The following is a 99,172-nucleotide window of genomic DNA, read 5'->3' as shown; positions in this document are numbered from 1 at the left end:
GTCCATCACCCTCGCTGGCACGGACTTCGAGTCGGACCCGCTGCGCTTCGAGATCACCACCGGCCCCGCCCATGGCGTCATCAGCGGCTTCGATCCCCAGACGGGTACGCTGGTCTACACGCCGACGGCCGGCTACTCCGGACCCGATACCTTCGCCTTCACGGTATCCGACGGGCACCAGAGCGCTGCCGCACCAGCATCCGTGACCATCGAGGTGATCGCTGCCGATCCTCCCGACCCCGGTCCGGGCACGGACCCAGGACCCGGTGCCGGCCCCGGAAATGTCCAGGCCGTTCCCGGCCTGGGCCAGGGTGGCATGCTGGCACTGTTGTGCGGCATGGCCTATCTGGCCAGCCGCAGGATGAGGAAAAGGCAGGCCTGAGCCCGCAGCGGCCGCTGGCACCCGCGCTCACACGGCAGATCTTTGCGCAGCAGAGCGTGCACATTGGCCTTCAAGTGCTTGCACTCTGCGATCAACGCGATTTGGTCGGTTCAGACGCAGTAGACGCTGACGTACCCGTTGGTATCGCTCACACGGGTGACTGTCCTGATCGACTGGCGCAAGAACAAGCACACACTTGCGGTGTCGTTCACCCTGGACCGTGGCCAGTCCGCCCTGGCATTGCATTTGGTCAGCAGGATTCTTACCTACAGAACATCTTCGAGGCCTCCGACGAAACCGTAATGGAAACACCTGGGGGCAAAAACCCGAATTCCCACTTTTCCGCGATGAAAACTACCTGCAGACTGAGCTGCCAATCGAGGCCATACAGCCTAGCACGTTGAAGGAGGTCTTGGTGGCAGACATGCGCCGTGTGGCGTGCACCTACGACAGGCACATCTTGGCCGAGACGCCGAAAAAAAAAGGGGCATACTCGCCGGCATGTACAGGCCGCCAGCGATTGCCTTTGTGGGCAAAGGCTACCAAGCGTGGAGATCGTATGCATACGCGTTCTGCGCTCACTGCTAAGGAGTGGCATCACCAGCAAAAACCACCGATCCACGAAGCGCGCACAGATGATCGCCTCTGCCAATTTCAGCAGCGCTTCGTGGATATCCAGCCGTCGTTCAAAGCGGATTCGCAACTTGCCAAAGCCTGCAAACCATCCATGGGTATGCTCCACCACCCACCGGTGCTTGCCAAGCCGCTCGCTACTCTCAACGCCTCGCTTGGCAATGCGGCTGGCTATGCCCCGTTGTCTCAAGTGCGCACGGCAACGCTTGTAGTCATAGCCCTTGTCGGCGTGCAACTTCGATGGTCTTTTGCGGGGGCGCCCTGCCAAGCCTGAAATCGCAGGAATCGCGTCCACGCACCTCTCGAACATCTTGGAGTCGTGCCGGTTCGCGACGCTGACCAAAATCACCAGCGGGATGCCTCTGGCATCTACGACGATGTGTCGCTTGGAGCCGAGCTTGCCTCTGTCCGTCGGGTTGGGCCCCGTTTCCTGGTCCCCCGGGGGCTTAGTACCGAGGTGCCATCAATGCTGCCTCGGCTCCAATCGATTTGGTCATGTTCACGCAAGCAAGTCAGTATGGCCTGGTGCAACTGTTCCCACACACCAGCGGCATTCCAGTCGCGCAGGCGCCGCCAGCAGGTCATGCCGCTACCGTACCCAAGAGATTGGGGAAGGTCTTCTCATGGAATGCCTGTTTGCAGCACGAACAGGATGCCGTTGAGAGCGGCTTCATCGCTGACTGCGAGCTTGCGGGCACCACCTCTGGCGGAAGGTACGAAGGCTGGGATGAGAGGTTGCAGCTGTCGCCACAGTTCTTTGCTTATGGGTCGTTGTGCCATGAGGGCAGCGAGCCTAACGCTCTGCGGCGGGCTTCTGGCCAAGTGGTGTTAGCCGCTCTTAAGCAATTCGTCGCCGAAGCGCACCGATCAATCCCATCGCCGCAATAAGCCCTGCCAGCGCTGCCGGCGCGAGCATTGGAACCGGATGCACCGAGGACGGACTAGCTGCCAATTTGAACCGCGCGAAGACGTTGCAATCCATGAAAACTGGCGCGGTAATGAAGGTGTTGCCGTTGAGCGTGCCGCCACAGGAGCCGTCAACGGTATCAACGACATAACCGTTGGCTGGTTCCAGAGTGAAACTGACGGAATCGCCAGAAGTAACGCTTTGAGCGGACGCAGGGCTGATTGCGCCATGCCCCCCTGGGACGGATGGCGTGACGATCATGGTAGTGCTCAAATTCATCAGCAGGCGTGCAATGCGGTTGCGGGTCGTTCCATTGAAGCTTGTAAATAAACCGCCGATTAGCGCATTTCCATCGGATTGCAGAGTGACAACGCTCACTACGGAGTCAGCGCCTTCACCAGGATCAAAGGTATTGTCAAGAGTGCCATCGGTATGAAGGCGCGCAATATTGTTGCGGGATTTTCCACTAACAATATTAAAATCCCCTGAGAGCAGTACCTTGCCATCAGGCTGCAGTGCAATATTCTGGGGATATCCACCCTCAGCCCCCGCGCCAGGATCAAATGATGCATCCAGTGAACCATCCGAATTGATACGCGCAATTCTGTTGCGAGACACACCATCAACACTTTCGAAGCCTCCGGCTATTACGATCCTGCCATCAGGCTGAATTGCAATGGATCTGACGCTTGTGGGAAATAAACTGCCTGCATTAAAAGTGGTGTCGATTGAGCCGTCGGAATTAAGTCGGACAATGCCACTATGAGTTGGCTGGTCATTAACCCTTCCAAAATCACCTCCAATGAGCAGCTTACCATCCGATTGCACAGCAACTGTGTAAATTGGTGGGCTCAAAAAAGGAGGGGCAAAAGTTTTGTCGAGTGAACCATCGACGTTGACACGAGCAATTCCCTCAATTTTTATGTCTTCAACAGTGCTGAAGATCCCTGATATTATTGCCTTGCCATCGGGCTGCAAAGTTACTGAATAGATAAATGGATAAATTTCCCTTATATCAACTTCATAAGAGGTATCAAGTGAGCCGTCGGCATTGAGGCGAGCAATGGCTTTGCGCTGCGTTCCGTTGATATCGGTGAACTGACCGCCAATTATTATTCGACCATCAGACTGCAACGCAATTGCCCGGACTTCATTAACATCACCTGGAATAAAATCCACATCTAGGGATCCATCAGCATTCAGGCGGGCGATACCCTTGCGAGGAATGCCATCCACAGAATCGAATGATCCACCGATGATTATTTTTTCATCCTTGGGTTGCACTGCGAGCGTGTGGACCCATTGATTTAGTCCTGCAACTCCTTTTCCCGGATTGAATTCCGGGTCGACAAAAATAGTGCCGCTTTGCGCCCGTGTCGTACTTGTCACAAGAAGCATTGTGGCGCACATGAAAATTTGGCAACTGGTAAATATACATAATTTTCCCGATTTTTTGACTGCTCTGCTACTTATATTTTTATATAGTAAATTGAATAAAACGCGAATCATTTAAAGAACTCCTTCATTATGTATTTTCAATTTGATTTAACTCAGCCATCGGGAATATTTGGCTTCATTGTGATTTACATTTGCACCATTATTGGCCACAGAGACACAGCCGTTGGCTGTGCCTATGTGTACGTGCGATAGCCGTGCTTCCAAGTGCTCGTCATAAAAACCCACTTCTACCGGAATGAAATTATTCTCGTATACCCTTTGTAGGTTAAATTTATCAAACTTGAAAGAAATGCTTTCAGCTTTTCTCGAAATAATGCTACCTGATATTAGTGAATCTAGATTTTTTGGTGCTTAAGAATTTTCTTAATATTTTTGAAATTTCTATAATCTGCAGGGAAGACTGTTGGAAAAATCATCGCAGTAATTTATGTCATAGCGAACGATGAAGTGGTTTTGCCGGTGGCTGAAAGGGAGCCTCGTCTCCCTAGACTATTCGTTTTTCAGGCCAACGCTTTATGCCTCCTCCACTGAACACTGCAAGGCTTTGCCTATGATCTTTTTGCGCTGTCGCCGAATGTGCAGTTGCACATCACCTTCAATGGATGGTCGAATAACAGACTCAAGCGAGACTCACTCAATGCGCGAACGACGGACAATGAGACCGCCTGCTGGCTGTGCTCTCCGCTGAACTTGGTCGCCGTGGTGCTTTATGTATGACCATTCAAGTGAAGCATAGGCGCCATAAAGGGCATGGTAGCTAGAGTATTTAGATGTACAATCCCAGGAAGTCATGGTGCATTCTTCAGCCTGGAACAGGAGAAAGCACTATGGCAATCCGCCTGCATGGCAGCGCCCGCACAACGCCGCGTATCCGCGCAAAACTCCAGCTAGCGACCGGCTCCCATCGGTCCTTGGGACAGAGCAAGTCGGCATCTTTCTCAAGAGCAAGAACACCTGGCAATTGCGTTACGCAAGCAAGGACATTTGTCGCTGTACGATCTCATGGAACAGCTCCTGGAGACAGCACCCAAGCTCAGCCGCAGCGCCTTGCATCGATGCCTGCAGCGTCACGGAATCAGCCGACAACTCGCAACGCACCTGCCACGAAGGCACGGAAAGTTTGAAGAAACGACGCTGGGCTTCGTGCACATCGACAGCGCTGAAATGAAGATCTCCAGTGGCAGACAGCACATGTTTATCGCCATAGATTGCGTCTCAAAATTCACGCATGTCGCGTTCTTTGACAGGGCCACGAAAGCCAATGCAGCGCAGTTCCTTCGACAGGTGCTTGTTGCCTTTCCGTACCGCATACATACCGTCCTGACGGACAACGGCATGGCCTTTACAGGGCAAGAGCGCTTCAGAGGCGGCGTCACCGACACATGCATCGGTCACATCTTTGAACGCATCTGCAGGTTCAATGGTTTCGATAAAAGGCACACCAAGCCATATTACCCCTTGACGAACGGCATGGTCGAGCGCATGAACCGGACCATCAAGGAATCCACGATCAAGGCGTACGAGTACGAGGGACTGGAGCAGCTACGGGAGCATGTCCAGGCCTTGGTTCAAAGCTACAACTTCGGCAAACACTTGAATGCGCTCAGGTGGAAGACACCATTCCGGACGATTTGCGAGGCATGGGAAAAAGATCCAAGCCGCTTTAGACTTCATCCGCACCATCTCACTGTGGGACTGAACACGCCATGTGGGGCAGCCGGGCCTCCAGCACCATGCGCTGGCCCGAGCGCATCACGACCTGGTTGCTGCGTATCTGCAGCAGGGCATCGTCGCGCGAGTGCAGGCCCTTGATCTCGTGGCCGAGCACGGCATAGCGGCCGGGGCCGAAGAAGTCCTCCCAGGCCTTGTTGACCAGTACCACGCGGTGGTCCGCGTCGGTGACCAGCATGGGCAGGGGCGTGGTCTCGAACAGCAGGTGCTGGAAGGCCAGCTGGGTCTGCAGCTCCTGCTGCGCCTTCCAGCGGGCCGTCACGTCCACGGCGCTGCCCGCGAAGCCCACGAGCCGGCCGCCTCGCGCGCTGCGCCGGGGCTGACGGCGGACAGGATGACCGGGTTGTTGGCCAGGCTTCACAGGGCATCGAGGTCGGTGAAACCCCATTTCGCGGGGTCTTCCCGACTGGCTATCTTCTCCTGGCACCCGGGCCGGGCCAGGTCCACGGTCTCCGGTGCCATCCGCATGCCGCTGGCCGTGGAATAGAACACCTTGACCTGCGGACATGTCAGGGACTGGCGGCCAGGGTCCACGACCACCCCCAGCCTGCCCGTTGTCAGCCGCACCAAAGAGCCCACCGGGTAGATGCCTATGCTTTTGACGAAGGCCTGGAATACGGTCTTGTCGAAGTGCCCGGCGCTCCATTCGGCCATCTTGTGCACCGCCTCGGCAGGGTCCCAGCCACGCTTGTAGGGGCGGTCCGAGGTGATGGCGTCGTAGACATCGCAGACCGCGCCCATCTTCGCAAACAGGCTGATGTCCTCGCCGCGCAGCCCGTGGGGGTAGCCTGTGCCATCCACCTTCTCATGATGGTGAAGGCAGACGTCCAGCACCACCGGATCATCGACGCCGCCGGCCAGGAGCAGCTCCAGGCCTCGCGCCGGATGCTCGCGGACCTCGGCAAACTCCCTGTCGGTCAGGCGCCCCGGCTTGTTCAGGATGGGGGCGGGGATCGCCATCTTTCCAATATCGTGCAGCAGCCCCGCATAGCCCGCCTGGCGCACCTGCTGCGGTGGCAGGTCGAGCTGGCGTGCCAGCACGATCATCAAGGCGCAGACCGCCACCGAGTGCATGTAGGTGTAGTCGTCGCTGCTCTTGAGCCGGGCGATGCTGACCAAGGCGCACGGGTTGCGGATGATCGACTCGGACATCTCGGCGACCACGGAGCGGGCCTCGTCCTGGTTGATCTCCCTGCCCATGCGCGCCTCGCGGAACATGGCGGTGATCGCCTGCCTGGACTGGCGGCAGATCCGGGCCGCCCGCTTCACCTCCTCATCGAAAGCAACGGGCCGCAGCTCGCACTCCAACTCGGCCAGTTGCGAGAGTTGGTTACCTCGCCTGATGAACTGACGGCGGAGAAGGCTGCCTGGACTTCCGCGCATGCCGATGTCAAAAGCTCGCTGGCCGAACTCCAGGCCAAGATGGCTTTGAAGGATGTTGCGGCCGATGCACGCGATCTGGTTGCCAAGATTGTGGGCGTGGAGCAGCGCTATGGACCGGTTGTGACCGATATCGTGGCCCTGGCTCTGCAAAACCAGAAGGAGGCGGCGATCCGCAAGATGAGCGACGAGTACCAGCGCTTGATGGCGGAGTTGATCGAGGCCAACGGACACTACAGTGAACTGTCCTACGTCCGTTCCCAGCAGATCATTGAGGAGTCAAAACAGGCATACGAGCACCTCAGAAACATGCTGATCGCCGCCGGATTCATGGCCTTTGTACTTGCTGTACTGATGGGGCGGCTGATATCAAACAGCCAGACACGCGCTCTGGGTAAACAGCCGGCACCAAAAAGTGACGTGTTCCCCATATCCGGTCACTTTTAGAGTGGCTAACACCACTTCGTCACAGGCCCCCGCAGAGCAGTTATGCTCGCTGCCCTCATGGCAAGACGACCCGTTAGCAAAGAACTGTGGCGACAGCTACAACCCCTGATCCCAGCCTTCGTGCCTTCTGCCAAAGGCGGTGCGCGCAAGCTCGCAGTCAGCGATGAAGCTGCCCTCAACGGCATCTTGTTCGTGCTGCAAACAGGCATTCCATGGGAAGACCTTCCCCAATCCCTGGGCTACGGCAGCGGCATGACTTGCTGTTGGCGCCTGCGCGACTGGAACGCTGCTGGTGTCTGGGAGCGGTTACCCCAGGCCATACTGACTCGATTGCGTGAACATAACCAGATTGATTGGAGCTGGGTCAGCATTGATGGCTCCTGGGTACCAAGCCCCGGGAGCAGGAGACGGTGCCCAACCCGACGGACAGAAGCAAGCTTGGCTCCAAGCGAGACAACTTTGTTGACGCCAGGGGCATCCCGCTGATGATCTTGGTCAGCGGTGCGAACAGGCATGACTCCAAGATGTTCGAGGAGTGCATGAACGCGATTCCTACGATTACCGGCTTGGCAGGACGTCCCCGTAAAAGACCTGCAAAGCGGCACGCCGACAAAGGCTACGTCTTCAAGCGATGCCGAGCCCACCTGAGGCAGCGGGGCATCATTGGCCGAATTGCCAGACGAGGCATTGAGAGCAGCGAGAGGCTGGGCAAACACCTGTGGGTGGTGGAGAGGACGCACAGCTGGTTTGCAGGCTTTGGCAAGCTGCGAATCCGCTTTGAACGACGGCTGGATATCCACGAAGCGCTGCTGAAACTGGCAGCGGCGATCATCTGTGCGCGCTTCGTGGATCGGTGGTGTTAGCCAGTCTAAGCCATCGCATGTGATGCCCACACACTATTGGACTTCTATTTATCTACGATATTTCGTAGAAATCAACGAATTTAATACAGGGAAAACCCCTGAAATATGCAATTTCTGAACAAATACTGAGCATTCTTGCTAGTTTGCCCTAGGACTTCATGAGTTTCTGATCTACGATATTTTGAAGATGTTTACGAATAATCGTAATTTTCAGAAGCTAGGGTTGACATGTCTGGGGCATGTCATGCCCTTTTGAGTGCCTGCGTTCACGCGCAGGGCAACCGTATCCATTGGGCAAGGAGGCATAACCGTGATGAACCGTCGCAGTTTTTCGGCATCCATTGGGGCCATGGCACTGCCGCCCCCGGTGTTCGCGCAGGGCAGTTACCCGCAGCGGCCCATAACCCTAGTCGTTCCGTTCTCTGCCGGGAGCGTGGTGGACGTCCAGGCGCGCCTGGTCGCGAAGGCGTTGAGTGAGAATCTGGGCCAGCCCTTCGTGATCGAGAATCGGGTGGGCGTTAGCGGCTCCATTGGTGCCGAGTTCGTGGCGCGCGCCGCGCCTGATGGCTACACGCTTCTGGTCGGCACTCAGGGCACGCAGGGCACCAATAGCACGCTGTTCAAGAACATCCGCTATGACCCGGTCAAGGACTTCGTCGCCATTCATGGACTGACGGGAAACGCTAACGTCCTGGTTTCCAACCCGGGCCGGAAGTGGAAAACCGTCGCCGAAGTCATTGAGCTGGGCAGGCAGCAGCCAGGCAAGCTCAACTTTGGCTACGGTGGAAATGGGACGTCTGCCCACCTGTGCCTGGAGTTGCTCCAGACCCAGACCGGTGCGCGCTTCAACCAGGTGCCCTACAAGGCCAGCACCGCGGCCCTGGTCGATCTGATCGCGGGAAATCTCGACCTGCTGTTCGACTATGTCCAGACATCTAGAGCCCACATCCGGGATGGAAAGATCGCTGCGCTGGCGGTGACCAGCACGAGCCGCTTGGCCGCGTTGCCCGAGGTGCCGACCATGGCCGAGGCCGGGATTCCGAGCGTGGTGGCCATGAACTGGGGCGGTGTCTTTGCACCCGCACATACACCGGCGCCCATCATCCAGCGCCTGTCGGATGCCGTCGGCCATGCCTTGAATTCGCCCGAGGTCACCGCCTCCTTGGAGGCCGTGTCCAGCGTCAAGATGGGGATGCCGCACGAAGTGTTCCAGCCCTTCGTGGCGACCGAAGCCGCCAAATGGGCCGAGGTGATACGCAAATCCGGGGCGAGTCTTTGAGGGCGGCCTGCAGGGGCTGCCCCATGAGCCACTTTCACCACTTCCACTGTTTCCAGCAGGAGCCGTCGCAATGACAGTCATCCCCACGCAGGACCTCGCGGCCCTGCACAGCCAGATCCAGGCCATCGCGCAACGTGTCGAGCAGTTGGACAGCATAGAGGCCATCCGCGCGCTGCGTGCCCGCTACCACGAGCTCGTGAACGAGGATGCAGGAGATCGCCTGTATGAGCTGTTTGCACCGGACGCCGTGGTGGCCTATGGAGGACGGGCCGAGGTCCGGGGCAAGGACCGCATCCGTGCCTTCTTCGCTTCGTTCCCGATCCAGGCGGCCCGGCAGTTCATCCACAGCCATGTCGTGCAGGTGCAAGGGGACCGTGGCACAGGATCCAGTTATCTGGATGGGCGGCCTGTGCGGGACGGCAAGAGTTTTTACGTGGTGGGACGGTTTGACGACGAGTACATCCGGGTCAATGGGCAATGGCTGTTCCAGCGGGTCACCTTGAGCGTGCACTACATGATCGAGGCCACGGAGCGCTGGGACGACCTCATTCCTCTCCAGGGGGCTCATTGATGCGTAGCGCCGAATCCATGACCGTGCCTTTGCTTTTTGACATGAGCGGCCAACGGGTGCTGGTGACCGGGGCCGCCAGCGGGCTGGGGCTGGCCATCGCGCAGGCCATGCTCGAGGCTGGGGCGCACGTGGTTCTGTCGGACAGCGACGCGCAGGCGCTGGACACCGAGATGCATCGCCTGCGCAAGACGCACCAGAAGGTGCAGCAGGTGGTGATGGACGTCAGCGATGGCGCCGAGGTGGATCGGGTGGTGGACGCGATGGCGGGGCAAGGACACATCGACTGCGTGTTCGCCAACGCAGGTATGAGCGCCGGGCGCGGCTTTCTGGTCGAGCAGGGGGGCCTGCAGAACGTGGACCCCGTGGTCTGGGAGCGTGTGCTCAAGGTGAACCTGGACGGCGTGCTGGCCACCATGCGTGCCGCCAGCCGCCATATGAAGCCCCGCCATTGCGGGCGGATCATCGTGACCTCGTCGATTGCAGGGCTGCGTTCGGAGGCGCATTCCGGCTATGCCTACGTCGCGTCAAAGGCGGCCGTCAACAACATCGTGCGCCAGGCGGCCGTGGAGCTGGCGCCCTACAACGTGCTGGTGAACGCCATCGCTCCCGGCCCCTTTGCGACAGGACTCAACGGCGGGCGCCTGCGCCTGCCGGAGAGTGCCGAGCGCATGCGCACCTACGTCCCGCTGGGCCGGATCGCCGAGCCGCATGAAATCAAGGGACTAGCGCTGCTGCTGGCGTCGCCGGCATCGAGCTACATGACGGGGGCCATCATTCCTGTTGATGGGGGGACCAGTGCGCGATAGGCCAGCCTCATCCTTCTCTGCCTTTATTCCACATCTGCAAACAGACCGGGTTCACCATGATCATCGTGACAGGCCATGTCATCGCTCGCAAGGACACGGAGGCCGCTGTGCAGCGGCTGGCTGTGGAGCACGTTCTGCGCTCCCGCTCGGAGCCGGGTTGCGTGTCCCACGAAGTGAGCCGTGATGTGCAGCAGCCGCTGCGCTTCGTCTTTGTGGAGCGCTGGAGCGATATGGCGGCGCTGCAAGCCCACTTTCATCTGCAGACTTCGCGGGATTTTGCGCAGTCCATGGCCGAGCTGAGTGAGGAGAGCCCGCACATCGCCACCTACCAGGCGGAGGCCATCCGCGCGCGCTGAGGCCGGCCAACGGGAGTGACGCCTGACCGCCAAGCGCCGCGCCGCAGCGGGCGCGGCGGGGCAAGACGGTCAGCGTCATCTTCAAACCATCGTGAACCCTCCGGAGACGCCAATGGTTTGACCGGTGATGAACAATGCGCGCTCGGAAGCCAGAAAGGCCACCACGCCCGAGATGTCGTCCGGGCGCGAGAGCCTGCCCACGCCTTTGGAGATGGGGTACAGGTTCACCATCTTTGCCAGCAGTTCGTTGTTCTGCACGGTGGCGTCGATATGCAGCGGCCCGTCCTTGATGCCCTCGTGTGACACGGCGCCCAACGCGATGGCGTTGACCGTGATGGCATGGCGGCCATGCTCGCGCGCCAATGCCTTGCCGAAGCCGGCGATGGCCGCCTTCGCGCCGGAATAGACGGCCATGTTGGCTTCGCCGATGCGGCCGGCCTCCGAGATGATGTTGACGATGCGCCCGCCCTTCCTGGCCACCATGCCGGGCAGGGTGGCCAGGCAGCAATGCATGGTTCCGTAGACGTTCAGGTTGACGATCTTGGCCCAGTCGGCCATGGGCATGTCCAGGAACGCCGGCGTGCGGCCGCCTTTCTCGCGCCGCTCGGGAATGATGCCCGCGTTGTTGACCAGGATCTGCACCGGCGCGTCGAAGTGGTGCGCGGCGGTTTCGACCATTTGCTGGACCTGGTCGGCCTGGGTGATATCGGCCGCGGCGGCCAATGCCTGGCCTCCCAGTTCCTGGATTTCGCGGGCGACCGCCTGCGCACGCTCGGCAAACAGGTCGTTGACGACGACACGTGCGCCTTCGCGGGCCAGTTCAAGGCAGATTTGCCGGCCCACGCCCTGGCCCCCGCCAGTCACCAGTGCTACTTGTGATTCGAGTCCGAGTTTCATGAAAGCTTTCCTTGGATGTGAATAGGGATGTGATGTGAAAGATGTGCCACGGGCTCCGTGCATGCGCGCCCTGGGTCTTCAGCGGCCGTGGAACACGGGCTTGCGCTTCTCCACGAAGGCACGCATGCCCTCCTTGCGGTCCTCCGTGTCCACCAGCAGTGCGGCCGCATAGCGCTCGAATTCGAGACCGCTGTCCAGGTCCGTCTGCATGCCGCGATTGACGGCGCGCTTGGCAAAGCACACGGCCAATGGCGGCATCTCCGCGATCTGCTGTGCCAGCACCAGCGTGGCGGGCAGCAGCGCTTCGGGTGCCAGTACCTGGGTGACCAGTCCATACTGCAGCGCCTGCTCGGCATCGATCTGGGCGGCCATGAGCATCAGTGCCTTGGCGCGGGCTTCGCCGATCAGGCGCGGCAGCCGCTGTGTCCCTCCTGCGGCGGGGATCACCCCCAGGCGGACTTCGGGCAGGCCTAGCTTGGCGGAGGAGGACGCCAGCCGCAGGTCGCAGCACAGTGCCAGCTCCAGCCCCCCGCCCAACGCCACGCCATTCAGGGCCGCCAGCACGGGCTTTTCAAACTCCTCGATACTGCGGAACAACTCGTGCGTGCCTTTCTGGGCAAGAAAGAAGGCGGTGCTGTTGACCTGCTGGTCCGCACGCTCCTTGATATCGGCGCCCGCACAGAAGGCGCGGTCTCCGGCGCCGGTCAGTACGACCGCCCGGACGCGTTCATCCGTGCGTGCCAGCTCGAAGAAGGCGCGGGCCAGATCCGGCTTCATGCTGCCACCCAGCGTGTTCATGCGGTCAGGTCGGTTCAGGGTGATGATGGCCACCCTGTCGCGCACCTCGTAGATCAGCGTCGGCAGTTCGACGCGGTCAGGACAGCTGTTGCTTGTCATGCATCTCTCCTTGTGACTCAGGCACCGGGTGCCGAAAGAACGTGGGCAATGGCCACGGAGCCGAGGCCGATCATGTGCGCCATCCCCCAGCGGGCCTGTGTGTGCTGGCGTTCACCGGCTTCGCCACGCAGCTGGCGCGTGATCTCGGCGATCTGGCCGATGCCGGTGGGACCCAGCGGATGGCCCATGCCGATCAGCCCGCCCGAGGCGTTGATGGCGCAGCGTCCGCCGATTCGCGAATCGCCGCGCTCCAGATAGGCCGCGCCCTCGCCCGGCTCGCAGACGCCGATGGCTTCGCTGTACAGAAGCTCCTCCACCGAGAAGGCGTCGTGCAGCTCCAGCAGGTCCAGCGTCTGGGCAGAGATGGCTGCCTGCGCCAGGGCCGCCTGGGCGCTGACGCGGACCAGGTCCACCGCAGCGGCGCCATAGGCGGTTTCCTCGGTCTCGCTGCACGCGGCAGAGGCACGCACGCGCACGCAGCGCGCCGGGTCCAGGCCCAGCCGGCGCAGCGCCCGGCCCGACACCAGCAGGGCAGCTGCCGCCCCCTCGCCACGGGGGCAGCACTGCTGCACGGTCAGGTCGCCTGCCACCTTGGGCGATGCCAGCACCTGCTCCAGCGTGCGTGGCTTGCGGTATTGGGCGAAAGGGTTGAGCGATGCATTGCCATGGTTCTTCACGGCCACCTTGGCCATGGATGCGGCATCCGCCCGACGCTCACGCAGGTAGGTGCGCGCCATCATGGCGAACTTCACGGCCGGAATGGTGGCGGTCTCGCTCAGGCGTGCCAGGCCCTCCTTGTCGGCGGCGCGGCGACCGTCACCGTGCTTGTCCACGCCGACGGCCAGCGCCACATCGCTGATGCCTGACGCAATCTCCATGCAGGCCTGGCGGAAAGCGAACGAGCCGGAAGCGGACGCGTTTTCCACCTGCGTGACCGCCAGTCCCGTGGCGCCCAGGTGCCGGAGCATGACCCGCCCCGTGGCCATGCCTATCGAGGTGGTGCCCACATAGGCGCTTTGCACCTGTGGCCAGGACAGGCCCGCGTCGCCCAGTGCGGCACGCACGGCCACAAGACCGAGATGGGTGTAGGGCGTGTCGCTGGGAAACTGGTAGGGATGCATGCCAATGCCGGCAACGTACACGCCGTCGTGAGGGTCCAGCCAGTTGCTCATGCTGCACCTCCTGCCTGGGCGGGCACGAAGCGGCAGTCGAATATCTCTGCCGAAGCCTGGGCAACAGCCACTGCGCGCAGCTGCATTCCGACGTGCAGCTGTGATTCATCGGATACGGCGATCACTCCCTCTTCCACCAGGCCATCTGCGATGCGGATGTCCCCCGCAATGCGGGGCGTCTGCAGGCCGGGCAGCAAGGGCACGTGCAAGGTTACGAACTCCAGCAGCGTGCCGGCACCGTGTCGCGCCACGGTCTGCGCATCCTGCAGCGCATCACCGCAATGCCCGCAGCCGGGAACATTGGCCGGGAAGCTGAGCTTCCCGCAGGCCGGGCACTGCACGTAGAGGAACTCCAGCGAGCGGCCGTCCGCCGCCAGCTGATAGAGGCTGGGATGCCGCGGCCGAAAGCCGCGCAGATCGTCTGTCATGTATGACTCCTTGGAAATTGGTCTGGAAAGCAATGGTCTGCAAGGCGTGTCGGCGTCCCGCTTGAGCCGTCATTCGAGCCGGGCGCCCGAGCGCTGAACCACCTCGCGCCAGCGCGTCACTTCGGACTTCACGAAAGCGTTGAGCCTGTCGCCGCGCATGCCGCGCATGGGCGTGCTGCCATTCTTGTCTGTGACGGCCAGCACGTCGGGATCGACGATGGCCTCGCCCAGCGCATCGGCCAGGCGCTTGACGATGGGGGCCGGTGTGTGAGCCGCGACGAAGACGGCACTCCAGGCCACGGACTCGGCGCCGGGGTAGCCCAGCTCACCGACGGTGGGCAGGTCAGGCGCGCTGGCCAGCCGCGCCTTGCCGGTCACCGCCAGTGCCTTGAGCTTGCCCGCCTGCACCAGCGGCATGACCACGGCGGCGTAGTCGAAAACCAGGTCGAGGTTGCCTGCAATGAGGTCGTTGAGCGCCGGGCTGCTGCCTTTGTAGGGCACATGGGTCATCTTGGTGCCCGTGGCGGACTGGAACAGCTCGGCGGTCAGGTGCGTGGCGGTGCCGGGCCCGGCCGAGCCGAAGTTCAGGCCTGCGGGATGGGCCTTGGCATAGGCCACAAGCTGCGGCACGGTCTTGAAGGTCCGTGCGGGATGGATGGCCAGCACCAGGGGCGACTCCGACATGCCATGGACGGGAACGAAATCCTTGATCGGGTCGTAGCGCAAGTTCTTGTAGAGCGCCAGGTTGGCCGCCTGGGTACCCTGCGTGCCGTAGATGAGGGTGTATCCATCCGCCGGCTGGCGCACGGCGTAGTCCACCCCGATGGAGCCGCCCGCGCCGGGCCGGTTGTCCACCACCACGGGCTGGCCGAGCTTGTCCCCCAGCTTTTGTGCCAGCAGGCGGGATGTGCTGTCCGTGATGCCGCCAGGGGTGAAGGGGACGATGAAGGTCAGGGGTTTGGCCGGCCAGTTGCCGGTATCGCCCGCCGCTGATGCGGCGCCTGCAGCCAGCAGTGCAAGCGCACCGCAGGCGATGGATTTCCAGAAGGGCTTCACAGGCTTGTCTCCGGGTGGTTGTGAAAACTGTTTGCTTGAAATATCTACGATTTACCGTAGACTACTTCAAAATTTCGTAGATACGCAACCCCAGGAAAACCTCGTTCACCCTTTCCGGACAACCGGGCATAAACACACACATCTGCCGGAGAGGCAGCCGTATTCGACCTTCGATATGATGGATCCGTGCCTACGAAATATCGGAGATGACATGCCAACCACCGTTCCTGCTGCCGCCCGTACGATGACCTTGCTCGAAGTGTTCGCCCGTGAAAAGCGTGAGCTGTCCAATTCGGACCTTGCCCGGCTCATGGACCTGCCCGAGAGCAGTTGCTCGGACCTCTTGCACACCCTTCACGAACTGGGGTATTTGCTGCGCACCGCTCGCAGCCGGCGCTTCTATCCCACGGCCCGGTTGCTGGCCGTGGCCAGGGAGATCTCGGCCAGCGACCCGCTCTACGCCGTGGGCGCCGAGGCCTGCGAACTGCTGCGCGACAAGACGGGCGAGACCGGCCTGTGCGGCCGGCTGGAGAACGGCGTCGTCAAGGTGCTGGCCTTCACCGAAGGACGCCACCCGCTGCGCTACATGCAGAACGTGGGCGACAAGCTGGCACTGCATGTGTCTGCCCTGGGCAAGGCCGTGCTAGCCCTGGGCACGCCCGAGGAGGCGGCACGCCAGCTGCGGCTCAAGCCGCTGCGCCCGCTGGCCAGCGGCACCATCACCGACCTTGCAGCGCTGGAGGCCCAGGTGGCGCAAGCGCGTGAACAGGGCTGGATCTGGGTCGAGAACGAGGGCAGCGACGGGCTCAGCGCCCTGGCGGTCGCGGGACTGGCCGGTGGCGAGCCGCTGGCCATTTCAGTCGCCGGCCCGACCGATCGCATGCGCGCCCAGCGCGCCCAGTGCCTGCAGGCGCTGCAGGAAGTCCATGCGCTGATATTCCGCCAGCGCAAGGACGATGCAGCTTCCGAACACTCTGCAGGCCATGGCCCGTCGCGGCGCATCGGCCGCAAGACACCGGCCTCTACGTCGTAGGGCCGATTTTTTTCCATCCATACAACAGGAGACATTCCATGAACATTCCCACCGCCGACCAGGAGCTGTTGCGCGACAACATCCGCCGCTTCATGAAGGAGCATGTGGCGCCCGTCGTCGCCCAGCATGACCAGGCTCACACATTTCCGTTCGAGCTGCTCAAGCCGCTGTCGGAATTCGGCTACCTGGGCGGTCGCCTGTCCGAGGAGGAAGGGGGCATGGACCTGGACCAGATCACCTGGGCGCTGATGATGGAGGAGGCGGGCTACACCTGGCTGTCGCTGCGCACCATGCTAAACATCACCAACGCGGCTATCCACAAGCTCGCCGCCGAGGCGACGCCCGCGCAGAAGGAGCGCTTTCTCAAGCCGCTGCTGGCCAATGAGCGCAAGTGCTTCAGTGCCATCAGCGAACCGGGCACCGGCTCCAACATCGCCCAGGTACAGACGCGGGCCGACCTGCAGGGCGACCACTACGTGCTCAACGGCCGCAAGCTGTGGATCACCAACGGCGCCTTCGGGGACTTCGGCATCGTCGTGGCCCGGACCTTCAGCCCCGACTGCCAGGGCCAGCTGTCTACCTTCCTGGTGGAGCGCGATGTCTCGCCCTACGAGATGCGCCGCGTGGAAACCATGGTGCTGCGCAGCACCGGCACCGCCGAGCTGGGCTTCGATAACGTCCGGATCCCGCGCGAGAACCTGCTGGGCACGGAAGGCGGAGCACTCAAGAAAATGCTCATCGGCCTGGACAGTGCACGCGTGAACATCGCCATGGGTGCCGTGGGCGCCGCGCAATCGGCGCTGGACCTGTCCATCGACTATGCGCGCACGCGCACCCAGTTCGGCAAGCCGATCGGCAGCTTCCAGTTGGTGCAGAAACTCATCGTGGACATGACCATTCGCGTCGAGGCGGCACGCGCGCTGGGCCTGCGCGCCGCCGCCGCGCTGGATTCGGGCAAGGACGCTCGTACCGCTGCCTCCATCGCCAAGCTCTACGCCACGGAAGCCGCGCACGAGGTGGCCAGCATGGCGCTGCAGGTCCATGGCGGGCTGGGCTATGCCACCGACTATCCCATCGAACGCATCTTCCGGGACACCCGTGGTGGCACCATCCCTGAGGGCACGACGGAAGTGCAGACGCTGATCGTCGGTCGCGAGATCCTGGGCATCTCGGCCATCGCCTGAGTATTCGACCCACCTGCGGACCCCATGAAAAGCGCCCCCATGCCGAACACCACAACCCACCTTGCGCCCTGCGACCTGTCGCGCCTCATCCGTCCCCGCTCCATTGCCCTGGTCGGCGCCTCCGACAGGCCCCAGAGCATCGGCGGACGCACATTGGCCAATCTGATCGACCACTCGGCGCCGGTCGGCGAGCTCTACCTTGTCAACCCGACCAAGACCGAGCTGCGCGGCCGGCGCTGCTGGCCCAGCATCGCCAGCCTGCCCGAAACACCCGATGTGGCCGTGATTGCCGTGCCGGCCGCCAATGTCCTGGGCGTCGTGCAGGAGTGCGCGGCGCGGCGCGTGCCCTTCGCCATCATCCTGACCTCCGGCTTCGGAGAGGCCGGCGAAGAGGGCGAGCGCGCGCAAGAGCAACTCAAGGACATCGCCGCGGCAGCCGGCATGCGCATCTACGGCCCCAACTGTCCTGGCCTAACCAACGTCAACCAGGGGCTGGGCATGACGTTCTCCCCTTCGTTCCCGCACGACCTGGTCAAGGGCCCCATCGGGCTGGCGACGCAAGGCGGCGGACTGGGCCGCAACGTCATGCAGGCCATGGAGCGCGGCATAGGCATCGGCCTGTGGGCGTCCACCGGCAATGAGGTAGACCTGCAGGTGGCCGACTTCATCCAGTACATGGCGACAGCGCCGGACATCAAGGTCATCGTGACCCTGCTCGAAGGCATCAAGGATGGCCCGCGCTTTCTGGCCGCGCTGCGCTGCGCGGCGGACAATGGCAAGCCCGTGATTGCGCTGAAAGTCGGCAAGTCGGAGTACGGGCGCAAAGCCGCGCAGTCGCACACGGCATCGCTCACCGGTTCAGCCGAGGTCAACAGCGCCGTATTCAAGCAATACGGGGTGATCGAAGTGGATGACATCGACGAACTGGTCGATACCGCCTGGCTGTTTGCCCGCGGGCTTCCCGGTGCGCAGGAGGGGATCGGCATCTACTGCTCGTCCGGCGGCACTGCGGCGCTGACCGCCGACGCCGTGGGGACGGCGGGCCTGACTCTGGCCGAGTTTGCCCCCGAGACCACCCGGGTGCTGCGAGAGCGGCTGCCCGACTATGCTGCCATCGGCAACCCCGTGGACACCACCGCCGCCATCCTCAGCGATGCCGAGCTGATCGAGCAGACGCTCGGCACGGTGGCTGCCGACCCGCATCTGGGCTGCGTCATCGCACCCATTGCGCTGGACTATGGCGAAACCACCATCCGCATGGCCCAGACCATCATCGCCGCGCAACAGCGATGCCCTACGCCGATCGTGCCGATCTGGATGAGTGACCGCCTGGGCGAAGGCTACCGCCTGCTGGTCGCAGGCGGCTTTGCGCCGCCGCGATCGGTGGGCAAGGCCGTCACCGCGATCCGCCGCTGGGTGGAGTGGGGGCGCTGGCAGCGCAGCGCTGCGGCCGTGGCGCTGCGCAACCTGCCTGCGCCCACCGTCGCACCCGTGCTGGCCCCCGGCCCCGTCGAAAGCCTGCCGGAATTCGAAGCCAAGCGGCGCCTGCAGCAAGCCGGCATCCGGCTGTTGCCGGCCGCCGTGGCCCGCAGCCGCAAGGAGGCGCGGCAGTTCGCCGACGCCATGGGCTATCCGGTGGTCGCCAAGATCGCGAGCGCCGACATCGTCCACAAATCCGATATCGGCGGTGTGTGCGTGGGCCTGGAAGACGGCGCCGGTGTGGAGGGAGCCTGGGATCACATCATGGCGTCGGTGGCATTGCACAAGCCGGACGCGGCCATTGACGGGCTGCTCATCGAGAAGATGGCGCCACGCGCGGGCATCGAGCTGATCGCGGGGGTCACGCGCGATCCCGTTTTTGGCCATGTCATGACCTTCGGGCTGGGCGGCATCTACGTCGAAATCCTGCGGGACGTCACGCGGCGGCTGCTGCCGCTCACGCCGGACGATGCCGCCAGCATGGTGCGCGAGATGCGCTGCTTCCCCCTGCTGGCAGGCGCGCGCGGCCGGCCACCGGCCGATATCGCTGCCCTCCAGCAGCTGCTGCTGGCCGTGTCGGACTTCGTGATGGCCCATGCCGATCGCCTGGAGGAGATGGACCTGAACCCGATCTGGGTCGGGCCAGAGGGCCAGGGCGCCTTGCCACTGGACGCCGTGATCCTGGAGCGGAGCGGCGCATGAGCGCGATGGCCGCACCGCTGGCCGGCGTCACGGTCATCGACTTCAGCGAGCTGCTTCCCGGCCCCTTCTTCACGCAAAGCCTGGCCGAGATGGGCGCACGCGTGATCAAGATCGAGCGCCCGCCCCATGGCGACAACGCACGCCGCATGGGGCCAGGCGGCTTCGATGCGGTCAACCGGGGCAAGCTCAGCTTGCTGGCCGACCTGAAGGACGAGGCCCAGCGCGCGCGCATACGCGCACTGGTGTCCGAGGCCGACGTGCTGGTCGAGTCCTATCGGCCCGGCGTCATGGCGCGCCTGGGGCTGGACTATGCCAGCCTGCGTGAGAGCTGCCCGCGATTGGTCTACGTGTCCCTGAGCGGCTATGGGCAGGCCGGCCCATGGGCCGATCTGCCCGGCCATGACATCAACTACCTGTCGGCGGCAGGCGTCCTGGCCGTTTCGGGCGCGCCCGGCGGGTCGCCCACCCAGAACTTCGGCCTGCCGGTGGCCGATCTGTGCGGGGGCATGTACGCCCTGTCGTCCACGCTGGCCGCCTTGCTGCAGCGCCAGTCGAGCGGACAGGGCCAGCACCTGGACGTGGCCCTGGCCGACTGCGCCTTGCACTGGATGAATCCCCGCCTGGGTGCCTACGGCGCCGAGGGAGCCACCGGCCTGGGCGCACAACGCCAGGCCACGCTGGTCAAGCCCGCCTACGGCGCCTTTCGCTGCCGCGATGGGCAATACCTCTCGCTCGCGGCGCTGGAAGACCACTTCTGGGCGCGGCTGTGCCAGGCCATGGACATGGGGCCTTTTGCGGGGGAGGCCTATCTCCACCTGCGCGCGCGCAAGCCTGAAGCGGATGCCATCAACACCCGCATCGGGGAACAACTCGCTTGCGAGGATGCCGCCCAGGCTTTCGATCGCCTGTCACGCCACGACCTGCCGGTCGCTCCCGTGGTGGCTCCCTCGGACTTGGCGACCTTACCCCATTTCACCCGGCGAGGGCTTTTTGAACACGACCGGCCGTTGTCCCTCGTGCGCTATCCGGTACACCTCGCCGGGATGGACCGGCAAGCCGATGTCAGCTCCCCTGCACTGGATAACGCAAGGCAGTACCTGAGGTGAGTGCCGGCCTACGCGCACCGGCCCTGACCTACTACCGGCGCGCCACCATTGCAGTTACAGGTACGGATGCGGCAGTTGAAGCCATCCATGTCCCAGCCTCACCCTGCGCCCCTCCTCTCATCGCTTTGAAAGCCCATCTGCCATGAGCGCACAGCTTCCTTTCCTGAATCGCCTGACTCTGCCTGTGATCGCCGCGCCCATGCTGCGCATCTCCGGCATTGAGCTGGTCTCTGCCGCGTGCGCCGCAGGCGTGATCGGCGCCTTTCCCACCGCAAACTGCCGCACGCTCGAAGAGTTCGATGCCTGGCTGACCCGTCTGGACGAAGAGGCCCGCGCAGCCCCCGAAGGCACCGCCCCCTACTGCCCCAATCTCATCATGCGGCGCAACCCCGCCCAGGTCATGGCGGAAGTGGAGGTCATCGCGCGCCACGGCGCATCGATGGTCATCACCAGCGTCGGCTCACCTGCCGCCGTGGTGCCGCGGCTACATGCAGCCGGCTGCCATGTGTTTGCCGATGTGGCATCGCTGCATCACGCGCTGCGCGCAATCGAGTCGGGGGCGGACGGACTGGTGCTGTTGACTGCTGGAGCCGGAGGGCACACCGGCTGGGCCAATCCTTTCGCTTTCGTCCGCGCCGTACGCGATGTATTCGATGGGCCCCTGGTGCTGGCCGGCGGGCTGTCCGACGGCGTGGCATTGCGTGCAGCGCGCACGCTGGGTTGTGACCTGGGCTCCATGGGCACGCGCTTCATTGCGACCCGCGAAAGCCTGGCCAGCGATGCTTATCGGCAGATGCTGATCGGCAGTTCGCTGGACGACGTGCTGCTCACCCGCGCATTTACCGGCCTGCCAGCGAGCTTCCTGCGGCCATCGGCCGAGCGGTTGGGCATCGATGTGACCATGCTGGACGAAAACGTGACCGTGCAGGAAGCCCGACGCCGCTTTGGCGGCGGGTCGGACCCCGCACCCAACCAACGCTGGACCGACATCTGGAGCGCGGGGCACTCTGTCTCGGGCGTGAACTCAGAATCCACCGTAGCCGCACTGGTTAGACAATTGGCTCGGGAGTATCAAGCGTGACGTGATCGAAGCGGACATTGTCCATGCTTGATGTAGCTTGGCGGCTGACGACCCCTTGCTGTCGTTCTCGCCGCTGTGCCCAATGAGTGCTTCCAACGTCAGCGGTCGTTGCACGCAAGATTCGGTGCCTCAGCACAATAAGCGTTGAGCTCCACTCCAGCGGTCGATCGCATCGGCCTGCAATCGACCCATTGCGGTCGACTCGCCTATGTCTGCTATCAGGGGGAACGGTCGCTCGACGCGGGTCAATCTGGACGAGGTCTGGCCGTAAGCCGCGAGATTGCATATTGGCTAACGATCGCTGGCGAAGGCCAGCGACTGATCCAAAGCGAACATTGCCCGAAAAGACGAACGCCACGAACGAATCCGTGGCGTGCTGCACTTACAGATCCTTAATGTGATCAGAATCGCCCGCGCAGAGTCAGCATCCAGTTGCGAGGCTCGCCGTAGTAGTTGCCCAGGGTGGACGTGCCCACCGTTCGGTAGTACCACTTGTCGAACAGGTTGTTGACGTTGAGCGAGAGCTGCCAGGTCGGGTTGATGCGGTACTCCACCAGCGCGTTCCACACCGCGTAGCCACCCTGCGTGTATGCAAAGGGAGTGGAGGGGCCGGTCCAGTTCTGTGCGGCCTCGTTCCATGTCGCGGCCGTGCCCTTGACATACTGCTTGCTGTTGATCGTGGCACCTGCACCGATCTTCCAGGCCGATGCCTCGCCGGACAGCTGCCAGGTTCCAAAGAACTTCAGCGAGTGCCTGGGCGTGATGGTGCTGAACACCGCGTTCTCGGTCTTGTTGCGGTTGCTGTTGTAGGTGTAGCCGGCATACAGGTTCACGCCCCGCGCCATTTCGCCGTTGATCTCCATGTCCATACCCTGGCTCACCACCTTGCCGGCGTTGACATAGCAGCATGCGCCGGCAAACAGCGTTTCGCTGGTGGGGTAGCGCGTGTCCTGTATCGCACGATCCTTCTGGACCACGCGGTACAGCGCGAAGGATGTGTTGAGCTTGCCGTCGAGCAGCTCGCCCTTCAGACCCACTTCGCTGTTGCTGCCGTGCATGGGTTCCAGCCCGGTACCTGGCGCGGGGCCCGACTTGTAGTAAGCCTGCGGGTTGAAGATCTCCGCGTAGCTGGCATAGGCCGACCACTGCGGCGTCAGATCGTAGATCACGCCACCGAAGGGCACGACCTGCGTGGGCTCCTTGTACTGCGTAGCACTGGCGATGCGCCAGGTGTCGGTCATCTGCCAGCTGTTGTTCAGGTAGGTGCCGTAGATCTGATTGAACTTGTACTTGTTCGCACGTGCACCGATGACCACCTTGGTACGGTCCGCGACTTCAAGCCTCAGCGTTCCGTAGACGCCATATTGCTTGGTGTCGTTCGGCTCGTAGCTGCGAAACAGCTGGCCGCGGGCCAGGTTTCCGGAGGCATAGGGCGTCGAGCCAATGTTGAAGAGATCGGCCACCTGCCCCGTCGCGCGATCCACGACGAAGCTTTGCCACTTGCTGTTGATGTCCTGCATGTCTGCACCCACCAGAAGTTCATGCGTGCGTCCGAACAGATCGAAGGCGCCACTGAGGTTGACGTCCACCATCTTCTGTCTGTTCCAGCTGTGCTGGTCCGAGCCGACCCAGCGCGACCCCGCCATGGTGACGGGATTCACGGCCCCTGAAACATAGCCGCCGTTGACGTCCCTGTCCTCCTGGGTGATCGTGGCGTTGGCGCGCAGTGTCCAGCGCGGCGCCAGCCTCCAGCTGAGCTTGGCAAAAAGCTCGGTGGATGTGGTGTCCTCGAACGCCCATGGAGCCGTCAGAGCCGTATGGCGAGGCAAGCGCAGGTCGGCGCCGTTGCTGTACCTCGGAAAGCCCTGCGGTGTGCCGTTCTCCTTGATGTGCTGGTACCTGCCGCCCACGGCCAGCACCGCATCCGGACCCACATCAGCCTCCAGGACGCCATAGAACGTGGGTTTCTTCGTGGAGCGCAGATCGGTGAAGTAGTTGCGGTCCTCATAGGCAACCACGGCACGGCCCCGAAGCTTTCCGTCGAATGCCACAGGGCCTGAGGCATCGACTTCCGTGCGGTAGTTGTTCCAGCGCCCGGCACTGGTCGTGAAATTGAACTGCGGCTTGGATGTGGGCATCTTGCGCACGAGGTTGACAGCGCCGCCCGGATTGCCCGTTCCATTGAGCAGACCAGCCGCTCCGCGCAGGACTTCGACGCGGTCGAATTCGGTCATGTCATAGGAGATGAACGTGTAGTTGCCGCTGGACGTGGACATGGGCGCACCGCCATCGATCTGCACGCTATCGATGGCGAAGCCGCGTGAATAGATGTCGGTCAGACGGTGGCCGCTGTCTTGCACCGTCAGTCCCACGATCTGCTCGGCCGCCTTGCCCAGATCGGTGATGCTCTGATCGTCCAGCCGCTGCCTGGTGAGCACGGACACCGACTGCGGCAGCTCTCTCATCGCCTGCGCCGTCTTGCCGATCGTGATGCCGTCGCTCGTGTAGGAGCCAGTCCCCTCGGTTTCGCCCAGGCGTCTGGCCTCCACCCGCACTTCCCGCAGCGTGGCGGCCTGCTCCTCAGGTATCGTCTGCGCCTCCTTGATGGTGAACAGGCCCGGACCGCTTTGCCTGGCGGCCATTCCCGAACCCGCCAGCAGGCGCTTGAGCGCCTCGTCCAGGGAGTAGCTGCCCTCCAGCGCGGGAGCGCGCAGGTGGGCCAGCCCGTCTTCATCGAACAGCAACTGCTGCCTGGCCTGCGCAGCGAAGGCGCGCAGCGCGGTGGGCAGTGGCTGCGCGGCAATGCTGAAGGCCACGCGCGCCTGCTGCTGTGCCTGTGCCACGGCAGGCATGGCCATCGTCACCAGCGCTGTGGCCACCATGGCGGCCACAGCGCTGTAGTGCGCCGACAAAGTCGCCGTACCACGATGCCCTCCGCCATACATGGCCAATACATTGCTCGCCAAAGCGCTCCTCAGTTTTCTTGCTCGCATTTGAATTCCTGTTCTGTCGTCGATACGCGCAGGCACCGGCCTGCGCGGGCGGCGCGCGCCATGCGGGCAAGATCGGCAGGCAGCCCGGGCCAGGCCAGCGCATCGCGCACCGGGTGCGGATGGCAGGCCTTCCGGGTGGTCACAACGAGGTATGCGAACACGCCAGTGCAGCAACCTTCGTCGGCCAACTGTGTCTTGCGGGCATGGAGCTGCGCACGCTGGGTGACCGTTGGCTGGATCGGCGAAAGGCGCAGGCCTTCTGCATGCTGGCTGGCAGTCGAGAGACGCGAAGATTTCGCACCCCCTACAGGTAAAGAACGCAGGCACGGGCCAAGTTCAGAACCCTGGCTGCAGCATCAATTTGTATCAAAATGTTTTCAATATCCGGCCGTGTCGTGGCTCGGCGGCTCAATGGCGGGAGATGCGCCAGCCGCCGTCGGCCGTTTGCTGCACACGCAGCGGCAGCAGTTCGGGCAGCGCCTGCAGGAAGAGCTTCGGGCTGGCCGTGGACAAAACGCCTGAGACGGGCTGGCGCGCCAGGTCCTGATTGACCAAAACGACGGGCTGGCCCAGGTAGCGTGAGAGTTCCAGAACCACATCACCCAGCGGTGCCCTCTGGAATTGGATCTGCCCGGTGCGCCAGTCGCCCACGGTGGCGGCAGCGGCGTGCATGCTGCGGGTCTGCCCGGTGGAAGGATCGATGGACAGGCCACTGCCCGACCCCAACCGCAGCACCTGGCCCTGGCTTGCATGGCGGTCGGGCCGCACCTCGACCTTGCCTTCGAGCACCTTGACGACGATCTGCGGCGGCACGGCGCGCACATTGAACGCAGTACCCACCACCTTGACCTGGCTGACGCCGCTGTCGACGGTGAAAGGACGGCGGGTGTCGGCTGCAACCTGGAAGAAGCCTTCGCCCCTGTCGAGCAGGACTTCCCGGCGCCCCGGGTAGAAGCGCACCTGCAGGCTGCTGTCGATGTTCAGGGTAACGCTGGATCCGTCAGGCAGTTCGATGGCCCGGGTTTCGCCATGGCCTGTGGCCACGTCCAGCTGGAAGCTGGCCGTGTTGTCCCAGCGGTGCCAGCCGTAGCCACCGCCCGCCAGCAGCACCACGCAGGCGCAGGCGGCTGCAGACGCCCAGTTGCGACGTCCCCGGGAGGGGGAACTCAGACTAGCCGCTCCAGCAAGCCCGGCTGCGCGTGGCAGCGAGGCAGGAGGCGCGGCGGGCACCGCTGTCACGGCCGCGCGGTTGCGAGCCACCATGCGCCAGGAAGGACTCTTCGCCAGCGGAATCTGATGCAGGTCGTGGCCGATGAGGGACATGCCCTCGAAGGTCTCTCGATGCAGTGGTGCTTGGGCCAGCCAACCCTCCAGGGCGCGCTCCTCGGCGCCCGTCCAGCCGGGCTCGCTGCGGCGCATGAACCATTCGGCAGCAGTTTCGTGCACGTCGATCAATGCCTGGGCCGACAGGCCTTCGGGCAGGGACGCAGGTCGTGGAGCGTCGGTCATGGGATGTCCTTGCGCTCTGCGGCGCCCTCTTCGCTGGGATCGTGGGTGGTGTGCAGGCGCTGCATCTGCTCCACGCTGCCGTACTTCACGCGCAGATGGCAATAGGCCATGGCCCTGTTGAGGTGCTTGGCGACCATGCGCGGGGAAATGCCCATGGCGGCCGCCACCTCGTCGTGGCTCAGTCCGTCGATGCGGTTGAGCAAAAAGGCCTGGCGCTGGCGCTCGGGCAGCTCGGCCACGGCCTCGTTGAGGCGGGCAATCCGCTGGCGATGCGCGGCGATTTCCAGCGGGGAAAGAGCGTCGTCGGCGCGAAGCGACTCCAGCTCTTCGGAGGCCGCCTCCATCGAGACGGTTTCGAAGGCGCAATCGCGTCCACTCTTGCGCCAGTTGTCGGTGGCAACACTGCGCGCGACGGTACTGAGATAAGGCTTTTCTTCTTCTGGCCCGAGGATTTTTCCTGAAATGGCCATACGGACAAACAGGTCCTGTGTGGCATCTTCGGCCTGCGCCCGATCGCGGCTACGCCCTTGGAACAGCCGTACCAGCGGGTTGCGCCAACGCCGGTAAAGGGAAGTTAACGGCTCATCGTTGCACGCTGGTTTGGCAGCCCGCGTCTGCGCACTCTGTGCGAAGGATTGGGGGTCGAGCTTCATGGCCTGACCAGTGTTTCTTGCACGACCAGTAGAGACACTCGTGAACCTGCGAGGGCGATAAAGATGTCAGCGCACAAAAACGAAAAGATAGCCACAATGCACGCAGATAAGCCTCGATCCGCAGTGGCGATGCTCCTACGTCGATAAGCAACGAGGTCCTGGCGGACTTGGCTATGAGCGGATGTCGATTGGCTGAATTGAAATTTTCCAATTTTAGTGCTGCTAGATGGCACCAAAGAAAAGATGGACGCGCCTGACGCGCGCACTGGAACGATGAATGCACCCGACCACTTTTCCGTTTGGCTAATTTTTTCGCGAAGTACGACAAGCAGCAGTGCCCACGTCTGGCCGATAGTATGAGGGCATGGGTGTGCCAGGAGGCAGACTCCCGCTGCATGCGCTTAGTCGGAGAAGTCCGCTGTCAACGAGGTCCATGAACTGCTAGTGTCGGCGAGAAGAAGTCACTTGCAGGAGCACCTCCAAGGACTACTCGGGACCGTTTGATGACGCCCCGCACCCGTTGGTTGCCTGCCCTCAACCGGACTCTCAAGGTGATGCGCCGAAGGTCCGCTTTGTGGTGCAGTGCCCACAATTATCTAGACTCGGCTCCAGCCAGGAGCAGCCATTAACTGCTGCCTTAGAAGCGACGGCTTCAGGCTGTTTGCCAACGTCAGCGGAGACAACCAGACGCCGGCTCTCGACCCGTTGCAGTCGTTTGTCCTGGGCCCGTCGGTGTCGGCTTTGCAGCGTGACCGGACGGTTAGATCCCCGGATCGAACGGCTGCAACCGCTGCGCAGCCGCCGTTCAAGTTCGCCAAGCGACCGACAGCAGAGGGTCGACAACCGACGGCTGGCCGCCAGATTCAGGCTGGTTGCGAACTGTGAGTTGACGCGCAACGAGCATGAACCTGGCATAGCCTGCAAGCGCCATTCATTCAGAAACAGGGACTGGCTACGAAGCAAATTGCATCGAGCGATCCGAAGGCCCTGAAGTGCACGTACATCGCATCGGCTTCACAGGCCATGCCGGTCATAAAGGCTTGGCTCTGAGTCTTGCGTCGATGGATGACATGGGCTCAGTCGGGAACATCGAACAGATGCAGGGCACCCGCAGATCCTGTCCAGTAGCTACAAGCGGAGCATCGACTTTGTCTGCACTGCATTGACGGAAATGCCTCACTGCCACAGGATTTTTGCTGCAGCATCGTAGGGCCTTCCGCAACCTACCCGAGAGGTACCCCATGGCTGAACAAGCGACCCAGGACAAGCAACCTCAACCTGATCCGGCCGAGTTCAATGCGTTCTTTCCATCCCGCTACTCGCTCAGTCAGTTCACCTCGCCTAAGTCCGACTTGCGGGATGCTGACTACGCGACCACCTATCAAGGAAGGAAGAAGATCCTGATGATCGGCGCGGACGAGCGCTACCTGCTGACCGACAACGGCAGCTTCTTTTCCACCGGCAACCATCCGGTCGAAACCTTGCTGCCCATGTACCACCTCGACAAGGCAGGCTTCGCCTTCGACGTGGCAACGGTTTCGGGAAACCCCGTCAAGTTCGAGTTCTGGGCCATGCCCTCCGAAGACGAGACGGTCAAGGGCTTCTTCGACAAGTACCACCCGCAGTTCAAGCAGCCGTTGCGCCTGTCATCTGTGCTTGCGCAGGGCCTGGAGCAATATGCAGCCATCTTCGTGCCTGGCGGGCATGGCGCACTGATCGGCCTGCCCGACAGCCGTGACGTGGGGGCGGTGCTGGAATGGGCGGCCACCCACAAACGGTTCGTCATCTCCCTGTGCCACGGCCCTGCCGCATTCCTCGCGGTTGGCGACAGCGACATTTACCGTGGCTACAAGATATGTGCCTTCCCCGACGCGCTCGATGCGCAGACCCCCGACATCGGCTACATGCCGGGTCACCTGACCTGGAAGTTCGGCGAAAGGCTCAAGGCCTTGGGCATTGAGATCGTGAACGATGGCATCTCGGGCGCCGTGCACCGGGACAGGCAGCTCATTACGGGCGACAGCCCGCTGGCTGGCAATGCGCTCGGCAAGCTTGCTGCCGAAACCTTGCTCGCGGAAGTCACGGCCTGACGTGACCGTTTCCGTTGGGTGTTGTCAGCCGCAATCAGGCCGCTTGGCACGCTCTGGTCTTGCCTGCATGGCGGCTCACACGGCGGGCCGCGCCTGAAGAGAATGAACAGCACCAGCCACGCCGCGCACTGGCGCAAGGGCTCGGCACTGCGACAGTCGCAGCCTGCCAGGAGCTAGCAGTGGAGGCCGCGTCATAATCTCGTCCGTTTCTTAATTGGTGACCGTCAAGCATGTCTCGAGTTCATTTGATCGAAGGCCCGGTAGGGGCTGGCAAATCCACCTTCGGCGCGGCTCTGGCTGCAAGCAGCAACGGCGTGCACATCCCGCTCGACGAGTGGTTTGCGACGCTGTTCAGCGCAGACCGCCCGGGCGGCGATTTTGTGCCTTGGTATGTTGAGCGAAAGGAACGGTTGCTGGGTCTGATATGGAACCACAGCCGCAGAATACTGGCGTCGGGTCGAGACGTTGTGCTCGAACTTGGCCTGATCCAGCAGCAACCAAGAATCCAGTTCTGTCGAATGATCACGAACGAAGGATTTCCGCCTCACCTCCATGTCCTCGACGCGCCCTTGGAAATTCGTCGTGCGCGTGTTCAGCGCAGGAATGAAGAGCGAGGTCCCACGTTTTCCATGGTCGTACCGGACCATGTCTTCGAGATGGCGAGCAAGCTTTGGGAGTCTCCCGACGAATTCGAATGCGAAGAGCTCGAGGTGAGCTTCGTCACGGAGGGGGCGAACGCGTCGTTTGACCTCTGAGCAAGCCGGCCAGCACGCGTCTTGAAAGACTGTTATCGGGCCAGGCGAAGGTCGGCTCAGGGTCGAGAGCCGTCGTCTGGTTGTCTCCACTGAACGTCGGCAATCAGCCTGAAGCCGTCGGCCGCATCCGGCTAGAAACCCGTTGGCAAGGGTCATCTGCGGCCTCTAGGTGCTCAGTCTTAAAAGTTAACATTTGCGCAGGAATCGCTCGGTCAATACATCGGTGATTATCGTGAGTCGGTTCGCGGCGAGGCGCTAGAGCTCCAGCAAGCCTGAACCTGTTACGCCACCGCCTGCCGAACGGTCGTCCGATTTGTCGGCGACTCAGTCGACGGCTCCGGTCGCCGCGACGGCCATAATTTTCTGCACCAGCGGATGATGCTGGCCGCGCCGAGAGCGAATGGCGTGGATCTCTTCCTTCACGCCATCGGCGCTTCCCAACAGTCTCAGGCCCCGCATCACCCCGATGCCGGCGGCGCCCAGGCGGCTTACCGGGAATACGCCCAGCCCTCGCGCAGCGAAGACAGCGAGCAGTGCGCTGTCCTCGAACTCTCCAACGATGCGCGGTCGCAGGCCCTGGGTCATGAACCAGTGCTCCAGCGTCGTGCGCAAGGCCGAGTGACCGGTCGGAAGCAGCACGGGTAGGTCATTCAGGCTGTACGGAAACCGATCGCGCTCGGTTTTGCCCACAATGCTCGCGGGACCATACCATTCGACCGACACATCTACCAGCCGTTCGCTAGACAAGCGCAAATTGGGGTTACGTGGTGCGGCCTGCCCGGCAAGCACCAAGTCCAGGTGGTGCAACGCGAGCTCACCCAGCAGTTGTTCGAATTCGCCTTCGTGACAGACGAGGCGAAGGTTGGTGGTTGTCAGCACCGGCTCCAGCAGCGCGTGAGCGGCGAGCTTGGAGATGCCGTCGGAGAATCCCACCGCGAGACGCGCCACCTTGCCGTTAGCCGCTTCACGCACCTCCTCAGGAATGACCTGGCCAAGCTGGAAGATCTCCTCGGCGCGTGCGAAGGCGGCCTGGCCCGCTTCAGTGAGCGCCACGCCACGGCCCGAGGGTTTGAGCAGCTCATGACCCAATGCCTTCTCCAACTCGCGTACCTGAGCGCTGATGGTCTGCACCGCCATGTCGAGCCGCTCGGCTGCCCTGGCGAAGCCACCTGCTTTGGCCACAACCCAGAAGTAATGCAGATGGCGGTAGTTCAGCATGCGTGCTCCAGTGCGGAAAAACCGAATCTTAGGTGCGAATAACTCTGGTTTGTTCAAACGAAGACCATCCCTAAACTCCAGCCATTCCATTACACCTTCACCAATGCATCAGACCGTCGTTCACTGAAAGAGCAAAATGGAACTTATCACTCCCTTCCTCACGTCCGACTTCATGGGCAAGCCGGTATGGGTCTGGCTGACCTTCGTCGGTATCGTCGTAGCGCTGCTGGCATTCGACCTAGGTGTGCTGCACAAGGACGATCAGGAGATCGGCGTGCGCGAGAGCCTGCTGCTGTCGGCCGGCTACATCAGCGTAGCGCTGGTCTTCGGTGCCTGGGTGTGGTGGTACCTGGGAGCTCAGAGCGGCATGGACTACTACACCGGCTTCATGATCGAGAAGTCGCTGTCGATGGACAACGTGTTTGTGATTGCGCTGATCTTCAGCTTCTTCGCGATCCCGCGGCAGTACCAGCACCGTGTGCTGTTTTGGGGCATCTTGGGCGTGATCGTGCTGCGCGCCATCATGATCGCTCTGGGCGCAACGCTGGTCAGTCAGTTCAGCTGGGTTCTGTACTTGTTCGGTGCATTCCTGATCTTCACGGGCATCAAGATGTGGATCATTGCCGACCACATGCCCGACATCGCGAACAACCCGCTGCTGAAGTTCCTGAAGCGGCACATGCGCGTTACCGACGGCCTGCGCGGCAACGCCTTCTGGGTACGTATAAAGGATCCCGAAACTGGCCGGCTTGAGCGCTTCGCGACCCCACTGTTTCTCGCCCTGGTGCTGGTAGAGTTTGTCGATCTGATCTTTGCGGTCGACTCGGTGCCGGCGATCTTCGCGATCACGACTGACCCGTTCATCGTCTATACCAGCAACATCTTCGCCATCCTAGGCCTGCGCGCGCTGTACTTTGCGCTGGCGGCGATGATCCATCGCTTCAAGTACCTGAAGTACGCGCTGGCTCTGGTGCTGGTCTTTATTGGCAGCAAGATTTTCCTAGTGGGCATCATTGGAAAGATCCCGGCAATGATCTCGTTAAGCGTGACTTTCGGGCTAATAGCAGGGGGCGTCCTCGTCTCGCTGTGGAAGACGCGCGGCAAGCAGGCCGCAGCGGAGGTCCGGTGACGATTCCGATTTGGCAGCGGCTGCGCGATGCAGCCGCTGTCCTCAGAGGCCAACTGGGTCGGATTGGCGCGGCAGGCAGAAGAACTGCGAGCGAGCTGGCTTCAGCCGTAGTGCGAATCAAGTAAGGGCCATCAATCACGAGCAGCGGCTGGTCAAAGATCACCCTCACCCTCTTTCTCGAAAATATTTTTGCATGGGGTGCATCCAAACGATGCGATGGCGGGTAGTACCAGCAGCAGCCCAAAAAATGCGCTGCTTCAGTCCCCTTCACAAAACTGTTTGGAGAATTGCAATGTTGACCTCTCGTTCCGCACCCCGCACCGCCGCCGTTTCTTTCGCTGTAGCCACAGCGGCCCTGCTCACTGCCTGTGGCTCGATGCACAAGCAGGCCAGCACTTTCTCCCAGGCATCGCTGCCCGCCCCCATACAGGTTCCTGCAGGGAACAAGGTTGCGTGGGAAACCGTAGGCAGCGGTGACATCACCTACGAGTGCCGCGACAAGGCCAACGCGCCTGGCCAGACGGAATGGGTCTTTGTAGGACCCGATGCTGTACTGAAGGACCGCATGGGCAAACAAGTGGGCCGCTACTACGGTCCCCCCGCAACCTGGGAGGCCAACGACGGCTCCAAACTCACCGCCACCCAGCTGGCTGTGGCGCCGTCCGGCGCAGGCAATCTGCCTTACCAGCTGGTGAAGGCAAACCCGGCCATGGGCAGCGGCGCGCTGGAGGGTGTGAGCTACATCCAGCGCGTGGCGCTCCAGGGCGGAGTGGCGCCGGCTGACAAGCCCTGCATGGCTGCCAACAAGGGCCAGAAGACCACCGTGAAGTACCAGGCCGACTACATCTTCTGGAAGCCCATGTAAGAGCCGGCAGCGGCGCGGATACACTGGACGAAGGATTTCCCGCAACGCCCCCTTCGCTCCATTTCGTGCCGCCCGCTGCCTCCCAGAACAACGAAGCTTTCGACCATGACGCAGCATTGCATGCATGTGCACGCGGCGAACGCGATGCTTTGCAGCGGATTTATGAGGCCGAGGCGCGCTTTCTCCTGGGCGTGGCACTGCGCATCGTCGGCGATCGCACCGCTGCGGAAGACGTGCTTCACGATGCGTTTGTCTCCATCTGGAACCGCTCATCCACCTTCGACGGCAATCGCGGAAGTGGTCGAGGGTGGATCTACAGCGTGGTGCGGCACGCCGCCCTCAACCGTGTACGGGATGGCGCACGCGAAACCGTGCTGGATGAAACTGCCCATGAAGCGCATGACGCCCAGGCCGCACTTTCGGCCTGGAAGGAAGGCGGCAGTGAATGGGAGCGGCAGGCGACGCTGGGTCGTCTTGGCGATTGCCTCGACCGGCTGGAGCCCGAGCGCCGCGCCTGCCTGTTGCACGCCTACGTGGACGGCTGCAGCCACAGCGAAATTGCGGCGCGTGTGCAGGCGCCGCTTGGTACGGTCAAGGCCTGGGTTCAACGCGGACTGCGTGCCCTGAGAGAGTGCATGCAATGAGCGGCGACACCCACCCAAATCCCTCAGAGTCGACGGATGGCGGCTCCCCGGACGATCTCCAGATGCAGGCTGGCGAGTACGTGTTGGGCACCCTCAATGCAGCCCAGCGCCGCTCCATCGAATCCCGTCTGCCCTACGAGCCTGCGTTGCGCATGGCCGTGCAGGCATGGGAGCAACGGCTCCTGCCGCTGGTTCAGCTGGCTCCCCCCGCCGAGCCCTCCGCAACGCTGTGGCAGCGCATCGCGGCCAGCGTCAAGCCGGCCCGGCCAGCGGTCCACGCACAGCATGGTGCCTGGTGGCACTGGAATAGCCTCGCCCTTTGGCGCGGCTTGGCGGGTGGCGGCTTTGCCGCTGCAGCACTGCTCGCGGCTGTGCTGGTGGTGCGAGAGGCATCACCGCCGGCTGCCCCGCGCTACTTCGTCGTGCTGGCAGCGCCGCAGAATCAGGCCCCCGGGTGGGTGGTCCAGGCCCAGTCTGAAGGCCGTCTGCGCCTTGTGCCACTGGGTAAGGATGCCATTCCGGCGGAAAAATCCCTGCAGTTCTGGACCAAGGCCGACGGCTGGAAAGCGCCGGTGTCCCTGGGTCTGGTCAAACCGGGCGAAGCCATCGAAGTGCCGGTTGACCAGTTGCCGCCTCTGCAGCCGAATCAGCTTTTCGAGCTCACCCTGGAGCCAGAAGGCGGCTCACCGAGCGGACGCCCGACAGGGCCCATTCAGTTCATCGGCAGGGCCGTACAGATCTGAGGCATCGTGACCAGAAGAGGCTTGGATGCCTTGCAACAATGCTGATGGCTCACCCTACAAATCGTGAATGCACAAGAATTACTGCCCTTGCGCGCGCTCAGCGCCAGTCTCTTGCAAATGGCAGGTTTGAGCCGTACCGCACCGCCGCAGCGCTTGCTGCTGCAATGCCTGGAGCTGCTGCGAAGCACGCTGGTGGACTTCGACACAGCGTGGTGGGGCGAGGTATCGGCCAGCCAGGGAGATGCACCACCGCGCAACTGGCTGCACGGCAGCATCGGACTGGCCAGGACGTTTGCAGCGGAGTGGAATGCACTGGCGGTGGTAGACCCGTTCGCGCGGCAGTCCATGGATTGCCTCGGTGAAGTGTTGCGCTCGAGTGGCGACGACATGCCGCAAGATGCCGACCCTCCGGAGCTGTTGCAGTTTTGCAAGCGCCACGATCTCTACCATTGCATGGCCATCACGGTGGCCATGCCGCGCAGCGGGTTGATGTTCTTCGCATGCCTGTACCGGGGTCCCGGGCGCGAGGATTTCACGGACACGGAGGCAGCACTGTTCGGCGAATTCGTGCCGCACCTGCTCGGTCACTGGCAGTACCGGCTGGAGCAGTTGCAGACAGCGCCTGCACAGAATGGGCCGTGGGACGGATATGCCCTGGCCGCGGCCGACGGCTCCCTGCTCTTCGTCGGCCTGCGCGTGGGCCAGGCCCTGGCGGCGGCGTTCCCAGGATGGTCGGGCACCTGTCTTCCGCCGGCTATGCTGGCAGCCCTCCCCGCCACCCTGCCCGCAAGCCTGCAGCTGGCCGGCATTGGCGGCATGGGCGGCAAGGCATGCCGCCTGCGCCTGTCGGCCTGCGGGCCCCTGATGTCCATCAGCCTGCCGTCGCCCCACGCCGGCCCGCAGCCGCTGGCTCCTCGCGAATTGAGTACCGCCACGCTGTATGCGCACGGCCGGTCGTACAAGGAAATCGCCTCCTCCCTGGGCCTGTCGCCCGCCACGGTGCGCACCTACCTGCGCAGCGCCTACACGCAACTGGGCGTGAAGAACAAGGTGGAACTGATCGCCGCGCTGCACCTCCAATAGCTGGCGCGAATCGCCTTGGTGGTTTCCCTTCTCCTCTGCATTTGCAGGGGCCGTGCCGCGCCGGCCGGCCTCTATCGTTGCGCCCCGGAGCCCGAAGGCTCCGTATCCAAGCAACAACAGGAGACGCATCCCATGTTTTTCACCCCATCGCCCGAAGGTACGCCCGGCGGTCGCCCCTGCCTGCTCGCTGCCGCCATGGGCACGCTGACCGCCCTGACGCTCGGCGGCTGCGGTGGCGGCGGCGACAAAATTCCCGCCGCCAGCCAGCCTCTTGCACAGGCGTGCCCCGCCTACCGCACGGCCAACCTGCCCCACGGTGCCACGATCACGCGCACGGAACTGCGTGCCGCACAGGGCTTGCTGCCCGAGGTATGCATCGTGCGCGGAGAAATCGTCTCCTCGCCACAGTCCACCATTCACTGGGCTGTGGAACTGCCCGCAGGCGGGACGTGGAACACCAAGACACTGACGATCGGTGGCGGCGGATTCGATGGATTCATCCCCACCGACGACCCCTGGTACCAGCACATCGTCGGCCCCTCGGCCCACACCTATGTGAAGATGAGTTCCGACTCGGGCCACGTGGCGCCCGGTTTTGCCTGGGGTGCCAGCGATGTCGCGCTGCGCAACCATGCTTTCGATGCCAATCACTTTGTGCTCGAAGTGGGCACGGCCATTGCCACCGATTTCTATGGCAAGCGGCCTGCCCGCCGCTACCACATCGGACACTCCAACGGAGGACGCTCCGCACTGGCAGCCACCCAAAACTACCCCAGGGACTACGACGGCGTGATCGCCATGGAGCCCGCGATGAGCCAGCAGGCGCATCAGATCAACCTGGGTCCGACACTGCTGCGCCACGTTTTCTCGAAGCCCGAAAACTGGTTGAGCCCGGCAAAGATCGCCCTGTACGCCAAGGCCGAGGCACAGGCCTGCGATGACCTCGACGGTCTCAAGGACGGCATCATCGGCAATGTGGCCGCCTGCAACTACGTGCCAACGGACCTGCTGTGCACCGGCGCCGACAACGACAGCTGCCTCACTGCGGGGCAGATCGAATCGGTACGGCTGATCTATGCGCAGAAAGACGTGCCGGTGACCGTGTCGCAAGGCGCGCGCGGCTATCCCGGCTATGGGCGCGGGGGCGCGGCGACCTCTGATTGGGAGGCTTACGTGTTCGGCCCCAGCTTCGCGGCGCGGGACTCGTTCAACTACATGGCAGCCCAGGCCGCCGCACGCCTGGTGGAAGGCAATCCTAATGCCGACCTGCTGGCCCATGACCCCACGCAGTACCAGTCCCAGTACCTGCGCCTGGCCAACATGATCGACGCGAACAATCCCGATCTCTCCGCCTTCGCGGACAACGGCGGCAAGCTGCTCGTCTGGTATGGCATGGGCGACACCTGCGTCTCGGTCTACCGCACGGCGGATTACCTGGATAGCGTGCGAACGCGCCTGGGCGCCAGCAAGGTGCAGGGTTTTGCGCGCATGCTCAGTTCGCCCTCCATAGGACACAACCTCGACGGCCCGGGCACCGACCCGGTGAGCATTGATCTGCTGGCCGCAATGGACGCCTGGGTGGAGCGTGGCACTGCGCCCGACAGGCTTGTGGCCACCCGCTACGAGCCCGCCAACGCAGGCACTGGCACCAGGCGGCCGGTGCTGCAGCGGCCCGTGTGCGAATACCCGAAGTTCCCACGCTACGATGGCCGGGGCGACCCAGCCAAGGCGGAAAGCTTCAGTTGCTCCGCAGCGTGACAGTGCCGGCAGCCTGCACCAGAAGCTTGGGCGTCCAGCTCGGAGAAAAGTAGACGCTGAACCTCAGGTGCAGTGCCCTCTCATGCCAGCCTCCCCAGTCCTGCCAGCAGCTTGTCCAGCGTGATCGGGTAATCGCGCACCCGCACGCCAGTGGCGTTGTAGATGGCGTTGGCAATGGCCGCGCTCACGCCGCAGATGCCCAGCTCGCCCACACCCTTGGCTTTCATGGGCGAGGCCATGGGATCGACCTCGTCCAGAAAGATCACTTCCTGGTGCGGGATGTCGGCATGCACGGGCACCTCATAGCCCGCCAGGTCGTGGTTGACGAACAAGCCCAGGCGCGTGTCCACGGCCAGCTCCTCCATCAGGGCAGCGCCCACGCCCATGGTCATGGCGCCGATGACCTGGCTGCGGGCCGTCTTGGGATTGAGGATGCGGCCGGCCGCGCAAACGGCCAGCATGCGGCGCACGCGGACCTCGGCGGTGAATGCGTCCACGGCGACCTCCACGAAGTGGGCGCCAAAGGTGGACTGCTGCATCTTCTTGTCGAGCACGCCGAATTCGATGGCATCCTCGGCCGTCAGGTCGCCGTCGCCGTCGCCGACAGCGCTGGCCAGAGCCCGGCGCTTGCCGCCCGCCTGCACATGCCCATCCGCGAATTCGGCCGTCGCCGGGTCCATACCCAGCTGGCGCGCCACGGCCTCGCGCAGCTTCACGCAGGCGGCATAGACGCCGGAGGTGGCACTGGCCGCACCCCATTGCCCGCCCGAACCGGCAGACACGGGAAAGCCGGAGTCGCCCAGCCGCACGCGCACCTGCTGCAGCGGCAGGCCCAGCATCTCGGCCGCCGTTTGGGCAATGATGGTGTAGCTGCCCGTGCCGATGTCGGTCATGTCGGTTTCCACGGTGAGCATGCCCTGCCTGTCCAGGCGCACGCGGGCGGCGGACTTCATGACAGGGGCGCCTCGGTAGGCGCCGGCCATGCCCAGGCCGATCAGCCAGCGCCCTTCGCGTCGTTGGGACGGCTGGGGATTGCGCTGGCTCCATCCGAACCGCTCGGCGCCCGTGCGCAGGCACTGCACGAACTCACGGCGGGAAAACGGCTTGTGCTCCTGGGCAGGGGTGCCCTCCTTCGCCTTGGGTTGCGGCTTCTTGCCGCTGTCCGGCACCACCTGGGTGTCGTTGCGGATGCGCAGCTCCACGGGATCGATGCCGAGCTTTTCCGCCAGCTCGTCCATGGCAACCTCCAGGGCCATGTGCCCCGTGGCTTCGCCGGGGGCGCGCATGGCATTGGCCTCGGGCAGGTCCAGCACGGCCAGGCGGGTGGCGGTCATGCGATGGGTGCCGGCATACATGCGGCGGGTCTGGTCCACGGCACCGTCCGCCGATCCTCCGGGCTGGTCGCCCGACCAGCTTTCGTGGCCGATGGCGGCGATCCTGCCGTCCTGCCCTGCCGCGATGCGCACACGCTGGATGGTGGCCGGGCGGTGCGTGGTGTTGTTGGCCATCAGCGTGCGCTGCAGTGCGACCTTGACGGGCCGGCCTGCCGCGCGGGCCCCCATCGCGGCCAGCAGTGCATCGGCCCGCAGGAACAGCTTGCCGCCAAAACCGCCGCCAATGAATGGCGAGACCAGGCGCACCTTGTCCTTGGGAATGCCCAGCGTCTTTGCCAGCTCGCCCTGCCCCCAGGCAATCATCTGGTTCGAGGTCCATACCGTGAGCTGGTCGCCCTTCCATGCGGCCAGCGTGGCATGGGGCTCCATCATGGCGTGCGACTGGTCTGGCGTGGTGTATGTGGCGTCCACCTTCACGGCGGCCGAAGCGAAGGCGCCTTCGAAATCGCCAATGGCCGTGTCCGGCGCATCGCCATTGATGCTGTCGGGTGGCACGGCGGAGTCCTTGGCCTTGGCCAGGTCATAGGCGCCGTTCACCGGCTCGTAGTCCACCTGCACCAATTGCGCCGCGGCACGCGCCTGCTCGAAGGTCTCCGCCACCACCAGTGCCACGACCTGGTGGTAGTGGGCCACCTGGGGGCCTGCCAGCAGCGGCGCAGTGTTCATCTTGCCCTGGCCCAGCTTGCCAGCGTTCTGTGCGGTGACGATGGCGAGCACGCCGGGCGCGCGGCTTGCCTGCGCCAGCCCGATGCTGCGGATGCGGCCCTTGGCGATGGCCGAGCCCACCACATAGCCATAGGCCGGGTGCTGGACCACGTCATGCCGTTCATAGGCATACGGCGCCGTGCCGGTGGTCTTGAGCAGGCCGTCGATGCGGTTCATCGGCTGGCCGATAGTCTTTAGCTGGTCAATGGGGTTGACCGTTGCGGGGGTGTCGAATTTCATGGCGTCAGTTCCTGGCCTGGTCCAGCAAGGAGGCAAGCGTGCGCTCGGCCAGCGTGAGTTTGAAGGCGTTGTCGTGCGTGGGCCGGGCGCCTGCCAGCAGGCGGTCGGCAACGGCCTTGGCGCCCTGCGGCATCAACGCTTCGGCCGCCTCCACTCGCCAGGGCTTGTGCGCCACGCCGCCCAGGGCCACGCGCCCGCTGCCGTCGCGCTGCACGATGGCGGCCACCGACACCAGCGCAAAGGCATAGGAGGCACGGTCACGCACCTTGTGATAGATGTGCGTGCCGCCCGGCGGCGGCGGCAGGGTGACGGAGGTGATCAGTTCGCCGGCCTGCAAGGCCGTCTCTACATGCGGCGTGCTGCCGGGCAGCCGGTGGAAGTCGGCAATGGGGATGACGCGGGCCTTGCCGTCGGCCTGGACGGTTTCCACCGTGGCGTCCAGCGCGCGCAGCGCCACGGCCATGTCGCTGGGATGGGTGGCAATGCAGGCCTCGCTGCCGCCGATCACCGCATGCTGGCGGCTCACGCCGGCAATGGCCGAACAGCCGCTGCCCGGCACGCGCTTGTTGCACGGCATATTGGTGTCGTAGAAATACGGGCAGCGCGTGCGCTGCAGCAGATTGCCGCCTGTGGTGGCCATGTTGCGCAGTTGGCCCGAGGCACCGGCCACCAGGGCGCGGGTCAGCACGCCGTAGTCACGCCGCACGCGCGCATGGGCGGCCAGGTCGCTGTTGCGCACCAGCGCGCCTATGCGCAGCCCGCCCTGCGCGGTGGGCTCCACGGTATCCATGCCGGTGCCGTTGACATCGACCAGATGCACGGGGGTTTCTATCTGCAGCTTCATCAGGTCCAGCAGATTCGTGCCCCCGGCGATGAAGCGGGCGCCCGGCCGGGCCGCCACGGCGGCGGCAGCCTGCGCGGGGGACTGGGCGCGTTCGTAGGTGAAGGCAATCATGTCCGCCCCTCCCCTGCCACTTCGGTGATTGCATCGACGATGTTGGAATATGCCCCGCAGCGGCACAGGTTGCCGCTCATGCGTTCACGCAGTTCATGGGCCGACACCAGGGGCTGGGCAACGATGTCTTCGCTGGCATGGCTGGGCATGCCTTGCCGGATCTCGTCGAGCATGCCCACGGCAGAGCAGATCTGCCCCGGCGTGCAGTAGCCGCACTGGAAACCGTCGTGCCGCACGAAGGCGGCCTGCATGGCGTGCGGGGATTGCGGCGTGCCCAGGCCTTCGATGGTGGTCACGGCGGCGCCCTGGTTCATCACGGCCAGGCTCAGGCAGGACACCACCCGCCGGCCATTCACCAGCACCGTGCAGGCCCCGCACTGGCCATGGTCGCAGCCTTTCTTGGTGCCGGTCAGGTGCAGATGCTCGCGCAAGGCGTCGAGCAGCGTGGTGCGGGTGTCCAGGTCCAGGCGGTGTTCCTGGCCGTTCACCTGCAGGGTGACGGGCAGTTGGACCCCTTCGGGGATGGAGGGAGGCTGCACTTGCGCGCCGGCCGATCGAGGCACGGCCGTTGCCGCAGCCGTGGAGGCACCTGCAATCAGCAGGTCCCTGCGCGAAACGGAAAGCTGGGAGTTGTGTTCCATGGGGCGTCCATCGTGTTGGCTCTTCGTGGGGCGTGCACACTGCTGCGAACACGCCACTCCAAGCATCGGTTCGGGACGCGCCCCGGGTTGTAGGTGATGGTCCAACGTCCGGGACATCGGGTTGTCCGATGACGGATCAGCGCATGCAGACGTGCGAGGGCCCCCGGCCCATGCAAAGGCAGCGCCAGCAAGGCGCCCCAGCCTTTGCCGATGGGCCCTCCCCCGGCCCCGGCCCCGGCGCTGCGCCTAGGCCGCAGGCGGCATGTCGCCGCGCTGCATGCGCTCGAAGGCCTTGTCGATTTCCTCGGAGCGTATGGCGCCCGCAGCCGGCACGGGACGGCCCGCGCGCTGGGCGTCGATCTGCTCCTGCATGCGCGTGGCCACCTGCATCAGCACGCGGTGCAGGCCCAGCTGCTGTCGGCGGGCCTGGTCCAGGTGCGTGACCACGGGTTCCAGGGACTGGGCCAGCGACCGGGTCAGCAGTTGGCCCAGCATGTGGACCAGGGCCTGACGGTCCTGGGCGGCCTGCACCTCCGACGGGGTGCCGGCCTGGGTGCTGGCGGGCTCGCTGGCCGCCCTTTGCGCCATCAGCTCGCGTATGCCGTGCAGCGAGTCGCCTGCGGCGCTTTGCGTCTGCAGCAGCCGGGCCAGCAGTGCCTGCAGCGCTTGCAGGAGCTGGGACTGTTCAGCGGCGCCTTCCTGCATCGCCTGCTGCTGGGGCTGGGCCACCGACTGGGCCACCTCGCGCGTGGCGGCGACCAGATCGACCAGCTGCGCCGTCACGCGCGTGGCGGCGTCGGCATTGGCGCCGCCTGCGGCCTGGCGGCGCAGGAACTGCTGGCGTATCTGCTGCCAGCGGGCGCTGTCCTCGTCGCTCATCTGCCCGCGCAGCTCGGCGAGCTTGAGCAGGTTCTCCTCGGCGCCCGTGGTCAGCATCTGCGCTTCGCCCTGGTAGTGGTCGGCCAGCATCTGCTGCATTTCCTGGTCGTTCATCACCGGGGTGATTTTTTCGGCCAGCTTGTTCATGTTGCGGTAGCTGCCCTGCAGCCTGAAGGCCGGCTCGGTGCGGTAGCCGTCGTCCTGCGCGGCGCTCTGGATGTACTGCTGGTTGACCTTGAACACCAGCTCGCGCACCTGCACCATGCGGGCCAGCACGGCCTCGATCTCGCGCAGTTCGGCCGATGAATAGTCGTGCGACAGCGCGTTGCCCGAGACATCCCTGCCCTGCGCCTTGTCCAGCAGCAGGTACAGGTCCTGCAAGCTGCGCGTGGCCATCGGCGCCAGCACGGCGTTCGAGGTCATGCTGTTTTCGATATAGCTGAGCTTGAACACCTCCTGCATGCCGCCCAGCACATCGCCCAGGTTGTAGATGTCGGCACGGTTGGCCAGCATGTCGGGGATCTTGAAGACCTCGCCCGACTCGGTGTACGGATTGCCCGACATGACCACGCAAAAGCGCTTGCCGCGCATGTCGTGGGTGCGGGTCTGGCCCTTCCACACGCCCTCGATGCGGCGCGTGCCGTCCGACAGCGAGATGAATTTCTGCAGGAACTCGGGGTGCGTGTGCTGTATGTCGTCGATGTACAGCATCACGTTGTTGGCCATCTCCAGCGCCAGGTTGAGCTTTTCCAGCTCCTTGGCCGCCGTGGCGTCCGGCGCCTGGGCCGGGTCCAGCGAGCGCACCGAGTGGCCCAGCGCCGGGCCGTTGATCTTCATGAAGATCAGGCCCAGGCGGTTGGCCACGTACTCCATCAGCGTGGTCTTGCCGTAGCCGGGCGGCGAGATCATCATCAGCAGCCCCATCTGGTCCGTGCGCTTGTTCTCGCCAGCCACGCCGATCTGCTTGGCCAGGTTGTCGCCGATCACGGGCAGGTAGATCTCGTTGATGAGCCGGTTGCGCACAAAGGACGACAGCGGCCGGGCCTTGAATTCGTCCACCCGCACGCGCGAGCGCCAGTCCTGCAGCAGCTGCTGGCGCAGCGCCTGGTAGCGGCCGAATTCGGGGACAAAGCTGCGGAAATGGCGCGCGGCGCGCTGGCCCAGGTCGTCGATCTGCAGCCACATGCGGCCGTCCGCAATGCGCGGATGCTGGCCCAGCAGGCCCGGCACTTCATGGCGCAGGTCCACATTGCTGACCTTGCAGGGCAGTGGGCCGGCGCAGCACAGCCAGGCGGCGGCTTCGCCGCAATAGGCCAGCCAGGCCTGCCCTTGCCCGTCGTCCAGCGCGCGACAGGCGGTCTGCAGCCAGTGCAGCGCGCTGCGCCAGCGCTGGTCCAGCGGCGCCAAAGGCTTGTCGTGCCGGTCCTCGCCCTGCCAGTAGGCCTGCATTTCCTCCCAGCGCTGCAGCGGCTGGGCCTGCTGCTGCACGGCGGCCTGCAGTGCGGCAATGGCCGACTGGCTGTAGCTGGAGAAGGAAAAGCGCACGGCCTTTTGCGCCAGCTCGGCCTGCAGATAGTCGGCGGCGCCGTGGATGAGGCTGTCGATATCGCTGTCTGCGGACGCCGCCTGTCCTGGCAGCAGGTCGCGCAGCAGGCCCCGCTCGTCGGCATAGGCGCGCAGGCGCTCGGAAATGTCGGCGCGCAGGCTCAGCTGCTCGGCCTCGCTGCCGAACATCTGCTGCATGGCCTGGGCCTGCTGGGCGCGCAGCGGCCACTGCGCCATGGCGGCAGCCAGCTGCGGCTGCTGCACCTGGGCATGTGCGCTCCAGAACAGCAGGGCCAGCGCACGGGCGTGGGGCGCAAAGCGCAGCACGCCGGCGGCATCGCGCAGGGGCAGCAGTACCTGCAGGATGCGGGCCGCATCATGGTCGTGGATACCGCGCTCATAGCCTTCGCGGTAGCGCGGCGCGGAGAATTCGCGGATGGCCTGGGTCAGTGCCGCCTCGTCGGGCAGCAACTGGGCCAGCCGGGCCTCGCTCCAGCCGTCGCGGCGCTGGCGTGCGGCCTGCACCACTTCCAGGGCCAGGTATTCACCGCGATAGAAGTCTGCCGATTCGGCCGGCGTGGAGGCATCCCAGTAGGCCTGCAAAGCGGCCAGCTCGGGATTGTCCACGGGCTCGAAATACTCGGTGCCGACCAGGTGCAGGAACAGTGCGCCGTTGCGCGGCAGCAGGGTCAGGTCCAGTTCCTGGTTGCCCACGCTGAAGCGGTGGCGGCCCAGGCGGATGATGGCGCCGCCGCCTTCGTACAGCTCGCTGCGGTCCTGCAGCGCGCGAAACGCCTGGTCGCGCAGGTTCTTGACGCGGCCGTCGATATCGTCGGCCTTGACCGGGTCGTGCAGTTGCTCTCGCAGGCGCTGGGACAACTCCTTGAGCTTGCCGATCAGCGGATCGCCTGCAAAGAAAGCATGCAGCGCGTCGGCACTGGCCAGTTTCTCGGTGCGCTTGGGCAGGCTCTGCACGATGCGCAGGGCCGCGTCCAGCACGCCTTGCGCCTTGCGCTGGCGCTCGTCCTGCAGCGACTGGCGGCGCGCCTCGAAGCTCTCCAGCACCTCCTCGCGCTTGGCCATGATGTCGCCAAGGAACTGCTCGTGCTCACCGAAGCGGCTTTCGATTTCCTCCAGCTGCACCAGCAGACGCGCCAGCTGCTCGTCGCATTTCTCGGGCGTCTGCGCCAGGCCCAGGGCACTGACGATGCTTTGCGAGAACAGCGCCAGCTGGGCCGCGAACTGGGCCACGTTCTCGGCGCCACCCAGGCCCGACCGCCGCTGCTCGGCGCGTGCACGCACCTGGTTCAGGCGCGCGTAGACGGCCGAGATGCGGTCCACCACCTGGGTGCGCTGCGTGGCGTCGTCGATGGACAGGCTGCCCATCAGCTCGGACAGCATGTCCAGCGCGGCCGCCATGTCGGTCATGCGCGCCAGCGGCTCGTTGATCTGCGCCACCGTGGCTGCCGCCTGCGCAGCCTGGTCCAGCGCCTGCAGCTGATCGGCATAGGGCTGCATGGCCTCGTCGGTGGCAATGAAGGCGGCCGTGCGCTGGGAGACATCGGCCTGGGCCTCGTTGACGCCCTGCACCATGGTGTCGATGGCGGCCTGGTCCACATAGCGCAGGTCGCGCGTGGCCATGAGCTGGCCGCGCAGCTGGCCCAGCTGGGTGAGCGCATCCACGTATTCGCCAATGCCCTTCCAGTCCGCCAGGCGCAACTGCTTGAGCAACCGGCCATGGCGGCCGGACACCTCGCCCATGGCCTTGGCCGAGGCATTGCGGATGCTCTCGACCTTTTCGTACTCGTCGATGACCGCATCACCCGTGGCGACGATGCCCAGCAGGGTCTCGTGCACCCCCTTGAGCTGCGGCGCGCCCAGCCAGTGGTAGCGCTCGAACAGGCGGCGCGCGGCGTCGATCAGGCGCTCGTAGCGCGGCAGCGAGACCTCGGTGGCCGCGATTTCCTTGCACACGCTGTATAGGTCCGAGATGCCGCTGACCAGCTCGGCATTGCCGATGCGGCCCAGGAAGCTGTCGCGCTGCGGCTGGCGCGCCGCGTAGTCGTCCGAGGCGAAGGGCGTGCGCCAGACCTGCATGGGGTGCACGCGCGAGGCTTCGTTGCTCTCGGCCGCGAAGATGACGATGCGCCCGTCGTCCATGCGCGCATGGCCGTGGCCGATGATGGGCGGCTGCAGGGCGCGCTCGATCAGGTTGTACTTGAACAGCGCCATGCGCCCGCTCTCGGGCTCGTAGAACACGTAGAGCACGTCCTCGCCGTTGGGCGACCGGATGCTGCGCCGGTAGCGCATGCCCTGCATGTTCTGCTCGAACGAGCGGTTCTCCCCGCTTTGCAGGTAGTAGCCGCCCGGGAAGATGATGCCGTGGTCCTGCGGCAGCTGGATGCAGGCCGCGCCGATGGCATCCATGCGCAGCACCTGGCGGGAGACGGTGTTGAAGATCAGGTAGCGCCACTGCTCTTCGCGGTAGGGCAGGATCTTCAGCAGGATCAGGCTGCCGACGGCGGCGTACTCGAACACGGCGTCGTCCAGCGACTGGTTCTTCTCCTGCACGGGCTCGCTGTAGATGCCCAGTCCGTCGTTGGTGTTGTTCTCGACCTTGATGGTCAGCGTGCCGCCCAGGGTCTCGACGAAGACCTTGTCCAGCACGTTGATGTGCGGGTGGCGCCCCTGCACGAGTTGCTCGCGCCCGGCGCGCTGCCATTCGAAGTCATGGGGCGCAGGCAGTTCGATGTCGCGCTCGCCGCGGTTGTCTATGTAGCGTATGGGCTGGCCGTCCACGGGCACGGACCAGCGGAACACGCGCACATCGGACAGGCGCTCGCCGATCTGGAAGCTCGCCAGCAGCTTGCCGTCGCGCACGGCCAGCTGCATCAGCCGCGTGTTCTTGTAGTAGGCGTACAGCTCCTGGAAGTCCTGCACGAAGCTCTGTATGCCCAGGAAACTGTCCTTGAGGTCCACGGGAGTGACTTCGTAGCCCTGCTCTCCCTCGTGCAGGCGGTACAGGCCGAACACGTCTTCCACGCGCGTGGACTGCTTCAGGCCCATGAAGACGTTGTAGCCGAACAGCAGGTAGCCGCCGACCTGGGCGATGTCGCGGCCCAGGCAGTTGTTTTCGGTGCGCACGCGCATGCGCCCGATGACTTCCATCTGGCTGCGGCCGAATTCCTCCAGCCGCTCCTCGTTGAGCTGGCGCACCAGCGCCTCCAGCGCCTGCCCCTGGCCGTCCAGGCGCTTGGCCAGCACTTCGTAGGAGCCGCCGCTGGCGACTGCCTGGTCCACGGCGGAGGCGGCAGTGTCGGGGGAGAGGGGCGGTGAGGACGGTGTGGACGGTGTGGACGATGGGGACGGTTGGGACATGGGCGTCACGGGCTTTCGCGTGTCAGGGACCATTCACGCCTTTCCCCGCCGGCCGGCAGACGGGCGGGCAGGCAGGCGAAGACGAAGGCGGATGCGGGAGGGATGCGGGAGGCTGGGCAGCCGGCGGAGGGAGCGGCCGGGCGGCCGCCCCGTTCAGTCGGCCGTTGAATCGACCGTTCAGTCGACCCTCTGCGTGGGCGGCAGGCCCTTGCCGTCGCCCAGCGCGTTGAGCAGCGATGCGCCGTCCTTGCCGCTGAGGAACTTGCCGATCAGGTCCTGCACGATGGGGCTCTTGCCCGCCACGCCTTCCACGGCCTTGCCCACGGACAGCGCCTTGGCGAAGTTGTCGAAGAAAGCGCCCTCGCCCCCCACGATGTCGATGTTGGCCTTGCTGAGCGCGGCCGACAGCACCTCGGACTGGTCCTTGGCCACGCTCTTGTTGGCTTCGATGGCGGCCAGCGCCTGCTCGAAGTTCTTCTCCAGCTGCATGCGGAACTCCTCATGCGAGCGCGCCTGGTCGGACAGCGAGGCCAGCGCGGTGAACTTTTCGGTCAGGCCCTTGGCCTCGGCGAAGAGCTTGTCGCGCAGCACATCGGCCTCGGACGTGCCCACGTCGCGGGTGACCAAGGCCTTGGTCGCGCCCACCTGGGCCTCGCCGCGCGCCTGGGCCAGCAGGCGCTCTTCCAGCACCTTGGCATCGGCCAGGCCCTGCTTTTCGTTGGCGTCGGCCGTGGCCTCGATGACGCGCGCCTCGGCCAGGCCCTTTTCCTGCTGGCCCTTGGCCTCGGCCATCATCTTCTCGGCGATCACCCTGGCCTGCGCCAGGCCTTCCTTTTCCAGGGCGGCGGCCGTGACTTCGCGCACCTTGGCATCGGCCAGGCCGGGCGCGGCGCGCTCGACCTCGATGGCCTCGGCCAGCTTCTTCTTGGCCTCGGCGGTCTTGCTGGCCGCTTCCAGCTCGGCCTGGGCCATGGTCGTGACTTCCACGGCCTTGTGGCGCGAGGCGGCCTCTTCGGCCTCCGCCTTCTTGACCTGGCGCACCAGGTCTTCCTCGGCCTGGGCCTGGGCAGTCAGCACGGTGACCTGCTTCATGCGCTCGGCCTCGGAGACCACGCGCACTTCCTTGATGCGTTCCTCTTCCTGGGCCACGGACTTTTCCACCACCACGCGCTCGCGCACCACGTTGGCGATGTTGGCCTTCTCGACCTCGATGGCCTTTTCCTTCTCGATGCGCTGCAGCTCCACCTCGCGCTGGCGGGCCACGATCTCCAGCTCCCTGGCGCGCGTGACCTTCTCGACCTCGATCACCACCGCACGCTCACGGTTTTGCTGGGCCACAGCCACTTCGCGCTGGCGATTTTCCTCGCGGATGTCCAGCTGCTCCTGGGTCTGGATGCGGGCCTGCTCGGCCTTCAGGCGCTCTTCTTCCTGCACCTTCTGGGTCTCGGCCTGCTCGCGCGCCTGGATGGTGGCGATCTCGCGCTTTTGGCGGGCCTCGGCGTCGGCCTGCTGGCGCTCCAGCGCCAGCATGGCTTCCTTGGTCTCCACGTTCTTCTTGGTGATGGCCAGGTCGGAGTTGCGCTCGAGCTCGTTGGTGACGATGTTCTGGTTGGCCGTCAGCTCGGTGATCTTGCGGATGCCTTCGGCATCCAGGATGTTGTTGGGGTCCAGCGAGGACTTGGGAGTCTGCTCCAGATAGTCGATGGCCACGTCCTCCAGCACATAGCCGTTGAGGTCGTTGCCGATGACATGGATGATCTGGTCGCGGAAATCCTGGCGGTTCTCGAACAGCTTCACGAACTCGATCTGCTTGCCCACGGTCTTGAGCGCCTCGGAGAACTTGGCGTTGAACAGGTCGTTGACGGCCGTCTTGTCCGAGGCCCGGTCCACGCCGATGGCCTTGGCCACCTTGAGCACGTCCTCGGCCGTTTCATTGACCCGCAGGTAGAAGGCCACGGTGATGTCGGCGCGCATGTTGTCGCGGCAGATCAGGCCTTCCTTGCCGCGCCGGTCGATCTCCAGCGTCAGCAGCGAGATCTGCATGAATTCCTTCTTGTGGATCACCGGCAGCACCAGGCCGCCCGTGAACTTGACCTTGGGCTGCGAGGTGGTGTCGTTGATGATCAGTGCCGTGCCCTGCGGGACCTTGATGTAGAAGGCCTTGACCAGGGCGAACAGCCCGAGGATGACGACGAAGACGGAACCGATCACCACCCCGGCGACGATGTACCACTCCATGTTGCTCATGTTCATGCGAATCTCCCCTGTGAATTGCTATCTGTGAAAACGCTGAAAAACGCAAAGGCCGCGCCCGCCGCACGGGCGCCCGGGCCAATGGGAATCAATGGGAACGAATAGGAAGGAATTCCTGGAAATTCCTGGAGCTAGCGCGGCAGCTCGGTGCCGTCGAACTCGGCCTTGCTGACCACGCGCCAGGCGTTGTGCTCGGGCAGGTGCTCGATGAGCACGATCTCGGTGCCCCGGCCCAGTGCGCGCTCGGGCGAGCGCATCTGCACGTTCAGGCCGGCGCCGCCGTCCTCCACGCTGCCGTAGCCCTGCGTGCCGTCCACCACGGCGCTGCGCACCAGGCCGGTGCGGCCCAGCAGCACCTTGGGCTCCTCTGCAGGCGCCACCTTGTTGACGATGCCCCGCAGCGGGCGCAGCACCAGCACCGTGGCGGCAAAGCCCAGCACGGCAGCCGCCACGGCCACCAAGGTGCCGGTCAGCAGGTTCACCAGGGTCCAGCCCTGGGGCATGGGCACGAAATGGCACAGCACATAGGAAGCCAGCCAGGACAGCAGGAACAGCGCGGTGAGGATGACCGTGAGCGGAATGCCGCCCAGGCCCACCTTGAGCAGCAGCCCGGCCAGCGCGCTGGCCGAGTGCTCCACGCCGTGCGCATGGTCGCTGCCGTCGAACAGCACCCAGTGGTCCAGCGAGTCCACCTCCAGCAGGCCCAGCATGGCGATCAGCCAGTACAGCAGCATGAACAGCAGCAAGGCGCCGAAGATGAAGGTCGGAAAGCCGAACGCGTATTGCAGGAATGCAGACATGTTTTATCTCCTCCCTTCAAACCCGGCAGCCAGGACGGCGGGCACGACGCGGCCTGCCCGGACCACGGCCGCGCATCAAGCGCTTTTTCCGCCAGCGGCTGCGCGCTGCGCCTTCAGGCGTTCCAGCACCGATTGCGCATTGCCCGCCTGGGGCGTGATGCCGGCGGCACGCAGCTTGGCATCCAGCGCGTCTTCGCTGTTGTCGCGCGCCAGCTCGGCCGCGCTTTCCATGCGCGCACCGCGCTCGGCCTGCTTTTGCTTGATGCGTTCCAGCGAATCCAGCGCGCTTTGCACGCGCGTCTGCGATCCTGCATAGCGGCCGGCCACCGTGGCCTGGGCGCGCTGCACGCTTTCCGTGGCCTTGACGGTGTCGGCCTGCTGCTTGAGACGCTTGATATGCGTCTGCGCCGTCTGTATGGCCACGCGCAGCTGCTCCACGCTTTGTGTGTAGGCGTCCAGCTGGGATTGCTCCTCGTCGCGCTGCGTCTCCAGCACGGAGACCTTGCCGGCCACTTCCAGCGCCAGCGCCTCGTCACTGGTGTCCAGCGCCTTGACGGCATAGCCCTCGTACTCGGCAATGCGTTCCTGGGTCTGCTTGAGCTTGCCGGCCGCCAGCTTTTGCTTGGCCATGATGTCGGCCAGCGCTTCCTTGGACTTGTTCAGGTCGCTGTCGGCATCGCGGATTTCCTGGTCCAGGATGCGCAGGGCCTGGCTGTCGGTCACCGCCTCGCCGGCCTCGTGCGCTGCGCCGCGCAACGCGGTCACCAGCTTGTTCCAGATGGTCATGATGATCTCCTTGGGGCTCAGTGTCTTCAACGGGCAGGCTTCAGGCCTGCACTGGCGCGGGCACCGGCGCAGGGGTCAGATAGTGAGCCAGCGCCTCGGTGGCCTGGATGACGCTGTCGGCCAGGGTGAGGATTTCGGCAATGATGTCGCCCTCGCTGCTGCTGGCATGCAGGGCGGCGAACATCACATAGCCCTCGCCGCCATGGGCCTGGGGTTCCAGCGCCATGGTGGTGAAGGGAAACAGCTTTTGCAGGCGCAGCATCTGCTCGTTGAGGCCGGCGCGGTCGTGCACCTGATCGGCAGGCCAGAGAAAGGCCTCCACCACCAGCTGGTCGCCCGACAGGGCCACGTGGACCGGCAGATCGCCGAATTCGGGCAGGCTGATGAGCAGACTGGCGTCCGCGCCTTCAAGCACCTCGATATGGAGCCGGCCGCCCTGCACCAGCGTTGATTGCTGCAGGTCGCCCGCCAAGGCGTGAATATCCCGATATGCCTGTCTGCTGTTGTCCATGCTGCCCTCCTTATGGATGAGAACCATTGAATCCGGTTGCAAGCCGGACACGCGCATTTGCTTTTCCAATTGCTGCAATGCAGCACCGTACTCTGGAAGAATCCAGACCTCCTTTTTCACCAGCCCCTGCTCGCGCAGCCGTTGCCGGTGCAGACGCTGGTAGTGGGCTGATGTCTTTTGTTCCATGCGGATACGATAGCGACCATTACATGTGATGTCTACATGTAATGAAGATCAATTTGTAAACGGATATGTAAAAGGAGTGCCGCAATGGAAGGCATTGCAGACGCACTGACCATGCCTTTGCGTTGCTGCAAATGCCCGTTCATTATTCATTTTTTCTACTGAAAATCATTTATCGACAATTTTTCCTATCACCCACAGAAGAGCTCCTGCACAGGGGGCGACCGCTGCCGCGAAAGGCTGCCGAGGCACTGCACAATGGCCGCTGTCGCAGGCAGACCCGGCCCTTGGCTGCCCGGCGCACGCTACGGAAACCTCTGCATGCCCGCCTTTCGGCTCTCACTTCGCACGGCAGTCACGGCCCCCTTCATTGCGGTGTTTGTGGTCACGGCCGGGCTATTGGCGGCTTGGCAGCAGCGCCAGGTGGACCAGCTCATCAATCGCGAAAGTCTGCGGCTGCTCGACTCCCTGTCCACCACCACGCGCCACCAATTGGCCGACTATCTGGAGACTCCGCTGCGCGTGCAGCAGGCCCTGGCCGAGACCGTGGCCCGGCAGGCGCTTTACACCCCCGGAGACCTGCGGCCCATCTATGGCTATCTGACACGCTCATTCACCGAGCTCTATGCCCAGCACCACCAGATCAGCCTGTTGAGCTTTGGAGGCGTGCAAGGCGAATACACGGGGGTGCGGCTGGAGCCCGATGGCCACTACCGCCTGATTCTTCAGGACCGCAGCACCCAGGGAACCTTGCAGATTTTCGAGGGACTGCAGCCGGGCCCGCCCATGTCCAGCCTTGCCGGCTACGACCCCCGCGTGCGTCCCTGGTACCAGCCCGCCATTCGCGAAGACGGCCCGCACTGGTCGCCCATCTACACGGTGACGGGGGACCGGGGTGATGCCACGATTTCCGCAGCCACTGCGGTGCGTGTGTCCGGCCAGTTGGCCGGCGTGCTGGCCGCCGATGTGCGGCTGAGCAGCATGAACCGCTTTCTGCGCGACGAGCCCCTGCGCGGCAATGGCCATATCGCCGTGGTCGATGCGCAGGGCTACATGGTGGCGCACTCCTCCGAGCTGTCGGTGCTGAAACGCCGCGAAGGCCCCTACGACCCGCCCGTGCGCCTGCGCCTGTCCGAAAGCCCCGACCTGGCGCTGCGCTCGCTGGCAGCCCGGCTTCCCGAGCACCTGCCCGGGCATGCGCGCGAGGGCTCGACGCCAGCCCGGACAGGCCCTGACCGTGTCATCAACCTGAGCTTCACGGAGCAGGGCCAGATCTACCACGGGCAGGTCACCCCCTTCCACGATGTGCGCGGCATCGACTGGCGGATCCTGGTGCTGCAGCCCGAGTCCGATCTGGTCAGCAGCATGCGGGAGGACAGCCGCCATACCCTTTTCCTGGCTGTCGGCCTGGCCTTGCTGGGGCTGGCGCTGGGCCTGTGGTGCCTGCGCAGGGCGCTGCGCCCCCTGGCCGTGACGGCCGACGCGGCCAACCGCCTGGCCCAGGGTGACTGGAGCGCGGTGAAGGCGCTGCCGGACACGTCCGTGGTGGAAACCTCGTCCCTGGTCTCGGCATTCCACAACATGGCGCAGCGGCTGCAGGAATCCTTCGAGCACATGCGCACCCTGCTGCAGTACGACAGCCTGACGCAGCTGCTCACGCGCGCCGGCCTGATCGAGCAGGCCGATGCGGCGGCAGCCGCCAACACGCCCTGCCCTGCCGCGCTGTGCCTGCTGGAGCTGCAGAATTTCCGCAGCGTCCGCGACGATGTGGGCCATGGCACGGGCGAGCAGTTGCTGCGGGCCGTGGCCGAGCGGCTGCGCAACCACCATCTGCAGTTTCCTGCCCTGCTGGCGCGCACGGCCAGCAACGAGTTCGCCATGCTGTGGCTGCATGACTGCACGCCGCAGCAGATGCAGGACAAATGCCGCCATCTGCTGGAGATCTTCGACCAGCCATTTTCCGTGGGCAAGGACGACATCGTGCTGCGCGCCTGCGCGGGCGCCGTCAGCGGCGAGCTGCTGCCGGGCGCGCTGCCCGAGTGGCTGCGCAACGCCAGCATTGCGCTGGGTGAGGCGCAGCGCAATGCTGGCGCAGCGCAGCCCTTTGTGCTGTTCGAGCCAGGCCTGGCGCAGAAAATGCTGGGCCGCACCCAATTGGCCATGGAATTGCGCCAGGCGCTGGAGCGCAACGAACTGCGCGTTTTCTACCAGCCCGTGGTGGATCTGGCCACGGGCCGCATGGTGGGTGCCGAGGCCCTGGTGCGCTGGGAAAGCCCGACGCGCGGCAGGGTGCCGCCGGGCGTGTTCATCCCGGTGGCCGAGGAGTCGGACCTGATCCTGAGCGTCGGCGAATGGGTGCTGCGCACGGCGGCGCACGATATTGCCCTGCACCTTGCGCACCTGCCGGCCGACTTCGAGCTGCACGTCAACATGTCGGCGCGCGAGCTGATCCAGTCCGACTTCGCCTGCACGCTGGAGCAGGCGCTGGCCACCAGCGGCCTGCCCGCCCGGGTGCTGACCCTGGAGCTGACGGAGTCCATGCTGCTGGACGACAGCGACGCCACGCTGCAGCGCATTGCCGCCATTCGCGCGCTGGGCGTGAAGATCGCCATCGACGACTTCGGCACCGGCTACTCGTCCCTGGCCTACCTGAGCCGCCTGCGCTTTGACTGCATCAAGATCGACCAGAGCTTTGTGGGCCAGTTGCCGGCTTCCGAGTCCGACAAGGCCATCGTGACCGCCGTGCTGCGCATTGCCCAGGGCTTTGGCGTCAAGGTGGTCGCCGAAGGTGTGGAAGAACAGGCCCAGGCGCAGCTGCTGCACGAGCTCGGCTGCGAGCATGCGCAGGGCTATCTGTTCGAGCGGCCCGTGCCGCTGGCGCAGATGCTGGACTACCGCGCCCCCTGGCGCGAGTGAACAGGTACAGTCAGCAGCCCGCAGACTGTCGGCTTTGGCTGACGCGCACCGCTTGCATGATCCGGTGCACCGGCAGGTGCCATCCACGGAACAATCGGCGCCTGTTCCAGCCCGCTTCCTTCCATGACGCCCTCATCTTGCGACAACCAGCCGCCCAGGCTTGATCCCGCCGGCCCCATCCACCTGATCGTGCCGCTGCGCCCCGGCGCCGACCTGGAGCAGCTGCGCGCCCGCCTGACCGGCGTGCCGGCGCTGCAGCAGCGCAGCGTGCATTGGCATGTGCCGGGCGCAAGGGCCGACATCGTGCAGTTGGCCGCCAGCGCCGTGGACAGTGCCCGCAGGGACGGCGGCCTGGTCGTGGCCGCCGGCGGTGACGGCACCATCAATGCCGTGGCCTCGGCTGCCTGGTCGCGTGGCGTGCCCATGGGCGTGGTACCGCTGGGCACCTTCAACTACTTCGCCCGCGAGCAGGCGCTGTCACTGGAGCCGGCCCAGGCCGTGCAGGACATTCTCCTGGCGCTGCAGGCCGGCCAGATGCGGGCCGTGAACGTGGGCCTGGTCAACGAACGGCTTTTCCTGGTGAACGCCAGCCTGGGCCTGTACCCCCGCCTGCTAGACGAACGCGAACGCGCGTCCACCCGTTTCGGCCGCACCCGGCTGGTGGCCATAGCCGCCTCCATCTGGAGCATCCTGCGCGGCGGCAGCGTGCGCCGCTGGCGCGTGGCCCTGCGCCCCGACCGTGATGCGCCGTTGCAGCAGCAGGAGCACCTGGCCACCACCCTGTTCGTCGGCAACAACCCGCTGCAGCTGGAGCGCGTGGGGATTGACGAGGCCCGCGCCGTGGCCGATGGCCGTCATCTGGCCGCCGTGCTGCTGCTGCCCCAGGCCAGCGAGGCCCCGGCGCGCGTGGTCTGGAATGCGGTAATGGGACGGCTGGCCCAGGACGATGCCGTCGCCAGCCTGGCCTGTACCGAGCTGGTGGCGGAGCCTGCAGGACGGCGTCCTCGCCGCATGAAGGTAGCCTTCGATGGCGAACGCGAATGGATGGCGCCGCCCATCCGCTTTCGCCTGGGCGAGAAGCCGCTGTGGCTGGTGGTGCCTGCCCCGGCAGAGCCCGCCTCCTCCTGACCGCCGAATGAGGAACAAGGAGCGCCCATGGCCTTGCTCATGCATTTGTCGGACCTGCATTTCGGCGCCCACGATCAGGCCGTGTGCGCCGCCGTGGCGAGACTGGCGGCCCGGCTGCCGGTAACGCTGCTGGTGGTCTCCGGCGACCTGACCCAGCGCGCCACGGCCGCGCAATTTGCCCAGGCGCGGGAGTTTCTCGACAGCCTTTCCGTGCCCCGGCGACTGGTGGTGCCCGGCAACCACGATCTGCCGCTGCTCGCCTGGTGGGAACGGCTGGGTGGCCACGCCCACGACCGCTATGTGCGCTGGATCGATTCCGAACTGCAGCCCTGGTGCGCCGTGCCAGGCTTTTGCGTGATCGGCGTGGACACCACACGCTGGTGGCGCCACCAGCGCGGAAGCCTGTCGGCCGGGCAGATCCTGCACGTGGCGCAGCGCCTGGAGCAGGCCAGCCCCGCCGACTGGCGCATCGTCGTCAGCCACCACCCGCTGGCTGCGGCCCACGAAGAGGACCGCAGCCACCGTCCTCACCGCGCCGCGCAGGCACTGGCCCGCTGGCGCGATGCCGGAGCGCAACTGGTGCTCTCGGGCCATGGGCATGACCCCGGCCTGGTCCAGCCCCTGCCCGGGCTGTGGGCAGCGCAGGCGGGCACCGCGGTCTCGGTGCGGCTGCGCGCCCATGCGCCCAACAGCCTGTTCACCCTGGAGCATCGGGATGGCGCCACAGGCCAGGACTGGCGCCGGCAGCTCACGCGCTGGGACTATTCGCGGCAGGCCGGTGAATTCCTGCCCGTGCAAAGGCATGTGCTGGATCCCCTGCCCACTGCCCGGACTTGAGATCGCACAGGCCGTTCGTGGGACTTGCCTTTGTATTGCACAATCCATCGCCTGGCACGCACAGAAGGCAACCGTCGACCAAGTTTGCATGCTGTCCTACGTGATGGAGGGCGGCGGGTGTGGATGATCAGCCCTCGTCCATGCTGCCTTTTTGATAGCAGCATGACGCACTGCAACAAAGAGATATGCGAATCCTGTACGTTGAAGACAATGCCGACCTGCGAGAAACCATTGGCCTGCTGATGGAGAGCGAATCCCGTTTCGTGACCAGTTGCGCCACTGCCGAACAGGCCCTGGAACTGGATGCGGGCCAGCCTTTCGACGTGGTGGTCTCCGATGTCAGTCTGCCGGGCCTGTCCGGCACCGATCTGGCGCGGCAGCTGCTGCAGGCCGATGCGCAGCGCTGGATCATCCTGTGCTCCGGCTACGACCTGGGGCCCTACCCGGCCGCCTGGGGTCCCCAGGTGCGGACCTTGCTCAAGCCCTTCGAGATCGAGGACCTGGAAACGCTGCTGGACTCCATACAGGAAGCGCTGCACACCAGGCCCGTCCACTGAGCCCATTTTCCCGAGACCGGCCTGCCGGTCCATCGGCTCCCGCCGTCACAGCACGGCCTTGGAGCCTCCCGCTGCCATCTCGCGCGGCAACTCCACCCTGAAGCTGGTCACGCCATCGGCGGAGTGCACATCGATGCGCCCGTTGTGCGAACGCACGATCTGGTGCGCGATGAAAAGCCCCAGGCCCAGGCCCTGGTGCTGGCCCGGCTTGCGCTCTCCTCCGCGAAACGGGTTGAACAGGGTAGGCATCAGCTCCGCAGGAATGGTGCCGCCGTTGCGCACCGTGATGACCACGCAATGGTCCTGCCTGCCATCGGCCGTCACCTGCACAGGCTGCGCCGGATCGCCATGGTGCATGGCGTTGCCCACCAGATTGGTGAGCACCTGGCACAGGCGTTCGCCATCCCAGGTGCCATCGAGATTGCCCAGCATTTCGCTGTCCAGGCGCCGCTGCGGAAAACCTGTCTCCACTTCCTGCAGCGTGCGCTGCAGCAGCACTTGCAAGCTGGTAGGCCGCGGTGACAGCGGCAGGCCTTCCGCCTGGCGGATGCGGGTGACGTCCAGCAGGTCCTCGATCATGCGCGACATGCGCTGGCTGCTGCTGAGCATGCGCTCGGCCATGCTGGCCACCTTGCCCGTATCGGGCTGGCGCGTGAGCAACGTGGCGGCGGCCTTGATGGATTGCAGCGGCGTGCGCAGGTCGTGGCTGAGCACGGCCATGAACATCTCGTTGATGCGCAGCGCCTCGGTGCGTTCCTGCAGTTGATGGGCCAGTGCCTGCTTGCGCTGGTGCAGCTCGAAGAACACATTGGCCTTGGTGGTCAGCATGTGGGGATCGATGGGCTTGTACAGGAAGTCCACGGCGCCGCTCTCATAGCCACGGAACTGCCAGTTGTGCTCGCGCGAGCCGGCCGTCATGAAGATGAGCGGGATATGGCGCGTGCGCTCGCTGCCGCGGATCAGCTCGGCCAGCTCGAAACCGTTCATCTCGGGCATCTGCACATCCAGCAGGGCCAGGGCCACGTCGCTGTGGTTGAGCAGCAGCTCCAGCGCCTCGGGGCCGGACTGGGCCTTGAGGAATTCGATGCCGTCGCGTTGCAGCAGCGCCTCGATGGCGATCAGGTTCTCGGCGATGTCATCGACGATCAAGCATTTGACGCGATCTGTATGGGGCATGGATTCTCTCTCGGTATTTAGTCTTGTGGGGGCGTGCCGGCTGGACATTCAAAGCCTTCCCTGGCGGTGCAGCGATGCAATGAGGAAGGCAATGCCTTCGGGCGCCAGCGCCTGGGCCTGCGGCACGCGGGCCAGCGCCGCCAGCGGCATGGTGGGCATGCGGGCGCCTTCGGGCGCCTGCACCACGGCCAGGCCACCGGCGGCGTGCACGCTGGCCATGCCCTGCGCGCCGTCGTCATTGGCGCCGGACAGCAGCACCGCCAGCAGCCGCTCGCCATAGCAATCCGCAGCGGACTCGAACAGCACGTCGATGGAGGGCCGCGAAAAATGCCAGGGCGCATCCAGCGACAGCGCCAGCCGGGGGCCGCTGTCCACCAGCAGGTGATAGTCGGCCGGGGCGAAGTACAGGCACCCAGGCTCGATCCATTGCTGGTCCTGCACCTCGCGCACCGGCACGGCGCAGCGCGGGCCGAAGAGCTGGGCCAGCAGGCTGCGGCGATCGCGCGGCAGGTGCAGCACCACCAGCACCGAGGCGCGCAGGCTGGCCGGCAGCGCGGGCAGCACCACCGATAGCGCATCGAGCGCGCCGGCCGAGCCGCCGATCACGATGGCCTCGTAGGCTGTGGCGGCGTCGGAGGCGGGTGTGTTCGTGGTCACGGGCATCACAGCCCGGCCTTCTTGCGGTAGATGCGGTCCTCGAGCACGAAGTCCTCGAAGGCCTCCGAATGCCCTGAAAACCGCAGCGACTCCTTGGAGCCCAGCCCCAGGAATCCGCGATGGCACAGCGCATCGCGGAACAGGCCCAGCGCCCGGTCCTGCAGCTCGCGCTCGAAATAGATCAGCACGTTGCGGCAGGACACCAGGTGCATTTCGGCGAACACGCTGTCGGTGGCCAGGCTGTGGTCGGAGAACACCATGTGCTCGCGCAGCCCCTTGTCGAAGACCACGCGGCCGTAGCGCGCCGTGTAGTAGTGCGACAGCGAGCTGTGCCCGCCCGAGCGCGCATGGTTGTCGGTGAAGGCCGCCACGCGCGACATGTCGAAAACGCCCTGCTCGGCCGCGCGCAGCGCATGCGGATTGATGTCGGTGGCATAGATCAGGGTGCGGTCCAGCAGGCCCTCCTCCTCCAGCAGGATGGCCAGCGAATACACCTCCTCGCCCGCGCTGCAGCCGGCCACCCAGACCTTGAGCGAGGGATAGGTGCGCAGCAGCGGCACCACCTCGGTGCGCAGCGCCCGGAAATAGCTCGGGTCGCGGAACATGTCGCTGACCTGGACCGTGAGGTATTCCAGCAGCGCCGGGAACACGCTTGCATCATGCAATACGCGGTCCTGCAGCTGCGACAGCGTCTGGCAGCCGAACTGCACCAGGGCCGTCTGCAGGCGCCGCTTGAGCGAGGCCTGGGCATAGCCCCGGAAGTCGTAGTGGTAGCGGTGGTAGATGGCGTCGATCAGCAGGCGCTGCTCGATGTCGGCGGTGCGGGCTTTTTTCATCGCCGGGCCGCCCCAAGATGAAAAGCGGCCCCCTCGGGGGGCAGCGGACCTTGCGCAGCAAGGGGAGCGTGGGGGTCATTCTTCATCGCCGGGCCGCCCCAAGATGAAAAGCAGCCCCCTCGGGGGGCAGCGGACCTTGCGCAGCAAGGGGAGCGTGGGGGCTATTTTTCAGCTGAGGCATCGCGTCCTCCTTGCTACTTGGGCATCCACACCCGCACCAGCGACAGCAGCTTTTCCACGTCCAGCGGTTTGGCGATGTAGTCGTTGGCACCAGCGGCCAGGCATTTCTCCTGGTCGTCCTTCATGGCCTTGGCGGTCAGGGCGATGATGGGCAGGCGGCGCCATTGCGGCCGGTTGCGGATCTCGCGCATGGCGGTGTAGCCATCCATCTCGGGCATCATGATGTCCATCAGCACCAAGTCGATACCGGCCTGCGCCGCGCCGCGAGACTCCAGCGCCTCCAGCGCCTCGCGCCCGTTGCGCGCGATCTCCACGCGGATGCCCGTGGGCTCCAGGATGCTGGACAGCGCAAACACGTTGCGCACATCGTCTTCCACCACCAGCACCGTGCGCCCTTCCAGCGCAGACTCGCGGCTGCGCGCGACCTGCAGCATCTGGCGGTGCTCGGCCGACAGCTCCGACTCCACCTGGTGCAGGAACAGCGTGACCTCGTCGAGCAGGCGCTCGGGCGAGCGCGCGTCCTTGATGATGATGGACTTGGAAAAGCGCCGCAGCTGCTGCTCTTCATCGCGCGACAGCGCCCGGCCCGTGTAGACGATGACAGGCGGGAAGGAAACATCGTCCTGGTCCGTCATGCGCTGCAGCAGCTCGTAGCCGCTGATGTCAGGCAGGTTCAGGTCCATCACCATGCAGTCGAATGTGGAGCCGCGCAGATGATCCAGCGCGGCCGCCGCCGTGCCCGCGCAGACGATGTCCACATCGCTGCGGCTGAGCAGGTGGCGCACGCTCTCGCGCTGGCGCTCGTCATCCTCCACCACCAGCACGCGGCGCAGGTCCTGGGTGAACTTGGCCTCCAGCCGCTGCAGGGCGTGGACCAGTTCCTCGCGCTTGACGGGCTTGAGCGCGTAGCCGACGGCACCCCGCCCCATGGCTTCCTGCGAATAGTCCGCGACCGAGACCACGTGCACGGGAATGTGGCGCGTGGCCGGGTTGCGCTTGAGCTGGTCCAGCACGCCCAGGCCCGAGAAATCGGGCAGGTTGATATCGAGCACGATGGCGTTGGGCTGATTGTCGGCCGCCATGGACAGGCCGTCGGACGCCGTATTGGCCACGTCGCACTCGAAATCCATCTCGCGTGCCAGCTCCGACAGGATGTCCGCGAAGCGCAGGTCATCCTCGATCACGAGGATGCGGCGCCCGCTCTGACCCCTCTTGCGCAGGGCGTCCGTTGCCGCCGACGCGGCAGGTGCCATGGCAGGCGACATGGGCGGCGCGAACGCAGGTGCGGCGGGCGCAACGTTGGCCGTTGCGAGCACGGGCACGGACGACGCTGCCAAGGCCTCTCGCAGCCCCTGCGGCTGAGGCTGCGGTGCGGCAGTCGGGGCCGTGGCCGGGCCGGACTCGGCCGACTCCAGGCTCACGGGCACGGTCAGTGTGAAAACGCTGCCCTGGCCAGGCGTGCTGGAGACGGTCAGCGTGCCGCCCAGCAGCCCCGCCAGATCACGCGATATCGACAGGCCCAGGCCCGTGCCGCCGAACTTGCGGTGCGTGCTGCCATCGGCCTGGCGGAAGGCATCGAAGATGAATTGCTGCTGCTGCTCGGCAATGCCGATGCCGGTATCGCGCACCGCGAAAGACAGCATGCCCTGGGGCGCGCAGGACACCTGCAGGCCCACCGAGCCCTTGGCTGTGAACTTGAGCGCGTTGGACAACAGGTTCTTGAGCACCTGGGCCAGCCGCATGGGATCGGTCTGCATGGTGGCGGGCACGCCCGGGTCCACGGTCCAGGACAGCTCCAGGCCCTTTTCGCGGGCAATCGGGCGCAGCGGCTCCATCAGCGTCTGCAGCGCCGTGGCAATGGTCACGGGCTCGGCGACCACGGTGACCTGGCCGGCCTCGATCTTGGACAGGTCCAGGATGTCGTTGATCAGCGCCAGCAGGTCGCTGCCTGCGGCGTGGATGGTCTGCGCGTACTTGATCTGCTCGGCCTGCAGATTGCCCGGCCTGTTGTCGGCCAGCAGCTTGGCCAGGATCAGGGTGGAGTTCAGCGGCGTGCGCAGTTCGTGGCTCATATTGGCCAGGAACTCGCTCTTGTACTGGCTGGCCAGCTCCAGCTCGCGGGCCTTGTCGGTCAGCGCGCCCTGGGCGCGCAGCAACTGCTCGCGCTGGTACTCCAGCTGCTGGGTCTGCTCTTCCAGGTGGGCATTGGTCTGCTCCAGCTCGGTCTGCTGGTGCTCCATCTGGGTCTGCGACTCCTGCAGGATGCGGCTTTGCTGCTCCAGCTCCTCGTTGCTCACGCGCAGCTCTTCCTGCTGGGCTTGCAGCTCTTCCGACTGGCGGCGCGTTTCCTCCAGCAAGGTCTCCAGGCGCGAACGGTCCAGGCCCGAGCGAATGGCCACGGCCAGCGATTCGGAGGCGCGCTCCAGCAGGCTGCGCTCGGCTTCGCCCACGGGGCGCAGAAAGCCCAGTTCGATCACGGCGAACACTTCGCCGTTTTCCATGGCGGGCACCAGCATCAGCTGCAAGGGGCTGGACTGGCCGGTGCCCGAGGAAATCTGCAAATGCTGGGCAGGCACATCGCTGACATGCAGCAGCTTGCGCGACGCGGCCGCCTGGCCCGCCAGCCCCTCGCCGGGCAGCAGCTTTTGCTGCAGTCGCTCGCGCGGCAGGGCATAGCCGCCGAACAGGCGCAACCCGCCATCGGCGCAGTCCACCACATAGCCGGCGCCCACATCGGCACGCAAATAGCTGGCCAGGTACTCCAGCGCCTTCTGGCCCAGGTCTTCCAGCCGGTGGTCTCCCTGCAACTGCTGCCCCAGGCCGGAAAGACCGGACGTCACCCACGACTGGCGCGCCTTGACGCGGTACTCGCGCACCGTCAGCGCGGCCGATGCCAGGATCAGGCCCAGCAGGATGAGGGAGCCGCCCCAGGAATAGTAGGTCGAGGTGGTGGATGCCTCCACCCACAGCTGGCGACGCTGGGCCAGCTCCCGTGTCTGGTGCGTGTAGAGGTCGTCGATCAGCTCGCGCAGCCGGTCCATGGCGTTCTTGCCCACGTCCAGACGCACCAGGGCCATGGCGGCGTCCAGATCGCCGGACTTGCGCAGGTCTATGGTCTCCTGCAGCTCGCGCAGCTTCTGGGCCGATATCTCCTCGATCTGCGCCAGCAGCCGGTGCTGGTCGGAGTCATTGGAAGTGCGCGCCTTGAGCGCCTCCAGCTGCTGCATCAGCACATCGCGTGCCTGCTGGTAGGGCTGCAGGTAGGCCGGGTCGCCCGTGAGCAGAAAACCGCGCTGCCCGGTCTCAGCGTCCTTGAGCGAAGCATTGAGCTGGCTGAGCTGGCGCATGGCCAGTGTCGTGCGGTCCATGGCCACCACGGCCTGGCCTCGCGTCTCAGACGCCCTGAAATTGACGAAGGCAATGACCAGGGTGGCCAGTGCCGCCGCGCCAAAGCCGGCAACAAGTGTCCATGGAATGGCAAAGCGCTGGGTGCTCTGATTGCGGGAGGATCGTGGCATGCAGTGGAGTTTCTGGCAGGAAGGGACGGGGAAATCCGCCAAGGACTGTAAACGTTTTGCGCAGCCCTCGGCAGCACTGTGGCGCAGCTTGCGCTGGTTTCGGCGACGCGCGACGCCCGCAGGCGCCATTGCAGCCGTTAACATGGCCCGATACTTTCCTTCCGACACCCCGCTGCGGGCGTCGGCCCACTTTCCAGGACCCATTGCATGAAAACCTTTGCCATCACCGTCGCATCGCTGGCCGCTGCCGCTTCGCTGGTGTCCACCAGCGCCAGCGCTGCGGCTTCGATCTTCCTCAACGACACCATCGCCGCGCGCATTCCCGCCAGGGACCTGCCCGATGCCAAGGCCACCGTGGCCAAGGTGCTCAACGAGGCCGCCGACGGCTCCGTGACCGAATGGACCAGCGGCCCGAACCGTACCAACCAGCGCGTGACGATGGCCTTGCAGCCGCAGCAGACCGTGCAGACCGGGACGGCCGGAAGCTGCCGCCTGCTGTCGGCCGATGTGCGCCTGAAAAAGACCTTGGAAAACTGGCGCTTCTGGTTCTGCAAGCAGTCCGACGGATCGTGGAAGGCCAGCGGCAGCCAGCCCTGAGCAAGGATTGCGGTGGTCGGCGACCGGGAATCCGGCATGGACCTACGCCACCAGCCCTGGGCGCGTGGGAGCATGTCGGCGGGAAGATAGACCACCGGAGAACAACCATGCCCCATGAATTTGTGCATGCCACGACACTTGCCAGACGGCTGGCCCTGGCCGTCGCCGCAAGCTCTTTGCTGACGCTGGCCGCCTGCTCGGGCGAGACCTCGTCGCAGCGCGCGGGATTTCCCATGGCCGAAGTGCCGCGCTTCAACCAGCCGCCACCGGACAAGCCCCTGCTGGGCCAGCCCGTGATCACGGCCGAGCAGGTCATGCCCCATGCCAAGGGCGACCCGCATGAGCCGTTGCCGGCTGCCGCGCCGCTGCCCGCCCGGGCGTCTGAACCGGCAAGCGGGTCAGGTGCCACCAACAAGGAAGATGCAGGCGGCGTGAATCCGGCCGCCGGCCAGGCCGCCGCCATCACCGACGGCCAGGGAGAGGGCTCCAAGTACGAGCTGGGCGCCCCCAAGTAACCTGGCCGGGCTCAGAACGAGGTCCAGTCCCCATCGTCCTTGCCAGTGGCAGGCACGGACTGCCGGGAGGCCGGCAGCTTGGCGGCTGCAGGCTTGGCGGCGGGTGCGGCCGGGGACGCAGCAGCCGCAGGCGCGGCCAGCGGCCTGGCAGGAGCGCGCATCTGCGCTGCCGCAGGCTGTGCACGCCCGGCAGGGGCCGGGGCTGGCACCGCCGGACGAGCGGACGCCGCGCCCTCGATACGGAATACGCTCACTGCAGCGGCCAGCTGGTGCACCTGGGATTTGAGCGAACCGGTTGCAGCGGCCGCCTCTTCGACCAGCGCCGCATTCTGCTGTGTCACCGTGTCCATCTGGGAAATCGCCTGGTGCACCTGGTTGATGCCGCTGCTTTGCTCCTGGCTGGCGGCGGTGATCTCGGCCACCAGGTCGCTGACCTGTTGCACGCTTTGCACGATGCCGTCCATGGTGCGTCCGGCCTCGGCCACCTGACGCGTGCCCGCCTCCACCTTGGAGACCGAGTCGGCAATCAGGTCCTTGATGTCCTTGGCCGCCGAGGCGCTGCGCTGCGCCAGCGCGCGCACCTCACCGGCCACCACGGCAAAGCCGCGGCCCTGCTCGCCGGCGCGCGCCGCTTCCACGGCGGCGTTCAGCGCCAGGATGTTGGTCTGGAAGGCAATGGAGTCGATCACGCCGATGATGTCGGCAATCTTGCGGCTGGACTCGCTGATGCCGCCCATGGTGTCCACCACGCCCGCCACCACCTTGCCGCCCTGCACGGCTGTCTGCGACGCCGAAGCGGCCAGCTGATTGGCCTGGCGCGCGTTCTCTGCGTTCTGCTTGACCGTGCTGGTCAGCTCCTCCATGGCAGCGGCCGTCTGCTCCAGCGAGCTGGCCTGCTGCTCGGTGCGCGAGGACAGGTCCTGGTTGCCCGCGTCGATCTCGCCCGAAGCCGTGGCAATGCTGTCGGCACCCGAGCGCACCTGCCCCACGACCTGGGCCAGGTTGTCGTTCATCTGGCGCAGCGCCTGCAGCAACTGGCCCGTTTCATCGCGCGAATCGACGGTGATGCGGCTGGTCAGGTCGTTGTTGGCCACGGTGCGCGCCACGCGCAGGGCCTCGGCCAGCGGCCTGGTGATGCCGCGCGTGATCCACCAGGCGGCCAGCGCGCCCAGCACAAAGGCCAGCGAGACCACCGTGATGATGGCGGCTCGACTGGCCGAGAAGCGCACCAGCACATCGGCGGCGGAGCTGTCGATGGCCGCGCGCTGCATGTCCAGCAGGCGCTGGACCATGTCGATATAGCGCTGCGTGGCGGGCTGGTATTGCTGGGTGAACAGGCGCTCGGCGTCTTCGGCGCGGCCCTCGGCCTTGGCCTTGGTCACCACGTCGCGGCCCGCCAGATAGCCGGCGCGCGCCTTCTTGATCTCGACCCAGATGTCCTTTTCCTCCTGGGTCTGCAGCAGCGGCTCGATGCGGTCCTGCAGCTTGCTGGACTGGCGCGAGGACTCGGCTGCGTCTTCGGCGAAGAAGGTGGCCAGCGAGGGATCGCTGCTCTTGGCAATGGCCGTGGTGCGGCGCGAACCCGAGTGGATGTTGCGGAACCAGTCGCTGATCATCCGCTCCTTGGCCAGGGCCACCTCGGTGATTTCCGTGGTCGAGCGGGCCATGTGCCCCATGCTGACGATGCTGGTGACACTGATGAGCAGCATGATCAGCAAAAGAATGGTGAAACCGCCTCCGAGACGAAGGCCTATGCGCAGATTTTTCATGATGGGGAAACAGGATGCGGGACGGAAACGCGGCAAAAACTAGTTCTTGAGGTAGGCGTCCAGCACCATGCGATTCCAGTTGGCCGAGCCGACCAGGGAATCGCCGAGCTTCTCGGCCGTCGCCACCACGGCGCTTTGCTGCTGCTGCAGCGCCTTGACCCGGTCGCCCAGGCTTGCCATGGACGAACTCAGGCGGCTGCCCGTGGACAGTGCATCGTTGGCGCTGTTTTCCACCGCCTTGCCAATGCCGGCCAGGGCCGAGGTCACGCCTGCGGGATCTGTGGCCATGGACTTTTCCAGGGCCTTGGCGTCCACCGCCAGCGTGCCGTCCTGGCGCTGGACGATGCCGATCCTGGCCAGGCTGGGCGAAGTCGCGCTGCCCGTGACACTCATGATGGCCGCACGCAGCTCGCGCAGCGCGCGGGTGGCACCCACATCGGTGGTGGAGCCGGCGGCCGCGCTGGCATTGCCCTTGGCCGCGCTGGCGTTGTAGCGCGCCACCAGCTTTTCCAGCGCACCTTGAACCGACTGGGTGGTGCTGGTCGCCGTGAGGGCCGCCATCTCCTTGCCCGCCGTGGCCAGATCCACCAGGGACGACTTGAACTGCCCCAGCGCCGACAGCGAGGTAGAGCCCGCCTGGGCCTGGGCCGCAATGCGCTCGTGTGCCTTGGACAGCGAAGGCGCCAGCTTGCGGACTTTCTCCGCTTCGGTGGTCTCCGTCTTGGTGCTGTCCGTCTTCGTGGCGCCGGCCTGCGCATCGCTCTTCTTAATGGCCGAGTCCGAAGCCGTCTGCGCCGTGGTGCTGCTGTTGAGCCTGGACTGGGCTCGGGCCAACAGGCTTTGCACATTCAGGTTGTCGGTTCTGATGCTCATGTTCTCTTCCCTGTAAGTTTGCGGATGGTGCGGGCGCAGGGCCCGTCCACGGTTTGGCAGGGAGACTACCGGGACGCCGCCGCCGCAATGCAGGGATAAGCGGGCCGCTTACCCGCGACTTGCAGCCTTTGCCGGGCCGGATGCACGCGCGCCTTCCCCCAGCGAGCCGTGCGCCCATGAAAAAGGGCCTCCGAAGAGGCCCGTTCCACACATCCCGACCATCAGGCCGTCTGCTGCAGGGCTCCGTAGCGCTCGCGCGCCGTCTGCAGCATGTAGAAGGTGATGCGCTTGACCTCGGCACGGCTGTCGGCGATGTGCTGCTTCAGGCAGGACTGGGCCAGCGCGGCATCGCCGGCCTCGATGGCGGCAAGAATGGCGGCATGGTCGTCATAGGTTGCCGAGACGCGCGGCAGCTTGATCACATCCAGGCGGCGGATGATGCGGATGCGCTCTGTAATGTCCAGGTGGATGCGCGCCATCTCCTGGTTGCCGGTCGCGGCCACCAGGCCGGTATGGAAGGCCTCGTCCAGCGAGGCCACGACGGCGGGGTCGGTCTCGCGCTGCTCCTCCGGCACGCACCAGACTTCGCGCAGCGGCTGCAATGACTGCAGCGATTCGCCCACCAGGCTGGCCACGGCGCTGGTCTCCATCAGGGTGCGCACCTCGTACAGATCCTCGAAGTACTTGAAGTCGAAGGCCTTGATCTGCCATCCGCTCTTGAAGTGCACATCCACATAGCCATCGCGCTGCAACCAGAACAGCGCCTGGCGCACGGGCGTGCGGCTGACCTGCATGCGCGTGGCGATCTCGCCTTCGCTGAAACGGTCGCCAGGCAGCAGGCGGAAATCGAAGATGTCGTTCTTCAGGCAGGCGTAGATCTGCGCAGCCAGCGAATGCGCGCTGCTCGCAGGGCCCTGGCGCGTCTCGCACACCGGCGAGGAAACAACCGCGATGCTCATGCGACTGCCACGCCCGCTGGAGCACGCAGGCCTTGCCGCTGGCCGCCGCCAGGGGCTGGCAACGACATGCCCGGAGCCCTGAAGAAGGGCCAGGCCTTGCCTTCGACACCGGACTCGCGCATGGCCGAAGACAGGGTATACGCCGACCGCAGCAGCAATACCATTGCCTGATTTGCGATCAGGCAATGGGCAATGGTCCATTCACGCATTTAGTACTCTTTCTTGTACACAAGTTGGCAGTGGGATTTATTAAAGAAACGAATTGCGTTTTAATAATTGGACCTACAAGAATATCCTCGACAACGGCCGATCTTCGTGTATGCTCCGCGACTTGCCGCCGCAAAGGCCATACACACCATAGCGTTTGGCAACCCCCGGCACCAGACATTCAAAGTGACTGGACCAACACCAACAGGAACCCACTCGCGGTAATCCTGCGCATATTTGCGCCAATCCATTTTTTCCAGAGAGTTTCTGCACACACCTGGTGCAACGAGCACATCAATTTCCCCATGCCTGCGGCCATGGGTTTGTGTATTTGTTAAATATTGCAAGATATTGAGGCATTCAGCCTCTGACAGGAATGGAAGGCGGCCTTCTGTCAAGGAACTGACATGTGAATCTGCTAGCAGCGGCCTTGTAAATGCAGAGACAAGGCACGTCCTGCCCGATATTCCATCCACCGCTCGATTCCAGCTTTCCATACTGGAAAGCCTCCATCGATGGATGGAGGCCATATTCCCGCGCATCCACGGCAAACCCACGCCGGATGCATCCGACGCGGGTTTGCCGCAGCAGCAAGCCTGCGCAAGAAGACTCAGGCTTCGCGGTTTTCCTTGATGTTGAAGCCCATCTGGCTCTCGGCGCCCTTGCCGCCCTGGTTGGTCTGTTCCCAGTACTGGGTCTTGACCTTGGCAGCCTGGAACGAGTAGTTGACAGTCACGGTGTCAGAGGAGTTGGCGCCGCTGACGGTCACGTTCGTCACCATGACGTCGGTCAGGGTGATCTTGGTGAACTCGATCTGCGAGCCGCCGGCCTTGCACAGCGAGATGTCGACCTGGCCCAGGTGCTTGCCCGTGGCGCAGTGCTTGAGCACGGCGGGGTAGCACTTGTCCACCTTGGCGATGACGTTCAGGTCATGGAAGCTCACCTTGCCGGCGCCGGCACCGCCGCCGCTGGCCATGGTGTTGGGCTGGGTCGCGCCCCAGGTGAAGGAGTCGATGTCGGTCCAGCCCTTGTGGTTGGAATCCTGGGATTCGCCACTGGCGCCCTCGACCTTCATGAACATATCAACGGACATTGCACACCTCTCGAATTAATGGATTAAACGTTCGCATGCAACCCAATAGACCGACTGCATCGGATGGTTCACACGCGAACAAAGGGGAAAACCACTCCCGGGTAGAGCGCACGAAACCGATTCACTGAACATGTGATTCAGATCAGTGCGGCGCATACCCTGGATGGTCAAGGAATTTATTGACAATCGCCTGCAATCCTCACTGTCGTGAACCGCCCTCCTTTGTTGGAGCCGCGATGATAGTGGATAAGATCGGAAAAATACAAACAATTGGCCCGACTGAATTGTTACGGCCGATACATCTGAAAAAAAATGTATCCATCGCTTATCCATTCGATACGTGTCATGGCTTTTTGCAGAACTCAAGCTACACTCACGCCGCATTCGGAGTCCGATTGAAATACGATCTTGTATTCATGACGAGTCCATGACGTTCGTCTTTGGCCCCCGGCTTCAGACAATTGGCTGATCGAGGAAAACCAGCGGTTGCATAGACAGATTGCCGGTGCGATGCCGGCTTTGTGCTTGTCCAATGGCCTCGAACAGATTCGGCACCCTGGCACTGCGACAGACCTCGCCCGCCAGCGTGTGAAACAACATCTTGGGTGGGATTGCATGGATAGCGAAGCAGCATGTTCGACCAACTGCCTTCCGGCAGGTGTCCAGATTGGCGAATACCGCGTGCTAGATGTCATCGGCGAAGGCGGTTTCGGCATCGTCTACAAGGCCCGTGACCTCTCTCTGGACCGCGAGGTCGCGATCAAGGAGTACATGCCTTCGGCACTGGCCGGACGGCAAAGCTCCCATCAGGTGCATGTGCGCTCGCAGCACCGTGGCGCCTTCGACGCCGGGCTGCGCAGCTTCATCAACGAGGCCCGCCTGCTGGCGCGCTTCTCCCACCCCACCCTGGTGCATGTCTACCGCTTCTTCGAAGCCGGCGGCACGGCCTACATGGTGATGCGCCACTACGAGGGCCAGACGCTGGGCCAGGTGCTGAAGGCATCGTCCGGCCGCATGGATCAGGCCGGGCTCAGCGCGCTGCTGATCCCCTTGCTGGACGTGCTGGAAGTGCTGCATGCGCAAGACTGCTTTCACCGCGACATCGCGCCGGACAACATCTTCGTGCAGCGCGATGGCAGCCCCGTGCTGCTGGATTTCGGCGCCGCGCGCCGCATCATCGGCGACATGACCCAGGCGCTGACCATGGTGCTCAAGCCCGGTTTTGCGCCCATCGAGCAATACGTGGACGACGGCGCCATGCCCCAGGGCGCGTGGACGGACATCTACCAGGTCGGCGCACTGATCCACCAGGCCGCCACGGGCCGCATCCCGGCCACCTCGGTCGCGCGCATGGTCACCGATCCCATGCAGCCGCTGACCTCCGAACAGGTCCCGGGCTACTCCGACGCTTTCCTGCAGGGCATGCAACGGGCGCTGGCCGTTCGCCCCCAGGACCGCCCCCAATCCATTGCCGAGCTGCGCAGCCTGCTGGGCCTGTCCACCGACGCCCGGGCAGCGCCTGCGCCGGGGGAACCCAGCCCCATCTACATCCCGATCACGCCGCCTGCGTCCGTACAGGCCGCCATGGCCACCCAGTCGGCAGCCGTGCAGGCGCCGCGCTTCGTGCCGATCACGGAAATCTTCGTTCCTGCAGCAGCGCCGCAGGCAGCGCCCGCGACCACGGTCATGCCCGTGCCTGCGGTCCCTCCTGTCGCCACGGTCGCACCGGTGCCGCCCGCTCCCACCGCGCCTGGGGGTTTGGCAACAGGCGGCCCTGTCCAGCCATCTGCAGCCGCAGCCGCGCCCCAGATGACGCCTCAGGCATCTGCCGCCGATCCCATGGGCCTGGACAACGGTCCGTACATCGACATCGACCAGGCACTGCCCCCCGCTCAGCCTGCGCAGCCCCCGGTTCAGGCGCAGGCGCCTGCATCCCAACAGCCCGCCTCCGCACCCGCCGTTCAGGGCGCGCCCGCAGGGGTGCAGCCTCCGGCCGCTGCCGTCCAGGCAGTGCCCAAGGCCAGGCGCAGCGGCATGGCCGTGCCGATGGCCATCGGCGCCCTGGTGCTGGCGGCCATCGCGGGCGGCGGCGTGCTGTGGTACGACCATTCCCAGGACCAGGCCCGTGCCAAGACCCTGGCAGCCCGCGACAGCCTGGCATGGCAGCAGGCGCAAAGCCAGTCCAGCCTGGCCCGCCTGCAGGACTACCTGGACAGCTTCCCCGAAGGACAGCACCGCACCGAGGCCCAGGCGCTGCTCAAGCAGTTGCTCAACGAGGCCTCGCTGGCCTCCACGGAGCAGGTGCAGCCGATGACCCCGCCGGAGCAGGCCGCGCTGGCTGAACTCCCCCCTTCCCAGCCCGAGCAAGGGGCGCCCGTCGCCCCCGTCACGGTGGCCGCGGTGCCCGAGCCGTTGCCCACCGAGCCGCCCAAGACCGAAGCCCGCCCCGCCAAGCCCGCAGCGGCCACAGGCAAGGTGGTGTTCCGGGTCGTGCCCTGGGGCTATGTCTCCGTGAACCGCGCCCCGGCACGGACCAGCCCGCCGCTGACCCAGATGGAGTTGCCGGAGGGCGAGTACCGCATCGACATCAGCAACCCGGGTGCGGCCTCTACGGTGACCAAGACCATCACGGTCACCAAGGGCGAGTCGGTGACCGTGAACCATCTTTTCGAATGAGCGCGGCGCATGGCTCGACTGATGAACCACCGCTGGCGATGGATGCTGTGCACTGCAGTGCTCGGCCTGCCCTGCCTGGCGCATTCCCAGGCGGCATGCGAGGAGGCCGCGCCGGCCCAAACCGGCTCGGCAGGACGCCCGCAGCTGGCGCAGGGCATTGCGCTGTTCGAGGCGCGCGACCTGGCCCAGGCCGAGCGTGCGCTGCAGGCTGCGCTGTTTGGCGGGCTGGCGGATCCCATGGAGCGGGCCTCCGCCCACAAGTACCTGGCCTACACCTATTGCACGCACAAGGAATGGGCGCGCTGCGAGGCCGCCTTCGACGCCGCGTTCGCCGCCCACCCCGGCTTTGCGCTGCAGGTCTACGAGACCACGGGTACGCCGTGGCGGGACGCCTACAGCCGCGCCCAGGAACGCTGGACCCAGCGCTGCCCTGCCGCGCAACGGCTGCGCGTGGCAACCGCAGCACCCACGGCCGGCGGCTTTGCACTGAACAGCCGCGTGATCACATCGATCACCGCACTGACATCGGGCTCGGCCCCGGTGCGCTCCGCCGCACTGGCCGCACGGCCTGAGACGCCACGGACAGATCACAACCTGCGCCTGAGGGTCAACCCCTGGGCCAACGTGCTGATCAACGGCAAGCCGTCCGGCGTCACCCCTCCCGTCGTGCTGCTCAAGCTGGCGCCAGGCTCCCACACGGTGGAACTGCGCAACCCCGGCTTCGAGAGCTATCGGCAGGTGATCCGCATCACCGACGGCCAGTCGGTGACCCTTTCCCATGACTTTGATGCCCGATGACCATGTCCATGCATATCCCTCACTCCCTCCAGCGCCTGACCCTTGCCCTTGCCGTTGCCTTCGGGCTGGCCGCCTGCGAAACCGCACCCAAGCCGGTGGAGCCCGAGCCAGCACCGCCCGTGGTGCAGGCGCCTGTCGAGCCCGTCAAGCCCGTGGACCCGGTGGTGATCAAGGAGCAGGAGCTGGTCGAGGCCATCCAGCTCTACGTGGATGGCCGCTACGAGGATGCCATCACGGCCCTGACGCCCCTGTCCACCGCGCAGGAGCTGCCGATGAGCAGCCAGGTCAAGGCGCTCAAGTACATCGCCTTCAGCCACTGCGTGGAAGGCCGCCGCAAGCCCTGCCGGCAGCACTTCGACATGGCCCTGGCCCTGGACCCCACCTTCCAGCTGACCGAGGCCGAAAAGGGCCATCCCACCTGGGGCCGGGAATTCAACAATGCCCGCGCCGCGCTGCGCAACAAGCGCCCGGCGCCAGCGCGCAAGGCCTCCTGAGGCCTGCCGAGGCCCCCGACGCTTCCTGAAAACTGCCTAGCCTAAGACTCCATGGACAAAATCGAACTCAGGGTCGTGGACCACGATGGCGTTGCGGTCGACCGCCACTGGCATGCCGTATTCGGCATGGCAGGCGGCACGATCGGACGCAGTGGCCAGAACAAGCTCATCATCTCGGATCCGGACGCTTCCGTGGCGCGCGTGCACGCCATGGTCAGGCTCGATTCCGAGGGAGCCTTTGTTGCGAACCTGAGCGAGCGTGATCCCATCTGGGTGGCAGACCAGCCCGTGCGCTCGGGCCAGGAAGTGGCCCTGACACTGGGCGCGCGCATCCGCATCGGCGCCTACACCCTGGCCGCCGTGGCGCCGGGCACCCCTTTCGAGGCACCGGCCTCGCCCGGTGCAGCCGTGCCGGCGCCTGCCAGCGCAGCATTTGCAGCGGCTGTGACGCCCTCAGCACCTTCTGCGCCCTCAGCACCCTCAACGCCATCGGCTCCCTCGCCGGTCACGGCAATCCCACAGCCACCGATCCAGCAGCCCCTCGCAGTTGACAGCCCGCTGCAGCCGCAAGCAACGGGGCCGGCAGAAGCTGCGCCACTGGCAGACGTTCTGCCTCCAGCCGCCGCCGGCATCGCCGATCCCTGGGAAGGCCTGACGGCGCTGAGCCTGGATGACATCCAGACCCCGCCTGCGCCTTCTGCCCAGAGTGCAATCCCCCCCGAGCAAGCGGCCATGGCGATGCCGCAGCCGGCCAGGCCGCAGCATCGCCCGCTGCTGATTCCCAATGATTTCGACCCCTTTGCACCGCCGCCCGAGCAGGCTCGGCAGCAGGAAGAAGGCTGGGCCGGCCTGCCCTCGCACGGCAAGGGCGAGCTGATTCAGCAGCGCCATGACGGCATGGTCCAAACGCTTCCCCTCAAGGGCCTGAGCACCGAGGCACTGCATGACGCCTCCCATACCGGCCTGCCTTCGTGCTTCGAGGCATCGCAAAAGCTCGATCCGCTCGCGCTGTTCGACCAGGGCGGCCTGCCCGCCGACGCAGCGCCGCTGCAACAGGCATCGGGCCGGGGCTCCGAGCTGGGCCAGGCCTTCAACCTGCCGCGCATGCAGCCGCCTGCGCAGCCTGCTGCGCAGGGTGCAGCGGCGCCGGCCCAGCCGGCCGGCCTGGAGCAGTCATTGGCGCCTGCAGCGCAGACACAGCAACCTGTACAGGTACAGGCCGCACCAACTGCCGTACCAGTTGCCGTACCAGTTGCCGTACCAGCTCCCTTACCTGCCGCTGCACCAGTTGCTGCACCGATGGCCACGGCCCCCGCTGCCGCGACGGCCCCCGAAATCCCCGCCGAGCCCGTCGTGCTCGACGGACTGCTGCCCACCAACGGGCTGGACCTGGACATCTTCCAGTCCGGCGCAGGCCAAGCTGCGCCAGCCATCGTTTCTGCCGCAAGCGCTGCCGCCGCTCCCGCCAACACCAGCTCCAGCTCCAGCGCCCACTTCAACGCAGCCTCCAGCATCCTCGGCCAGGGCGCCGCCGCCATTCCCGTCGGCACCCTGCCCTGCACCGCCGCGCCTGTCGATGCTCCGGTGCAGCCCCAGCCGGCCGCCAACGCCGCCAGCGCCGCCCACGCCGACCTGCAGGCCCTGGCCACGGCCTTCATGGAAGGCGCGGGCCTGAACCCGGCCAAGACCCATTTCGAGGTCACGCCCGAATTCATGCGCACCTTCGGCGAAGCCCTGCGGATTGCCGTGCAGGGCACCATCGACCTGCTGGCGGCGCGCTCCGAGATCAAGCGCGAGTTCCGTGCCGGCGTCACCATCATTGCCACGGGCGCCAACAATCCGCTCAAGTTCCTGCCCAATTCCGAGGGCGTGCTCATGCAGATGGTCCACCAGACCTTCCCGGGCTTCATGAAGCCGCTGCCCGCCATGCAGGACGCCTTCCAGGATCTGCACGTGCACCAGCTGGCCCTGATGGCCGGCATCCGCGCCGCCTATGCCGAGGCCCTGACCCGGTTCGATCCGACCGAGCTGGAGCGCCGCACCGAAACCAACCCCGGCCTGCTGGACAAGCTGCTGACCAATGGCCGCAAGGCTGCGCTGTGGGACGACTACAAGCACAACTTCGACGTGCTGCGCCGCCATGCCGAGGACGATCTGATGGCCTTCTCGGGCCGCACCTTCGTCGAGGCCTACGAAAACGCCGAGCAGTCCGTGAAAGGCCAGCCGTGATCGCCTACCTCGACGGAGACGGCCACCGCTACAGCATCCAGGTGGCCAGCGCATCCCACAGCGGCAGGCGTTCCAGCAACGAAGACGCCATGGGCCTGATGGACCTGGGCGCCGGCGGCCTGTGCTGCACCCTGGCCGATGGGGCTGGCGGGCACGGGCATGGCGAACTTGCCGCCCAGCTCACGGTCCAGGCCGTGCTGGAGGGCTTCCGGGAGAACCCGCTGTTCGCCCCTGCCAGCCTGGCCTCCCTGATTTCCCAGGCGGAGCACCGCGTCAGCGGCCAGCAGTCCACCTCGGCCTCGCGCATGCACATGAGCGCCACCGTGGTGGTGCTGTGCATCGACCCCGGGCAGGGCCGCGCCCTGTGGGCGCACTGGGGCGACTCGCGCCTGTACTGGTTCCGCGCAGGCCGCATGCACCTGCGCACCGAAGACCACAGCCTGGTGCAGCAGCTGCTGCACGCCGGCCTGTACGAAGAGAACGACCCGCGCCGCCTGCCCAACCGCAACGTCCTGGCCGGCGCCATCGGTGCCGAAGGCCAGGTGCCGCCCAGCATCCGCTCCGCCGCCGTGGCCCTGGAGCCCGGCGATGTCTTTTTGCTGTGCTCGGACGGCCTTTGGGAGGGCATGCACGAGTCGGAAATGGAGCAGCTGCTGGCCGCGAGCCAGCGCCCCGACGAATGGATACAGCGCATGGTCGGCCGCGTCGTATCCAGCGGCAATCCGCACCAGGACAACCTCAGCGCGCTGACGGTGTGGATCTGCCCGCGTGACACCAATGACTGATATCGAGACAGGAGAAGCCATGTGGAAATCGCATGCACCGCATGTACCGCAAGCGCGCCGTCAGGCGCTGCAAACGCTGGGCGCCTTGGGCCTGGGCACGGCAATGGCGGCCGGCCTGGCCGGCTGCGGCTCCCTCAATCCCCTGAGCCGCGCGCCTGAAGTGGCGCCCACGGCCGTGCCCGCCGCCGTGTTCGAGGTGGTGGCCGACATGGACATCAACCCCGACCGCGAAGGCATCCCCAAGCCCGTGCTGCTGCGCATCTACGAGCTGCGCGCCTCCGCCGCCTTCGACCGCGCCGGCTTCTTCGACCTGCAGGACAAGGACGACGGCCAGCTGGGCAGCGACTTCGTGCGGCGCGAGGAATTCCTGATCGCGCCCGGCCAACGCCAGGTGATTGAGCGCAAGGGCAACCCCGATGTGCGCGCCTTCGGCCTGTTCGCCGCCTACCGCGATCTGGAGCGCAGCACCTGGCGCGCCTCGGCCGCCGCGCCCAACTCCGTGGAGCTGCGCAGGCGGTGGTGGGGCATGGGCTCCACCGAAAAGCTGCAGCCCGTGCGCTACCAGGTGCACCTGACCCGCGAGGAGGTCACCGTGCGCATCCAACCCGCATCCCAATAAACGCACATCTATCCACCATGGTCTGGCAACGCAAAGTCATCTGGGCCGAAGGCATGTTCCTTCGGCCCCAGCACTTCCAGCAGCAGGAGCGCTTCCTGTTCCGGCAACTGCAGTCGCGCAGCCTGCCGGGACAGCCCTTTTTCTGGGGCTTCTCGGAACTGGAGCTGGACACCGATCTGCTGCGCATGGGCAAGCTGGGCATACGCTCGGCACACGGCGTGCTGCCCGACGGCACGCCGTTCCAGCTGCCGGGCGACGACGAGGCGCCCACCCCGCTGGACATCGGCAAGGACCTCAAGGACGTGGTGGTGCACCTGGCCCTGCCGCTGCGCCGCCTGTCGGGCAGCGAGGTCACCTTTGGTGAAGGCACGCAAAGCCCCGCGCGCTATCTCGGTGACGTGACCGAAGTGGCGGACAGCAACGACGTGGGCGCCCAGCCCGCCGAGGTGCAGCTGGGCCGGCTGCGCCTGAGCCTGCGCCCCGCCCACGAGCTGACCGAAGGCTGGGTCAGCCTGCCCGTGGCCCATGTGGTCGAGCGCCAGGCCAGCGGAGGCGTGCTGCTGGAGCCCGGCTTCATTCCCACCGTGGTCAACAACGGGCCCAGCTCGGTGCTCAATACCTTCTGCAAGGAAATCCACGGCCTGCTGCGCCAGCGCGGCGAGGTTCTGGCCCAGCGCATGATCCAGCCCGAGCGCGGCGGCATCGGCGAGGTCGGCGACTTCCTGCTGCTGCAGCTCATCAACCACTGGACGGGCGCCGCCCAGCACTGGGTGCGCACCGGCAGCATCCATCCCGAGCGCCTGTTCGAGGAACTGCTGCGCCTGGCCGCCGAGCTGACCACCTTCGACCACGAGCGCCGCCGCCCCGAGGTGCTGCCCGTCTATGACCACGACGACCTGCGGCGCAGCTTTCCGCCACTGATGCTGGAGCTGCGGCGCAGCCTGTCCTCGGTGCTGGAGCAAAACGCCATCCAGATCCCGCTGCACGACCGCCAATACGGCGTGCGCGTGGCGCTGATCCCGTCCACCGAGCTGCTGACCACCTGCGACTTCGTGCTGGCCGCCCATGCCCAGACCACGCCGGAATTCCTGCGTACCCACTTCCCCACCCAGACCAAGCTGGGCCCGGTGGAGCGCATACGCGACCTGGTGAACCTGCACCTGCCCGGCGTCACGCTGCGGCCGCTGCCCATCGCCCCGCGCGAGATCCCCTACCACGCGGGCTACAACTATTTCGAGGTGGACACCACGCACGATCTGTGGAACCAGCTGCAAAGCTCCGGCGGCCTTGCCATGCACGTCTCCGGTGAATTCCCCGACCTGCAGCTGGAGTTCTGGGCCATCCGCCGCTGACGGCGCGACGCATCTTCCGACATGAACAGTTCCAACATCAGCCACCAAATGCCCTGGGGGAGAGACGGCGACGCGGGCCGAGCCGAAGGCGCAGCCAGCGGCGCAACCGCGCCTGCCGGTCAGGAGCCGCTGCGCTCCAACCTGCCCGACGTGGTCAGCGGCGGCAACCCGCTGGTGGCCGCCGCCAACCAGCTGCTGAACCTCATCCCCCAGATCCGCGCCATGGTCACCAACGAAGACCCGCGCGCGCTGCAGCAGCTGCTGCTCGAACACATACGCGAGTTCGAGCAGCGTGCCGGCGCCAGCGGCGTGCCCATGGAAACCATCATCGGCGCGCGCTACTGCATCTGCACCGTGCTCGACGAAACCGCCGCCCAGACGCCCTGGGGCAGCGCAGGTATCTGGCCTCACTACAGCCTGCTCGTGGCCCTGCACAACGAAACCTGGGGCGGCGAGAAGTTCTTCCAGCTGCTGGCCCGGCTGGTGCAGACGCCGCACCAGCACATCGACCTCATCGAGCTGCTGTACTACTGCGTGATGCTGGGCTTCGAAGGCCGCTACCGCGTGATCGACAACGGCCGCGCCCAGCTGGAGACGCTCAAGGCGCGCCTGCTGCAGCTCATCGAATCGACGCGCGGCGACCGCAGCAGCCTGCTGTCCGTGCACTGGCGCGGCGTGCAGCGCCTGGCCTCGCCGCCCTGGGCCATGGTGCCGCTGTGGGTGGCGGCAGCCATCACGCTGCTGCTGGCGTTCTTCATCTACCTGTGGTTCAGCTACCGGCTGTCCAACAGCTCGGACGATCTGTTCGCCGCCATCAACGAGATCCGGTTCCCGCGCACCTCGGCGGCTGCCACCGTGGCCACCATCAAGCCGCGGCTGCGCCAGTTCCTGGAGCCCGAAATCCGCGAAGGCCTGGTCAGCGTGCGCGACGAAGCCGACCGCAGCACCGTCATCCTGCGCGGCGACGGCCTGTTCGACCCGGCTGCCACCGTCGTCAAGCCCCGCTACGTGCAGGTCATCCACCGCGTGGCCGCGGCGCTGGACGAAGTGCCGGGCAAGGTCATCGTCAATGGCTACACCGACAACCTGCCCATACGCACGGCACGCTTCCCCTCCAACTGGAACCTGTCGCAGGAGCGCGCCCAGGCCGTGTCCCAGATGCTGGGCGGCTCGCTGCGCGACCGCCAGCGCCTGCATGCCGAGGGCCGTGCCGACAGCGACCCCGTCGCCCCCAACAACACGGCCGAAGGCCGGGCGCTGAACCGGCGGGTGGAAATCGTCCTGCTGGTCGCGCCCCAGCAGCGTGACCAGCAACTGCAGGCCCTGCCTGCCGCACCCGAGACCAGGAACTGACCCCCATGATCCGTCGCATCGCCTCATGGCTGTTCAACCGCTACATGCTGGAGCTTCTGGGCCTGGTGGCCCTGAGCCTGCTCATCTGGTTCGTCGGCCCCCTCGTCTTCATCCAGCCCTACCAGCCGCTGGGCAGCCCCACCGTGCGCTGGTGGTTGATCGCCGGCCTGTTCATCCTCTGGTTCCTGCGCCTGCTGCTGAAATGGTGGCGCGCACAGCGCATGAACGAGCACCTCATGACCGGCTTGGCCCGCCTGACCTCGCCGCGCGAGGCGGACGGCACGCCCGCCGCCGGCTCCGAGGAAGTGGCCGAGCTGGAGTCGCGCTTCAAGGAAGCCCTGGACACGCTGAGCAAGACCCGCTTCGGCCAGACCGAAGGCGGCCTGTTCGGGCGCTGGAACAAGCGCTACATCTACCAGTTGCCCTGGTACCTGATCATCGGCTCGCCGGGTTCGGGCAAGACCACGGCCCTGATCAACTCGGGGCTGGACTTCCCGCTGGCGGCCCAGTTCGGCAAGCGCGCCATCCCCGGCATGGGCGGCACGCGCAACTGCGACTGGTGGTTCACCGACCAGGCCGTGCTGCTGGACACGGCCGGCCGCTACACCACCCAGGAAAGCGATGCGGAGCAGGACAAGGCTGCCTGGAAGGGCTTCATGCAGCTGCTCAGGCGCTTTCGCGGACGCCAGCCCGTCAACGGCGTCATCGTCACGCTCAGCGTGCAGGAGCTGCTCAGTGCCGGCGACGCCGAGCGCGCCCAGCTGGCCCAGCTGATCGGCCTGCGCCTGAGCGAGCTGTGCGAGGAGCTGACCATCCGCTTCCCCGTCTACGTGCTGGTCACCAAGAGCGACCTGCTGGCGGGCTTCAACGAGTTCTTCGGCGCCATGAGCCGCGAGGAGCGCGCCCAGGTCTGGGGCTTCACCTACCCCTATGACGAAAAGACCCAGCGCTCGCCCGCGAGCGACCCGCAGGCCGCCAGCGCCCTGTACATGGAGGAGTTCGACGCCCTTGTCGCCCAGATCAACCGCCTGCTGCCCCAGCGGCTGATGACCGAGCCTGATCTTGCGCGCCGCAGCCTGCTCTACGCCCTGCCCCAGCAGTTTTCCGGCCTCAAGGACGTGGTGCGCGACACGCTGGATGCGGCGTTCTCCGCATCGCGCTTCAAGGAAAAGCCGCTGCTGCGCGGCGTCTACTTCACCAGCGGCACGCAGGAGGGCATGCCCTTCGACCGCGTGATGTCGGCCCTGTCGCGCCGCTTTGCGCTGCGCGGCCGCCTGCCGGCCGATGCCGTGCCGCAGCAGGGCCGCAGCTACTTCCTGGAGTCGCTGTTCAAGGACGTGATGTTCAACGAGTCCGGCCTGACCGGGCGCAACGCCAAGAAAGAGCGCCAGCTGCGCCTGATGCAGGCCGCCGGCCTGTGCGCCCTGCTGCTGGCCCTGGGCGGCGCGGCCCTGGCCTGGACGCTGAGCTACGAGAACAACCAGCGCTACCTGAACGAAGTGGCCGACAACGCCGGCACGCTGCGCCAGGCCGTGGAGGAATCCAAGGCCACCGATCCCGACAACGTGGTCGCCCTGGTGCCCATGCTCAACCACGCGGCGCGCGTGGCGCAGAGCAGCCGCTTCGAGGAATCGGCCCCGCTGGGCTGGCGCTGGGGCCTGCTGCAGGTGCCCAAGGTGCAGACGGCCGCCCACGCCACCTACCTGCGCCTGCTGGAAGACGCCTGGCTGCCGCGCCTGAGCAGCCATGTCGCGCGCTCGCTGCGCCAGGTCAGCACCGGCAGCCCCGAGGCCAGCTACGAAACGCTCAAGGCCTATCTCATGCTCTACGAGCCCGACCACTTCGACGCCACCTTCGTCAAGGCCTGGCTGCGCAGCGATTGGGAAAACACCCTGCCCCAGCATCTGGTGCAGGCCGGCCTGGTGGACCAGCTGTCCGAGCACCTGGACCGCCTCATCGACGGCCGCGTGGTGGTCTCCGCCCAGCCCATCGACGCCAACCTGGTCGCCGAAGTGCGCCAGCGCCTGGCCCAGATGTCGCCCGCCCAGCGTGCCTACAGCCGCCTCAAGCAGCTGCTGAACACCGGCGACAAGCTGCCGCCCGACTTCAGCGTGGTGCGTGCCAGCGGTCCCGAGGCGCCCCAGGTCTTTGCGCGTGCCAGCGGCAAGCCGCTCACCCAGGGCATCAGCGGCCTGTTCACCTATGACGGCTACCACGGCCTCTTCCTGCACGAGCTGCCCAAGGTCACCACCTTGCTGGCCAAGGAGGAAACCTGGGTGCTGGGCCAGGCCGAAGGCCGGCGCAGCGTGGCCCAGGAAGTGCTCACGGGCCAACTGGCCAACGAGGTCAAGCGCCTGTACCTGATGGAGTACGCGCGCCTGTGGGAAACCTTCCTGGCCGACATCCGCCCCATACGTACGGCCTCGCTGGAGCAGGCCGGCGAGCAGGCCCGCCTGTACTCGTCCGCCAACTCCAGCCTGGAGCAGTTCATCCGCGCCGTGGCCCGCGAGACCACGCTGGCCCGCCGCCCGGACCAGCAGGAAGGCGGCAGCTCGGGCAGCACCAGCAGCTGGCTGGGCGAGAAACTGCAGCGCATCCGCGAGGAACAGCACCAGCTCAGCCGCCTGACCGGCAAGCCGCTGAACGTGGGCGGCATGCTGGCCACGGGCACGCTGGAGGCCGACATCGTGGACTTCCGCTTCCGCGAATACCGGCGCCTTGCCACCAGCAACGGCTCGGGCCCGGCGCCCATCACCGCCAGCCTGCAGGTGCTCAACGAGGCGGCGGCCGTCATCGCCTCGGCGCGCCAGCAGGTGATCCAGGGCGGCGGCGTGCCTCCCTCGCTGAGCGGCACGCTGGAGAAGGTGCGCTCGGAGGCCAAGCGCGTGCCGCCTCCGCTCAACAGCATGTACGAGGCCCTGGCCACCTCCACCTCGTCCTTCGTGGGAAGCAGCGTGCGCAGCACGCTGGGCGGCAACCTCAACGCCACCATCGGCGACTTCTGCCTCCGCGCCATCCTGGGCCGCTACCCCTTCACGCGCAGCGCCACGCGCGACGTGACCACGGACGACTTCGCCCGCCTGTTCGCCACGGGCGGCACCATGGACGAGTTCTTCCGCACCCAGCTGCAGACCATGGTGGACATCTCCACCGTGCCCTGGACCTTCAAGCAGGGTGTGGACGGCACGCCGGTGGGGGGCTCTGCCTCGCTGGCCGCCTTCCAGCGCGCGGCCTCCATCCGCGACGTGTTCTTCCGCGCAGGCGGCAACACGCCCGGCATCCGGCTGGAGATCAAGCCGCTGGACATGGACGCCTCCATCTCCCAGATGGTGCTGGACGTGGACGGCGAGATCGTGCGCTACCAGCACGGCCCGCAGATCCCCAAGGCCGTCTCCTGGCCCGGCACGCGCGGCACCGGCCAGGCCCGGCTGCAGATCACGGCGGCCGGCGCGCAGAACACCGGCATCGTGACCGAAGGCCCCTGGGCCCTGCACCGCCTGTTCGACCGCGCCCAGATCCTGCCGGGCAACTCGCCCGAGCGCTTCACGGCCATCTTCACCATCGACGGGCGCAAGCTGCGCATGGAAGTCACCACCAGCAGCGTTCTCAACCCATTCCGGCTCAAGGCCATGGAGGAATTCGAATGTCCGGACCGGCTGTGAACGCCATGACTGTCCAGCGGCCCTGCGCCGCCTGGTGGGGCAAGCTGCCCAGCCAGGGCGATTTCGTCGGCCGGCGCATGCCCCACGCACTGACCATGCGCTGGGACGAATGGCTGCGCAACGGCATGGACCAGTTGCGCAGCGATGCGGCCGACGGCTGGTCCACGCGCTTCGTGCACTCGCCGCTGTGGTTCTTCCTGTGCCCTGCCTCCATCCTGGGCCAGTCCATGGTGGGCGTGATCGGCCCCAGCTCGGACCGCATCGGCAGGCTCTTTCCGCTGGCCATCATGGCCACGGTGGACGGCAGCTCCGGCATGCCGGCGTCGGACCAGGACATCGAACGCTTTCTGAGCGGCGCACGCGATGCGCTCATCGACGCGCGGCGCCTGCCCCTGTCGGCCCAGCAGCTCGACGAGCGGCTGGCCACCCTGCAATGGCCGTTCCAGCAGGAGCGCAGCGCGCCGGACAGCACCTCCATCCACAGCCTGCTGGCCGACCTTGACATGGGCGCCTCGCAAGGCAACGCCGCGCGCCTGCCGCGCATGGACTGGCGCGCCTGCATGCGCCCGGGCTCCACCACCTCCGTCTGGTGGATCTCGGCCACGCCGCGCCACGCCCATGACGAGGTGGTCCAGCACGAAGTGCTGCACCGCCGCCTGTTCACCCGCCTGTTCAAGGGCGCCTGAACCCGCACAGAGCGCACTGCCCCTGCACACCAAACCCCAAGCCACATCGAATCCCGCCCATGGCCAATATCCAGGACCTGCTGACCGAGACCGCCGCCGAGCCCCCCTGCGGCCCGGACCTCACCTATGACAACGACTTCCAGTCCATGGAAAGCGCTGCCCAGGGCAAGGTCGAACAGCAGTTCGGCGACACCGTCATCCCCGCCGAGCCACCGGACTGGCGCGACGTGGAGCGCCAGGCCTCGGCCCTGATGCAGCGCACCAAGGACCTGCGCGTGGCCGTGCTGCTGTGCCGTGCCTGGACCATCCTGCACGGCCTGCCCGGCACGCTGCAGGGCCTGCAGCTGTGCGCCGCCCTGCTGGAGCGCCACTGGGAGCATGTCCACCCCCTACCCGAGGACGGCGACGACTACTTCATGCGCATGAACGCCCTGGGCACCCTGTCGGACGTGACGGGCTTTGTGCGCGACCTGCGCAACGCCGACTTCCTGCGCGGCGCCCTGGGCCAGATCAGCGTGCGCGACGCCGAACTGATGGCCAAGGGCAACGTGCCCGAGGACCTGCCGCACCTGACCGCCGACGAGCTGCGCATGGCCTCGGCCCGCGCACATGCCGAGGGCCACGAAACCCTGCTGGCCGTCACCCCCGCGCTGCAGGAACTCGACCGGATCTGCGCCTGCTGCGAACAGCACCTGCCCAGCCACCAGCAGCCCGAGCTCGACGGCCTGCGCCAGCTGCTGCTCGCCCTCAAGCAATGGCAGCCCCAGTCCACAGGCGACGCCGACACGGCCGCCGAAACCGAGCCGGCCGCACAGGTCGGCACCGGCGACGGCCTGGCAGCCCAGCCCGCGCCCGGCACTCCCCATACCCCGGCCCGCAGCCGCGAACAGGCGATTGCACAGTTGCTGGAGATCGCCGCCTTCGTGGAGCGCACCGAGCCCTCCAACCCCGCCCCCCTGCTCATCCGCCGCGCCGCCCGGTTCATGCGCATGGGCTTCATGGACATCCTGCGCGAACTGTCGCCCGACAGCCTGGCCCAGGTGGAAGTGATCACGGGCGCCCACCTGCAGGACAACCAGGCATGACCCCCGTCTTCAGGAACGAAGCACCCATTGGCAGAAAGGATTGATGCAATGCTGGAAATCGACAAGGACGGAATGGTGATCAATAACGCACGCATTCTGGTTAGGCGCACCACGGCCATCGAGCGAGCCCAGATGCCGACCGTCAGGGGAATCATCGTGCACCAGACGGGCTCCTCCACCGAGCAGGCTGTCTTTAACAGCTACCAGGTACGCGGAGCCAACGGGGCCCACTTTCTCATCAGCAAGCAGGGCACGATCTACCAGACAGCCTCGCTGTACCGGCGGACCAACCATGTCGGCAATGTCAGGGCACGATGCATTGCCGAGCTCAGGTGCACAGCGGCTGAGATAAAGCGGTTTCGCAAGAGCGACTATGAAGAGATTCATCGCATCGAAATGACAAAAAGCGTTCCAGAACGCTATCCGTCAAACCAAGACAGTATCGGCATCGAGATAGTCGGCATTGCCTCGCTGCCGACGGATAAAAAGATGCCCCCTAATCTCACGCAGCGGCAACAGCAGGTTTTCATAAATAACAACGCTGTATATGAAGCGGTAAATGGCCCGCAGCAAGGTGCGCTGAGCTATCTGTTGGAGGAGCTGAAGAGCAGCCTGCAGATACCCTCCACTGAGATTCATCGCCATCCTGCTGTCAGCTACAAGAACGTGACGGAAGCGGAGACTGCGACATGGCCATGAAGTGGTGTGCCATCGCCATCTGCTGCCTCGCAGTCCCAGCTTTTGCGGACGCGCCCTTTGCAGCGACCTCGCCCATCGAGCGCATCACGATCCGCAAAGGGGCCGTCAAAAGCGAAGACCCGAACATCAGCTGCAGCCGGCTGCGCATTGATGAAAAGCGCGTTCGCTATTTCCTGCGCCATGCCAAGCCCAGCATCCAATACAACTATGCGCAGGGCTATGAAATCGGCAGTTGCAGTGCCAGCGCCGCTGTCCGCTTCAAAGGCGGCCGTCAAGTCGAGCTGACCATCGACAGCGGCACTGGCTGGGGGACTGCGGAGAACAAGCGATCCATCGCCTATCTCTACTGCGAGGAATGCACGGATCTGCTGGACCCGGACTTCGACTTCAAGGAGCCGGCTGCCCCATGACGCCCACCCCATCCACCTGTTTCCACACGGCCTCTTGCGCCCTCAGCCCTTCGGTCCGCCGCAAGGCGGGACTCCAGGCTTTCTACTTCTGCGACCCATTTTTTTCTTGAAAGGAACACCCGCATGTCGCTCACCAAAACCGGCAAGAGTGGTCAGAAATTCATCGCGCGCAACCGTGCGCCGCGCGTGCAGATCGAGTACGACGTCGAGATCTACGGTTCGGAAAAGAAGGTGCAGATCCCCTTCGTGATGGGCGTGCTGGCCGATCTGTCGGGCAAGCCCGTCGATCCGCTGCCCGAGATCGCCGACCGCAAGTTCCTGGAGATCGACATCGACAACTTCGATGCGCGCATGAAGTCCATCAAGCCCCGCGTCGCCTTCCAGGTGGACAACACGCTGACGGGCGAGGGAAAGCTCAACATCGACCTGAGCTTCGAGAGCATGGAGGACTTCTCGCCCGCTGCCATCGCGCGGCGCGTGGGCGCGCTCAACTCGCTGCTGGAGGCACGCACCCAGCTGCACAACCTGCTGTCCTACATGGACGGCAAGCAGGGTGCCGAAGAGCTGATCGGCAAGGTGCTCAAGGACCCTGCGCTGCTCAAGTCGCTGGCAGCCGCGCCCAACATCACGCAGCCGCAGGCCTCCGGCCCTGCGTCCGAGGCTTGAGGCAGCACATCAGGAAGGCAAGCACGTCATGAATACCGCAACCCAACTCGAACAATCGACCCAGGCGCTGGCCGACAGCGAATTCGGCAACCTGCTGCAAAAGGAATTCAAGCCCAAGACCGAGCAGGCCCGCGAAGCCGTGGAAGCGGCCGTGCAGACACTGGCCCAGCAGGCGCTGGGCTCGGCGATCACCTTGTCCAACGATGCCTACCAGACGGTGCAGGCCATCATTGCCGAGATCGACCGCAAGCTGTCCGAGCAGATCAACCGCATCATCCACCACGACGACTACCAGAAGCTCGAAGGCGCCTGGCGCGGCCTGCACCACCTGGTGACCAACACCGAGGTGGACGAGATGCTCAAGATCCGCGTCATGAACATCTCCAAGAAGGAGCTGCACCGCAACATGCGCCGCTTCAAGGGCGTGGGCTGGGACCAGAGCCCCGTCTTCAAGAAGGTGTACGAAGAGGAGTACGGCCAGTTCGGCGGCGAGCCCTTCGGCTGCCTGGTGGGCGACTATCACTTCGACCACAGCCCGCCGGACGTGGAGCTGCTCGGTGAAATGGCCAAGGTGGCTGCCGCGGCCCACTGCCCCTTCATCTCGGGCGCGGCGCCCGCCATCATGCAGATGGAATCCTGGCAGGAGCTGGCCAACCCGCGCGACCTGACCAAGATCTTCACCAACACCGAGTACGCCGCCTGGCGCAGCCTGCGCGAGTCCGACGACGCCAAGTACATCGGCCTGGCCATGCCCCGCTTCCTGGCACGCCTGCCCTACGGCGCGCGCACCAACCCGGTCGATGAATTCGATTTCGAGGAAGAAACCGACAGCGGCGACCACGGCAAGTACTGCTGGGCCAACTCGGCCTACGCCATGGCGGTCAACATCAACCGCTCGTTCAAGTACTACGGCTGGTGCACCTCCATCCGCGGCGTGGAATCGGGCGGCGCGGTGGACAACCTGCCGGCCCACACCTTCCCCACCGACGATGGCGGCGTGGACATGAAGTGCCCCACGGAAATCGCCATCAGCGACCGCCGCGAGGCCGAGCTCGCCAAGAACGGCTTCATGCCCCTGGTGCACCGCAAGAACTCGGACGTGGCCGCCTTCATCGGCGCCCAGTCGCTGGCCAAGCCCGCCGAGTACTACGACTCCGACGCCACGGCCAATGCCAACCTGTCGGCGCGCCTGCCCTACATGTTCGCCTGCTGCCGCTTCGCGCACTACCTCAAGTGCATCGTGCGCGACAAGATCGGCTCCTTCCGCGAGCGCACCGACATGGAGCGCTGGCTCAACGACTGGATCATGAACTACGTGGACGGCGACCCGGCCAACTCCTCGCAGGAAACCAAGGCCCGCAAGCCCCTGGCCGCCGCCGAGGTGCAGGTGCAGGAAGTCGAGGGCAACCCCGGCTACTACACCTCCAAGTTCTTCCTGCGCCCCCACTACCAGCTGGAAGGCCTGACGGTGTCGCTGCGCCTGGTGTCCAAGCTGCCTTCCGTGAAGCAGGGCGCGAAGTAAGACTGTCCGCCCACCTGGCTCCTGGTGCCGACACGCTCGCACCAGGGCCAGGCCCCATAACAAGAAACAGGCCTGGAGAAGCTTTCCCCTCCAGGACCCAACTCAGAGAGGCTTTTCATGCCCTGGAATGTAGACAACGCCGTCGCCACCCTGCAGACCAATGCCCGCGCCAGTTCGGCCGGCTACTGCGCGCGCTATGTGCGCGATGCGATCGGCGCTGGCGGCATCGCACTGCAGCGCACGCGTGATGCCAAGGACTACGGCACCAGCCTGGTGGCCGCCGGCTTCACACGCTACGACGCCATGCCCGAAGGTGGCTACAAGAAAGGCGATGTGGCGGTGATGCAGGGCTTCACCTCATCGCCCGCCGGCCACATGCAGATGTTCGACGGAAGCGTCTGGATCTCGGACTTCAAGCAGAACGGTTTCTGGGCAGGCCCCGGCTACCGCACCCACAAGCCCGCTTTCAAGATCTACCGCCATCCCTGATGCGCCTGATGCGCCCATTGAGCCACGCCATGAACGCCTGTTCCAAAACCTTCTTCACCCTGCTGCTGGCCGGCACGGCCTGCGCCACGGTGCAAGCCGCCCCCGCCACGACAACGACGGCGGCAGCGGCAGCGGACATCACCACCCTGTTCACCGACGCACTGCATTGCCGCATCGAGTTTCCCGATGGCCGCGACGAAGCGCTGGCCCAGCGCCTGCGCGCGCAGGGCGTGACCGTGGTGGACCGCGCGCCCGGCGAAAGCCTGGACCTGCTCTACCTGTTTGCCACGCCGCTGGAGATCGATGGCACGCAGGTGTCCTCCATCACCGTGCGCGGCGGCAGCGGCAGCATTGTCGCGGCGCGCGCCACGGGCAGCCTGCAGGCGCTGGTCCAGCGCACCAAGGCCCGGCCGCAGGCGCGCAGCAGCTGGGATCTTGAAGGCTTTGGCGAGCTGCCCGCCCAGTACGCACGCGCCATGCCGCTCAGAAAGGGCCTGGACGAGACGCCACCGCGCATCGTCATCGGCCATGTGGCTGGCGAGGCGCCCGACGCCGTGCGCTGGGGCTGCCGCTCCTACGACGACTGACCGGGGCGCAGCCGCACCCCGCCCCTCTCTTTTTCCTGCGTTTCACCATGCCCCTGCCCAGCTTCACCTCACAGCTTTCCCTGGACGAGCAACTCAAGGCCCTGAAGGACCAGATCCGCCAGGCCCCGGCTTCGGCGCCCCTGCGCATCTACTACTTCCAGTTGCTGTGCGTGCTGGGCGAATGGCAAAAGGCACTGGAGCAGCTGCAGCTGTGCGCCCAGCTCGACCCGGCGTGCGAGCCCATGGCGCGCGCCTACCGCGAGGCCATCCGCTGCGAAGTGCTGCGCGCCGAGGTCTTCGCCGGCAAGAAAAAGCCTTTTCTCATGGGCGAGCCCGCGCAATGGCTGGCCTGCCTGATCGACGCGCTGGCCCACGAAGGCGCTGCCGCCCAGGACCTGCGCGCCCGCGCCCTGGACGAGGCGCCCGCCACCGCAGGCCACATGGGCGAGCACCGCTTCGAATGGCTGGCCGACAGCGATACCCGCCTGGGCCCCGTCTGCGAGCTGCTGGCCCACGGCAGCTACTACTGGCTGCCCTTCGACGCCATTGCACAGATCGGCTTCGAGCCCGTGCAGGACCTGCGCGACCTGATCTGGCTGCCCTGCGAGGTCACGCTGCGCGAGGGCGGCGCACTGCAGGGCTTCATGCCCGCGCGCTATCCGCTCGCGCCCGGCGATGACGACGCCGTCCGCATGTCGCGCCGCACGCAGTGGAGCCCGCTGGATGCAGCCTCCTCCGATCCTGACGAATCCTCGGGCCACGTGGCCGGCCACGGCCAGCGCACCTGGGTCACCGACTCCGAGGACTTTCCCATGCTGCAGGTGCGCCAGCTGGCGCTGGACACCGCCACGCGATGACGGAGCAAGCCATGCACGGAACAGTCGCCCCCACGTCCCCGCAAGCCCTGCGCTGCCCGTTCTTGCTGCTGGCTGCCTTGCTGTGTCTGGGCCCGTGGCATGCATCGGCCGCCGGTTCCTGAGGGCAAGCCATGCGCCCCAGTCCCCTCAACCCCATGCCCACGCTGCGCACGCGCCAGAACCAGGCGACCGCAGCCAAGGACCGGCTGCAGCCCGCCCTGCTGGACCGGCTGACCGACCATGAGCCCCATCTGCGCACCGAGCGGCCCGATGCGGTCTTCGTGAACGAATCCCGCCTGCGCGAGGCCCTGCTGCGCGACCTGGGCTGGCTGCTCAATGCGCGTGATGCCTGGGACCACGTGGAGATGGAGGGGCTGGAGCATGTGCAGCGCTCGGTCATCAACTACGGCATGCCGCCGCTGGCCGGCCAGCTGCTGTCCGAGCTGGACTGGGGCCATGTGGAGCGCAGCATCCGCGAAAGCATCCTGGCCTTCGAGCCGCGCATCCTGCCCAAGACGCTGGCCGTGACGCTGCTGGCCTCCACCGAGCAGCTCAACCACCACAACACGCTGCAGTTCGAGATCCGCTGCCAGTTCTGGTCCATGCCCTATCCGCTGGAGCTGCTGCTCAAGACCAGCCTGGACCTGGAGACCGGCCAGGTCTCGCTGCAAAACCTCAGGGCCTGAGCCCGGACGCCGCCACACACACCATGAATCCCCGCCTCGTCGAGTACTACAACCGCGAACTGGCCTATCTGCGCGAGCTGGGCGCCGAGTTCGCTGCCGCCTTTCCCAAGGTCGCGGGCCGTCTTTCGCTGCACGACACCGATGTGGCCGACCCCTATGTGGAGCGCCTGCTGGAGGGCTTCAGCTTTCTGAGCGCACGCATCCAGCTGAAGATGGACGCGGAGTTCCCGCGCCTGTCCCAGCGCATGCTGGAAATGGTCTGCCCCCATTACCTGGCGCCCACGCCATCCATGGTGGTGGTCCAGCTCAAGCCCAGTGCCAAGGAAGGCAACCTGGTCGATGGATTCACCCTGCCCTCGGGCAGCGTGCTGCGCACCCACAAGGTGCAGGAAGAGCAGACCATCTGCGATTTCCGCACCGGCGGGCCGCTGACGCTGTGGCCGCTGGAGATACGCCAGGCCCGCCTGGGCGGCCCGGCGCTGGACCTGCCCCATGCGCTGGTGCCCCAGCTGGGCGAGGCCGGCGGCCACCTGCGGCTGCAGCTGGCCACGCTGGATGCCTCGCAGTGCATGCAGGTGGCGCTGGACCAGCTGTGGGTGTACATCCATGCGGGCGACGTCGTCGCTTCCCATCTGCAGGAGCTCATCCACACGCAGACGCTGGCCATCGTGGTCCACCACCCGCAGGACCCGCGCCAGGTCTGGGACGTGCTCCCGCCCGATGCGCTGCGCGCCGAGGGCCATGACAGCGAACAGGCCCTGATTCCCTATTCGCACCGCGCCTTCCAGGGCCACCGGCTGCTGCACGAGTACTTCGCGTTTCCCGCGCGGCAGCGGTTCTTCTCGATCAACGGCCTGTCCCGCAGCATGCGCCGCATTGCCCACGACGGCGTGGGCATCACGCTGCTGCTGCGCCGCGCCGCGCCCACGCTGGAGCCGCAGATCGACGCGGCCAAGCTGCTGATGCACTGCATTCCGGCCATCAACCTGTTCGAGTACACGGCGGACCGCCTGCACGTGGCCTCCAACGTGCACGAATACCACGTCGTTGCCGACCGCATGCGGCCGCTGGACTTCGAGGTCTACGGCGTGCAGGCCGTCACCGGCCACCACGAAGGCAAGACGCAGGACCGTGAATTTGCGCCGCTGTACGCCTCCACTCACGGCCTGCACTCCACCGAGCAGGCCTACTTCACCACGCGGCGCGAGCCCCGGCTGTTTTCCGAACGCAGCCTGCGCAGCGGCCCGCGCACGCAGTACCTGGGCTCGGAAGTCTTCATCTCGCTGGTGGACCAGCGCGAGGCGCCGTTCTCCGACGAGCTCAAGCAGCTGTCCATGCATACCCTGTGCACCAACCGCGACCTGCCCCTGCTCATGCGCGTCAACCAGCCGGGCGGCGACTTTGCCCTTCAGGAGTCGGCACCGGTGGACTGGGCCCGCGTCATCGCCGGCCCCAGCGCCCCGATACCGGCCGTGGCCGATGGCGGCCTCACCTGGCGGCTGATCTCCCACCTGAGCCTGAACTACCTGGCCATGACCGACCTGTCCGACGAGGAAGGCGCCGCCACGCTGCAGGAGCTGCTGCGCCTGTACCTGGACCTGGGCAACCACCAGCTGGCCGGACAGATCGCCGCCATCCAGGGCATGCGCATCGAGCCCATCACGCGCCGCCTGCCCCAGCACCGCCAGCTCGTCTACGGGCGCGGCGTGGGCGTGCACCTGAGCGTGGACGAGCCGGCCATGGCCGGTGTCAGCCCCTGGCCCCTGGCCAACATGCTGGAGCGGTTCTTTGCCCGCCACGTGGGCGTCAACAGCTTCACCGAGCTGCAGCTGCACTCTCGCCAGCGCGGCCCCGTCGCGTACTGGGCGCCACGCCCCGGACAACGGCCCGGCATATGAGCAACGCCGCGCACGCTCCCCTTGCCCAGCCGGTGCCCGATCAGGACCCGGAGCTGCCCACCGTGCAGGCGAACGCGTCCGAGGACGCTCGGGCGCGCCTGTTCTGGCAGCGCCTGAGCGCCAGGCCCTACCAGTTCGACCTGATGCACAGCCTGCGCTACCTGCAGGCGCGCCACCCCGACCTGCCGCGCCTGGGCCAGGCCACGCGCCCCAAGGACGAACCGCTGCGCCTGGGCCAGGACCCGTCGCTGGCCTTCGCGCCCGCCACCATCGCCGAGATCCTGCCCTCGCGCGCCGGCGAGCCCGAGCGCATGACGGTCTGGAACTTCGGCCTCTACGGCCCCAACGGACCGCTGCCCACGCACATCACCGAATACGTGCGCGAGCGCCTGCGCCAGCATGACGACGCCACGCTGGCGCGTTTTTCCGACATCTTTCACCACCGCATGCTGCTGCTGCTGTTTCGCGCCTGGTCGGACGCCCAGCCCACGGCATCGCTGGACCGCCCCGGCGAGGACCCCTTCGGCCGCTACATAGACAGCTTCATCGGCACCGGCCTGCCCAGCCAGCGCGCACGCGACGACGTGCCCGACCACGCCAAGCGCTTCATGGCCGGCCACCTGACCCGCTGGACACGCAATCCCGAAGGCCTGTGCCAGGCCCTGTCGCACTACTTCCAGATCCCCGTGCGGCTGGAAGAAAACTGCCTGCACCACCTGGAGCTGGAACCCGGGCAGCAGACCCGGCTGCAAAGCCGCCCCTGCAACTCGCGCCTGGGAGTGGATGCCGTCGTGGGCTCGCGCGTGCCCGATGCGCAAAGCAAGTTCCGCCTGGTGCTCGGCCCGCTGGGCCTGGAGCAATACCGTCAGCTGCTGCCCCAGGCCGCACTGTTCCAGACCCTGGTGGACTGGGTGCGCAACTACCTGGGCATCGAATACGCCTGGGACTATGTGCTGGTGCTGCGCCGCCAGGAAGTGCCTGCCGCCCGGCTGGGCAGCAGCACCCAGCTCGGCTGGACCACCTGGCTCACCCACGCCGAGCCCGCCCAGGACGCGCGCGACTTCCGCCTGGACCCCGAAGCCTGGCTGCGCCAGCGCCGCCAGCCCGTGCGGGGCCGGCGCCCCGGCCCCGGCCCCGGCCCCGGCCCCAGTCCTCGAGCCCCTGAATCACCGAACCACTGAATCACCACTTCCCTGCTCGCACACATGCCCACCGTACAGATCAAGTTCCCGCACAACGCACCGGTTCCTTCCACGCTGACGCTGGTCGAAGGCAACCGCCTGCGCGTCAAGATCGAGGCCGTCGCAAAGGCCTACAAGCTGGGTGCCAGGATCGATGCGCCCAGCATTCTTGCGGCCCAGCCCCCCGTACACAACGCCCGCGCCGACAGCTGGCAATTCGACTTCGTGGCGCAGCAGCCCGGGCTCACCAAGCTCAGCATCGTGGCGGTGCAGGGAAGCGGGCTCAGCGTCATGCCCGCAGCCATCACCGTGCAGGTGGAGAAGAGCATTTCGCTGCCTGCAGAGAGCACGACGGAGGGGATGCTGGCAAGGCTGTTCCTGGCGGAAAGCGTCTCGCCGGGCGACACCTCACTGGCTTGGAATCTCGACAACGTGAAAACCGGAATGCAATGGATGCGCCGAGTCATCGAGAACCGCTTGAAAAGCGGAAAGCCTGAAGACTTCATGGCCCGCGGTGCCACCAGCGTCGAGGACATCGTCATGGCAGATGACCGGGGATCGGTCCAATTCCATGGCTTCAACGTCTATCCGAAGCTGGGTCCCGACATTGCCAAGAACCTCCGCGACTATGTGGACAACGCCAACAACGGCCTGCATCCCAAACGCAAGGCCTATCTGGACTTTGTGCAGGCGGCCCTGGACGTTGCCACCGGCGCGGTGCCGCCAGACCCAACCCCCACAGGCCTGTTCGCCTGGAGAACTGCGAAATCCAGCTCTCCCGGAGCCGACTTCATTCAGCACGCCGCGCTGGCTAGAAACATGTTCTACACACATGCCCGGCTGCGCAAACGCGACTGATCCCCAAACACATCGAAAACCAAGGAGGGCACTCCATGTCACCAACCCATACCGGATCAAGCGCTTTGAAACCGCATCGCCATTTCCCAATGGCCAGCCTTGCCACTGCCATTGCAGTGAGCGCCTGCTTGATAGGCGCCCAAGCCTCCGAATCATCGCCGCCACCAGCATCGCCGGCTGAAATCAGCAGCCAGCAAACCCAGCCGACGGCTGCCGACTACTCTCGGCCTGCGCAGGAAAGAGTCGCGTCCATGACTGCGCTGCGGCAATACCTGAAGTTCAAGGATGAAGTCTGGGAAACCCAAAGAGCCCGCCAGAGCAATACCTTTTGCTTCGTGCAGCAGCGTCCCGACCATCCGTCCGATCCCGAGCCGAACGTGTGGATGGTCTGGCTCAATGGCGGCGAGATCGTCAATATGGGCTGGCATCTCTATTCGCCCAAAACGCTGACGAAAGAAGACGCCAAAGCGGATGGTGAAAGCCTGGCAAGAATGAAATCCATCAAGCTCGCGACCGACGTGCGGGAAACGGCCCAGGAAATCTACGGCAGCAGCTTCCTCGTCGAACGCGCATGGGTGGACATGCTGCTGGCGCAGTGCAAGGCCAAGGGCCGCACCATCAAAGTGACTCCTGCCCGATAGCCGCATGCCGCATATCGGACGCAACCGCTTTCCCGGCCCATGCCGTGTCAGGCAAGGCCGTAGCCTGCTCGCAAGGTGTCTGCTGGCCACCCTGGCGGGATCGGCCCTGCCTTTGCTGGCAGCGCCTGAAAGCGGGCGGGCTTCCGATTTCTCGCGTCCGGCGCAATCCCTGATTCCTTCTCCAGCCGCCCTGCGTATCCATTTGAAGAGCCGCCAGGCATCGACTCGCCCCGGAAAGCCTTCAGCCCTCCAGCGCTTTTGCTTCGTGCAACAGCACAACCGCAGCGCAGTCCCTGCGCGCTCGTCGGTCTGGATGGTCTGGCTGGAAGGTGGCCAGATCGCCAATCTGGGACAGCGCCGCTTCACCGCCAAACCATCGCCGGATGAAGCGCAATGGGATGGCAATGCCTTGTCCGAAGCCAAGGCCATCCACCTCGCCACCGACGTCCGTGAAACGGCGCAGGAAATCACCGGCAGCAGCTTCCTCGTCGAACGCAGCTGGGTGGACCTACTGCTGGCGCAGTGCCAGGCCAAGGGCCGCAAGGTCGAAGTCCGCCCCCGCCGCTAGCCGGCAATTCCGACCGCCCATTGATCCCTTCTTTTTAAGCACCCAAGACCCATGACAGAAATCAGCCGCCAATCCCTCTTCGGCAAGCTCAACCCGCTGCTGTTCAAGTCGCTGGAAGGCGCCACCGTGTTCTGCAAGCTGCGCGGCAATCCCTATGTGGAGCTGGTGCACTGGCTGCACCAGCTGCTGCAGGAAAACGATTGCGACCTGATCCGCATCCTGCGCCACTTCGACATCGCCTCCGACCGCCTGGCCGCCGATGTGCTGCGCCGCCTGGACCAGCTGCAGCGGGGCGCTACCTCGATCAGCGACTTCTCCGAGCACATAGAGACCGCCATCGAGCGCGGCTGGGTCTATGCCACGCTGATGTTCAACGACAGCCAGATCCGCAGCGCCTATCTGCTGTCGGGCATGGTGCGCACGCGCTCGCTGGCCAATGAGCTGCGCTCCATCTCGCGCGAATTCGACAAGATCTCCGAGCCCGCGCTCAGCGATGCCTTCGCCCGCCTGCTGCCCGACTCGCCCGAGGCACGCATGCGCGCGGCCGATGGCAGCGGGCTGGAAGGCACGCCAGGCGAAGCGAGCCAGGCCACGGGCGCCGCACCCGGCCAGGGCGGTGCGCTGCAGCAGTACACGGTGGACCTGACGGCCCGCGCCAAGGCGGGCGAACTGGACCCCGTCACGGGCCGCGATGACGAAGTGCGCCAGATGGTGGACATCCTGCTGCGCCGCCGCCAGAACAACCCCATCCTGGTGGGCGAGGCCGGCGTGGGCAAGACCGCCGTGGTCGAAGGCCTGGCCCTGCGCATCGCCCAGGGCGATGTGCCGCCGCCGCTGCAGGGCGTGGAGCTGCGCGTGCTGGACGTGGGCCTGCTGCAGGCTGGCGCCAGCATGAAGGGCGAGTTCGAGAACCGCCTGCGCGGCCTGCTGGACGCCGTGCAGTCCAGCACCACGCCCATCGTGCTCTTCATCGACGAAGTCCACACCCTGGTGGGCGCGGGCGGCCAGGCCGGCACCGGCGATGCCGCCAACCTGCTCAAGCCCGCCCTGGCGCGCGGCACGCTGCGCACCATCGGCGCCACCACCTGGGCCGAGTACAAGAAATACATCGAAAAAGACCCGGCCCTGACCCGCCGCTTCCAGCTGGTGCAGGTGCACGAGCCCGACGAGCCCCGCGCCGTGGACATGCTGCGCGGCGTGGCCGCCAAGCTGGAAAACCACCACCAGGTGCGCATTGCGGCCGACGCCGTGGCCGCGGCCGTCAACCTGTCGCACCGCTACATTCCCTCGCGCCAGCTGCCCGACAAGGCCGTCAGCCTGCTGGACACGGCCTGCTCGCGCGTGGCCATGGCCCTGCATGCCACGCCCGCCCAGCTGGAAGCCGTGCAGCGCCGCATCGAGGCCCTGGGCGTAGAGCAGGAAGTGCTGCTGCGCGAGGCCGCCCTCGGCCTGCCCACGGCCGAGCGCCTGCAGGCGCTGGAAACCGACCTGGCCGGCCTGCGCGAGCGCCAGGCCACGCTGGCCGAGCGCTTTGGCCAGGAAAGCGCGCTGGCCCGCCGCATCCTGGAAACCGAGGCCGCCCTCATGGGTCTGAAGCCGCCCGTCTTCTCCACCGGCGCCGCCGCAGACCCGTCCGCTGCGGCGCCGGAAACGGCCGCCGAAGCCACCGCAACCGAACCTGCCGAGCCACCCAGCGTGGCCTCGCTGGAAGCGCTGCGCCGCCAGCTCGCCGAGCTGCAGGGCGATTCCCCGCTGCTGCAGCCCGTGGTCGATGCCGGCGTGGTCGCCGCCGTCGTGGCCGAGTGGACCGGCATTCCCGTGGGCCGCATGGTGCGTGACGAGGTGCAGTCCGTGCTCTCGCTGGCAGACACGCTGGCGAAGCGCGTCATCGGCCAGCGCCACGGCCTGGAGGCCATCACGCGCCGCATCCAGACCTCCCGCGCGCGGCTGGACGATCCGGGCAAGCCCATCGGCGTCTTCCTGCTCGCCGGCCCCTCGGGCGTGGGCAAGACGGAAACCGCCCTCTCCCTGGCCGAAGCCCTGTATGGCGGCGAGCAAAACCTCATCACCATCAACATGAGCGAGTTCCAGGAGGCGCACACCGTCTCCACCCTCAAGGGCGCGCCGCCCGGCTACGTGGGCTACGGCGAAGGCGGCGTGCTCACCGAGGCCGTGCGCCGCCGCCCCTACAGCGTGGTCCTGCTCGATGAAATCGAAAAGGCCCACTCCGACGTGCACGAGATGTTCTTCCAGGTCTTCGACAAAGGCTGGATGGAAGACGGCGAGGGCCGCTACATCGACTTCAAGAACACCGTCATCATCCTGACCTCCAACGTGGGCTCGGACCTGATCGCCAACATGTGCCGCGACCCGGACCTGGCGCCCACACCGGAAGGCCTGGCCCAGGCCGTGCGCCAGCCGCTGCTGCAGACCTTCCCCGCCGCGCTGCTGGGCCGCCTGACCGTCGTGCCCTACTACCCCATCTCCGACGCCATGCTGGAGCAGATCATCCGGCTGCAGATGCTGCGCATCCAGCGGCGCATCGAGGAACGCCACGGCGCGCAGTTCAGCTTCGATGAAGCAGCCGTGGACCTGGTGCGCCGCCGCTGCAGCGAGGTCGAATCGGGCGCGCGCATGGTGGACGGCATCCTCACCCAGAACCTGCTGCCGCGCATGGCTGCCCACTTCCTGCAGGCCACCGTGCAAGGCCAGGAACTGCAAAGCCTGCATGCCGGCGCCAGCGGCGACGACTTCACGCTGGACGTGCGCACCCGCGCTGCGGAGCCGGCATGAGAAGGCACCGCCTGCCACGCGCCGCCACGGCAGTGATCGCAGCAGCTCTGCTGGCCGCCCCGGCTGCGCAGGCGCTGGACCTGGGCGCCATCGGCCAGGCCGCCGACACCGTGCAGCGGGCCTCGGGCGCCGCCACAGCCGGCCAGCAGGCGCTGGAGGCCGGCCGCAGCGCAGCCAGCACGGCCACCAACGCGGCCACCGG

At 65.5% G+C, this 99,172-nt stretch carries 79 protein-coding genes and 5 pseudogenes; 53 read left to right on the top strand and 31 right to left on the bottom strand.

What is annotated here, in order from left to right:
* A partial coding sequence (locus tag PO605_RS27435) for an Ig-like domain-containing protein (RefSeq protein ID WP_272207196.1) occupies positions 1-382 on the top strand: 382 nt, incomplete at its 5' end.
* 610 nt (positions 383-992) lie between these two features.
* Here PO605_RS27435 and PO605_RS27430 read toward each other — a convergent pair.
* Positions 993-1,795 (bottom strand): annotated as a pseudogene (locus tag PO605_RS27430) (IS5 family transposase); the annotation flags it as partial.
* Between the two features lie 58 nt (positions 1,796-1,853).
* Positions 1,854-3,431, bottom strand: coding sequence for a hypothetical protein (locus tag PO605_RS27425; RefSeq protein WP_082001492.1), 1,578 nt, complete (start codon positions 3,429-3,431; stop codon positions 1,854-1,856).
* Positions 3,432-4,207: 776 nt separating this feature from the next.
* On the opposite strand from PO605_RS27425, the pseudogene PO605_RS27420 reads away from it, so the two are divergent.
* Positions 4,208-5,075: pseudogene (locus PO605_RS27420) on the top strand (integrase core domain-containing protein); the annotation flags it as partial.
* Here PO605_RS27420 and PO605_RS27415 read toward each other — a convergent pair.
* Positions 5,065-5,499 carry a PAS domain S-box protein gene (locus PO605_RS27415; RefSeq protein WP_272207195.1) on the bottom strand — a complete coding sequence of 145 codons (435 nt, stop codon included), beginning with the start codon at positions 5,497-5,499 and terminating at the stop codon, positions 5,065-5,067. The pseudogene PO605_RS27420 and the gene PO605_RS27415 sit on opposite strands and share 11 nt — an antisense overlap.
* Positions 5,469-6,443: pseudogene (locus tag PO605_RS27410) on the bottom strand (HD-GYP domain-containing protein); the annotation flags it as partial. The pseudogene PO605_RS27410 and the gene PO605_RS27415, both read right to left, overlap by 31 nt.
* Here PO605_RS27410 and PO605_RS27405 point away from each other — a divergent pair.
* The 6 genes and pseudogenes from PO605_RS27405 to PO605_RS27380 all read left to right on the top strand — a co-directional run bounded on the left by PO605_RS27405 (position 6,438) and on the right by PO605_RS27380 (position 10,813).
* Positions 6,438-6,938 carry a hypothetical protein gene (locus tag PO605_RS27405; protein WP_231574353.1) on the top strand — a complete coding sequence of 167 codons (501 nt, stop codon included), beginning with the start codon at positions 6,438-6,440 and terminating at the stop codon, positions 6,936-6,938. The pseudogene PO605_RS27410 and the gene PO605_RS27405 overlap by 6 nt on opposite strands.
* Before the next feature lie 57 nt (positions 6,939-6,995).
* A pseudogene (locus PO605_RS27400) lies at positions 6,996-7,801 on the top strand (IS5 family transposase).
* A 313-nt stretch (positions 7,802-8,114) separates the two neighbouring features.
* Positions 8,115-9,080: a Bug family tripartite tricarboxylate transporter substrate binding protein gene (locus tag PO605_RS27395; protein ID WP_047473919.1), complete on the top strand. Its 966-nt coding sequence runs from the start codon at positions 8,115-8,117 to the stop codon at positions 9,078-9,080.
* A gap of 70 nt (positions 9,081-9,150) precedes the next feature.
* Positions 9,151-9,651 (top strand): nuclear transport factor 2 family protein, encoded by a 501-nt coding sequence (locus PO605_RS27390; RefSeq protein WP_047473918.1) that lies wholly within the window; start codon positions 9,151-9,153, stop codon positions 9,649-9,651.
* 41 nt (positions 9,652-9,692) lie between these two features.
* The gene (locus tag PO605_RS27385) at positions 9,693-10,457 is read left to right on the top strand and encodes an SDR family NAD(P)-dependent oxidoreductase (protein ID WP_231574516.1); all 765 of its coding nucleotides are present in this window, start codon (positions 9,693-9,695) and stop codon (positions 10,455-10,457) included.
* A 56-nt stretch (positions 10,458-10,513) separates the two neighbouring features.
* Positions 10,514-10,813: a putative quinol monooxygenase gene (locus PO605_RS27380; RefSeq protein WP_047473916.1), complete on the top strand. Its 300-nt coding sequence runs from the start codon at positions 10,514-10,516 to the stop codon at positions 10,811-10,813.
* Between the two features lie 81 nt (positions 10,814-10,894).
* On the opposite strand, the gene PO605_RS27375 is transcribed toward PO605_RS27380, so the two are convergent.
* The 5 genes from PO605_RS27375 to PO605_RS27355 form a co-directional block, all read right to left on the bottom strand.
* Positions 10,895-11,710: an SDR family NAD(P)-dependent oxidoreductase gene (locus tag PO605_RS27375; RefSeq protein WP_047473915.1), complete on the bottom strand. Its 816-nt coding sequence runs from the start codon at positions 11,708-11,710 to the stop codon at positions 10,895-10,897.
* 78 nt (positions 11,711-11,788) lie between these two features.
* Positions 11,789-12,607: an enoyl-CoA hydratase/isomerase family protein gene (locus PO605_RS27370; protein ID WP_047473914.1), complete on the bottom strand. Its 819-nt coding sequence runs from the start codon at positions 12,605-12,607 to the stop codon at positions 11,789-11,791.
* Positions 12,608-12,624: 17 nt separating this feature from the next.
* Entirely contained in the window at positions 12,625-13,779 is a 1,155-nt protein-coding gene (locus PO605_RS27365) for a thiolase family protein (protein ID WP_272207194.1), read from the bottom strand.
* Positions 13,776-14,207 (bottom strand): Zn-ribbon domain-containing OB-fold protein, encoded by a 432-nt coding sequence (locus PO605_RS27360; RefSeq protein WP_047474509.1) that lies wholly within the window; start codon positions 14,205-14,207, stop codon positions 13,776-13,778. The genes PO605_RS27365 and PO605_RS27360 overlap by 4 nt, the downstream gene beginning before the upstream one ends.
* Positions 14,208-14,276: 69 nt before the next feature.
* Positions 14,277-15,263, bottom strand: coding sequence for a Bug family tripartite tricarboxylate transporter substrate binding protein (locus PO605_RS27355; protein ID WP_047474510.1), 987 nt, complete (start codon positions 15,261-15,263; stop codon positions 14,277-14,279).
* A gap of 211 nt (positions 15,264-15,474) precedes the next feature.
* Between PO605_RS27355 and PO605_RS27350 the strand changes: the two genes are divergently transcribed.
* From PO605_RS27350 to PO605_RS27330, 5 genes are all read left to right on the top strand, one after another.
* On the top strand, positions 15,475-16,296 hold the full coding sequence (locus PO605_RS27350; protein WP_082001647.1) for an IclR family transcriptional regulator: 822 nt from the start codon (positions 15,475-15,477) through the stop codon (positions 16,294-16,296).
* Between the two features lie 38 nt (positions 16,297-16,334).
* Positions 16,335-17,480 carry an acyl-CoA dehydrogenase family protein gene (locus PO605_RS27345; RefSeq protein ID WP_047474513.1) on the top strand — a complete coding sequence of 382 codons (1,146 nt, stop codon included), beginning with the start codon at positions 16,335-16,337 and terminating at the stop codon, positions 17,478-17,480.
* 39 nt (positions 17,481-17,519) lie between these two features.
* On the top strand, positions 17,520-19,661 hold the full coding sequence (locus tag PO605_RS27340; RefSeq protein ID WP_272207193.1) for an acetate--CoA ligase family protein: 2,142 nt from the start codon (positions 17,520-17,522) through the stop codon (positions 19,659-19,661).
* A complete protein-coding gene (locus PO605_RS27335) occupies positions 19,658-20,767 on the top strand; it encodes a CaiB/BaiF CoA transferase family protein (protein ID WP_047470321.1) in 1,110 nt (369 codons plus the stop codon). Before PO605_RS27340 ends, PO605_RS27335 begins: the two co-directional genes overlap by 4 nt.
* Positions 20,768-20,909: 142 nt before the next feature.
* Positions 20,910-21,848, top strand: a complete 939-nt coding sequence (locus PO605_RS27330) for an NAD(P)H-dependent flavin oxidoreductase (RefSeq protein ID WP_047470319.1) — start codon at positions 20,910-20,912, stop codon at positions 21,846-21,848.
* A 401-nt stretch (positions 21,849-22,249) separates the two neighbouring features.
* Here PO605_RS27330 and PO605_RS27325 read toward each other — a convergent pair whose 3' ends face one another.
* From PO605_RS27325 to PO605_RS27310, 4 genes are all read right to left on the bottom strand, one after another.
* Positions 22,250-24,730 (bottom strand): TonB-dependent siderophore receptor, encoded by a 2,481-nt coding sequence (locus PO605_RS27325; protein ID WP_197065113.1) that lies wholly within the window; start codon positions 24,728-24,730, stop codon positions 22,250-22,252.
* Between the two features lie 92 nt (positions 24,731-24,822).
* The gene (locus tag PO605_RS27320; protein WP_047470313.1) at positions 24,823-25,029 is read right to left on the bottom strand and encodes a hypothetical protein; all 207 of its coding nucleotides are present in this window, start codon (positions 25,027-25,029) and stop codon (positions 24,823-24,825) included.
* A gap of 220 nt (positions 25,030-25,249) precedes the next feature.
* Positions 25,250-26,350: a FecR family protein gene (locus tag PO605_RS27315; protein ID WP_052195762.1), complete on the bottom strand. Its 1,101-nt coding sequence runs from the start codon at positions 26,348-26,350 to the stop codon at positions 25,250-25,252.
* A complete protein-coding gene (locus PO605_RS27310; RefSeq protein WP_082001502.1) occupies positions 26,347-27,003 on the bottom strand; it encodes an RNA polymerase sigma factor in 657 nt (218 codons plus the stop codon). The genes PO605_RS27315 and PO605_RS27310 overlap by 4 nt, the downstream gene beginning before the upstream one ends.
* A gap of 1,241 nt (positions 27,004-28,244) precedes the next feature.
* On the opposite strand from PO605_RS27310, the gene hchA reads away from it, so the two are divergent.
* Both hchA and PO605_RS27295 read left to right on the top strand, forming a co-directional pair.
* Positions 28,245-29,093: a glyoxalase III HchA gene (gene hchA / locus PO605_RS27300; protein ID WP_047470309.1), complete on the top strand. Its 849-nt coding sequence runs from the start codon at positions 28,245-28,247 to the stop codon at positions 29,091-29,093.
* Positions 29,094-29,323: 230 nt separating this feature from the next.
* Positions 29,324-29,848, top strand: a complete 525-nt coding sequence (locus tag PO605_RS27295; protein WP_047470306.1) for an AAA family ATPase — start codon at positions 29,324-29,326, stop codon at positions 29,846-29,848.
* A 324-nt stretch (positions 29,849-30,172) separates the two neighbouring features.
* Here the strand turns inward: PO605_RS27295 and PO605_RS27290 are convergent, their stop codons facing one another.
* Positions 30,173-31,066 (bottom strand): LysR family transcriptional regulator, encoded by an 894-nt coding sequence (locus tag PO605_RS27290; RefSeq protein WP_047470304.1) that lies wholly within the window; start codon positions 31,064-31,066, stop codon positions 30,173-30,175.
* Positions 31,067-31,202: 136 nt separating this feature from the next.
* Between PO605_RS27290 and PO605_RS27285 the strand changes: the two genes are divergently transcribed.
* The 6 genes from PO605_RS27285 to PO605_RS27260 all read left to right on the top strand — a co-directional run bounded on the left by PO605_RS27285 (position 31,203) and on the right by PO605_RS27260 (position 37,288).
* A complete protein-coding gene (locus PO605_RS27285; RefSeq protein WP_047470300.1) occupies positions 31,203-32,195 on the top strand; it encodes a TerC family protein in 993 nt (330 codons plus the stop codon).
* 292 nt (positions 32,196-32,487) lie between these two features.
* Positions 32,488-33,060 (top strand): DUF3455 domain-containing protein, encoded by a 573-nt coding sequence (locus tag PO605_RS27280; protein WP_052195760.1) that lies wholly within the window; start codon positions 32,488-32,490, stop codon positions 33,058-33,060.
* Positions 33,061-33,125: 65 nt separating this feature from the next.
* A complete protein-coding gene (locus tag PO605_RS27275; RefSeq protein WP_047470297.1) occupies positions 33,126-33,704 on the top strand; it encodes a sigma-70 family RNA polymerase sigma factor in 579 nt (192 codons plus the stop codon).
* Complete coding sequence (locus PO605_RS27270; protein ID WP_047470292.1) at positions 33,701-34,447, top strand: anti-sigma factor; 747 nt, start codon at positions 33,701-33,703, stop codon at positions 34,445-34,447. Before PO605_RS27275 ends, PO605_RS27270 begins: the two co-directional genes overlap by 4 nt.
* A gap of 117 nt (positions 34,448-34,564) precedes the next feature.
* The gene (locus PO605_RS27265) at positions 34,565-35,530 is read left to right on the top strand and encodes a helix-turn-helix transcriptional regulator (protein WP_082001501.1); all 966 of its coding nucleotides are present in this window, start codon (positions 34,565-34,567) and stop codon (positions 35,528-35,530) included.
* A 132-nt stretch (positions 35,531-35,662) separates the two neighbouring features.
* Positions 35,663-37,288, top strand: coding sequence for a tannase/feruloyl esterase family alpha/beta hydrolase (locus PO605_RS27260; RefSeq protein WP_047470287.1), 1,626 nt, complete (start codon positions 35,663-35,665; stop codon positions 37,286-37,288).
* Positions 37,289-37,368: 80 nt separating this feature from the next.
* Here the strand turns inward: PO605_RS27260 and paoC are convergent, their stop codons facing one another.
* From paoC to PO605_RS27220, 8 genes are all read right to left on the bottom strand, one after another.
* Complete coding sequence (gene paoC / locus PO605_RS27255; protein WP_047470284.1) at positions 37,369-39,627, bottom strand: aldehyde oxidoreductase molybdenum-binding subunit PaoC; 2,259 nt, start codon at positions 39,625-39,627, stop codon at positions 37,369-37,371.
* A gap of 4 nt (positions 39,628-39,631) precedes the next feature.
* On the bottom strand, positions 39,632-40,582 hold the full coding sequence (locus PO605_RS27250; protein ID WP_272207192.1) for an FAD binding domain-containing protein: 951 nt from the start codon (positions 40,580-40,582) through the stop codon (positions 39,632-39,634).
* The gene (paoA, locus tag PO605_RS27245; protein ID WP_047470280.1) at positions 40,579-41,223 is read right to left on the bottom strand and encodes an aldehyde dehydrogenase iron-sulfur subunit PaoA; all 645 of its coding nucleotides are present in this window, start codon (positions 41,221-41,223) and stop codon (positions 40,579-40,581) included. The genes PO605_RS27250 and paoA overlap by 4 nt, the downstream gene beginning before the upstream one ends.
* Before the next feature lie 246 nt (positions 41,224-41,469).
* Entirely contained in the window at positions 41,470-47,025 is a 5,556-nt protein-coding gene (locus tag PO605_RS27240; protein ID WP_231574375.1) for a DNA repair ATPase, read from the bottom strand.
* Positions 47,026-47,202: 177 nt separating this feature from the next.
* Entirely contained in the window at positions 47,203-49,278 is a 2,076-nt protein-coding gene (locus PO605_RS27235; protein ID WP_047470273.1) for a hypothetical protein, read from the bottom strand.
* 131 nt (positions 49,279-49,409) lie between these two features.
* A complete protein-coding gene (locus PO605_RS27230) occupies positions 49,410-50,078 on the bottom strand; it encodes a hypothetical protein (RefSeq protein WP_016446961.1) in 669 nt (222 codons plus the stop codon).
* 75 nt (positions 50,079-50,153) lie between these two features.
* Positions 50,154-50,864: a PspA/IM30 family protein gene (locus PO605_RS27225; RefSeq protein WP_047470329.1), complete on the bottom strand. Its 711-nt coding sequence runs from the start codon at positions 50,862-50,864 to the stop codon at positions 50,154-50,156.
* 40 nt (positions 50,865-50,904) lie between these two features.
* A complete protein-coding gene (locus PO605_RS27220) occupies positions 50,905-51,375 on the bottom strand; it encodes a YjfI family protein (protein WP_223275219.1) in 471 nt (156 codons plus the stop codon).
* 504 nt (positions 51,376-51,879) lie between these two features.
* On the opposite strand from PO605_RS27220, the gene PO605_RS27215 reads away from it, so the two are divergent.
* The 4 genes from PO605_RS27215 to PO605_RS27200 all read left to right on the top strand — a co-directional run bounded on the left by PO605_RS27215 (position 51,880) and on the right by PO605_RS27200 (position 56,996).
* Positions 51,880-54,474 carry a bifunctional diguanylate cyclase/phosphodiesterase gene (locus PO605_RS27215; RefSeq protein ID WP_442874762.1) on the top strand — a complete coding sequence of 865 codons (2,595 nt, stop codon included), beginning with the start codon at positions 51,880-51,882 and terminating at the stop codon, positions 54,472-54,474.
* 123 nt (positions 54,475-54,597) lie between these two features.
* Entirely contained in the window at positions 54,598-55,602 is a 1,005-nt protein-coding gene (locus PO605_RS27210; protein WP_047328080.1) for a diacylglycerol/lipid kinase family protein, read from the top strand.
* 27 nt (positions 55,603-55,629) lie between these two features.
* Positions 55,630-56,439 carry a metallophosphoesterase family protein gene (locus PO605_RS27205; protein WP_016453389.1) on the top strand — a complete coding sequence of 270 codons (810 nt, stop codon included), beginning with the start codon at positions 55,630-55,632 and terminating at the stop codon, positions 56,437-56,439.
* A gap of 185 nt (positions 56,440-56,624) precedes the next feature.
* Entirely contained in the window at positions 56,625-56,996 is a 372-nt protein-coding gene (locus PO605_RS27200) for a response regulator (protein ID WP_016446967.1), read from the top strand.
* A 45-nt stretch (positions 56,997-57,041) separates the two neighbouring features.
* On the opposite strand, the gene PO605_RS27195 is transcribed toward PO605_RS27200, so the two are convergent.
* The 4 genes from PO605_RS27195 to PO605_RS27180 form a co-directional block, all read right to left on the bottom strand.
* Positions 57,042-58,172 carry a hybrid sensor histidine kinase/response regulator gene (locus tag PO605_RS27195; RefSeq protein ID WP_047471420.1) on the bottom strand — a complete coding sequence of 377 codons (1,131 nt, stop codon included), beginning with the start codon at positions 58,170-58,172 and terminating at the stop codon, positions 57,042-57,044.
* A gap of 48 nt (positions 58,173-58,220) precedes the next feature.
* Entirely contained in the window at positions 58,221-58,835 is a 615-nt protein-coding gene (locus PO605_RS27190; protein ID WP_272207190.1) for a chemotaxis protein CheB, read from the bottom strand.
* Positions 58,835-59,665 carry a CheR family methyltransferase gene (locus PO605_RS27185; RefSeq protein WP_016446970.1) on the bottom strand — a complete coding sequence of 277 codons (831 nt, stop codon included), beginning with the start codon at positions 59,663-59,665 and terminating at the stop codon, positions 58,835-58,837. The genes PO605_RS27190 and PO605_RS27185 overlap by 1 nt, the downstream gene beginning before the upstream one ends.
* A gap of 194 nt (positions 59,666-59,859) precedes the next feature.
* Entirely contained in the window at positions 59,860-63,363 is a 3,504-nt protein-coding gene (locus PO605_RS27180; protein ID WP_272207189.1) for a response regulator, read from the bottom strand.
* Positions 63,364-63,570: 207 nt separating this feature from the next.
* On the opposite strand from PO605_RS27180, the gene PO605_RS27175 reads away from it, so the two are divergent.
* Together PO605_RS27175 and PO605_RS27170 are read left to right on the top strand one after the other, a co-directional pair.
* Entirely contained in the window at positions 63,571-63,960 is a 390-nt protein-coding gene (locus PO605_RS27175) for a hypothetical protein (protein ID WP_047472468.1), read from the top strand.
* A gap of 107 nt (positions 63,961-64,067) precedes the next feature.
* Complete coding sequence (locus tag PO605_RS27170) at positions 64,068-64,475, top strand: hypothetical protein (protein WP_046241555.1); 408 nt, start codon at positions 64,068-64,070, stop codon at positions 64,473-64,475.
* A gap of 11 nt (positions 64,476-64,486) precedes the next feature.
* On the opposite strand, the gene PO605_RS27165 is transcribed toward PO605_RS27170, so the two are convergent.
* The 5 genes from PO605_RS27165 to PO605_RS27145 form a co-directional block, all read right to left on the bottom strand.
* Positions 64,487-66,244 (bottom strand): methyl-accepting chemotaxis protein, encoded by a 1,758-nt coding sequence (locus PO605_RS27165; RefSeq protein ID WP_272207188.1) that lies wholly within the window; start codon positions 66,242-66,244, stop codon positions 64,487-64,489.
* A gap of 39 nt (positions 66,245-66,283) precedes the next feature.
* Positions 66,284-67,117 carry a flagellar filament capping protein FliD gene (gene fliD, locus PO605_RS27160; RefSeq protein WP_017407064.1) on the bottom strand — a complete coding sequence of 278 codons (834 nt, stop codon included), beginning with the start codon at positions 67,115-67,117 and terminating at the stop codon, positions 66,284-66,286.
* A gap of 221 nt (positions 67,118-67,338) precedes the next feature.
* Positions 67,339-68,076, bottom strand: coding sequence for a GntR family transcriptional regulator (locus tag PO605_RS27155; protein WP_016453385.1), 738 nt, complete (start codon positions 68,074-68,076; stop codon positions 67,339-67,341).
* Entirely contained in the window at positions 68,073-68,285 is a 213-nt protein-coding gene (locus PO605_RS27150) for a hypothetical protein (RefSeq protein ID WP_126311363.1), read from the bottom strand. The genes PO605_RS27155 and PO605_RS27150 overlap by 4 nt, the downstream gene beginning before the upstream one ends.
* A gap of 608 nt (positions 68,286-68,893) precedes the next feature.
* Positions 68,894-69,376 carry an Hcp family type VI secretion system effector gene (locus PO605_RS27145; RefSeq protein ID WP_016446977.1) on the bottom strand — a complete coding sequence of 161 codons (483 nt, stop codon included), beginning with the start codon at positions 69,374-69,376 and terminating at the stop codon, positions 68,894-68,896.
* Between the two features lie 615 nt (positions 69,377-69,991).
* On the opposite strand from PO605_RS27145, the gene PO605_RS27140 reads away from it, so the two are divergent.
* The 26 genes and pseudogenes from PO605_RS27140 to PO605_RS27015 form a co-directional block, all read left to right on the top strand.
* Positions 69,992-72,052: a serine/threonine-protein kinase gene (locus PO605_RS27140; RefSeq protein WP_047474211.1), complete on the top strand. Its 2,061-nt coding sequence runs from the start codon at positions 69,992-69,994 to the stop codon at positions 72,050-72,052.
* A 9-nt stretch (positions 72,053-72,061) separates the two neighbouring features.
* Positions 72,062-72,850, top strand: coding sequence for a PEGA domain-containing protein (locus tag PO605_RS27135; RefSeq protein ID WP_047474210.1), 789 nt, complete (start codon positions 72,062-72,064; stop codon positions 72,848-72,850).
* A gap of 8 nt (positions 72,851-72,858) precedes the next feature.
* Positions 72,859-73,344 carry a TssQ family T6SS-associated lipoprotein gene (locus PO605_RS27130; RefSeq protein WP_223275220.1) on the top strand — a complete coding sequence of 162 codons (486 nt, stop codon included), beginning with the start codon at positions 72,859-72,861 and terminating at the stop codon, positions 73,342-73,344.
* A gap of 51 nt (positions 73,345-73,395) precedes the next feature.
* Positions 73,396-75,573 (top strand): type VI secretion system-associated FHA domain protein TagH, encoded by a 2,178-nt coding sequence (gene tagH, locus PO605_RS27125; protein ID WP_272207187.1) that lies wholly within the window; start codon positions 73,396-73,398, stop codon positions 75,571-75,573.
* The gene (locus tag PO605_RS27120; protein ID WP_046240040.1) at positions 75,570-76,358 is read left to right on the top strand and encodes a PP2C family protein-serine/threonine phosphatase; all 789 of its coding nucleotides are present in this window, start codon (positions 75,570-75,572) and stop codon (positions 76,356-76,358) included. The genes tagH and PO605_RS27120 overlap by 4 nt, the downstream gene beginning before the upstream one ends.
* A gap of 19 nt (positions 76,359-76,377) precedes the next feature.
* A complete protein-coding gene (tssJ, locus tag PO605_RS27115; RefSeq protein ID WP_272207186.1) occupies positions 76,378-76,977 on the top strand; it encodes a type VI secretion system lipoprotein TssJ in 600 nt (199 codons plus the stop codon).
* A 17-nt stretch (positions 76,978-76,994) separates the two neighbouring features.
* Positions 76,995-78,329, top strand: coding sequence for a type VI secretion system baseplate subunit TssK (gene tssK, locus PO605_RS27110; protein ID WP_272207185.1), 1,335 nt, complete (start codon positions 76,995-76,997; stop codon positions 78,327-78,329).
* A 21-nt stretch (positions 78,330-78,350) separates the two neighbouring features.
* Positions 78,351-79,682 carry a DotU family type VI secretion system protein gene (locus PO605_RS27105; protein ID WP_043790650.1) on the top strand — a complete coding sequence of 444 codons (1,332 nt, stop codon included), beginning with the start codon at positions 78,351-78,353 and terminating at the stop codon, positions 79,680-79,682.
* 5 nt (positions 79,683-79,687) lie between these two features.
* The gene (tssM, locus tag PO605_RS27100) at positions 79,688-83,344 is read left to right on the top strand and encodes a type VI secretion system membrane subunit TssM (RefSeq protein ID WP_272207184.1); all 3,657 of its coding nucleotides are present in this window, start codon (positions 79,688-79,690) and stop codon (positions 83,342-83,344) included.
* A complete protein-coding gene (tagF, locus tag PO605_RS27095) occupies positions 83,326-84,030 on the top strand; it encodes a type VI secretion system-associated protein TagF (RefSeq protein ID WP_047472701.1) in 705 nt (234 codons plus the stop codon). Before tssM ends, tagF begins: the two co-directional genes overlap by 19 nt.
* Positions 84,031-84,089: 59 nt before the next feature.
* Positions 84,090-85,115, top strand: coding sequence for a type VI secretion system protein TssA (gene tssA / locus PO605_RS27090; RefSeq protein ID WP_047472702.1), 1,026 nt, complete (start codon positions 84,090-84,092; stop codon positions 85,113-85,115).
* Positions 85,116-85,163: 48 nt separating this feature from the next.
* Positions 85,164-85,814 (top strand): peptidoglycan recognition protein family protein, encoded by a 651-nt coding sequence (locus PO605_RS27085; RefSeq protein ID WP_052195821.1) that lies wholly within the window; start codon positions 85,164-85,166, stop codon positions 85,812-85,814.
* On the top strand, positions 85,805-86,224 hold the full coding sequence (locus PO605_RS27080) for a hypothetical protein (protein WP_047472703.1): 420 nt from the start codon (positions 85,805-85,807) through the stop codon (positions 86,222-86,224). Before PO605_RS27085 ends, PO605_RS27080 begins: the two co-directional genes overlap by 10 nt.
* Before the next feature lie 123 nt (positions 86,225-86,347).
* On the top strand, positions 86,348-86,890 hold the full coding sequence (tssB, locus tag PO605_RS27075) for a type VI secretion system contractile sheath small subunit (protein ID WP_047472704.1): 543 nt from the start codon (positions 86,348-86,350) through the stop codon (positions 86,888-86,890).
* A 28-nt stretch (positions 86,891-86,918) separates the two neighbouring features.
* Positions 86,919-88,412: a type VI secretion system contractile sheath large subunit gene (gene tssC, locus PO605_RS27070; RefSeq protein WP_047472705.1), complete on the top strand. Its 1,494-nt coding sequence runs from the start codon at positions 86,919-86,921 to the stop codon at positions 88,410-88,412.
* Positions 88,413-88,529: 117 nt separating this feature from the next.
* Positions 88,530-88,901 (top strand): hypothetical protein, encoded by a 372-nt coding sequence (locus PO605_RS27065; protein ID WP_013802359.1) that lies wholly within the window; start codon positions 88,530-88,532, stop codon positions 88,899-88,901.
* A gap of 29 nt (positions 88,902-88,930) precedes the next feature.
* A complete protein-coding gene (locus PO605_RS27060; protein ID WP_047472710.1) occupies positions 88,931-89,488 on the top strand; it encodes a hypothetical protein in 558 nt (185 codons plus the stop codon).
* 47 nt (positions 89,489-89,535) lie between these two features.
* Positions 89,536-90,345 (top strand): type VI secretion system accessory protein TagJ, encoded by an 810-nt coding sequence (locus PO605_RS27055; protein WP_047472706.1) that lies wholly within the window; start codon positions 89,536-89,538, stop codon positions 90,343-90,345.
* A 131-nt stretch (positions 90,346-90,476) separates the two neighbouring features.
* Positions 90,477-91,031 carry a type VI secretion system baseplate subunit TssE gene (tssE, locus tag PO605_RS27050; RefSeq protein WP_016453373.1) on the top strand — a complete coding sequence of 185 codons (555 nt, stop codon included), beginning with the start codon at positions 90,477-90,479 and terminating at the stop codon, positions 91,029-91,031.
* 23 nt (positions 91,032-91,054) lie between these two features.
* Positions 91,055-92,929 (top strand): type VI secretion system baseplate subunit TssF, encoded by a 1,875-nt coding sequence (gene tssF / locus PO605_RS27045; RefSeq protein ID WP_047472707.1) that lies wholly within the window; start codon positions 91,055-91,057, stop codon positions 92,927-92,929.
* Positions 92,926-94,110 (top strand): type VI secretion system baseplate subunit TssG, encoded by a 1,185-nt coding sequence (gene tssG / locus PO605_RS27040; protein WP_272207183.1) that lies wholly within the window; start codon positions 92,926-92,928, stop codon positions 94,108-94,110. Before tssF ends, tssG begins: the two co-directional genes overlap by 4 nt.
* A 24-nt stretch (positions 94,111-94,134) precedes the next feature.
* Positions 94,135-94,968, top strand: coding sequence for a hypothetical protein (locus PO605_RS27035; protein ID WP_126311374.1), 834 nt, complete (start codon positions 94,135-94,137; stop codon positions 94,966-94,968).
* A gap of 35 nt (positions 94,969-95,003) precedes the next feature.
* The gene (locus PO605_RS27030; RefSeq protein WP_227472492.1) at positions 95,004-95,609 is read left to right on the top strand and encodes a hypothetical protein; all 606 of its coding nucleotides are present in this window, start codon (positions 95,004-95,006) and stop codon (positions 95,607-95,609) included.
* A 265-nt stretch (positions 95,610-95,874) separates the two neighbouring features.
* Positions 95,875-96,177 carry a hypothetical protein gene (locus PO605_RS27025; RefSeq protein ID WP_231574406.1) on the top strand — a complete coding sequence of 101 codons (303 nt, stop codon included), beginning with the start codon at positions 95,875-95,877 and terminating at the stop codon, positions 96,175-96,177.
* 51 nt (positions 96,178-96,228) lie between these two features.
* Positions 96,229-98,970: a type VI secretion system ATPase TssH gene (gene tssH, locus PO605_RS27020; protein ID WP_047471517.1), complete on the top strand. Its 2,742-nt coding sequence runs from the start codon at positions 96,229-96,231 to the stop codon at positions 98,968-98,970.
* Positions 98,967-99,172 (top strand): annotated as a pseudogene (locus tag PO605_RS27015) (hypothetical protein); the annotation flags it as partial. The gene tssH and the pseudogene PO605_RS27015, both read left to right, overlap by 4 nt.

The sequence above is a fragment of the Delftia sp. DT-2 genome, from assembly GCF_028401915.1.
GTDB lineage: Bacteria > Pseudomonadota > Gammaproteobacteria > Burkholderiales > Burkholderiaceae_C > Comamonas > Comamonas tsuruhatensis.
This window is presented reverse-complemented; position numbering and strand designations above follow the sequence as displayed.

Coding starts and splice junctions, on each gene's coding strand:
- PO605_RS27265 (WP_082001501.1), top strand. CDS start 34,565: ATGGCAGGTTTGAGCCGTACCGCACCGCCGCAGCGCTTGCTGCTGCAA.
- PO605_RS27340 (WP_272207193.1), top strand. CDS start 17,520: ATGCCGAACACCACAACCCACCTTGCGCCCTGCGACCTGTCGCGCCTC.
- PO605_RS27140 (WP_047474211.1), top strand. CDS start 69,992: ATGGATAGCGAAGCAGCATGTTCGACCAACTGCCTTCCGGCAGGTGTC.
- PO605_RS27060 (WP_047472710.1), top strand. CDS start 88,931: ATGAACGCCTGTTCCAAAACCTTCTTCACCCTGCTGCTGGCCGGCACG.
- tagH (WP_272207187.1), top strand. CDS start 73,396: ATGGACAAAATCGAACTCAGGGTCGTGGACCACGATGGCGTTGCGGTC.
- PO605_RS27295 (WP_047470306.1), top strand. CDS start 29,324: ATGTCTCGAGTTCATTTGATCGAAGGCCCGGTAGGGGCTGGCAAATCC.
- PO605_RS27205 (WP_016453389.1), top strand. CDS start 55,630: ATGGCCTTGCTCATGCATTTGTCGGACCTGCATTTCGGCGCCCACGAT.
- PO605_RS27155 (WP_016453385.1), bottom strand. CDS start 68,076: ATGAGCATCGCGGTTGTTTCCTCGCCGGTGTGCGAGACGCGCCAGGGC.
- hchA (WP_047470309.1), top strand. CDS start 28,245: ATGGCTGAACAAGCGACCCAGGACAAGCAACCTCAACCTGATCCGGCC.
- PO605_RS27135 (WP_047474210.1), top strand. CDS start 72,062: ATGGCTCGACTGATGAACCACCGCTGGCGATGGATGCTGTGCACTGCA.
- PO605_RS27360 (WP_047474509.1), bottom strand. CDS start 14,207: ATGACAGACGATCTGCGCGGCTTTCGGCCGCGGCATCCCAGCCTCTAT.
- PO605_RS27270 (WP_047470292.1), top strand. CDS start 33,701: ATGAGCGGCGACACCCACCCAAATCCCTCAGAGTCGACGGATGGCGGC.
- paoA (WP_047470280.1), bottom strand. CDS start 41,223: ATGGAACACAACTCCCAGCTTTCCGTTTCGCGCAGGGACCTGCTGATT.
- PO605_RS27220 (WP_223275219.1), bottom strand. CDS start 51,375: ATGGACAACAGCAGACAGGCATATCGGGATATTCACGCCTTGGCGGGC.
- PO605_RS27390 (WP_047473918.1), top strand. CDS start 9,151: ATGACAGTCATCCCCACGCAGGACCTCGCGGCCCTGCACAGCCAGATC.
- PO605_RS27415 (WP_272207195.1), bottom strand. CDS start 5,499: ATGGGGTTTCACCGACCTCGATGCCCTGTGAAGCCTGGCCAACAACCC.
- PO605_RS27240 (WP_231574375.1), bottom strand. CDS start 47,025: ATGTCCCAACCGTCCCCATCGTCCACACCGTCCACACCGTCCTCACCG.
- tssM (WP_272207184.1), top strand. CDS start 79,688: ATGATCCGTCGCATCGCCTCATGGCTGTTCAACCGCTACATGCTGGAG.
- tssJ (WP_272207186.1), top strand. CDS start 76,378: ATGTGGAAATCGCATGCACCGCATGTACCGCAAGCGCGCCGTCAGGCG.
- PO605_RS27165 (WP_272207188.1), bottom strand. CDS start 66,244: ATGAAAAATCTGCGCATAGGCCTTCGTCTCGGAGGCGGTTTCACCATT.
- PO605_RS27195 (WP_047471420.1), bottom strand. CDS start 58,172: ATGCCCCATACAGATCGCGTCAAATGCTTGATCGTCGATGACATCGCC.
- PO605_RS27055 (WP_047472706.1), top strand. CDS start 89,536: ATGCCCCTGCCCAGCTTCACCTCACAGCTTTCCCTGGACGAGCAACTC.
- PO605_RS27200 (WP_016446967.1), top strand. CDS start 56,625: ATGCGAATCCTGTACGTTGAAGACAATGCCGACCTGCGAGAAACCATT.
- fliD (WP_017407064.1), bottom strand. CDS start 67,117: ATGAGCATCAGAACCGACAACCTGAATGTGCAAAGCCTGTTGGCCCGA.
- PO605_RS27180 (WP_272207189.1), bottom strand. CDS start 63,363: ATGCCACGATCCTCCCGCAATCAGAGCACCCAGCGCTTTGCCATTCCA.
- PO605_RS27130 (WP_223275220.1), top strand. CDS start 72,859: ATGCATATCCCTCACTCCCTCCAGCGCCTGACCCTTGCCCTTGCCGTT.
- PO605_RS27425 (WP_082001492.1), bottom strand. CDS start 3,431: ATGATTCGCGTTTTATTCAATTTACTATATAAAAATATAAGTAGCAGA.
- PO605_RS27225 (WP_047470329.1), bottom strand. CDS start 50,864: ATGACCATCTGGAACAAGCTGGTGACCGCGTTGCGCGGCGCAGCGCAC.
- PO605_RS27290 (WP_047470304.1), bottom strand. CDS start 31,066: ATGCTGAACTACCGCCATCTGCATTACTTCTGGGTTGTGGCCAAAGCA.
- PO605_RS27375 (WP_047473915.1), bottom strand. CDS start 11,710: ATGAAACTCGGACTCGAATCACAAGTAGCACTGGTGACTGGCGGGGGC.
- PO605_RS27345 (WP_047474513.1), top strand. CDS start 16,335: ATGAACATTCCCACCGCCGACCAGGAGCTGTTGCGCGACAACATCCGC.
- PO605_RS27350 (WP_082001647.1), top strand. CDS start 15,475: ATGCCAACCACCGTTCCTGCTGCCGCCCGTACGATGACCTTGCTCGAA.
- PO605_RS27210 (WP_047328080.1), top strand. CDS start 54,598: ATGACGCCCTCATCTTGCGACAACCAGCCGCCCAGGCTTGATCCCGCC.
- paoC (WP_047470284.1), bottom strand. CDS start 39,627: ATGAAATTCGACACCCCCGCAACGGTCAACCCCATTGACCAGCTAAAG.
- PO605_RS27170 (WP_046241555.1), top strand. CDS start 64,068: ATGCCCCATGAATTTGTGCATGCCACGACACTTGCCAGACGGCTGGCC.
- PO605_RS27365 (WP_272207194.1), bottom strand. CDS start 13,779: ATGAGCAACTGGCTGGACCCTCACGACGGCGTGTACGTTGCCGGCATT.
- tssF (WP_047472707.1), top strand. CDS start 91,055: ATGAATCCCCGCCTCGTCGAGTACTACAACCGCGAACTGGCCTATCTG.
- PO605_RS27315 (WP_052195762.1), bottom strand. CDS start 26,350: ATGACCGACGCTCCACGACCTGCGTCCCTGCCCGAAGGCCTGTCGGCC.
- PO605_RS27395 (WP_047473919.1), top strand. CDS start 8,115: ATGAACCGTCGCAGTTTTTCGGCATCCATTGGGGCCATGGCACTGCCG.
- PO605_RS27385 (WP_231574516.1), top strand. CDS start 9,693: ATGAGCGGCCAACGGGTGCTGGTGACCGGGGCCGCCAGCGGGCTGGGG.
- PO605_RS27190 (WP_272207190.1), bottom strand. CDS start 58,835: ATGCCCGTGACCACGAACACACCCGCCTCCGACGCCGCCACAGCCTAC.
- PO605_RS27370 (WP_047473914.1), bottom strand. CDS start 12,607: ATGACAAGCAACAGCTGTCCTGACCGCGTCGAACTGCCGACGCTGATC.
- PO605_RS27235 (WP_047470273.1), bottom strand. CDS start 49,278: ATGAACATGAGCAACATGGAGTGGTACATCGTCGCCGGGGTGGTGATC.
- tssK (WP_272207185.1), top strand. CDS start 76,995: ATGGTCTGGCAACGCAAAGTCATCTGGGCCGAAGGCATGTTCCTTCGG.
- PO605_RS27215 (WP_442874762.1), top strand. CDS start 51,880: ATGCCCGCCTTTCGGCTCTCACTTCGCACGGCAGTCACGGCCCCCTTC.
- tssC (WP_047472705.1), top strand. CDS start 86,919: ATGAATACCGCAACCCAACTCGAACAATCGACCCAGGCGCTGGCCGAC.
- PO605_RS27260 (WP_047470287.1), top strand. CDS start 35,663: ATGTTTTTCACCCCATCGCCCGAAGGTACGCCCGGCGGTCGCCCCTGC.
- tssB (WP_047472704.1), top strand. CDS start 86,348: ATGTCGCTCACCAAAACCGGCAAGAGTGGTCAGAAATTCATCGCGCGC.
- PO605_RS27230 (WP_016446961.1), bottom strand. CDS start 50,078: ATGTCTGCATTCCTGCAATACGCGTTCGGCTTTCCGACCTTCATCTTC.
- PO605_RS27145 (WP_016446977.1), bottom strand. CDS start 69,376: ATGTCCGTTGATATGTTCATGAAGGTCGAGGGCGCCAGTGGCGAATCC.
- tssG (WP_272207183.1), top strand. CDS start 92,926: ATGAGCAACGCCGCGCACGCTCCCCTTGCCCAGCCGGTGCCCGATCAG.
- PO605_RS27035 (WP_126311374.1), top strand. CDS start 94,135: ATGCCCACCGTACAGATCAAGTTCCCGCACAACGCACCGGTTCCTTCC.
- PO605_RS27065 (WP_013802359.1), top strand. CDS start 88,530: ATGCCCTGGAATGTAGACAACGCCGTCGCCACCCTGCAGACCAATGCC.
- tssE (WP_016453373.1), top strand. CDS start 90,477: ATGCGCCCCAGTCCCCTCAACCCCATGCCCACGCTGCGCACGCGCCAG.
- tagF (WP_047472701.1), top strand. CDS start 83,326: ATGTCCGGACCGGCTGTGAACGCCATGACTGTCCAGCGGCCCTGCGCC.
- PO605_RS27105 (WP_043790650.1), top strand. CDS start 78,351: ATGAACAGTTCCAACATCAGCCACCAAATGCCCTGGGGGAGAGACGGC.
- PO605_RS27250 (WP_272207192.1), bottom strand. CDS start 40,582: ATGATTGCCTTCACCTACGAACGCGCCCAGTCCCCCGCGCAGGCTGCC.
- PO605_RS27030 (WP_227472492.1), top strand. CDS start 95,004: ATGTCACCAACCCATACCGGATCAAGCGCTTTGAAACCGCATCGCCAT.
- PO605_RS27085 (WP_052195821.1), top strand. CDS start 85,164: ATGCTGGAAATCGACAAGGACGGAATGGTGATCAATAACGCACGCATT.
- PO605_RS27380 (WP_047473916.1), top strand. CDS start 10,514: ATGATCATCGTGACAGGCCATGTCATCGCTCGCAAGGACACGGAGGCC.
- PO605_RS27185 (WP_016446970.1), bottom strand. CDS start 59,665: ATGAAAAAAGCCCGCACCGCCGACATCGAGCAGCGCCTGCTGATCGAC.
- PO605_RS27175 (WP_047472468.1), top strand. CDS start 63,571: ATGAAAACCTTTGCCATCACCGTCGCATCGCTGGCCGCTGCCGCTTCG.
- PO605_RS27285 (WP_047470300.1), top strand. CDS start 31,203: ATGGAACTTATCACTCCCTTCCTCACGTCCGACTTCATGGGCAAGCCG.
- tssA (WP_047472702.1), top strand. CDS start 84,090: ATGGCCAATATCCAGGACCTGCTGACCGAGACCGCCGCCGAGCCCCCC.
- PO605_RS27335 (WP_047470321.1), top strand. CDS start 19,658: ATGAGCGCGATGGCCGCACCGCTGGCCGGCGTCACGGTCATCGACTTC.
- PO605_RS27080 (WP_047472703.1), top strand. CDS start 85,805: ATGGCCATGAAGTGGTGTGCCATCGCCATCTGCTGCCTCGCAGTCCCA.
- PO605_RS27330 (WP_047470319.1), top strand. CDS start 20,910: ATGAGCGCACAGCTTCCTTTCCTGAATCGCCTGACTCTGCCTGTGATC.
- PO605_RS27280 (WP_052195760.1), top strand. CDS start 32,488: ATGTTGACCTCTCGTTCCGCACCCCGCACCGCCGCCGTTTCTTTCGCT.
- PO605_RS27325 (WP_197065113.1), bottom strand. CDS start 24,730: ATGGTGGCCACAGCGCTGGTGACGATGGCCATGCCTGCCGTGGCACAG.
- PO605_RS27310 (WP_082001502.1), bottom strand. CDS start 27,003: ATGAAGCTCGACCCCCAATCCTTCGCACAGAGTGCGCAGACGCGGGCT.
- tssH (WP_047471517.1), top strand. CDS start 96,229: ATGACAGAAATCAGCCGCCAATCCCTCTTCGGCAAGCTCAACCCGCTG.
- PO605_RS27150 (WP_126311363.1), bottom strand. CDS start 68,285: ATGCGTGAATGGACCATTGCCCATTGCCTGATCGCAAATCAGGCAATG.